This is a genomic window from Actinopolyspora sabaoui (genome assembly GCF_051225635.1).
Taxonomy (GTDB): domain Bacteria; phylum Actinomycetota; class Actinomycetes; order Mycobacteriales; family Pseudonocardiaceae; genus Actinopolyspora.
The window spans coordinates 1-115,343 of record NZ_JBMIHH010000010.1 but is presented as its reverse complement, the minus strand read 5'-3'; the positions used below and the strand labels follow the sequence as shown (position 1 = coordinate 115,343).

98 protein-coding genes and 1 pseudogene (1 of these 99 running past the window's edge) are annotated in these 115,343 nt (G+C 66.2%); 55 read left to right on the top strand and 44 right to left on the bottom strand.

Annotated elements, in window-relative coordinates:
* On the top strand, nucleotides 1–762 hold the 3' portion of the coding sequence (locus tag ACOQFL_RS18575; RefSeq protein WP_435545453.1) for an EamA family transporter. The gene continues 192 nt to the left of window position 1, outside the view; 762 of the gene's 954 nt are visible here — the last part of the coding sequence; the start codon falls outside the window, past its left edge; it ends in the stop codon at nucleotides 760–762.
* A 160-nt stretch (nucleotides 763–922) separates the two neighbouring features.
* Here the strand turns inward: ACOQFL_RS18575 and ACOQFL_RS18570 are convergent, their stop codons facing one another.
* Nucleotides 923–1,114, bottom strand: a complete 192-nt coding sequence (locus tag ACOQFL_RS18570; RefSeq protein ID WP_435545452.1) for a hypothetical protein — start codon at nucleotides 1,112–1,114, stop codon at nucleotides 923–925.
* Between the two features lie 786 nt (nucleotides 1,115–1,900).
* Between ACOQFL_RS18570 and ACOQFL_RS18565 the strand changes: the two genes are divergently transcribed.
* Complete coding sequence (locus ACOQFL_RS18565; protein WP_435545451.1) at nucleotides 1,901–3,694, top strand: discoidin domain-containing protein; 1,794 nt, start codon at nucleotides 1,901–1,903, stop codon at nucleotides 3,692–3,694.
* Between the two features lie 70 nt (nucleotides 3,695–3,764).
* Here the strand turns inward: ACOQFL_RS18565 and ACOQFL_RS18560 are convergent, their stop codons facing one another.
* From ACOQFL_RS18560 to ACOQFL_RS18540, 5 genes are read right to left on the bottom strand one after another with little or no spacing between them, the layout of a single operon-like run.
* Nucleotides 3,765–4,523 (bottom strand): sirohydrochlorin chelatase, encoded by a 759-nt coding sequence (locus ACOQFL_RS18560; protein WP_435545450.1) that lies wholly within the window; start codon nucleotides 4,521–4,523, stop codon nucleotides 3,765–3,767.
* Entirely contained in the window at nucleotides 4,520–4,843 is a 324-nt protein-coding gene (gene nirD, locus ACOQFL_RS18555) for a nitrite reductase small subunit NirD (RefSeq protein ID WP_435545449.1), read from the bottom strand. The genes ACOQFL_RS18560 and nirD overlap by 4 nt, the downstream gene beginning before the upstream one ends.
* Nucleotides 4,840–7,383, bottom strand: coding sequence for a nitrite reductase large subunit NirB (nirB, locus tag ACOQFL_RS18550; RefSeq protein WP_435545448.1), 2,544 nt, complete (start codon nucleotides 7,381–7,383; stop codon nucleotides 4,840–4,842). Before nirB ends, nirD begins: the two co-directional genes overlap by 4 nt.
* Nucleotides 7,376–8,836, bottom strand: coding sequence for an FAD-dependent oxidoreductase (locus ACOQFL_RS18545; protein WP_435545447.1), 1,461 nt, complete (start codon nucleotides 8,834–8,836; stop codon nucleotides 7,376–7,378). The genes nirB and ACOQFL_RS18545 overlap by 8 nt, the downstream gene beginning before the upstream one ends.
* Nucleotides 8,833–10,920 carry a molybdopterin oxidoreductase family protein gene (locus ACOQFL_RS18540; RefSeq protein ID WP_435545446.1) on the bottom strand — a complete coding sequence of 696 codons (2,088 nt, stop codon included), beginning with the start codon at nucleotides 10,918–10,920 and terminating at the stop codon, nucleotides 8,833–8,835. Before ACOQFL_RS18540 ends, ACOQFL_RS18545 begins: the two co-directional genes overlap by 4 nt.
* Before the next feature lie 247 nt (nucleotides 10,921–11,167).
* Here ACOQFL_RS18540 and ACOQFL_RS18535 point away from each other — a divergent pair, with 247 nt between their 5' ends.
* Nucleotides 11,168–12,001: an SIR2 family NAD-dependent protein deacylase gene (locus ACOQFL_RS18535; RefSeq protein WP_435545548.1), complete on the top strand. Its 834-nt coding sequence runs from the start codon at nucleotides 11,168–11,170 to the stop codon at nucleotides 11,999–12,001.
* Nucleotides 12,002–12,200: 199 nt separating this feature from the next.
* On the opposite strand, the gene ACOQFL_RS18530 is transcribed toward ACOQFL_RS18535, so the two are convergent.
* Nucleotides 12,201–12,695: a MarR family winged helix-turn-helix transcriptional regulator gene (locus ACOQFL_RS18530; protein ID WP_435545445.1), complete on the bottom strand. Its 495-nt coding sequence runs from the start codon at nucleotides 12,693–12,695 to the stop codon at nucleotides 12,201–12,203.
* A 171-nt stretch (nucleotides 12,696–12,866) separates the two neighbouring features.
* Between ACOQFL_RS18530 and wrbA the strand changes: the two genes are divergently transcribed.
* The 3 genes from wrbA to ACOQFL_RS18515 all read left to right on the top strand — a co-directional run bounded on the left by wrbA (nucleotide 12,867) and on the right by ACOQFL_RS18515 (nucleotide 15,189).
* The gene (gene wrbA / locus ACOQFL_RS18525; RefSeq protein WP_435545444.1) at nucleotides 12,867–13,481 is read left to right on the top strand and encodes an NAD(P)H:quinone oxidoreductase; all 615 of its coding nucleotides are present in this window, start codon (nucleotides 12,867–12,869) and stop codon (nucleotides 13,479–13,481) included.
* 119 nt (nucleotides 13,482–13,600) lie between these two features.
* Entirely contained in the window at nucleotides 13,601–14,569 is a 969-nt protein-coding gene (locus ACOQFL_RS18520; protein WP_435545443.1) for a ring-cleaving dioxygenase, read from the top strand.
* A complete protein-coding gene (locus tag ACOQFL_RS18515; protein ID WP_435545442.1) occupies nucleotides 14,566–15,189 on the top strand; it encodes an alpha/beta hydrolase in 624 nt (207 codons plus the stop codon). The genes ACOQFL_RS18520 and ACOQFL_RS18515 overlap by 4 nt, the downstream gene beginning before the upstream one ends.
* Nucleotides 15,190–15,241: 52 nt before the next feature.
* Here the strand turns inward: ACOQFL_RS18515 and ACOQFL_RS18510 are convergent, their stop codons facing one another.
* Nucleotides 15,242–16,462, bottom strand: a complete 1,221-nt coding sequence (locus ACOQFL_RS18510; protein ID WP_435545441.1) for a hypothetical protein — start codon at nucleotides 16,460–16,462, stop codon at nucleotides 15,242–15,244.
* Between the two features lie 90 nt (nucleotides 16,463–16,552).
* On the opposite strand from ACOQFL_RS18510, the gene cysC reads away from it, so the two are divergent.
* From cysC to ACOQFL_RS18465, 9 genes are all read left to right on the top strand, one after another.
* Nucleotides 16,553–17,125, top strand: a complete 573-nt coding sequence (gene cysC / locus ACOQFL_RS18505) for an adenylyl-sulfate kinase (protein ID WP_435545440.1) — start codon at nucleotides 16,553–16,555, stop codon at nucleotides 17,123–17,125.
* 236 nt (nucleotides 17,126–17,361) lie between these two features.
* A complete protein-coding gene (locus tag ACOQFL_RS18500) occupies nucleotides 17,362–18,183 on the top strand; it encodes a CoA transferase subunit A (protein WP_435545439.1) in 822 nt (273 codons plus the stop codon).
* Entirely contained in the window at nucleotides 18,180–18,980 is an 801-nt protein-coding gene (locus ACOQFL_RS18495) for a CoA-transferase subunit beta (RefSeq protein WP_435545438.1), read from the top strand. Before ACOQFL_RS18500 ends, ACOQFL_RS18495 begins: the two co-directional genes overlap by 4 nt.
* A complete protein-coding gene (locus tag ACOQFL_RS18490; protein WP_435545437.1) occupies nucleotides 18,977–20,158 on the top strand; it encodes a thiolase family protein in 1,182 nt (393 codons plus the stop codon). The genes ACOQFL_RS18495 and ACOQFL_RS18490 overlap by 4 nt, the downstream gene beginning before the upstream one ends.
* Nucleotides 20,159–20,181: 23 nt before the next feature.
* Nucleotides 20,182–20,937 (top strand): protocatechuate 3,4-dioxygenase subunit beta, encoded by a 756-nt coding sequence (pcaH, locus tag ACOQFL_RS18485; protein ID WP_435545436.1) that lies wholly within the window; start codon nucleotides 20,182–20,184, stop codon nucleotides 20,935–20,937.
* On the top strand, nucleotides 20,927–21,523 hold the full coding sequence (gene pcaG, locus ACOQFL_RS18480) for a protocatechuate 3,4-dioxygenase subunit alpha (RefSeq protein ID WP_435545435.1): 597 nt from the start codon (nucleotides 20,927–20,929) through the stop codon (nucleotides 21,521–21,523). The genes pcaH and pcaG overlap by 11 nt, the downstream gene beginning before the upstream one ends.
* Entirely contained in the window at nucleotides 21,495–22,883 is a 1,389-nt protein-coding gene (gene pcaB, locus ACOQFL_RS18475; RefSeq protein WP_435545434.1) for a 3-carboxy-cis,cis-muconate cycloisomerase, read from the top strand. Before pcaG ends, pcaB begins: the two co-directional genes overlap by 29 nt.
* A complete protein-coding gene (pcaDC, locus tag ACOQFL_RS18470) occupies nucleotides 22,867–24,045 on the top strand; it encodes a bifunctional 3-oxoadipate enol-lactonase/4-carboxymuconolactone decarboxylase PcaDC (RefSeq protein ID WP_435545433.1) in 1,179 nt (392 codons plus the stop codon). The genes pcaB and pcaDC overlap by 17 nt, the downstream gene beginning before the upstream one ends.
* Before the next feature lie 22 nt (nucleotides 24,046–24,067).
* Nucleotides 24,068–24,871 carry an IclR family transcriptional regulator domain-containing protein gene (locus ACOQFL_RS18465; protein ID WP_435545547.1) on the top strand — a complete coding sequence of 268 codons (804 nt, stop codon included), beginning with the start codon at nucleotides 24,068–24,070 and terminating at the stop codon, nucleotides 24,869–24,871.
* Nucleotides 24,872–24,961: 90 nt separating this feature from the next.
* Here the strand turns inward: ACOQFL_RS18465 and ACOQFL_RS18460 are convergent, their stop codons facing one another.
* From ACOQFL_RS18460 to ACOQFL_RS18445, 4 genes are all read right to left on the bottom strand, one after another.
* On the bottom strand, nucleotides 24,962–26,884 hold the full coding sequence (locus ACOQFL_RS18460; RefSeq protein WP_435545432.1) for an ABC transporter ATP-binding protein: 1,923 nt from the start codon (nucleotides 26,882–26,884) through the stop codon (nucleotides 24,962–24,964).
* A 301-nt stretch (nucleotides 26,885–27,185) separates the two neighbouring features.
* The gene (locus tag ACOQFL_RS18455; RefSeq protein WP_435545431.1) at nucleotides 27,186–27,719 is read right to left on the bottom strand and encodes a hypothetical protein; all 534 of its coding nucleotides are present in this window, start codon (nucleotides 27,717–27,719) and stop codon (nucleotides 27,186–27,188) included.
* 541 nt (nucleotides 27,720–28,260) lie between these two features.
* Entirely contained in the window at nucleotides 28,261–30,720 is a 2,460-nt protein-coding gene (locus tag ACOQFL_RS18450) for a Tex family protein (RefSeq protein WP_435545546.1), read from the bottom strand.
* A gap of 84 nt (nucleotides 30,721–30,804) precedes the next feature.
* Entirely contained in the window at nucleotides 30,805–32,640 is a 1,836-nt protein-coding gene (locus ACOQFL_RS18445; RefSeq protein ID WP_435545430.1) for a transketolase, read from the bottom strand.
* Between the two features lie 227 nt (nucleotides 32,641–32,867).
* Here ACOQFL_RS18445 and ACOQFL_RS18440 point away from each other — a divergent pair, with 227 nt between their 5' ends.
* From ACOQFL_RS18440 to ACOQFL_RS18395, 10 genes and pseudogenes are all read left to right on the top strand, one after another.
* On the top strand, nucleotides 32,868–33,710 hold the full coding sequence (locus ACOQFL_RS18440; RefSeq protein WP_435545429.1) for a mechanosensitive ion channel family protein: 843 nt from the start codon (nucleotides 32,868–32,870) through the stop codon (nucleotides 33,708–33,710).
* Between the two features lie 18 nt (nucleotides 33,711–33,728).
* Nucleotides 33,729–34,547, top strand: a complete 819-nt coding sequence (locus ACOQFL_RS18435) for a PRC-barrel domain-containing protein (protein ID WP_435545428.1) — start codon at nucleotides 33,729–33,731, stop codon at nucleotides 34,545–34,547.
* A 194-nt stretch (nucleotides 34,548–34,741) separates the two neighbouring features.
* Nucleotides 34,742–35,593: pseudogene (hpnC, locus tag ACOQFL_RS18430) on the top strand (squalene synthase HpnC); the annotation flags it as partial.
* Nucleotides 35,594–35,626: 33 nt separating this feature from the next.
* Nucleotides 35,627–36,511: a presqualene diphosphate synthase HpnD gene (hpnD, locus tag ACOQFL_RS18425; RefSeq protein ID WP_435545545.1), complete on the top strand. Its 885-nt coding sequence runs from the start codon at nucleotides 35,627–35,629 to the stop codon at nucleotides 36,509–36,511.
* Nucleotides 36,508–37,863: a hydroxysqualene dehydroxylase HpnE gene (hpnE, locus tag ACOQFL_RS18420; RefSeq protein WP_435545427.1), complete on the top strand. Its 1,356-nt coding sequence runs from the start codon at nucleotides 36,508–36,510 to the stop codon at nucleotides 37,861–37,863. Before hpnD ends, hpnE begins: the two co-directional genes overlap by 4 nt.
* Nucleotides 37,864–37,866: 3 nt before the next feature.
* Nucleotides 37,867–38,877 (top strand): polyprenyl synthetase family protein, encoded by a 1,011-nt coding sequence (locus ACOQFL_RS18415; RefSeq protein ID WP_435545426.1) that lies wholly within the window; start codon nucleotides 37,867–37,869, stop codon nucleotides 38,875–38,877.
* 104 nt (nucleotides 38,878–38,981) lie between these two features.
* Nucleotides 38,982–40,907 (top strand): squalene--hopene cyclase, encoded by a 1,926-nt coding sequence (gene shc / locus ACOQFL_RS18410; RefSeq protein ID WP_435545544.1) that lies wholly within the window; start codon nucleotides 38,982–38,984, stop codon nucleotides 40,905–40,907.
* A gap of 9 nt (nucleotides 40,908–40,916) precedes the next feature.
* Complete coding sequence (locus ACOQFL_RS18405; protein WP_435545425.1) at nucleotides 40,917–41,528, top strand: phosphorylase family protein; 612 nt, start codon at nucleotides 40,917–40,919, stop codon at nucleotides 41,526–41,528.
* A gap of 17 nt (nucleotides 41,529–41,545) precedes the next feature.
* Complete coding sequence (gene hpnH / locus ACOQFL_RS18400) at nucleotides 41,546–42,547, top strand: adenosyl-hopene transferase HpnH (RefSeq protein WP_435545424.1); 1,002 nt, start codon at nucleotides 41,546–41,548, stop codon at nucleotides 42,545–42,547.
* Between the two features lie 115 nt (nucleotides 42,548–42,662).
* Complete coding sequence (locus tag ACOQFL_RS18395; RefSeq protein ID WP_435545423.1) at nucleotides 42,663–43,433, top strand: VC0807 family protein; 771 nt, start codon at nucleotides 42,663–42,665, stop codon at nucleotides 43,431–43,433.
* A gap of 63 nt (nucleotides 43,434–43,496) precedes the next feature.
* Here the strand turns inward: ACOQFL_RS18395 and ACOQFL_RS18390 are convergent, their stop codons facing one another.
* The 4 genes from ACOQFL_RS18390 to fdxA all read right to left on the bottom strand — a co-directional run bounded on the left by ACOQFL_RS18390 (nucleotide 43,497) and on the right by fdxA (nucleotide 48,254).
* On the bottom strand, nucleotides 43,497–44,249 hold the full coding sequence (locus ACOQFL_RS18390) for an SDR family NAD(P)-dependent oxidoreductase (RefSeq protein WP_435545422.1): 753 nt from the start codon (nucleotides 44,247–44,249) through the stop codon (nucleotides 43,497–43,499).
* Nucleotides 44,250–44,348: 99 nt separating this feature from the next.
* The gene (locus tag ACOQFL_RS18385) at nucleotides 44,349–45,272 is read right to left on the bottom strand and encodes a DMT family transporter (RefSeq protein WP_435545421.1); all 924 of its coding nucleotides are present in this window, start codon (nucleotides 45,270–45,272) and stop codon (nucleotides 44,349–44,351) included.
* Nucleotides 45,269–47,752, bottom strand: a complete 2,484-nt coding sequence (locus ACOQFL_RS18380) for a WS/DGAT domain-containing protein (RefSeq protein ID WP_435545420.1) — start codon at nucleotides 47,750–47,752, stop codon at nucleotides 45,269–45,271. Before ACOQFL_RS18380 ends, ACOQFL_RS18385 begins: the two co-directional genes overlap by 4 nt.
* A 178-nt stretch (nucleotides 47,753–47,930) precedes the next feature.
* On the bottom strand, nucleotides 47,931–48,254 hold the full coding sequence (fdxA, locus tag ACOQFL_RS18375; RefSeq protein WP_435545419.1) for a ferredoxin: 324 nt from the start codon (nucleotides 48,252–48,254) through the stop codon (nucleotides 47,931–47,933).
* A 187-nt stretch (nucleotides 48,255–48,441) separates the two neighbouring features.
* On the opposite strand from fdxA, the gene ACOQFL_RS18370 reads away from it, so the two are divergent.
* The gene (locus tag ACOQFL_RS18370) at nucleotides 48,442–49,236 is read left to right on the top strand and encodes a DeoR/GlpR family DNA-binding transcription regulator (protein ID WP_435545418.1); all 795 of its coding nucleotides are present in this window, start codon (nucleotides 48,442–48,444) and stop codon (nucleotides 49,234–49,236) included.
* Nucleotides 49,237–49,330: 94 nt separating this feature from the next.
* Here the strand turns inward: ACOQFL_RS18370 and ACOQFL_RS18365 are convergent, their stop codons facing one another.
* Nucleotides 49,331–49,741, bottom strand: a complete 411-nt coding sequence (locus ACOQFL_RS18365; RefSeq protein WP_435545417.1) for a DUF2267 domain-containing protein — start codon at nucleotides 49,739–49,741, stop codon at nucleotides 49,331–49,333.
* A gap of 151 nt (nucleotides 49,742–49,892) precedes the next feature.
* Nucleotides 49,893–50,549 (bottom strand): O-methyltransferase, encoded by a 657-nt coding sequence (locus ACOQFL_RS18360; protein ID WP_435545416.1) that lies wholly within the window; start codon nucleotides 50,547–50,549, stop codon nucleotides 49,893–49,895.
* A 243-nt stretch (nucleotides 50,550–50,792) separates the two neighbouring features.
* Here ACOQFL_RS18360 and qcrB point away from each other — a divergent pair, with 243 nt between their 5' ends.
* Together qcrB and ACOQFL_RS18350 are read left to right on the top strand one after the other, a co-directional pair.
* Nucleotides 50,793–52,460 carry a cytochrome bc1 complex cytochrome b subunit gene (qcrB, locus tag ACOQFL_RS18355; RefSeq protein WP_435545415.1) on the top strand — a complete coding sequence of 556 codons (1,668 nt, stop codon included), beginning with the start codon at nucleotides 50,793–50,795 and terminating at the stop codon, nucleotides 52,458–52,460.
* Nucleotides 52,461–52,685: 225 nt separating this feature from the next.
* A complete protein-coding gene (locus ACOQFL_RS18350) occupies nucleotides 52,686–53,114 on the top strand; it encodes an SPW repeat protein (protein ID WP_435545414.1) in 429 nt (142 codons plus the stop codon).
* 116 nt (nucleotides 53,115–53,230) lie between these two features.
* On the opposite strand, the gene ACOQFL_RS18345 is transcribed toward ACOQFL_RS18350, so the two are convergent.
* Complete coding sequence (locus tag ACOQFL_RS18345) at nucleotides 53,231–53,674, bottom strand: universal stress protein (RefSeq protein ID WP_435545413.1); 444 nt, start codon at nucleotides 53,672–53,674, stop codon at nucleotides 53,231–53,233.
* 414 nt (nucleotides 53,675–54,088) lie between these two features.
* Here ACOQFL_RS18345 and ACOQFL_RS18340 point away from each other — a divergent pair, with 414 nt between their 5' ends.
* The gene (locus ACOQFL_RS18340) at nucleotides 54,089–54,409 is read left to right on the top strand and encodes a hypothetical protein (protein ID WP_435545412.1); all 321 of its coding nucleotides are present in this window, start codon (nucleotides 54,089–54,091) and stop codon (nucleotides 54,407–54,409) included.
* A 316-nt stretch (nucleotides 54,410–54,725) separates the two neighbouring features.
* Nucleotides 54,726–55,745: a Rieske (2Fe-2S) protein gene (locus ACOQFL_RS18335; RefSeq protein ID WP_435545411.1), complete on the top strand. Its 1,020-nt coding sequence runs from the start codon at nucleotides 54,726–54,728 to the stop codon at nucleotides 55,743–55,745.
* A gap of 69 nt (nucleotides 55,746–55,814) precedes the next feature.
* Here the strand turns inward: ACOQFL_RS18335 and ACOQFL_RS18330 are convergent, their stop codons facing one another.
* The 5 genes from ACOQFL_RS18330 to crtI form a co-directional block, all read right to left on the bottom strand.
* Complete coding sequence (locus ACOQFL_RS18330) at nucleotides 55,815–57,410, bottom strand: FAD-dependent oxidoreductase (protein ID WP_435545543.1); 1,596 nt, start codon at nucleotides 57,408–57,410, stop codon at nucleotides 55,815–55,817.
* Nucleotides 57,410–58,129: a class I SAM-dependent methyltransferase gene (locus ACOQFL_RS18325; RefSeq protein ID WP_435545410.1), complete on the bottom strand. Its 720-nt coding sequence runs from the start codon at nucleotides 58,127–58,129 to the stop codon at nucleotides 57,410–57,412. The genes ACOQFL_RS18330 and ACOQFL_RS18325 overlap by 1 nt, the downstream gene beginning before the upstream one ends.
* Nucleotides 58,130–58,301: 172 nt before the next feature.
* Nucleotides 58,302–58,895 (bottom strand): isopentenyl-diphosphate Delta-isomerase, encoded by a 594-nt coding sequence (gene idi / locus ACOQFL_RS18320; protein ID WP_435545409.1) that lies wholly within the window; start codon nucleotides 58,893–58,895, stop codon nucleotides 58,302–58,304.
* 3 nt (nucleotides 58,896–58,898) lie between these two features.
* Nucleotides 58,899–59,885, bottom strand: coding sequence for a phytoene/squalene synthase family protein (locus ACOQFL_RS18315; protein WP_435545408.1), 987 nt, complete (start codon nucleotides 59,883–59,885; stop codon nucleotides 58,899–58,901).
* The gene (gene crtI, locus ACOQFL_RS18310; protein WP_435545407.1) at nucleotides 59,882–61,411 is read right to left on the bottom strand and encodes a phytoene desaturase family protein; all 1,530 of its coding nucleotides are present in this window, start codon (nucleotides 61,409–61,411) and stop codon (nucleotides 59,882–59,884) included. The genes ACOQFL_RS18315 and crtI overlap by 4 nt, the downstream gene beginning before the upstream one ends.
* A gap of 461 nt (nucleotides 61,412–61,872) precedes the next feature.
* Here crtI and ACOQFL_RS18305 point away from each other — a divergent pair, with 461 nt between their 5' ends.
* Nucleotides 61,873–62,556, top strand: a complete 684-nt coding sequence (locus ACOQFL_RS18305; protein ID WP_435545542.1) for a glycosyltransferase family 2 protein — start codon at nucleotides 61,873–61,875, stop codon at nucleotides 62,554–62,556.
* Nucleotides 62,553–63,239, top strand: a complete 687-nt coding sequence (locus ACOQFL_RS18300) for a TIGR04282 family arsenosugar biosynthesis glycosyltransferase (RefSeq protein ID WP_435545406.1) — start codon at nucleotides 62,553–62,555, stop codon at nucleotides 63,237–63,239. Before ACOQFL_RS18305 ends, ACOQFL_RS18300 begins: the two co-directional genes overlap by 4 nt.
* A gap of 26 nt (nucleotides 63,240–63,265) precedes the next feature.
* Here ACOQFL_RS18300 and ACOQFL_RS18295 read toward each other — a convergent pair whose 3' ends face one another.
* From ACOQFL_RS18295 to ACOQFL_RS18260, 8 genes are all read right to left on the bottom strand, one after another.
* Nucleotides 63,266–64,318 carry an NAD-dependent epimerase/dehydratase family protein gene (locus tag ACOQFL_RS18295; protein WP_435545405.1) on the bottom strand — a complete coding sequence of 351 codons (1,053 nt, stop codon included), beginning with the start codon at nucleotides 64,316–64,318 and terminating at the stop codon, nucleotides 63,266–63,268.
* 269 nt (nucleotides 64,319–64,587) lie between these two features.
* The gene (locus ACOQFL_RS18290) at nucleotides 64,588–65,301 is read right to left on the bottom strand and encodes a fasciclin domain-containing protein (protein ID WP_435545404.1); all 714 of its coding nucleotides are present in this window, start codon (nucleotides 65,299–65,301) and stop codon (nucleotides 64,588–64,590) included.
* Between the two features lie 130 nt (nucleotides 65,302–65,431).
* The gene (locus ACOQFL_RS18285) at nucleotides 65,432–67,045 is read right to left on the bottom strand and encodes a molybdopterin-dependent oxidoreductase (RefSeq protein WP_435545403.1); all 1,614 of its coding nucleotides are present in this window, start codon (nucleotides 67,043–67,045) and stop codon (nucleotides 65,432–65,434) included.
* A gap of 123 nt (nucleotides 67,046–67,168) precedes the next feature.
* On the bottom strand, nucleotides 67,169–69,058 hold the full coding sequence (locus tag ACOQFL_RS18280) for a helix-turn-helix domain-containing protein (RefSeq protein WP_435545402.1): 1,890 nt from the start codon (nucleotides 69,056–69,058) through the stop codon (nucleotides 67,169–67,171).
* 137 nt (nucleotides 69,059–69,195) lie between these two features.
* Nucleotides 69,196–70,536: an MFS transporter gene (locus ACOQFL_RS18275; RefSeq protein WP_435545401.1), complete on the bottom strand. Its 1,341-nt coding sequence runs from the start codon at nucleotides 70,534–70,536 to the stop codon at nucleotides 69,196–69,198.
* Nucleotides 70,537–70,640: 104 nt separating this feature from the next.
* Nucleotides 70,641–71,420, bottom strand: coding sequence for an SDR family NAD(P)-dependent oxidoreductase (locus ACOQFL_RS18270; protein ID WP_435545400.1), 780 nt, complete (start codon nucleotides 71,418–71,420; stop codon nucleotides 70,641–70,643).
* 229 nt (nucleotides 71,421–71,649) lie between these two features.
* Nucleotides 71,650–73,047, bottom strand: a complete 1,398-nt coding sequence (locus ACOQFL_RS18265; RefSeq protein WP_435545399.1) for a PepSY-associated TM helix domain-containing protein — start codon at nucleotides 73,045–73,047, stop codon at nucleotides 71,650–71,652.
* A 379-nt stretch (nucleotides 73,048–73,426) separates the two neighbouring features.
* A complete protein-coding gene (locus ACOQFL_RS18260) occupies nucleotides 73,427–75,145 on the bottom strand; it encodes a carbon starvation CstA family protein (protein ID WP_435545398.1) in 1,719 nt (572 codons plus the stop codon).
* A 107-nt stretch (nucleotides 75,146–75,252) separates the two neighbouring features.
* On the opposite strand from ACOQFL_RS18260, the gene ACOQFL_RS18255 reads away from it, so the two are divergent.
* On the top strand, nucleotides 75,253–76,071 hold the full coding sequence (locus tag ACOQFL_RS18255) for a hypothetical protein (protein WP_435545397.1): 819 nt from the start codon (nucleotides 75,253–75,255) through the stop codon (nucleotides 76,069–76,071).
* Nucleotides 76,072–76,143: 72 nt separating this feature from the next.
* On the opposite strand, the gene ACOQFL_RS18250 is transcribed toward ACOQFL_RS18255, so the two are convergent.
* From ACOQFL_RS18250 to ACOQFL_RS18240, 3 genes are all read right to left on the bottom strand, one after another.
* The gene (locus ACOQFL_RS18250) at nucleotides 76,144–77,010 is read right to left on the bottom strand and encodes an endonuclease/exonuclease/phosphatase family protein (protein WP_435545396.1); all 867 of its coding nucleotides are present in this window, start codon (nucleotides 77,008–77,010) and stop codon (nucleotides 76,144–76,146) included.
* Nucleotides 77,011–77,161: 151 nt separating this feature from the next.
* Nucleotides 77,162–77,839: an MBL fold metallo-hydrolase gene (locus tag ACOQFL_RS18245; protein ID WP_435545395.1), complete on the bottom strand. Its 678-nt coding sequence runs from the start codon at nucleotides 77,837–77,839 to the stop codon at nucleotides 77,162–77,164.
* A gap of 78 nt (nucleotides 77,840–77,917) precedes the next feature.
* Nucleotides 77,918–78,685, bottom strand: a complete 768-nt coding sequence (locus ACOQFL_RS18240) for a maleylpyruvate isomerase family mycothiol-dependent enzyme (RefSeq protein ID WP_435545394.1) — start codon at nucleotides 78,683–78,685, stop codon at nucleotides 77,918–77,920.
* A gap of 473 nt (nucleotides 78,686–79,158) precedes the next feature.
* On the opposite strand from ACOQFL_RS18240, the gene uvrA reads away from it, so the two are divergent.
* On the top strand, nucleotides 79,159–82,020 hold the full coding sequence (gene uvrA, locus ACOQFL_RS18235; RefSeq protein ID WP_435545393.1) for an excinuclease ABC subunit UvrA: 2,862 nt from the start codon (nucleotides 79,159–79,161) through the stop codon (nucleotides 82,018–82,020).
* Between the two features lie 215 nt (nucleotides 82,021–82,235).
* Nucleotides 82,236–83,345 (top strand): J domain-containing protein, encoded by a 1,110-nt coding sequence (locus ACOQFL_RS18230; protein WP_435545392.1) that lies wholly within the window; start codon nucleotides 82,236–82,238, stop codon nucleotides 83,343–83,345.
* A 245-nt stretch (nucleotides 83,346–83,590) separates the two neighbouring features.
* On the opposite strand, the gene ACOQFL_RS18225 is transcribed toward ACOQFL_RS18230, so the two are convergent.
* Nucleotides 83,591–83,980: a hypothetical protein gene (locus ACOQFL_RS18225; RefSeq protein ID WP_435545391.1), complete on the bottom strand. Its 390-nt coding sequence runs from the start codon at nucleotides 83,978–83,980 to the stop codon at nucleotides 83,591–83,593.
* Between ACOQFL_RS18225 and ACOQFL_RS18220 the strand changes: the two genes are divergently transcribed.
* Entirely contained in the window at nucleotides 83,952–85,178 is a 1,227-nt protein-coding gene (locus ACOQFL_RS18220; RefSeq protein ID WP_435545390.1) for an MFS transporter, read from the top strand. The genes ACOQFL_RS18225 and ACOQFL_RS18220 overlap by 29 nt on opposite strands.
* Nucleotides 85,179–85,239: 61 nt before the next feature.
* Here the strand turns inward: ACOQFL_RS18220 and ACOQFL_RS18215 are convergent, their stop codons facing one another.
* The 7 genes from ACOQFL_RS18215 to ACOQFL_RS18185 form a co-directional block, all read right to left on the bottom strand.
* Nucleotides 85,240–86,838 carry a beta-N-acetylhexosaminidase gene (locus tag ACOQFL_RS18215; RefSeq protein WP_435545389.1) on the bottom strand — a complete coding sequence of 533 codons (1,599 nt, stop codon included), beginning with the start codon at nucleotides 86,836–86,838 and terminating at the stop codon, nucleotides 85,240–85,242.
* Entirely contained in the window at nucleotides 86,835–87,731 is an 897-nt protein-coding gene (locus ACOQFL_RS18210) for a carbohydrate ABC transporter permease (protein WP_435545388.1), read from the bottom strand. The genes ACOQFL_RS18215 and ACOQFL_RS18210 overlap by 4 nt, the downstream gene beginning before the upstream one ends.
* Nucleotides 87,728–88,714, bottom strand: a complete 987-nt coding sequence (locus ACOQFL_RS18205) for a carbohydrate ABC transporter permease (RefSeq protein WP_435545387.1) — start codon at nucleotides 88,712–88,714, stop codon at nucleotides 87,728–87,730. The genes ACOQFL_RS18210 and ACOQFL_RS18205 overlap by 4 nt, the downstream gene beginning before the upstream one ends.
* A 182-nt stretch (nucleotides 88,715–88,896) precedes the next feature.
* Nucleotides 88,897–90,183, bottom strand: coding sequence for an extracellular solute-binding protein (locus ACOQFL_RS18200; protein ID WP_435545386.1), 1,287 nt, complete (start codon nucleotides 90,181–90,183; stop codon nucleotides 88,897–88,899).
* Nucleotides 90,184–90,364: 181 nt separating this feature from the next.
* A complete protein-coding gene (locus tag ACOQFL_RS18195; RefSeq protein ID WP_435545385.1) occupies nucleotides 90,365–91,495 on the bottom strand; it encodes a lactonase family protein in 1,131 nt (376 codons plus the stop codon).
* 323 nt (nucleotides 91,496–91,818) lie between these two features.
* Complete coding sequence (locus ACOQFL_RS18190) at nucleotides 91,819–93,423, bottom strand: N-acyl-D-amino-acid deacylase family protein (protein WP_435545384.1); 1,605 nt, start codon at nucleotides 93,421–93,423, stop codon at nucleotides 91,819–91,821.
* A 78-nt stretch (nucleotides 93,424–93,501) separates the two neighbouring features.
* The gene (locus ACOQFL_RS18185) at nucleotides 93,502–94,794 is read right to left on the bottom strand and encodes an amino acid deaminase (RefSeq protein WP_435545541.1); all 1,293 of its coding nucleotides are present in this window, start codon (nucleotides 94,792–94,794) and stop codon (nucleotides 93,502–93,504) included.
* Between the two features lie 201 nt (nucleotides 94,795–94,995).
* Here ACOQFL_RS18185 and ACOQFL_RS18180 point away from each other — a divergent pair, with 201 nt between their 5' ends.
* The gene (locus tag ACOQFL_RS18180; RefSeq protein WP_435545540.1) at nucleotides 94,996–95,748 is read left to right on the top strand and encodes an IclR family transcriptional regulator; all 753 of its coding nucleotides are present in this window, start codon (nucleotides 94,996–94,998) and stop codon (nucleotides 95,746–95,748) included.
* Between the two features lie 23 nt (nucleotides 95,749–95,771).
* Nucleotides 95,772–96,161 carry a RidA family protein gene (locus ACOQFL_RS18175; protein ID WP_435545383.1) on the top strand — a complete coding sequence of 130 codons (390 nt, stop codon included), beginning with the start codon at nucleotides 95,772–95,774 and terminating at the stop codon, nucleotides 96,159–96,161.
* Nucleotides 96,162–96,639: 478 nt separating this feature from the next.
* Here the strand turns inward: ACOQFL_RS18175 and ACOQFL_RS18170 are convergent, their stop codons facing one another.
* The gene (locus ACOQFL_RS18170; RefSeq protein ID WP_092631998.1) at nucleotides 96,640–96,957 is read right to left on the bottom strand and encodes a DUF1844 domain-containing protein; all 318 of its coding nucleotides are present in this window, start codon (nucleotides 96,955–96,957) and stop codon (nucleotides 96,640–96,642) included.
* Nucleotides 96,958–97,267: 310 nt separating this feature from the next.
* On the opposite strand from ACOQFL_RS18170, the gene infC reads away from it, so the two are divergent.
* The 17 genes from infC to tyrS all read left to right on the top strand — a co-directional run bounded on the left by infC (nucleotide 97,268) and on the right by tyrS (nucleotide 114,794).
* Nucleotides 97,268–97,882: a translation initiation factor IF-3 gene (gene infC / locus ACOQFL_RS18165; RefSeq protein ID WP_092632001.1), complete on the top strand. Its 615-nt coding sequence runs from the start codon at nucleotides 97,268–97,270 to the stop codon at nucleotides 97,880–97,882.
* Between the two features lie 123 nt (nucleotides 97,883–98,005).
* On the top strand, nucleotides 98,006–98,200 hold the full coding sequence (gene rpmI, locus ACOQFL_RS18160) for a 50S ribosomal protein L35 (RefSeq protein ID WP_092631883.1): 195 nt from the start codon (nucleotides 98,006–98,008) through the stop codon (nucleotides 98,198–98,200).
* Nucleotides 98,201–98,315: 115 nt separating this feature from the next.
* Nucleotides 98,316–98,684, top strand: a complete 369-nt coding sequence (gene rplT, locus ACOQFL_RS18155; protein ID WP_435545382.1) for a 50S ribosomal protein L20 — start codon at nucleotides 98,316–98,318, stop codon at nucleotides 98,682–98,684.
* A gap of 78 nt (nucleotides 98,685–98,762) precedes the next feature.
* A complete protein-coding gene (locus tag ACOQFL_RS18150; RefSeq protein WP_435545381.1) occupies nucleotides 98,763–99,581 on the top strand; it encodes a TrmH family RNA methyltransferase in 819 nt (272 codons plus the stop codon).
* Nucleotides 99,582–99,812: 231 nt separating this feature from the next.
* Nucleotides 99,813–100,880 (top strand): phenylalanine--tRNA ligase subunit alpha, encoded by a 1,068-nt coding sequence (gene pheS / locus ACOQFL_RS18145; protein WP_435545380.1) that lies wholly within the window; start codon nucleotides 99,813–99,815, stop codon nucleotides 100,878–100,880.
* Between the two features lie 70 nt (nucleotides 100,881–100,950).
* On the top strand, nucleotides 100,951–103,443 hold the full coding sequence (gene pheT, locus ACOQFL_RS18140; protein WP_435545379.1) for a phenylalanine--tRNA ligase subunit beta: 2,493 nt from the start codon (nucleotides 100,951–100,953) through the stop codon (nucleotides 103,441–103,443).
* 209 nt (nucleotides 103,444–103,652) lie between these two features.
* Complete coding sequence (argC, locus tag ACOQFL_RS18135; RefSeq protein WP_435545378.1) at nucleotides 103,653–104,678, top strand: N-acetyl-gamma-glutamyl-phosphate reductase; 1,026 nt, start codon at nucleotides 103,653–103,655, stop codon at nucleotides 104,676–104,678.
* Complete coding sequence (locus tag ACOQFL_RS18130) at nucleotides 104,675–105,082, top strand: ACT domain-containing protein (protein WP_435545377.1); 408 nt, start codon at nucleotides 104,675–104,677, stop codon at nucleotides 105,080–105,082. The genes argC and ACOQFL_RS18130 overlap by 4 nt, the downstream gene beginning before the upstream one ends.
* A gap of 17 nt (nucleotides 105,083–105,099) precedes the next feature.
* Complete coding sequence (gene argJ, locus ACOQFL_RS18125) at nucleotides 105,100–106,299, top strand: bifunctional glutamate N-acetyltransferase/amino-acid acetyltransferase ArgJ (RefSeq protein WP_435545539.1); 1,200 nt, start codon at nucleotides 105,100–105,102, stop codon at nucleotides 106,297–106,299.
* The gene (argB, locus tag ACOQFL_RS18120) at nucleotides 106,296–107,219 is read left to right on the top strand and encodes an acetylglutamate kinase (protein ID WP_435545376.1); all 924 of its coding nucleotides are present in this window, start codon (nucleotides 106,296–106,298) and stop codon (nucleotides 107,217–107,219) included. Before argJ ends, argB begins: the two co-directional genes overlap by 4 nt.
* A complete protein-coding gene (locus ACOQFL_RS18115; protein ID WP_435545375.1) occupies nucleotides 107,219–108,430 on the top strand; it encodes an acetylornithine transaminase in 1,212 nt (403 codons plus the stop codon). Before argB ends, ACOQFL_RS18115 begins: the two co-directional genes overlap by 1 nt.
* Complete coding sequence (gene argF, locus ACOQFL_RS18110) at nucleotides 108,430–109,356, top strand: ornithine carbamoyltransferase (RefSeq protein WP_435545374.1); 927 nt, start codon at nucleotides 108,430–108,432, stop codon at nucleotides 109,354–109,356. The genes ACOQFL_RS18115 and argF overlap by 1 nt, the downstream gene beginning before the upstream one ends.
* Nucleotides 109,353–109,856, top strand: a complete 504-nt coding sequence (locus tag ACOQFL_RS18105) for an arginine repressor (protein ID WP_092928438.1) — start codon at nucleotides 109,353–109,355, stop codon at nucleotides 109,854–109,856. The genes argF and ACOQFL_RS18105 overlap by 4 nt, the downstream gene beginning before the upstream one ends.
* A 66-nt stretch (nucleotides 109,857–109,922) precedes the next feature.
* Entirely contained in the window at nucleotides 109,923–111,119 is a 1,197-nt protein-coding gene (locus ACOQFL_RS18100; protein WP_435545373.1) for an argininosuccinate synthase, read from the top strand.
* Between the two features lie 81 nt (nucleotides 111,120–111,200).
* The gene (argH, locus tag ACOQFL_RS18095; protein ID WP_435545372.1) at nucleotides 111,201–112,658 is read left to right on the top strand and encodes an argininosuccinate lyase; all 1,458 of its coding nucleotides are present in this window, start codon (nucleotides 111,201–111,203) and stop codon (nucleotides 112,656–112,658) included.
* Between the two features lie 111 nt (nucleotides 112,659–112,769).
* On the top strand, nucleotides 112,770–113,384 hold the full coding sequence (locus ACOQFL_RS18090; RefSeq protein ID WP_435545538.1) for a DNA-3-methyladenine glycosylase: 615 nt from the start codon (nucleotides 112,770–112,772) through the stop codon (nucleotides 113,382–113,384).
* A gap of 138 nt (nucleotides 113,385–113,522) precedes the next feature.
* Nucleotides 113,523–114,794: a tyrosine--tRNA ligase gene (gene tyrS, locus ACOQFL_RS18085; protein ID WP_435545371.1), complete on the top strand. Its 1,272-nt coding sequence runs from the start codon at nucleotides 113,523–113,525 to the stop codon at nucleotides 114,792–114,794.
* The last annotated feature ends 549 nt before the right edge of the window (nucleotides 114,795–115,343 follow it).

Sequence of the window (115,343 nt, the reverse complement as noted above, 5' to 3'; positions counted from 1 at the left end):
CGTACCTCTCCCGTGGCGGTCGCGGGCTACGGAATGTTCGCGGTCGCCGGAGTGCAGGCCTGCTACTTCGGAGCCATCGCCACCATCCCGGTGGGAGTGGCACTGCTGATCGAATTCCTCGGGCCCGTGCTGGTGTTGGTGTGGGCCCGTTTCGTGCTACGGCGTCCCGTCACTCCGATGGCGGTGATGGGTGTGGTGCTGGCAGTGACGGGGTTGGCGTTCGTGGTGCGTGTCTGGGCCGGTGTCGCGCTGCATCCTGTCGGATTACTACTGGGCCTGGGGGCCGCGGCGTGCCAAGCCGCGTATTTCCTGCTCTCCGAAAGCACCGCCTCGGTCAGACCCAGCGCGCTGGCGGCGTACGGGCTCCTCATCGGTGCTCTCGTCATGACCGTTCCGGCCCGGCCGTGGCGCATGGATTGGTCGGTGCTGACCTCGCGGGTCGAGCTGGCCGGGCACGAGCTGCCCGCGGCGTTCGCGGTGGTTTGGATCGTGCTCGTCAGCACGGTCTTCGCCTACCTCACCGGCATCGTGGCGGTGCGCGGGCTGTCCGCGCCGATCGCGGGCGGAGTGGCCTACCTGGAACCGGTGGTGGCCACGGTGCTCGCCTGGTGGTTGCTGCACGAAACCCTGCTGCCCGTCCAGTTGTTCGGCGGTGTGCTGGTGCTGCTCGGAGCGTTCCTGGCGCAGTGGGGCGCACCTCCTCGCCCGGTGGATTCCCTCGGTACGGCGACGGAGACCACCCTGTCGAGCGGGCGGGGATGAACGACTCGGGAACGATCGTGCGCTCTCACCTCGTGAGCGGTTCGAGAGCGATGTGCGGGCCACGACGAGGATGCGGTGCCCGGACGAGGACACGTCCGGGCACCTTTTCGATGACGAGAGCTCGGAAACCTGTCAGGGGCAGCCCATCAGGGACAGCCCGTCAGGGACAGCTCGTCGGATAGCTGGTCCGATTGTTGGTGTTGACCTCGGCGCCCCTGCCGTTGATGACGTTCTCGATGGTGCTCACCCCTGACCGTTGTTGCCCCAGCCCCGCCGCGACGGTGGAAACGCCGGTGAGCGCCACCATGCGGCGAAGCGAACCGTGGCGCCTGGATAGTTGCGAAATGCCCATTTTCTCCTCCGCTCGGAAAACATCCGGCGGTGGACTCGCTTCCCCGATACGAATCCTGGGCTTTTCGTGGGCGATGAGCTCATGCCGCAGCGCGGTTGTCGTGATGCTGTTCTTCGGATGTCGCGTCGATTGTTCCGCCCGGCACCGGAAGGCTGCCTGTTGGTGCCGTGATTGCTGTGCGGCACGACTCCGGCGGAAGTTTCGGAAATCGTGATCTTCCTGCGGTATTTCCTCCCCGTGTCGGTGTGGCGTCCCGCTTTCGGAACGCCTGCTTACTGGGGTGCTTGTTTTGTGACGGGCACGTTCCTTGCGTGGCGAGTCTCCAACCGTTGGTGGTTCACTCGAGGTGAGATATGGGAAGACGGGGGCGTTTTCCCGCAATGGCGGGTGGCTGCCGGGTTCGCTGGGTGCTTTCGGGTCCGATTCGGAAACCAGACTGCGAAAGAGGCGACAACATCGCGATCGCTTCCGCCGAGCTCGAGGTGATCCAGCGGATCATGATCGGTCCGGAAGAAATTTCACAGCCGGAGTCGCTCCGTTTTACTTTCGTTGGAAAGTTGCTCGTGAGCTGCGGCGTGTGCTTTTTGTGTTCGATTCGGTTCGCGGAAAAAAGTTCCGTTGGTACTCCGAAAAGAGCAGGATCGGTGCTTTGTCGAGAGAGAACGGTTCCGTTGACTCGTTGACAGGTCGACGCGGACGTCGTAACACTGAATCGATCGCGAGAGCGTTCTCGTTTGTTTCCGATGTGCACTCGGTATTGCTGTCCCAGCTCGGGGAGGAAGGATCATGCACGACTCAGCGACCGTCGCATCGCGACAACGTCCCCTCGGACGCGGCCATACCGCGGCACTCGCGGCCGGCATGCTCGTGCTCGGTTGTGCCGCCCAGTTCACGACAGGAACCCCTGTTGCCGAAGCCGAACAGCTGTCCCGGCAGGCCGCCCCCAGCGTCGTGGAGGTGACCGGGAGTCAGGGAGACTGGCGACTCATGGTGGACGGATCCCCGTACCAGGTGAAAGGCCTCACCTGGGGACCGGCTCCCGACCAGGCCGCTTCCCGGATGCCCGAACTGAAGCGCATGGGAGTCAACACCGTACGGACCTGGGGAACCGACGCGACCACCGCACCCCTGCTGGACGCCGCCGCTGCCAACGGGATCAAGGTAATGAACGGATTCTGGCTGCAGCCGGGAGGCGGCCCCGGAAGCGGTGGTTGTATCGACTACGTGAGTGACTCCGAGTACAAATCCACGATGCTCTCCGACATCACCGGTTGGGTGGACACCTACAAGTCCCACCCGGGCGTACTGATGTGGAACGTGGGCAACGAGTCGATCCTGGGGTTGCGGGACTGCTTCTCGGGACAGGAACTCGAACAGCAGCGCGACGCCTATGCGAGTTTCGTCAACAGGGTGACCGAGCGGATCCACGCCATCGATCCCAACCATCCCGTGACCTCGACCGACGCCTGGACCGGGGCCTGGCCGTATCTCAAGGAGAACGCGCCCGCACTCGACCTCTACTCGGTCAACGCCTACTCCGATGTCTGCGGGGTCAGCCAGGACTGGAACTCCGGCGGTTACAGCAAGCCTTACATCGTCACCGAGACGGGACCACCCGGCGAGTGGGAGGTCTCCGACGACGTCAACGGTGTCCCGGACGAACCCACCGATGTGGCCAAGGCGCAGGGCTACACCGAGGCGTGGAACTGCGTCACCGGCCACGAGGGCGTGGCGCTCGGTGCCACGCTGTTCCACTACGGAACCGAGAACGATTTCGGCGGTGTCTGGTTCAACCTGGTACCCGGCGGTGAAAAGCGGTTGTCGTACTACTCGGTGGCGGATGCCTACGGGGGCCGGGTCGGTGGCAACACTCCTCCGGTGATCTCGAACATGAGCGTCGACACCCCCACATCGGTTCCCGCCGGGGAAACCTTCACCCTCTCGGCCGACGTATCGGATCCGGACGGCGATCCGATCGACTACCGGATTATGATCAACAGCAAGTACATGGACAGCAGTTCGGCACTGGTACCCGCGCCGGGTTTCACCGGTTCGGGGCCGTTCACCGTGACCGTTCCGGAGCGTCTCGGGGTGTGGAAGGTCTACCTCTACGCTCGTGACGGTCAGGGCAACGTCGGTATCGAGACCCAGTCGTTCCGTGTCGTGCCGCCCGAGGCATCGGGGACCAACGTGGCGCTGGACAAACCGGCCAGTGCCTCCTCGTACCAGAAGACCGGCTCGGGAGCCCCCTTCCCACCCGCCAACGTTACCGACGGGGACGACTCGACCCGTTGGGCCAGTGACTGGAGCGATCCGCAGTGGATCCAGGTCGATCTGGGCTCGGCGACCTCCTTCGACCATCTCCAGCTCGTCTGGGAGGCAGCCTACGGTTCGCACTACGAGATCCGGGTTTCCGAGGACGGTACGAACTGGAACACGATCCATACGATGTCCAACGGAAACGGCGGGGTGGATTCGTTGGACGTGTCCGGCACGGGACGTTACGTGCGGATGTACGGCACGGAGCGTGGTACCGGTTACGGGTACTCCCTGAAGGAGTTCGGGATCTACCGGAACTGAACTCCACCAGGGTTTTTCGTGACGGTGTCGCCGAGTGGCGAACTTCGCCGGTACTCGGCGACACCGTTCGTCACGCCGTGGGCACCACCGCGGCTCGCGCCGGGCCGCCACGGCACGTCTCGAGGTAACGACGGACGATCAGTTCTGCCACCTCGGAGTGGATTCCCAACGGTTCGGCCACCGCCTTCGAAGGCATCTCCCGCAGCCAGCGGTGGAACAGTCCCGGCGCCAGCAGATAGGGCGCGACGAACTCCCCGCCGTCTCCGCGCGCGCAGATCTCGGAGGTACGTGGTCGTGCCGAGGTGATGTAGGTCGCCGGTAGTGGTTCGCCGTCCGGACGAACCAGTTCTCCGAGCAGTCCGGCGGCACGATCCACATCGCTGAGCGCGTGTTCGTCGGAGGAACCCGCCGCGGCGAAGATCACCGGATCTCCGGGGCGCCATCCGGCCTCCCGCAACCTGTGCAGCATCACCCACGCCAGTTCCGGTGCCGGGCCCACCGGATCGGTCACCCGCACCTCGGCCTCGTGCCCGCTGTCGGCGAGCTGACCGGGAAGATCGGTGCGCACGTGGTACCCGGAGGCCAGAAAGGCGGGAACGGCCACGATCCGCCCGCTGACTCCCCGGAGTGCTTCGGCCACCGTGGGGCCGACCACGTCCACATTGGCTGTGCGTACCGGCACGCCCAGCCGACTCCCGGCGGTGTGCGCCAATTGGCGGATCACCCGCCCACCCCGCGGGTCCCGAGTGCCGTGGGCCACCAGCAACAGGGTGGGGGTGTTTTCCGAGGTGCCGTTTCCACCCGAGGGGAACTCGCACGGGGCGGTCAATCGGTGCCCACCTCGACGAGCCCGGCGTGGCAACGTACCGGATAGATCGGCAGTCTGGTTTCGGGATCGTCGAGACATTCCCCGCTTCGCAGCGAGAAAACCTGTTTGTGCATGGGGGAGGAGACGGTCGGTTCCCCCAGGCGGTCCCCGACGATGCCGCGGCTGATCACGCCGGCACCGCTGAAGGGATCCACGTTTCCCAGCGCGAACAGCTCGTCCTCCCCGGTGCGGAACAGCGCCACGGTGTGTCCTCCCACGAGTGCGGCCACTCCGAAATCGGTGGGCACGTCGGGTTCTCGGCAGACAGCATGCCACCTCATGCCGAAACCTCCTCGGTGACTCGGTCCTGTTCGGACTGGGCAACCGGCGTCGGAAGATCGATCGGTTCGGGACGGATCTGGCCCCGTTCCTCGGTGAAACTGATAGTGGGATCGGGCGCGTCGGGTGCGTTGACGAACGAGACAAAACGAGAGAGCTTCTCGGAGTCATCGAGTACCGCCCGCCATTCGTCGGTGTAGCTCGCGGTGTGACGGGCCATGGCCGCCTCGAGATCGGCCACGATTCCCAAGCTGTCCTCGACCACCACTTCGCGTACGTGCTCCAGCCCGTTGTCGAACGACTCGATCCAGCCCGCCGTCCGCTGCAGGCGCTCGGCCGTGCGGATGTAGAACATCAGGAACCGGTCGATCAGGCGGATCAGTTCCTCGTCGGTCAGATCCGAAGCCAGCAACTCGGCGTGCCTCGGGTTGAATCCCCCGTTACCGCCCACGTAGAGGTTCCACCCGCGTTCCGTGGCGATGACCCCGAAGTCCTTCGATCTGGCCTCGGCGCACTCCCGCGCACAGCCGGACACCCCAGCCTTGATCTTGTGAGGGGCTCGTAGTCCCCGGTAGCGCATCTCCAACCGGATCGCCATGGTCACCGAGTCCTGCACGCCGTAACGACACCAGTCGGTACCCACACAGGACTTGACGGTTCGCAGGGCCTTGCCGTAGGCATGGCCCGATTCGAAACCGGCGTCCACCAATCTGCGCCATATCTCGGGAAGGTGCTCCACCCTCGCCCCGAACATGTCGATACGCTGCCCACCGGTGATCTTGGTGTAGAGGCCGAACTCGGTGGCCACCTGTCCCAGCGTGATCAGTTTGTCCGGTGTGATCTCGCCGCCAGGCACGCGGGGTACAACGGAATACGTGCCGTTGCGCTGCATGTTGGCGAGGAATCGGTCGTTGGTGTCCTGCAAACCGGCCTGCTCGTCGTCGAGGATGTGCGAATTCACCGAACTCGCCAGAATGGAAGCCACCGCCGGTTTGCAGACGTCACATCCCCGACCCGTGCCGTACTCGGCTATCAGGCGGGAGAACGTCGTGATGCCGGTCGCCTGAACGATCTCGAACAGCTCCGACCTGGACTGCGCGAAGTGTTCGCACAGTGCGTCCGAAATCGCCACTCCCGCTTCGTCCAACAGGTTCTTCAGCATCGGAACGCAGGAGCCGCAACCGGTGCCGGCCTTGGTGCACGACTTGACACCGGCCACGTCCTCGGCCGCTCCCGACGCTATGACCGTGGTGATGTCCCTCTTGCGTACGTTGTGGCAGGAGCACACCGTCGCCTCGTCCGGAAGCACGCCGGTGCTCGGGCCACCGGACCGCGTCGCGGGTAACAACAGCTGTTCGGGCGGACCGGGCAGTGCGGTGCCGGTCAGTGGCCGCAGCGTGTCGTAGGCACTCGCGTCGCCGACCAGCACACCGCCGAGCAGCGTGCTCGCGTCGTCGTCCAGCACGAGCTTGGCATAGGTGCCTTCGGCGTTGTTGGCGTAGACGACTTCCAGGGCCCCCTCGGAAGTACCGTGCGCGTCACCGAAGCTGGCCACGTCGACCCCGACGAGTTTCAGCTTGGTCGCGCCGTCGGCGCCCTGGAACTCCGCGTGGTCGCGTTCGGTGAGTTGACCGGCAACCGCCGCGGCCATCCGGTAGCCGGGAGCCACCAAACCGTGGCACTGGCCCCGCACCGCCGCGCACTCACCGATCGCCCAGACACACGGATCCTCGGTTCGGCAGTTGCTGTCGACCAGAAAACCACCGCGCTCCCCGCGCGGCAGTCCCGCTGATTCGGCGAGCTCGTCGCGAGGTCTGATTCCGGCGGAGAACACCAGTAGTCCCGTCTCGATCTCGGTGCCGTCGGTCAACGTCACCGAGCCGAGTTCACCGTGCTTACCGGGGTGGGCACCCGAGGTGGCCACGCCGGTGTGCACCTCGAGTCCCAGATCGCCGACGAGCCGTGCCAACACGGCTCCACCGCCCTCGTCGACCTGAACCGGCATGAGTCGTGGCGCCACCTCGACCACATGGGCACGCATTCCCAGCGCACGCAGGGCGTCGGCTGCCTCCAACCCGAGCAGCCCACCGCCGACCACCACACCGTCGGTGCCGGGGACCGCCGCCGAGCGGATTCCGTCGAGATCCTCCAGCGTGCGGTACACGTGGCAGCCCTCGAGCTCGGATCCCGGAACCGGTGGTACGAACGGGCGCGAGCCGGTGGCCAGCACCAGCGCGTCGTAGTGCAGCGTCTCACCGGCAGTGGTGGAAACCGTTCGGGTGGCTCGGTCGATATCGGTGGCGCCCACTCCGGTGCGTAGCTCCACCCGTCGATCCTCCCGGATCCCGGAAGTGAGCAGGCTCAGCTCCTCGGCGGTGGACTCGGTCATGTATGAGGACAGGCCCACCCGGTCGTAGGCTGCGTACGGTTCCTCACCGAGTACCACGATCCGCCAGTTCTCCGCCGAGTCGCGTTCGCGGATCTCCTCCACCAGTCGGTTTCCGACCATGCCGTGGCCGATGATGACGAGTGTCTTACTCATTCCGTACCCTCCGTTCCGGGGAGTCGGTTCCGCTCGGGACACGTTCGGTGCTCGATACGGCCAGGGATCCGCACAGTTCGCGGACGGCGCCGGTGCAGCTTCCGCAGCCGGTGGTTGCCCGCGTGGCCGCGGCGAGAGCGGCCACATCCCGCGCCCCGCCGTGGTAGGCCGCTGTCAGCGTGGATCGGGATACGTTGTTGCAGTGGCACAGCACCGGATCGGCCGGTACACCGCCCGCCGTTCCGAAGCCGGTCGGCAGATCGAGCAGCGTCGCCAGCCGCTCGGAGGGGACCGGCATGCCGGTGTCGTGCAGCTGACTGAGCGTGGCGATCGCTTCCGGCAGGCCGAGCAGTGTGGCAGCCACCAGGCGGTCCTCGCGCAGCGCCAGCCGCGCGTAACGCCGTCGCTTCGGGTCGTTGAACGTGACGTGTTCGATCTCGTGGTTCTTTCCGGTGAGCACATCCGGCGGTCCGATCGAGGCGAGTTCGAGCCCCGCCCCACGAGCACGTAGGATTCCGCCGGTCCCGTGAGGCCTCACCGGGACGTCGTCGTCACTTCCCAGCAGGACTGCCGCCAGCGCCTCGGCCTGGTCCCACCACTCGGTGAGCGAGTCCGCCACACCCGAGGGCGGCTCCGCGCAGCCCCCTAACGCGTGAACACGCGGATCGCCGGTTCGCAGTTCGGAGTCGACCACGATCCCCCGCGAGATATCCAGGCCGGACTCGGCCGCCGGGGCGGTGTCCGGTCGAGTGCCGGTGCGCAGGACCAGTGCCTCGGCGGAAACGGCCTCGCCCGAGGCCAGCACCAGTTTCCCCGGCAGGAACTCGCTCGCGGTCTCACCCGGTAGCACGTTCACCCCGTTGTCGCGCAGCGTGTTCGCGACGATTCCGCCGGCGGTGCGGTCCAGTCGCCGCGGCAGCGGGTGCTGTTCGCGGTGCAGCAGCGAGACCTCGTAGCCGGCTGTGGCCAGCGCGTGTGCTGTCTCCACTCCGTCCAGACCACCGCCGAGCACGGTGACCGAGGCGTCGGCCGCCAGCTGACCGCGCATCCGAATACCCTCGTCCGGGTGACGAAGCGGCCAGGTTCCCTTCGCCGGTAAGCCGTGGTCCGAGATTCCTGGCAGGTCCGGCACGACGCTGTGGGTTCCGGTGGCCAGTACCAGTACGTCGTAGTCGTACGTCTCACCGTGCTCGGTACCTACCCGCTGTCGAGTTCGATCGATACTCGTGACCCGCGTGTTCCGGTGAACTCGCACGGGGGAGGGGTGTTCCGGTAGCGCCGCGAGCTCGGGGGCGAGCCCGTTGGCCACGACGGTGGGCAGCAGCGCGGGATTGTGGGGCCCTTGCTCGGCGGCGTCGAGCACGGTGATACTCCCCGGGTAGTCCCGTGCCGTCAGTCGTTCGACCAACCGGTGTGCGGCGGGGCAGTGGCCGATGATCACGAGTCGTGTCATGCGCGCACCTCCTCGGCGCCCGAGATCGACACGGCCGCCACCTTGAACTCGGGAATCCCGCTCCGGGGATCGAGCACCGGGTTGGTGAGCAGATTCGCGCAGCCGGCCCCGCCGTAGTGGATCGGCAGAAAGAGCGTGTCCGGCCGGATCGAGCCGTCGAGTCTCGCCCTGGCGAGCGTCGTGCCACGGGCGGAACTCACCCGTGCCAGCTGTCCGTCGTGCACCCCCCTGCGTGCCGCGGTGTCCGGGTGCAGCCGTACGAACGATTCCGGTTCGGCCGTAGCGAGTTCGCCGACACGTCGGGTCTGTTCCCCCGTCTGGTAGTGCCCCGAGATCCTGCCGGTGGTGGCCACCAGCGGGTACTCGTGATTGGTGTCCTCAGCGGGTCCGTGCCAATCGACCGCCGCGAAACGGGCCTTGCCGTCCGGGTGGGCGAACGAGTCCAGAAACAGGCGAGGAGTTCCCGGGTGCGGTACCTGCTCGTCCGGTGTTTTCGGGCACGGCCAGTGCAACGCCTGCCCGGCGTCGAGGCGCTCGTAGTCGATCCCCGAATAGTCCGCGGCACCGCCGGCCGAGGCCCGTGCCAGTTCGTCGAAGACCGTGCTCGGTCGGGTCGGGAAGCGGCTCTCCGGTTGGCCGAGGCGAGTCGCCAGTCCTCGCAGGACGTCCAAATCGGATCTGGCGCTTCCCGGAGGTGGCAGCAACGCCCGTCGACGCAGCACCCGTCCCTCCAGGTTGGTCATGGTGCCTTCCTCCTCGGCCCACTGCGTGACCGGCAGCACCACATCGGCCATTCGGGTGGTCTCGGAGGGAAGGAAGTCGGCGACCACCAGCAGATCCAGTCGCGACAGCTGTGCTCGTGCCAGCCCGGCGTGGGGTGCCGAAAGCACCGGATTGGCGCCGAACACGAGCAGGGCCCGGATGCCTCCCGGGGATCCAGCCGACTCCAGCAATCGGGTCGCCGGTATACCCGGCCCAGGCAGGTTCTCCTCTGCGACCCCCCACACGTCGGCGACATGTGCGCGTGCGCGCGGGTCCGTGATGGAACGGTAGCCGGGCAGCTGATCGGCTTTCTGCCCGTGCTCCCGGCCGCCCTGGCCGTTTCCCTGCCCGGTCAGACAGCCGTACCCGTGGCCCCTCGTGCCGGGCAGACCCAACACGAGGGCGAGGTTGATGAACCCGGCCACGGTGTCGGCGCCATCGCCGTGCTGCTCGGAGCCCCTGCCGGTGAGTACATAGGAACTTCGTGCTCGGGCCAGCATCCGCACCGCCTGCCGCTGTGCCGAGACGGGCACTCCCGTGACACGCTCGACCCGCTCCGGCCACCAGGTCACCGCTCGGGCCCAGGCCTGTTCGAATCCGGTGGTGCGTCGTGCCGTGTACTCCGAGTCGTGCCACCCCTCGGTCACCGCGATGTGCAGCAGCCCCAGCGCGAGCGCCAGGTCGGTGCCGGGACGCGGCCGCAGATGCAGTTCGGCCCGTTCCGCCGTGGCGCTGCGGCGGGGATCGATGACCACCAGCCGAGCTCCTTCGAGATGCCGCATCAACGGCGGCATAGTCTCGGCCGGGTTGCCACCGGCGAGCAGGATCACTTCCGCGTCGGCGAGGTCCGTGACGGGGAACGGCAGGCCGCGGTCCACCCCGAAGGCCGCGTTACCCGCGGTCGCCGCCGCGGCCATGCAGAATCGCCCGTTGTAGTCGATACGGCTGCTTCCCAGCGCCACCCGGGCGAACTTTCCCAGCGAGTAGGCCTTTTCGTTGGTCAAACCGCCACCGCCGAAAATCCCCACAGCGTCCGCACCGGACTCGGCGATGATCTCGTCGAGGTTGCTCGCGATCCGGTCCAGTGCCTCCTCCCAGCCCGCCGGAGCGAGTTCACCCCGCCCGGTACGCAGCTGCGGCTCGTGCAGGCGGTCGGCACTTCCCAGCACCTCGGGGGCGGTCCATCCCTTGCGGCACAGCCCACCGCGGTTGACGGGAAACGACGACGGCGAAACCGATACCTCACCCGCGCGCTCGCTCAGCTCCGTACCGCACTGCAACGCGCAGTAGGGGCAGTGGGTAGCCACTTGGTGTCGCGCCATTCATCGCCTCCCGAGGTCCGTACACGGTCGCCGTCGGTGCCGTGATTCGGCTCTTCCGTCGTAGTCGACGGATTCGTTGGAAACTCTAGGGTGATCGTGTTTCGCGGCCCAGTGTGTCGTGTTGCGCTTAGGAAAAGCAGGGTTACTCGAATTTCACGGGGTGCTCGTGACCGCGTGCGTTCGCTCCCCGTCGTGCCGAGGCTCCGTTCACCTGCCGGGCGTCACTCGTAAGTGGCGTGCGACCGTGGTGGACGTGGTCGAGTGCGATGCGGAAGACGCGGCGGGTTGGCAACGGGCCTGTGAACTGGTCGCGGTCGCCCGCAGGATCACGGTGTTGACCGGTGCGGGAATCTCGACCGGGGCGGGGATCCCGGACTTCCGGGGGCCGAACGGTGTCTGGACACGTGACCCACGGGCGCAGCGCCTCAGCGACATCGACAGCTATCGGGCCGATCCCGAGGTGCGCCGCGCGGCGTGGCGCGGTCGGGCGCGGCATCCCGCCTGGGAGGCCGAACCCGGCCCGGCTCATCGGGCTTTCGTGGAGCTGGCGAACTCGGGAAGGCTCCGCACGCTGCTGACGCAGAACATAGACGAGCTGCACCAGCGTGCCGGTCTCGATCCCGAGCTCGTGCTGGAGCTGCACGGTTCCATGTTCGGCACCGTGTGCCTGGACTGTGGTGAGAAGGGGACCATGCGTGCCGCGCTGCGGCGCGTGGCGGAGGGGGAGCCCGATCCGGCGTGCGAGTGCTGTGGTGGCATCCTCAAGTCGGCGACCGTCTCCTTCGGCCAAGCGCTGGATCCCGAGGTGGTTCGTTCCGGGCAACGAGCCGCGATGGACTGCGAGCTTTTCCTGGCCGCAGGCACATCACTGACGGTGCACCCCGCCGCGGGCTTCGCCGAGCTGGCGGCACGGGCAGGTGCCGATCTGATCGTCTGCAACGCGGAGCCCACTCCCTACGACGAGCAGGCCGCCGCCGTGTTGCGCGGTGACCTCGACGAAGTTCTGCCCCGGTTGCTCTCCGTGCCCCCGGTGCCGAACTCCCGCCCGCTGCGTACCTGGGGGGACCCCAGCACCTGGTGAGTCCTCCGGGCCCACCGGAGGTCCCGTTCGGCACGGCCGAGATATGGCGTCCCGCGGAATCTCCGGCCGGAGCCCGTCCGGAGGAAATTCCGTTTGGGGAGTCAGCGGGCCCGGCGAGCACGCCGCCTCGTGGACACGGGAACTCGCCGCTCCGGTCGGCCAGTCGGGGAGACCTCCGGGAGGTGATCAACTCCCTGTATCACTCGTCCGCGTTAGCCGTGCGCAGCGTGCGCATGGCTATGGCAAGTTGCTCGGACGCCTCGGGACCCAGCGGCCCCAGGACCGTGCGGCGCAGGATCTCCGCGCAGGCACTCTTCGCTGTTTCCGCTGTCACCCGACCGTGGTCGGTCAGTGTCACGTAGGTGACGCGACGGTCGGTGTCGCAGGGCTCCCTGCGGATCAGATCCGCGGCTACCAGTCGGTCCGCCACCTTGGTGAACCCTCCGCTGCTCAGTGCCGCTTCCCGCGCCAGTTTGGTCATCGGCATACGCCATTCCGGCGAGCGCACCAGCCTGACGAGGATGTCGAAAGCGCCCGGGGTGAGGTCGAACCGCTCGTTGATTTCGGACATGAGCCGTTCCTGTGTCACGTGATACCCCTCGATCACGAGTCCCCACCAGGTGACGATCTCGTCGTCCTCCGCCTCCTGACTCGCCGTGCCGGGGTCGACGGCGGTGATGTCCTCGGTTCCCACCTGGCTGCCCTTCTTCGTGTGGTCGTTTCGCCTCCGTAGTCTAACGGCCGCCAAGGTAACCCTTCTATAGAAGCTTCTTGCTAAGAAGATGCTTTCTGGTAGTATTCTTTCTGTGAAGGAGAGGGCGTCGGCCGCCGAGGGCGACGTCGGTTATTCGAAGGAGTCGTACTGATGAGCAGTCCGGTCAAGCTCGCGGTCGTTTACTACTCGGCCACCGGTGTGATCGCCGAAGTAGCCAACGCGTTGGTCGCCGAAGCCGAAGCGGCCGGTGCCGAGGTCCGGTTGCGGCGGGTCGCCGAACTCGCTCCGGACGAGGCCGTGGACGCCAATCCGGCATGGCGCGCGAACCTCGAAGCGACCAGGACCGTCGTCGAGGTCACCCCGGACGACCTGGTCTGGGCGGATGCCGTCATCTTCGGCAGCCCCACGCGCTACGGCAACGTGGCGGCCCAGCTCAAGCAGTTCATCGACTCGCTGGGGCCGCAGTGGCAACAGGGGCTGCTCGCGGACAAGGTCTACAGCGGGTTCACCTCCACCTCGACCAAGCACGGTGGGCAGGAGTCCACGCTGCTCGCGCTGTACAACAGCGTGCACCACTTCGGCGGGATCCTGGTCAGCCCCGGCTACACCGACGGCTCCAAGTTCGTCGACGGCAATCCCTACGGCACCAGCCACGTCGACGGCCAGGGGCAGTTCAAGGTCGACGGTGAGACCAGGCAGGCGGCGGCAGTGCAGGCTCGTCGAGTCGTCAACGTCGCCCGGGCACTGCGGGACGGCTCGGCCTGAGTCCACATTCGTGAGGCCCGCCGGGGCGCGGGAGGCTGCCAAGACCCGGCCCGATTCGACGGCTCCCGGCGGGCGACCCCACGCCGAACATTGACCTCTTCCTCGTTCGGAGGGCTGAAATGGGTATCGCCACCACTGGACTGCACCACGTGACCGCCATCGCCGGTGATCCGCAGCGGAACGCGGACTTCTACCTTCGTACACTGGGGCTTCGGATGGTCAAGACCACCGTCAACTTCGACGATCCGGGCACCTATCACCTCTACTACGGTGACGAGGCCGGCCGGCCCGGCACGTTGATGACGTTCTTCCCGTTCCACGGCGCTCCTGCCGGTAAGCACGGCAACGGGCAGGCCACCGCCGTCGCGTTCTCCGTGCCGGAGCGCTCCCTGGGCTGGTGGCATCGCCACCTCAGCGACTTGGGGATCGAGGTCGGCCCGGCACAGTCCCGCGACGAGGAGGAAGTGCTGACCTTTCGGGATCCGGACGGTCTTACCCTCTCGCTGGTCGCGCACCGGCAGCCGGACCCCCGCTCTCCCTGGGACAACGGCATCGTTCCCCCCGAACACGGCATTCGCGGGTTGCACTCGGTCTCACTCTCGGTCGACGAGGCGGACGCCACCGCCGGGATGCTGACCGGGATGGGACTCTCGCTGGCCGAGCAGCAGGACAATCGTTTCCGCTTCGCCGCGGCCGACGGCGGCCCTGGAACCTACGTCGACGTGCTGGTACGTCCCGGTGCCGAGCGAGGTCTGGTCGCCGCCGGTACCGTGCACCACGTGGCCTGGCGAGCGCCCGACGAGTCGACGCAGGCAGCCTGGCGTTCGGAACTGGTCGAGAACGGTGTCTCGGTCACGTCCGTGTTGGATCGACAGTACTTCCGGTCGGTGTACTTCCGTGAGCCGGGCGGAACACTGCTGGAGATCGCCACCGACGAGCCCGGCTTCACCGCCGACGAACCCCTGCTCGAACTGGGGCGGGCACTCAAGCTCCCGCCGTGGCTGGAACCCAGCAGGGAACAGATCGAGGCGGCGCTGCCCCGGCTCGACCTGCCGAGTGAGAACAACCCGGAAAGGCCGGCCGCATGAGCACCTCCGAGCTACCGCTTCGCCACGAGTTCACCGAGGGGAACCCGCGTTCACCCGTACTGCTGATGCTGCACGGCACCGGTGGTACGCCACGCGACATGGCTCCGCTCGGGTACCGGATCGATCCCGAGGCGGCACTGTTGTCCCCGAGCGGCAGTGTCTCGGAGAACGGGGTCTCACGGTGGTTCCGCCGGTACGCGGAGGGGGTGTTCGACGAACAGGACGTCCTTCGCCGGGCAGCGGAACTGGCCGAGTTCGTCGAACGGGCTCGCGACCACTACGGCATAACCGATCGCGGTTTGGTCGCCGTCGGATTCTCCAACGGCGCCAACATCGCCGCGGCACTGGCGCTGCTGCGCCCGGATGTGCTCACCGAAGCCGTGCTGTTCGCCGCGATGTCGCCGCTCACCGACGTACCGCGGCGTTCCCTGACCGACACGCGGGTGTGGATGTCCAACGGCGAACACGACCCCATGGCGCCGACGGCCGCCGTGAATCGACTCGTCGAGTCGCTGCGTGATCGTGGGGCCGAGGTAACCACACACCGCCATTCCGGCGGGCACGACATCACGGCGGAAGCACTGCGGGAGGCGGCCGACTGGGTGCGGCAGCGTCACTGAACCGGTGTTCGGGGGCACCGTGTGCCGAGCTCGGCGCGGCGCTCACCCGGAGTCACCGCTTACCGCGCTGGGACGCGGCCCGCCGCGAGATCCGTTTGATCCGGCGGTACGCTCCCAGCGCGATCCGCAGCGTCGGGTGCCGGTCGCTGGACAGCACCAGAGTCTCCCGCAGTCCCGGAACTTTCGGGGGCTCCGGTGTCGACGGAGCTTTCGGTTCCAGCTGTACTCGTTGCCGCGTCGCATCGCGTGCGATTACTTCCGCCAGCGCCTCGATCGCTACTTCGGCCAGTTCGGCCGTATCGGGGTGATCCGGGACCACCTCGGGGCCCTCGGTGACGGCGGGCCGGAGCTCATCCAGATCACCGACCACCTCATAACCCCTTTCCGCCAGCGCCCCGGTGATCCGCTCGGACTGCTGTCGCAGCCATTCGCGGTGTTGTTCGGGTACTTCGAGCGGATTGCGGGCCTTGCGGCTTCCCAGGATCTCTTCCGCCAGGTACCGCTTCACTCGTCGGTCGTGTGTTGGCCAGTCGATGTTGCCGTTGAGCTGCTGGTTCAACCGGCGGATGAGCTCCGTTTCGGCTACGCCCAGGGAACGGTTCCGCTGCTGTACCCGGGTGTCGTACTCCTCGGGGCGCAGCCCCAGGAGTTCGGCGAAGCGGTGCCATACGAGGTCGGTGGAACTGCCCGCGGGAGGCACCGTGACCACGTGGACACGTTCGGGGGGAATCGACCGGCCCCATTTGGCCAGGATCTCGGGGACGTCCTGGCGGTGCCAGAACAGCTCGCTGAGTACGTCCGGCTCGGTGACTGTGCCCCGTACCCCGGCCACGAAGTCCTCGAACGATATCGTGTGGCGGTTTTTGACGTCCTCCTGCCACACGGCGGGTAGCTGGCGCTGCAGGTCCCGCACCGTGCAGATCAGATGGACCTCGGCGAAGGAAAGGTCCGCCATCGCGCGTTCGATCTGTTCCGGGGTGGCCGTGCAGAACAGCTCGTGCGAAACGACTACGGTCGCGGGGCCGTCGGCGGCTTGCTTGACCAGGTTTTCCCAGGCGTTCGGGACGTTGTCGTCGAACCAGTCCACCTGGAACTGCGTGTTCTGCAGGTCCATGGCAGCGTGAAAGTGCGCGTCGGGGCGACTGCCCGGGTAGTGAACACCCGCCTCCCGCAGGGCTTCCCTGTTGTTCCAGAGGATCTCCTGCAGGTAAGTGGTTCCGGTCTTGGGGGAACCGATGTGTACGTAGACTCGGTTGGCATCGGTGTCGCTCATGTGATCATCTTTCATGCGATTCCGGAATTGTGGAACACCCACCGGCAGTATTCGGTAAGGCCCCGATCTAGGCCAGTAGGGAGATGAGCTATGGGATCCTTGGGAGCCACGCTCTGGTTGACCGGGCTGCCCGGTTCCGGCAAGTCGACCATCGCGCAGGCGGTGGCCGAGTACTTGAGGCGGCGCGGTGGAAGGGTTCAGGTTCTCGACGGGGATCAGTTACGGACCAACCTATCGGCCGACCTGGGCTTCACTCAGGCAGACCGGAACACGCACGTGCGCCGGACCGGATTCGTGGCTCAACTGCTGGCCACGCACGGTGTCACGGTGCTTGTGCCGGTTATCGCCCCGTACAGCACCGCGAGGGACGAGGTGCGTGCCCAGCACGACAGCCTGGGATGTCCCTATTTCGAGGTGCACGTCGCCACTCCGGTCACCGAGTGCATGCGACGTGACCCGAAGGGCCTCTACGGACGAGCCGCCGCGGGTGAGCTGTCCGGCCTGACCGGTTACGACGCGGTGTATCAGGATCCGGTGGATCCTGACCTGTGGTTGGACACCAGTAGCACCGACATCACCGCCGCACGGGACGCCGTGCTCGGAATGTTGTCGCGCAGGGTGGGACTTCCGCTTCCCGGTCTGGAGACAGTGGGCGAGTACTGATCCGTCCGGGTGTGTTGATCGAACTCCCGGTGGTCCACGCGGACCACCGGGAGTTTTTGTGTCCGCGCGGGGCGTTGCCCAGGGTGTCCTCCCGGGGCTTCGTTGCAGGCGGGATATTGACCCGCGCACTGTGGCTCAATTATGTTCGCAGGAAGCACGAACGTTCTCTTTGCGAACAAACCGTGGGTGTTGTCGCGAATCCGGACACCAAGCGAAACCGCTGAACGGGGTGACCAGTGGCACGCATACTGCAGCTCGACACGGCCGTGGCCGAGCTGGTCAACGACGGTGACACCGTCGCGTTGGAAGGTTTTACGCATCTCATCCCGATGAGGGCGGGACACGAGATCATTCGTGCGGGCCGACGTGATCTCACGCTGTGCAGGATGACGCCCGATGTCATCTACGATCAGCTGATCGGTGCCGGTTGTGCACGCAAGCTCGTGTTCTCCTGGGGCGGAAACCCCGGGGTCGGTTCACTGCACCGCTTCCGGGACGCGATCCAGCACTCCTGGCCGGTGCCGTTGGAGATCGAGGAACACAGCCACGCCGGGATGGCCAACCGCTACGTCGCCGGTGCCTCCGGTCTGCCGTTCGCCGTGCTGCGGGGATACGCGGGAACCGACCTGCCGGAACACACCGACACGATCAGCACGGTGCGCTGCCCGTTCACCGGTGAGGAACTGGCGGCGGTGGCCGCGCTCAACCCCGATGTCGGCATCATTCACGCGCAGCGCGCCGACCGTGCGGGCAACGTGCAGTTCTGGGGTATCACGGGAGTGCAGAAGGAAACCGTGCTGGCCTCGGCACGTTCGTTGGTGACCGTGGAGGAGATCGTCGACGAACTGCCGGAACAGCCCGGTGCCGTGGTGCTGCCGAGCTGGGCGGTTACCGCCGTGAGCGAGGTTCCCGGCGGGGCACACCCCTCCTACGCCCAGGGCTACTCCGAGCGGGACAACGCCTATTACCAGGAATGGGACGCGATCAGCAGGGATCGCGATCGGTTCCGTGAGTGGTTGGACAGCGAGATCCACGAGCCGGAGAGGAGCGCCCGATGACCGGGGAACCGTCAGAGACACCGACAACCTCGGAATTCACCTCGGACGAGATGATGACCGTGGCCGCTTCACGGTCACTGAACGACGAGTCGGTGTGTTTCGTGGGGATCGGGTTGCCGAGCACGGCTGCCAACCTGGCGCGCCGCACCCACGCGCCCGAGCTGGTTCTGATCTACGAGTCCGGAACGTTGGGTACCAAACCGCAGCGGCTGCCGCTGTCCATCGGTGACGGAGTGCTCGCCGAGACGGCCGACTCGGTGGTCGGGGTTCCCGAGATCTTCAACTACTGGTTGCAGCCGGGACGGGTGGACATCGGATTCCTGGGTGGTGCGCAGGTCGACCGATACGGCAACATCAACACAACCGTGATCGGTGACGACTACGAAGACCCCAAGGTTCGGTTGCCGGGTGCGGGCGGAGCGCCGGAGATAGCCACATCCTGTGGCGAAGTGCTCATCGTGATGCGGCACAGCCCGCGTGCCTTCGTTCCCGAGGTCGACTTCATCACCTCCGTGGGGTACGGAAGGGACGGCTCGGCCCGTACGCAGCTGGGGCTGCCGGGACGTGGGCCGGTCAAGGTCATCACGGACCTCGGTGTGTTGCAGCCCGACGAGGGAACGAACGAACTGACACTGACCGGACTGGCTCCCGGGGTAGAGGTGGAACAGGTCCGCGCGGCGACCGGTTGGCCGCTTCGCGTCGCCGAGGAACTCGGTGTGCAGCAGGTACCCACCGATCGGGAACTGCGGATCCTGCGGGAGCTCAAAGCCACTGTCGGGAATGGAGAATCCTCTTGAGCGACGAGGTGTACGTACTCGAAGCGGTTCGCACCCCGGTGGGCCGTTACGGCAAGGGACTGGCCGAGGTTCGTCCCGACGATCTTGCCGCCCACACGATCAGGGCGCTGCTCGACAGGGTTCCCGGGCTGGACCCGGCCCGGATCCACGACGTGCTGTTCGGTGACGCCAACGGTGCCGGCGAGGACAACCGCAATGTGGCGCGCATGGCGACCCTGCTGGCCGGGCTCCCGACCAGTGTCGCGGGGGCGACGGTCAACCGGCTGTGCGGCTCCGGCCTGGAAGCGGTGATCGAGGCCAGTCGAATCGTGCAGACCGGTGACGGGGATCTGGTACTGGCGGGCGGCGTCGAGTCCATGAGCCGCGCTCCCTGGGTGCTGCCGAAACCGGGGCGCGCCTATCCTCGGGGTCACGAGACCCTGCACTCCACCACACTCGGCTGGCGGATGGTCAATCCCGAGATGCCCTCCGAATGGACCATTTCGCTCGGGGAGAGCGCCGAGCTGTTGGCCGACAAGTACGGTATCGGTCGCGCCGAGCAGGACGCTTTCGCCGTGCGCAGCCACCAGCGGGCGGCGACCGCCTGGGAACAGGGGCTTTTCGAGGACGAGGTCGTCCCGGTTCCGGGGACGGAGCTCACCAGGGACGAAGGCGTGCGTGCCGACACATCGGAGGAGGCGCTCGGCAAGCTCAAACCGGCCTTCCGTGCCGACGGCACCGTTACGGCGGGCAATTCTTCCCCGCTCAACGACGGATCCGCCGCTGTACTACTCGGAAGCCGCACCGCCGCCAACGAGGTCGGTGCCGAACCGTTGGCGAGGGTCGTCAGCCGTGGGGTGGCGGCGGTGGATCCCGACGTATTCGGGATCGGCCCCGTGCGTGCCGCGCGTACCGCGCTGCAACGAGCGGGCATCGGTTGGGGCGATCTCACCGCTGTCGAGCTCAACGAGGCGTTCGCCTCCCAGTCGCTTGCGTGTCTGGCCGAGTGGCCGGAGTTGGACCCGGAGATAGTCAACCAACGTGGTGGTGCGATCGCTCTCGGGCACCCGCTGGGCGCTTCCGGGGCCCGGATCCTGACCAGCCTCGCGCATCAGCTGCGTCGGGCGGGAGGCGGCTGGGGACTGGCCGCCATCTGCATCGGCGTCGGTCAAGGCCTCGCGGTCGTCCTGCACGCATGAACCGGTAATCATCAGGAGCGAGCATGTCCCCCGACTCGATCGGCAACCCGTCGGATCGACTGATCCTGCCCAAGTACGAGCGCGACGATGCCAGCCATCCCGCGCTGGACACCACGGAGTACTTTTCGACGTCCCGGCGCAGCCCGCTTCGTCCGCTACAGTTGCTGCCGCAGAATCTCACCGAGATCACCGGTCCGGTACTCGGGCACGAGCGAGTCGGGGAGACCGACCACGACCTGACCGTGCAACACGACGGTGAACCGCTGGGTGAGCGAATCATGGTCAGCGGCAGGGTCATGGACTCGGACGGCAAACCGGTGCCACACACCCTCGTCGAGGTCTGGCAGGCCAACGCCTCCGGCCGCTACCGCCACGCGGGGGATCGCCATCCCGCCCCGCTGGACCCCAATTTCTCCGGCGTGGGTCGGTGCATGACCGACGAGAACGGTCACTACCGATTCGTCACCATCAAACCGGGTGCTTATCCGTGGCGCAACCACGACAACGCCTGGCGTCCCGCCCACATACATTTCTCGCTGTTCGGCCGTGCCTTCACCCAGCGCTTGGTCACCCAGATGTACTTCCCGGGTGATCCGTTGTTCTACCAGGATCCGATCTTTCAGTCGGTGCGTGACCCGAAAGCACGCGAACGGATGATCTGTGAGTTCGACCTGGACAGCACGATTCCGGAGTGGGCGCTGTCGTACCACTTCGACATCGTGCTGCGTGGCAGGCATGCCACCCCCTTCGAAGAGGACGAGGACGACGATGACGACTGAGCGCTCCGTCGAGGTGACTCCCGTTTCCCAACCAGCCACGACCCCGTCGCAGACCGTGGGGCCGTTCTTCGCGCTGCCGGGAGGTCTGCCGTGGCCCGACGGGCCCGAACTCCTCCCCGCGGACACCCCCGACGCCGTGATTCTGCGAGGCCGGTTGTCGGACGGTGCGGGTGAACCGGTTCCCGACGGGTTGATCGAAATCTGGCAGTCGGACGAGCGAGGTAGGTTCGCGCATCCGGACGACCCACGGGAACAGGCCACGGACTTCCGTGGTTTCGGCCGGTGTGCCACCGGGCCGGAGGGGGAATTCTGGTTCCGCACCGTCAAACCCGCCGCGTTGCCCACCCCGGCGGGGGAGACGGAAGCTCCTCACATCAACGTCACGGTACTGGCTCGCGGGTTGTTGGACCGTGTCGTGACCCGGATCTACTTCCCGGACGAACCCGTGGCCAACGCCGCCGATCCCGTGTTGTCCGGTGTCGATCCCGCCCGAAGGGATACGCTGGTCGCCACGGCGACGGCCGACGGCTTCCGCTTCGATATCCGGTTGCAGGGTGATGACGAGACCATCTTCTTCGCGGTCTGAGACCGCCACTGGACTGTTCACTCCCACGTTCGTCACGGAGGGGTTCGACGAACTCACCGGTCCTGCTGCCTGGCTGCGGGCCATGCTCGAGTTCGAGGGCGCGTTGGCCCTGGCCCAGGCGGACGTCGGCCTGATGCCCACCGTGGTGGCCGAGGAGATCGCCGAGCGGTGTCGGGACGACGATTTCGACGTCGACTCGACAGCGCGGCGCGCGGCGGAGTCGGCGACTCCGGTCATACCGCTGGTCAAGGACCTCACCGCCGGGGTGAGCGCGGAAGCGGCCGGGTACGTGCATCGCGGTGCCACCAGCCAGGACGTGGTGGACACCGCCGCCATGCTGGTGGCGCGGGAAGCCGTTCGCGCGTCGTTGCGCGAGCTGGGCGTGGTCGCCGACGAGTGTGCTCGGTTGGCCGAGGAGCACCGCCACACCCTGATCACCGGCCGTACCCTGCTGCAGCACGCCCTGCCGACCACTTTCGGGCGAAAGGCCGCGGGCTGGCTCGTCGCAGTGATCGAAGCGGCCGAGGGGCTTGCCGGGTGGTGGCGGCGCAGGTTGGCGGTGCAGTTCGGGGGGCCGGTGGGCACGCTGGCAACGTTCGGCTCGGATGGTGTGCGTGTGACCACCGCGTTGGCCGAACGACTCGGACTCGCCGAACCGGTTCTGCCGTGGCACACCGACCGTACCCGTGTCGTCGACCTGGCGACCTCGTTGGGAACCGTGGCAGGTGCCCTGGGCAACATCGCGTTGGACGTCGAACTGGCTGCCCAGACCGAGGTCGGTGAGCTCGCCGAAGGCCGTTCGGGGGGTTCCTCGGCCATGCCGCACAAGCGCAACCCGGTTCGTGCCGTACGGGTCAACGCGGCAGCTCGCCGGGTACCGGGTCTCGTGGCGACCCTGTTGAATGCCGTGCCGCAGGAACACGAGCGTGCCGCGGGTGCCTGGCAGGCGGAGTGGGAGCCGTTCAATGAGCTGCTGCGGCTGACCGGCTCGGCGGCGGCGATCACCGGCGAGATGTTGGGTGAGCTCAAGGTCGACGCGGACAGGATGCGCTCCAATCTGGAGCTGTCCGGTGGACTCCTGTTGGCCGAGCGGATCTCCATGGCGCTTTCCCCGCGGCTCGGACCTGCCGGAGCGAGCGAGCTTGTCGGTGAACTCTCCCGGCGGGTAAGCCGTGACGGGAGCAGCCTGCGCGCCGAGCTTTTGGCGGACGAAACCGTACGCGCGGTGTTGTCCGAACGAGATGTGCTGGAGTTGACCGAGCCCGGTGACTATCTCGGTTCGGCGGAGGAATTCGTCGACCGCGCCCTGGCCGCCCACACACGCTGGAAGGAGACGAGTGCCGGTGATCCCGGACTATGAACTGACCGGTCCGCCCCAGGCTCCCGTACTGGTGCTGTCCAACTCGTTGGGTACGGACCGGACGATGTGGAACGAGCAATTACCCGAGCTGTCGAGCCACTTCCGGGTACTGCGCTACGACCAGCGTGGCCACGGCAGGACTCCCGCCACTTCCGGGCCGTACGACCTGGAAACTCTCGGGCGGGACGTACTCGACCTGCTCGACCACCTCGATATCGCCGAAGCTCACTTCGCGGGCGTTTCCCTCGGCGGTATGACCGGCATGTGGTTGGCGGCCAACGCCCCGGAACGAATCGGAGGACTCGCCCTGCTGTGCACCTCGGCGGAGCTCGGCCCGCCCGAGAACTGGCGCGACCGGGCGGCGTTCGTGCGTGCCAACGGCACCCGGGCGATGGTCGACTCCACCCTCGATCGGTGGTTCACCGCGGAGTTCGCCGCCAAACCGGACGTCGTCACCAAGTACGGTGGAATGATCGCGGCGAGCGATGACGAGGGATACGCTGGCTGCTGTGAGGCGATCGCGGGGATGAGCCTGCGGGAGGGGCTCGGTGGAATCACCGCCCCCACGGTCGTGGTGGCGGGATATGATGATCCGGCGACGCCCCCGGAGCACGCCGAACGCATCGTCGCCGGCATTCCGGGCGCTCGGTTGTTCTTGCTGGAGCGCGCCGCGCATCTGGCCAATGTCGAACAGGCCGAGCGGGTCAATCGCCTGCTCGTCGAACACTTCGCACCGGAAGGCGAGGGGATGTCCATCACATCCGGCGAGGCCGTTTCCGCCGACGGCACCGGTACCGGCATGGCGGTGCGCAGGCAGGTGCTCGGCGACGAACACGTCGACAAGGCGATCGAACGCAAAACCGAATTCACCGAGCCCTTCCAGGACTTCATAACCCGCTACGCATGGGGAGAGCTCTGGGCTTCGGAGGGAATGGATCGTCCGACCCGCAGCTGCGTGACACTGGCGATTCTGGCCGCTACCGGGTGCCACGACGAGCTCGCGATGCACGTTCGAGCGGCACGCCGTAACGGCGTCGAGGCCTCGACCATCAGAGAAGTATTGATGCACGTGGCCGTTTACGCCGGTGTTCCCAAAGCCAACAGTGCTTTCGCGCTGGCGGACCGGATTCTCGACGCGGAAACCGACGAGAACGGTGCTTGACAGAACCGAGGCGGGGGTGCCTATGGAGTCCGAGGGCGATTCCGGGGTCGTGGGGCCGGTACAGTCCCTGACGCGCGGACTGATGGTGATCCGCGCTTTCGACGAGACCCGGCCGGAGATGACGCTGAGTGAGGTCGCCCGTGTCACGGGGCTCTCACGTGCGGCGACTCGTAGGTTCCTGCACACGCTCGTGCGGTTGGGTTACGTCTGGACCGACGGTCGGCTGTTCGCGTTGACACCTCGTGTGTTGGAGCTGGGATTCTCCTACCTGTCCAGCCTGTCGTTGCCGGAGATAGCCCAGCCGCATCTCGAACGGCTGGCCGCCCAGGTCCACGAGTCGGTCTCGGTGTCGGTCCTGGACGGTGACGACATCGTCTACGTGGGGCGGGTACCCACCTCCCGGATCATGACGGTGGCGATCAACATCGGCACCCGGTTCCCCGCCTATGCCACCTCGATGGGGCGGGTGCTGCTGGCGAATCTGGGTGAGCAGCAGCTCACCGAGTACCTGCGTCGGGTGCGTCCCGAACCACTGGCACCGCAGACCCTGACCAGCGTGGGCCCGCTCAGGCGGGAACTGGAACGCATCAGGGCCCAGGGATGGGCCGTGGTCGATCAGGAACTCGAAGCCGGGCTGCGTTCGCTGGCGGCACCCATCCGGGACCGCACCGACAGTGTCGTCGCCGCGGTCAACGTCTCCTCCCACGCGAGCAGAACGAACGCGGAGGACGCCCGAAAAGAGCTGTTGCCGCCGCTGTTGGAGACGGCGGCCAAGATCGAGGCGGACCTACGGGTGGCGCCCCAGGCGGGCAGAACCGCCAGGTGACGGTTTCGGCCGACCCGATTGTCGAGCCCGGTTGACGAGTTCGGTCGACGAGCAGGGTACCGAGGTTGAGACCCACTTCACCCACGGTCGTCAGGCCTCTCGGAGGTTCGTGACGGTGTCCCGGTTCGTTTCCCGACCTCGGGAACCGTGCTCGTCGAACTGGGTTCGGTACAGTTCCGCGTAGTGGCCGTCCTCGCGTTCCAGCAGCTGTTCGTGGGTTCCCTGCTCGACCACTCTTCCGTCGGCTAGCACCAGAATGCGGTCAGCGCGGCGGATGGTGGCCAGTCGGTGGGCGATCACCACTGACGTACGCCCCGTCAGTGCCGTACGCAGGGCCTGTTGCAAAGCCGCCTCCGAGTGGGAGTCCAGATGGGCGGTCGCTTCGTCGAGGACGACGATCGGCGGCTGTTTGAGCAGCAATCTGGCGATGGCCAGTCGCTGCTTCTCGCCGCCGGAGAGCCGGTAACCGCGGTCCCCGACGACGGTGTCCAGTCCCGCGGGCAGTTCGTGCAGCAGCTCTTCGAGCTGCGCGGTCCGCAGCACCCGGTGCAACTCCGTGTCGGTGGCACCGGGTGCTGCGTAGGCGAGATTCGCCCGGATGGTGTCGTGGAACAGGTGGGCTTCCTGCGTGACCATACCGATGGTTGAGTACAGTGAGGACAGCGTGACGTTCCGAACGTCGTGCCCGCCGATCCGAACACTGCCGGAGTCCACCTCGTACAACCGGCCGGCGAGGTGGCCGATCGTGGTTTTGCCCGCCCCGGAATGCCCGACCAGCGCGATCATCTCGCCCGGTTCGGCCCGGAACGTGACGTCGTACAGCACCTGCTCTGCCGGATTGCTCTCCGCACGGGCCACCGATTCCAGCGAGGCCAGGGAGACCTCTTCGGGGCCGGGGTAGTGGAACGAGACCGAGTCGAATTCGAGACTCGCCGAATCGCTCGGCAGATCGATCGCGTTCTCCCGTTCGCGGATCATCGGCGGCAGATCCAACACTTCGAACACCCGGTGGAAACTGACCAGCGCGGTCATCACGTCGACGTGCACGTTGGACAGCGATGTCAGCGGCCCGTAGAGGCGGGTGAGCAGCGTCGTCAACGCCACCAGGGTGCCCAGCTGCAGCGAACCACCGATCACCAGCGTTCCGCCGAGTCCGTAGGCCACCGCCGTGGCCAGCGCGGCCACCAGAGTGAGTCCGACGAAGAACACCCTGCTGTACATGGCCGAGAGGACGCCGAGGTCTCGGACCCGTTCGGCTTTGCGGGCGAACTGCTCGGTTTCCTCGTCGGCCCTGCCGTAGAGCTTGGTCAGCATCGCCCCGCCGACCCCGAACCGTTCCGTCATCAGTGAACTCATCTCGGCGTCCACGGCCATCTGTTCCCGAGTAACGCGTTGCAGACGTTTGCCTATCCACCGCACCGGGAACAAAAACAGCGGCAGCAGAGCCAACGCGATCAGCGTGATCTGCCAGGACAGTGCGAACATCGCCGCCAGTACCAGCACCACGCTCAGTACGTTCGACACCACCGCCGACAGCGTGCTGGTCAACGCGCGCTGCGCCCCGATGACGTCGCTGTTGAGCCTGCTGGTCAGTGCACCGGTCTGGGCCCGCACGAAAAACGCCAGTGGCATCCGCTGTACGTGGTCGAACACGTCCCGACGCAGGTCGTAGATGAGTCCTTCACCCAGCCGGGAGGAAAACCAGCGTTGCAGCAGTGTGAGTACCGCCTCCAACAGGGCGACTCCGGCAACCGCCACCGAGAGCCAGACGACCACGTGCAGTCGCCCCGGCACGATTCCACGGTCGATGATCGCTTTGAACAGCAGCGGGGTTACCACTCCCAACACGGCTGTGGCCGCGACTACGAGCAGAAACGGAACGATGATCCGTAGGTAGGGACGCGCGTAGCCGAGGATGCGTTTGGCCAGTCCTCGCGGGAGACGCTGTCCGGTCACCGAGCTGTCCCTGGTGAGTGAACGCATCGTCGCCCAGCTCACTCCGCTGTTGTCCATGTGAGACCTTCCGTGCTGCCGAAAACGATCCGTCGGAATCCTGTGAATTCGAGTTCGCTCGAAGTCAATGTTCCACGGAGCGACTCTCGGAGGAACCCATCCGAGTTCGCCGCATCGCCCCTGGTAGCGCTGCTTTCCGTGGTGGTACTGGTGCCGACATGAGCATTTCGTTCCCACCGCGCGGCGAACGAAACCCCGTACACCGATCCGCCACATCGTCGGCCGTTCAGGGCGTAGCGTGATTTTCGGGCTGGTGAGTTCTTGCGAGCGGGTGACCCGAAATCGCTCGGAGCTTCGATCGTTACGCGGGCGGGTCCGCTCGGTACGCGTGCCCGTCGGCCTGTAGCAGGGCCGCGGCCCGCACGGTGGCCAAAGCGGCGATGCTTATGGCGATCACGAGGGCGAGCCAAGCCGAGGCCCCCGCTGATTGGTCGTCGCTCGTGGTGCCCACAAACACCCCGAACAACACAGCGGCAGTACCCGCGAGAACGGCCAGGCTCGCATGCGCCGGCATGCTGGCCGATGTCGGGGCACACGCGCCCAGGCACGCTACAGTCAGCGCCACAAGCACCACAGGCACCACGCCGATCACGCCGCCAGAGTCCGGATCCACCAGCTCGAACAATCGGAACAACCCGGTGGTTTTCTCGTAGTCTCGGTACTCTTGCGAGTGCAGCCACGGTCCACCGGACAACGCCAACAGCACGCTGCCCAGGGCCGCGTACAGTATCCGGAAGCGCACCGCCTGCGCATCAGCTACAGCGGAGTCCCGATAGGCGGCGAGCTGGCTCTTGAGCTCCTCGATCTCGTGGTCGCGGTCTGAGGTATTCGGCATACGTGCATCCTATGTGGCGGCGAGCAGCGCACTGGCCTCGAACCATCGGTATGGAGCGGATTTCCACCGGCTTGAGGTTCGGCCCGGAGGCGAGTAGCGACCCACACAGAAGCTCTCAGTCACTCACAAAGCTGTGAACAGGAACAAAGCCGCGCCGTTGTGTACTTTTGGTCCGCCCTCGTACTCGGGTGCGGAAACGGGGGCGAGGCCGAATTCGGCGACCGTGGCCAGAACGCTGAAGGATATTTTGACCCTCGGCTTGGCCGGGCCGTGAACCTGTCCACCGAGTGACACGGTAGGGACAGGATGATGCCTCGCTCGGCGAGCTCCCCGCCACCCTGTGTTCCAGTGTCAACGCGCCGGCGCGGACCACCACGACGGTCCCGGTCGGGGCTCGGCTCGCCGTGGCACGGTCGCATCTCTCCGGAGCGCGAGACCGGCCGAGCACGGACAGCCCGCCAAATCGGGCGGCGAAGGCTTACCATGGCTCGTGCGGCGGGACGGCTGCGCATCCGGCCCGCCGCACGGAGTTGTACCGGGACTAGTTCTCGCTGTAGCCGGCGCGTCGCAGCGCGTCAGCCATTGCCCCGCTGCCCGCGCCGCGCTTGCCCTGTTGCTTGCCTTGTTGGTTGCCCTGCCGCTGGTTGGCGTCGTTGCCGCGCTTCGCCCCGGCCTTGCCGTTGCTCGCGGAACCGCGCGCCCGCCTGCCGGACTCCTCGGGCTTCGTCCCGGAAGCACTCCCGGCGGGAGTGACGTCGTCGTCCAGTCGAAGCGTCAGCGAGATGCGTTTGCGGTTCACGTCCACCTCACGGACCTTGACCCGTACCACCTCGCCCGGTTTGACGACTTCCCTCGGATCGTTGACGAACGACTTGGACATCGCGGAGACGTGTACCAGCCCGTCCTGATGCACCCCGACATCGACGAACGCACCGAACGCGGCGACGTTGGTGACCACCCCTTCCAGCACCAAGCCGGGGCTCAGGTCGTTCAACGAGTGGACGTCCTCGGCGAAGTTCGCGGTGCGGAACTCAGGACGTGGGTCGCGTCCGGGTTTCTCCAGTTCGGAGATGATGTCGGTCACCGTGGGAAGGCCGAAGGACTCGTCGGCGAAATCCGCGGCCCGCAGTTCGCGTAGCAGACCGCGGTTACCGATGATGCCGTCCAACGAGCTGTGGGTCGACTCGACGATCCGGTGCACCACCGGATAGCTCTCCGGGTGGACACTGGAGGAGTCCAACGGGTCGTTGCCGTCGGTGATCCGCAGGAACCCCGCGCACTGTTCGAACGCTTTCGGCCCCAGGCGGGAGACCTCCCGGAGCGCCTGTCTGGACAGGAACCGCCCGTTCGTCTCGCGGTGGCCCACGATGTTCTCGGCCAGCCCGGCGTTGATGCCGGAAACGCGACTCAACAGCGGCGCCGAGGCAGTGTTCACGTCCACGCCCACGGCGTTGACGCAGTCCTCGACCACCGCGTCCAGCGAGTGCGAGAGCTTCGACTCGGAAACATCGTGCTGATACTGCCCGACTCCGATCGACTTCGGGTCGATCTTGACGAGCTCCGCGAGTGGATCCTGCAACCGCCGCGCGATCGAGACGGCCCCACGCAGCGAGACGTCCACCTCGGGAAGCTCCCGCGACGCGTAGGAAGAGGCGGAATAGACCGAGGCACCCGCCTCCGAGACAGAGACTCTGATCAGGCCCTCGCGGGACTCGGCCAGTCGCGCCGCCAGTTTGTCGGTCTCCCTGGAGGCCGTTCCGTTACCGACCGCGAGCAGCCGCGCCCCGTGCCGATCGACCAACCGTTGGAGGGTGGCGAGTGCCTCCTCCCAGCGCCGCTGCGGCTCGTGCGGATAGATGGTGGCGGTTTCGGCGAGTTTGCCGGTGGCGTCCACAACGGCCACCTTCACTCCTGTCCGGTATCCCGGATCGAGCCCGATGGTGGCACGTGGTCCGGCGGGGGCGGCCAGCAGCAGATCGCGAAGGTTTCCCGCGAACACCCGAACGGCCTCGTCCTCGGCCTGCTGCCGCAGTCTGTTGCGCAGGTCGATGTCCAGGTGAACCATGATCCGGGTGCGCCACGCCCAGCGCACGGTTTCGCGCAACCACGGGTCGGCGGGACGACCGCGATCCTCGACGCCGAACCGGGCGGCGATACGGCGTTCGTAGTCACTCGGGGCCCGCCCGTCGGCCGCTCCCTGCCCATCAGAGCTGTCGGGATCGAAATCGAGGGTGAGTTCGAGGACTTCCTCCTTCTCGCCGCGGAACAGTGCGAGCACCCGGTGCGAGGGCAGCGTCCCCAACGATTCGGCGAAGTCGAAGTAATCGGTGAACTTCGAATCGTTCTCGGCCGCACCGGAGCGAGCGGTCGAGGACAACCGGCCCCGTTGCCAGGCCAGTTCGCGCAGTTGGCCGATGAGGTCGCCGTCCTCCGCGAAACGCTCCACAAGGATGGAACGTGCTCCCGCCAGTGCGCCCGCCGCGTCGGGCACCCCGTTGTCGGCGTCCACGTACGCCGCTGCCGAGGTCTCGGGGTCCTGCCCCGGATCTTCCAGCAGTCCGGTCGCGAGTGGCTCCAGCCCCGCCTCCCGGGCTGTCTGTGCCTTGGTGCGGCGCTTGGGTTTGAACGGTAGGTACAGATCCTCCAGCCGGGCCTTGGAGTCGGCGGCCATGATCCGGCTGTGGAGCTCGTCGTCGAGCTTTTCCTGCTTGCGGATCTCTTCGAGGATCGTGTTGCGCCGCTGTTCCATCTCGCGCAGATAGCGTAGCCGCTGTTCCAGCGTACGTAGCTGCTCGTCGTCGAGCGCTCCGGTTGCCTCCTTGCGGTAGCGGGCGACGAACGGCACCGTCGCCCCGTCGTCCAGTAGCCGCACGGCGGCTTCGACCTGCTCGGCACCCACGCCGAGTTCGTCGGCGATCCTTTGGTGAATCGACGTCGTCACGATCCTGTTCAGCCCTTCGACCGGCCTTGATCCCTTGTTGTGATGAGCATTCTCGCCCATCCGTACCCGACGGGTACCGGCCAGGGCTTTCGCGGCGTGGCGTATCACCCGGAAGAGCGGTACTCCCCTGGAGCCAGGAGTACGTCAGCGAGTCCCGGAACTGGGTACCAGCTCCCGAGCGGCGCGAGTGATGGCCGCCGAGTCGATCCCGGCCTGCGCGAGCAGCTCGGCGGGTTTACCGGAGCCGGGCATGTCGGTGACAGCCAACTTCGTCACGGGCACACTGGCTCCCGCCTCGGCGAGTGCGGCAAGCACCGCGTCGCCGAGTCCGCCCTCGGGCCAGTGGTCCTCCACCGTCACCATCCCGTCGGTCTCCTCGGCCGCCAGGCGCAGGGTTTCGATGTCGACCGGTTTGATCGAGTACAGGTCGATCACCCGTGCCTGGATGCCCTCCTCGGCCAACCGCTCCGCGGCATCCAGCGCCTCGTGCAGGGTTACGCCCGCTCCCACGAGAGTCACGTGCTCACCCTTGCGCACGGTTTTGGAACCGCCGATGGGGAAGTCCTCGTCGGGACCGTAGATCACCGGAGTGGCACCACGGCTCGCCCGCAGGTAACAGATGCCTTCCCGGTCGGCCATCGGTTCGAGCAGCCCCACCGTCTGATTCGCGTCACAGGGGTACAGCACGGTGCTGCCGTGTACCGCACGCATGGCGGCCAGATCCTCCAGCGCCATCTGGGAAGGACCGTCCTCGCCGATGGCGACTCCGGCGTGTGAACCCATCAGGTTCACCGAGGCCCGGCTGATCGAGGCCATCCGGATGAAGTCGTAGGCCCGACTCAGGAACGCCGCGAAGGTGGAGGCGAACGGTATCCACCCCCGGGCCTGCATCCCCACCGTTGTGGCAAGCATCTGCTGCTCGGCTATGTACATTTCGAAGTATCGTTGCGGATGCGCTTCGCGGAACTGTTCCGAATGCGTGGAGTTGGAAACCTCGCCGTCCAGCGCGACCACCTCGCCCCGCCGGGATCCCAGTGCGCGCAGCCCCTGCCCGTAAGCCTTGCGGGTGGCCGCGGAGTCTCCGACTTCGAAAACGGGAGATGGCTCGTGGCTCGTTGCGAAAGTGTGGGGCTCGCCCGCCGTCTCCGGTGGGCTCACCTTGACGTGCAGCTCGCGCGCGCCGCCGAGTTCCTCGATGGCCGCGGCCGGGTCCTGCAGTGGTTTGCCGTGTTTACCCGGCAGGTCCTCGACCTCCCTGACACCCTTGCCCTTGCGGGTGCGAGCCACGACGGCCGTGGGCCGTCCCCGGGTGGCCTCCGCCTCGTTCAGGGCGGCCTCGATCCGTTCCGGATCGTGTCCGTCCTCCACCTCCACGGTGTGCCAACCGATGGCGCGGGCACGATCCGAGTAGGACTTCAGATCCCAACCGTGCATGGTCTCGCCGGTTTGGCCGAGGCGGTTGACGTCCACGAGTGCGACAACGTTGTCCAGTCGATAGTGAGCGGCGTGTTCGAACGCTTCCCAGATCGACCCCTCCGCCATTTCGCTGTCACCGCACAACACCCATACCCGGCTGCCCAGCGTGTCCAGTCTCGCGGCGGTCAACGCCAGCCCCACCCCTATCGGCAGTCCCTGTCCGAGTGAACCGGTGGCCACGTCCACCCAGGGCAGGGCGGGGGTGGGGTGACCTTCCAGCCTGCTGCCGAATTGGCGGAAAGTCAGTAGTTCCGCGTCGTCGATCGCTCCGGCGGCCTTGAAACAGGAATACAACAGCGGAGAGGCATGCCCCTTCGAGAAGACCAGGTGATCGTTCCGGGGGTTGTTCGGCCGGTCGAAATCCAGTCTCAGGTGACCGTCCAGCAACGCCGCCATCAGATCGGCCGCGGACATCGACGAGGTGGGATGACCCGAGCCTGCTGCGTCGGCGGCTCTGATCGAGTCCACTCGCAGCTGTTGTGCCAGTTCGTGTCTGAATTCCATCCGTTCCACTCCAGGTGGGTTCCCGGTTGGCCGAAGCCACAAACACCGCTTTCGGGGCAGGGTGGCACCGCCTTCGGGGCTAGGGTGAGCCGGAAGTCGCACCGGAGTGAACACTCCCGGTGAGCAGCTGGGGAAACACAGGGGGTAGGTGCTCACTCGGATTTGCGCACCGGTCCGTGCGGGGTTGCAATCGGACCCCACACGATGCCTGCAGTAGGAGGCGCGCCATGGATATGGTCCTAGCGCAAGGAACCGGGTTCAACGTGCTCGACAGCCTGCAGAGCGGGTTCACACAGCTGATCAGCTATCTGCCGCAGTTGATCGGCGCGCTTCTGGTGCTGGTGATCGGTTACATCATCGCGAGGATTCTTCGGGCGCTTGTCACGCGGCTGCTGCGGCGCCTCCATCTGGACGACCGGATGTCCCGCGCCGGCCAGGGCGCCCGCTATGTGGAGCGCCTCAGCCCCCGAGGCAGCCCCTCGAGGTTGATAGGGACCGTCGTCTTCGCCGTGATCATGCTCTTCGTGCTGTCCTCGGCGATCGGAACGCTCGGTATCCCCGCGTTGACCGGCTTCATGAACGTGGTGCTCGGTTATCTTCCGCGCGTGATCGCCGCGCTGGCGATCTTCCTCCTCGCCGCGGCCGTCGCTGGAGCCGTGGGTACGTTGGCCGGCCGCACGATGGGGGACACACCGGCCGGGCGCATGGCACGCACCGCGGCTCCCGCGCTGGTGATGGCGATCGGTGTGTTCATGATTCTCACTCAGCTTCGTATCGCTCCGGTGATCGTCACCGTGACTTATGTGGCCCTGGTTGGGGCAATAGCTCTAGGCTCGGCGCTGGCCTTCGGTCTCGGGGGCAGGGAGGCCGCAGCGGAGATGATCAATTCGAGTTACCGGCGCAACTTCGGCGGCGCCGAGCAGGCCACCTCTCCGCAGGGCGCTGAAACCGCCGAACAGTCCCAGAACTGGAGCGTGCGTGGCGCGGGAACCGCTTCGGCACCGAGTGGAGCACCCACCGAGACCGAGCAGGGTGGTGGCGACAGCGGGGGATCCCACCGAGCGACCTGAGAATGGGAGGTGCTCACGGTGTCCACACCACACCACGAGTCCGAACCCGGCCCCGAACCGACCGGGGCCGGCTCGGGGCCGGACCTGTCGGGCAGGCCCGTGGTGGATCGTGACGGTTCACGGCTGGGCAGACTGGAGCAGGTCTATCTCGGCCCCCGAAGCGGCTCGCCCACGTGGGGGGTGGTGCGCGCGGGTGGCAAACAGCGTTTCGTTCCGCTGCACGACGCCGATCCCGGCCGGGGAACGGTGCGCATCACGGCCAGCAAACGTCAGGTGCGCTCCGCCCCCACGGCCGCGGCGGACGCCGAGTTGCGTCCCGAGTTCGAGGGAAGGTTGGCCGAGCACTACGCGGGAGCTCCGAACACCACCCGTGGTTCGATGCTGAGCGTGCGGCGCAGTCGAGGAGCGATCAGCGGAGTGCTACTCGTCCTGCTGGGAGTTTGGACGGGGCTGATCCCGTTCGTCGGACCCTACTTCGGTTACGGTTTCGGCGGTACGCAGCCGTGGAGTTTCACCCTCGACCGGCTGTGGCTGTGCGTGCTGCCCGCGCTGGCCATCCTGCTCGGCGGCTTGTTGTTGGTTCCCACCAAGAATCGGTTCCTGGCGAGTGTGGCCAGCGTGCTGGCGATGACGGGGGGAGTCTGGCTGATCATCGGTCCCAGTCTGAGCAGGCTGTGGGGCACGGAAGGCGTCGCCACTCCGATCGGGGCTCCGCTCGGTTCGCCGGGAATGTGGGTGGCGGCACAGCTCGGATTCTTCTTCGCGGTGGGAGCGCTGGTGGTGACGGTTGCGGCCATGGCGTTCGGTCGGCTGACCGTGCGGTCCGTCAGGGACTGAACACCCTCCAATGCGGAGTGACCGCGCTGGAAGACATCGCGGGGCTACTGCACTGGGGATTGCACTTTCAGTGACATGAAGTATTCACTAAGTCACTCAATCGGACGAGGTCAGTAAGCCTGCGCTGTGTCGCTCAGCGATCTACGCTGACCACAATGAACGCCCTCATCAGCTGTGCGGGGTAGGAGGTGGTCATGGCTGCGCTACCGGACCGTGCCCGCCCTGCTCGGCAGCCGGCGCGATCGTTCGAGATGGTGCTACCCGGCCAGCTGCCGGAGGTGGGCGAGGTGCTGGCGCGGGCCCAATCGGAGAACTTCACCGTCGCCGCCCGGGTGCTGCCGTACCGGATCCGGCAACACCTCATGGCCGTCTACGGCTTCGCCCGACTCGTGGACTACGCCGGAGACGAGGCATGTGGTCCTCGTGAAGGGCTGCTCGAACTGCTCGAGGCGGACCTGGGACGTGCTTACGAGGGCACCCCACGACTTCCGTTGCTGCGCGCGTTCGCACCGACCGTGCGTGCCTGCGGTATTCCCCGCGCGCTTCCCTCCCGGCTGATAGAGGCGAATCGGCGGGACCAGCACGTACGTCGCTATTCCACTTTCGAGGAACTGCTCGATTACTGCTACTACGCTGCCAACCCGATCGGGGAACTGGTCCTCTACATCTTCGGCCGGGCCGAGCCGGAGCTGATCCGACTTTCCGACCGCATCTGTTCCGCGCTGCAGATCCTGGAACACTGCCAGGACATCGGCGAGGACTTTCGGCAGGACAGAATCTACATGCCGCTCACCGACCTGGGGGAGTTCGGGTGTGCGGAATCGGAGCTCGCGGCCCCCACCGTATCCGCCGAACTGCGCAGGCTCGTGTGGTTCGAAGTGGATCGCGCGCTGGAACTGCTGCGTTCCGGTCAACCGTTGGTCGGACGGCTGTCCGGACTGGCCCGGTTGGCGGTCGCGGGCTACGTGGCGGGCGGGGTGGCCACGGCCCGCTCCTTCGAACCGGCCGGCTACGACCCACTGGCAGTGGAGGTGCGTCCCAACCGGAGGAGGATCCTCTCCGAATGGGTCCGGCTCTCGGTGTCGTCCTCGGCGGGGCTCGAACACGACCGTGTCCGCGACGCCTACCGGTACTGCGAACGGGTCACCCGAACCCGGGCACGCAACTTCTCCTACGGCATCCGCCTGCTTCCTCCGGTCAAACGCGGCGCGCTCTCCGCCGTGTACGCCTTCGCCCGCAGGGTGGACGACATCGGAGACGGCTCGTTGTCGAGCGAGCAGAAGCTGCTACGCCTGCGACAGGCACGACAGGATCTCGACGATGTCGGTCCGAACGCCAAGGATCCCGTACTGGTGGCACTGGCCGACGCCACCCGCGGGTTGCCCGTGCCGCTGGAGGCGTTCCACGAACTCATCGACGGGTGCGAGGCCGACGTGCAGGGCACTCGATACGAGACCTTCGAACAACTCACGCACTACTGCCGCTGCGTCGCCGGGTCGGTGGGGCGACTCTCGCTGGGGGTCTTCGGCCACGAGGTCACCGGTCTGGCCGCCCAGCGAGCCGACGCCCTCGGAGTGGCGTTGCAACTGACCAACATCCTGCGCGATCTGCTGGAGGATCGTCGCGGCGGCCGTGTTTACCTGCCTGCCGACGATCTGCGTCGTTTCGGTGTCTCACTCGAACTGGACTCGCGGGGGATGTTCACCGACTCACGCGGTGCCCTGAACGAGCTGGTGCGTTTCCAGGCCCGTCGAATCGAACGGTGGTACTCCGAGGGGCTGCGGTTGCTCCCCCTGCTCGATCACCGCAGCCGCGCCTGTTGCGCGGCGATGGCAGGGATATACCACGAGCTGCTGCGGCACATCGCGGATGACCCCTCGGCTGTGACTCGCGGCAGGGTCACGTTGCCGGGTAGGCAGAAAATGGTCGTCGCGGCTCGTTCACTGGCGGGGCTGAAATCATGACCCGTGGTCGGGTAGTGGTCATCGGGGGTGGTCTGGCCGGTGTTTCCGCCGCGTTCGGTTGTCGTGACGCCGGTTTCGACGTGACCCTGTTGGAGGCGCGTTCCCGGTTGGGCGGAGCCACTTACTCGTTCTCCCGGGGCGAGCTCACCGTGGACACCGGACAGCACGTCTTTCTGCGCTGCTACACCGAGTACCTCGCGCTGCTGCGACGTCTCGGCACCTTCGACAGAGTACGGGTCCAACCGAAATTCCGTGTCCCCGTGATCACGCCGCACGGTCCCGGCTGGACCTTGCGGCGCACCGAGCTGCCCGCACCGGGACACCTGTTGCCCGCGCTGTGGGGGCATCGTGCGCTGTCCCCACGGCAACGGCTCACCGCGGCGCGGACGGCGCTGGCACTGCGCGGACTGGATCCGGACGATCCGGCCCTGGAACGCACCGACTTCGGGAGCTGGCTGCGCTCCCGTGGCGAATCGGACCGCTCCGTGGCCACGTTGTGGGGACTGTTCTGCGTCGCGGCGCTGAACTCCCAGCCGGAGGAGGCATCGCTGGCCCAGGCGGTCAAAGTATTTCGCACCGGAATGTTGGACACCACCACCGGAGGCGACATCGGAGTGATCCGTCGTCCGTTGAGCGAAGTGCACGGTGAACCGGCTCAGCGGAAACTGTCCGAGGCAGGGGTACTGTCGTTGACGCGGCACAAGGCCTCGGAGATATCCGGCGAGCCGGGTGACTACCGCGTACGGGTGAGTGCCGAGCAGGAGTACGAACTGACCGCGGACGCGGTTGTCCTCGCCGTCCCGCATCCCGCCGCTGCCAAACTGCTGGCGGACCGGCGCTCACCCGTCGTTGCCGATTTCACCACGTTGTCGCGCGCGCCCATCGTGAACGTGCACGCCCATTTCGATCGTAGGGTGACCGCCCTGCCCATGGCCGCCGCCCTGGACTCCCCGGTGCAGTGGTTGTTCGACCGAACGGAAGCCGCCGACGCGCCCCGCGGCCAGTATCTGGCGATTTCGTTGTCCGCGGCCCACGAGGAGGTGAAGGAGCGTTCCGCACGACTGCGTGAGCAGTACCTACCTGAGTTGCGAAGACTGTTTCCCGCCGCCCGAGAGGCGCGAATACTCGATTTCTTCGTCACGAGAGAGCCCGTGGCCACGTTTCGACCCGTCCCCGGAGCGAGAGCGTCACGTCCGGCCGCGCGCACGGCCGAGCGAGGACTTGTACTGGCAGGCGCGTGGACCGACACCGGATGGCCGGACACCCTCGAAGGGGCTGTACGAAGTGGAAACACCGCGGCACGCGTCGTCAGCGGGACCGTCGACCGCCACAGCGATGTGGCGTGGAGGTGAGGCATGACAGTGACAATGCCCTCCGCGCTGTCCAGCGCCCGGGAGTCCATCGACACGCAGTTGCGTCACACCGTCGCCGCATTGGATCCGGACACCCGCAGGGTCAGCGAATACCACTTCGGCTGGATCGATGCCGAGGGCGCCGAGGACAACCGACCGGGCAAGGCGTTGCGTCCGGCGCTGGTGCTGCTGTCGGCGCGGGCCGCCAACGGCGACGAACACAGTGCCTGTAGCGGGGCGGTGGCCGTTGAACTGGTGCACAACTTCTCGTTGCTGCACGACGACCTGATGGACGGTGACATCTCCCGCAGACACCGCCCCACCGCCTGGACCGTGTTCGGGCGGTCCGCCGCGCTGCTGGCGGGGGACGCGCTGCTCGGACTCGCCAACGGCGTGTTGCTCGAAGCCGACTCGCCACGGGCGTTGTGGGCGGCTCGTGAACTCTCGGGCACCGTTCGGGAACTCATCGCGGGACAAGCGGCGGATCTGGACTTCGAGCAGCGTACCGAGGTCGGCTTCGATGAGTGTCTGCGTATGGTGGCGGGCAAGACCGCCGCGCTGATCGCGTGCTCCTGCGCCCTCGGTGCTCTGCTGTCGGGAGCTTCCGAACACACCGTCCGACGACTGCGTGGTTTCGGATTCGAACTCGGGATGGCGTTCCAACTCGTCGATGACCTGCTCGGAATCTGGGGGGATCCGGAGGAGACCGGAAAGCCGGTGCTTTCCGACCTGCGTTCCCGCAAGAAATCGATGCCGGTCGTGCACGCGCTCAATTCGGACACCGACGCCGGTCTGTGGCTGCGCGAGCTGTACCGACAACCGGAGGAACCCACCGAGGCCCAAGTGCTTCGAGGGGCGGAACTGCTGCGTTCGGCGGGCTCGGAGGAATGGACCCGGGCCGAGACGGAACGCAGATTGACAGCCGCTCACCGGCAGCTTCGTGATGCCGGGTGTCAGGGAACGACCGAAGGACTGACCGAACTCGCCGATTTCGTTCTCCGGAGGAACCAGTGACCGGATCGCTGCGCCAGAACGGCGACATCCGTCAAGCCGACCAACCCCGAGCCGACGGACCCGTCACCGAGACGATTCCCCCGCCGCAGCCGTCCGCGGCGGACATCGATTCCGAGCGAACCTCGGTACCTCCGCAGCAGGGACGTTCCTGGGAGGAGGCCCTCCGAGCCGGCAGCGATCACCTGTTGGGGCTGCAGCACGAGCAGGGATGGTGGAAGGGGGAACTGCAGACCAACGTGACCATGGACGCCGAGGACCTGATGTTGCGCCAGTTCCTCGGGATACGGACCTCGGCGGAGACCGCCGACGCGGCACGTTGGATTCGCTCCCAGCAGCGCGCGGACGGTACCTGGGCGGCGTTTCACGATGGCCCCGGAGAGCTCTCCACGACCGTGGAAGCCTACATCGCCCTGAAACTCGCGGGCGACGAGGTGGACGCGGAACACATGGTCGCCGCGCGGCGTTGGATTCGGCGCTGCGGCGGCATCGAACGAACCCGTGTGTTCACCCGCATCTGGCTGGCGATGTTCGGCCAGTGGCCGTGGGAGGAACTCCCCGCCATGCCGCCGGAAATCATCATGCTGCCGAGCTGGGTACCACTGAACCTGGCCGACTGGGGCTGCTGGGCACGCCAGACCATCGTCCCGCTGACCATAGTCAGCGCCCTGCGTCCCCGGCGTGAACTGGGAGTCGAGACCGCCGAGCTGCGTACCGGCACGCGCCCGGTGGGGCGGGTGCGCGAGAACGCCGGAACCTCCCGTTGGGAGTCCGTGTTCAACGGACTGGATCGGGCGTTGCACGTGTATCAACGGCACCCGATCCGCGCGCTGCGCGGCCAGGCCATGCGGCGGGCGGCCGAATGGATCGTGGCCAGGCAGGAAGCCGATGGTTCCTGGGGAGGCATTCAACCGCCCTGGGTTTACTCCCTGCTCGCCCTGAACCTGCTCGGCTATCAGCTCGACCACCCGGTGATGCGCGCGGGTGTTCGGGGGCTGGAAGGGTTCCTGGTTCGGCAGGACTCGGAACACGGCAGTCTCCGCAGAATGGAGGCCTGCCAGTCGCCGGTCTGGGACACCGTGCTGAGCATCCAGGCGCTACACGATGCCGGGGTGCCGGACAGTGACCCGGCGATTCGTAACGCCGTCGAGTTCGTCCGTTCCGAAGAGATCACCGTCCGAGGGGACTGGGCGGTACGACGCCCCGAACTACCCGGTGGGGGAGGGTGGGCCTTCGAGTTCGAAAACGACGGCTATCCCGACATCGACGACACCGCGGAAGTGCTGCTGGCTTTCGTCCGTACCGGCCATGTCGAGCAGGACCGCATCGCCGCGGCCGTCGACAGGGGGAGACGCTGGCTACGCGGTATGCAGTCCCGCGGTGGCGGCTGGGCGGCCTTCGACGCCGACAACACGCGCTGGCTGGTGAACAAGCTGCCCTTCTGCGACTTCGGGGCGGTCATCGACCCTCCCTCCGCTGATGTCACCGCGCACGTGGTGGAGGCCCTGGCCCAGCTCGGGGACGCCAACGACCGCGTCGTCCGCGACGGCACAAGGTGGCTGCTCGAACAGCAGGAAAACGACGGTTCCTGGTACGGCCGTTGGGGAGCCAACCACCTCTACGGTACGGGAGCCGTGGTTCCCGCCCTGGTCGAGGCCGGGCTGTCGGCACAGCACTGCGCGCTCACCCGCGCGGCCCGTTGGCTGGAGCAGCGGCAGAACCCGGACGGTGGTTGGGGTGAGGATCTGCGTTCCTACACGGATTCCGCCTGGATCGGGAAAGGGAACTCGACCGCTTCGCAGACCGCCTGGGCCCTGCTCGCACTGCTGGCTCTGGGACGTCACGACACTGATCCGGTGCGGCGCGGCATCGCTTTTCTGGCCGACACGCAACGGGCCGACGGCAGCTGGGCGGAACCGCAGTTCACCGGCACGGGTTTCCCGGGTGACTTCTACATCAACTACCACCTCTACCGGCAGATCTTCCCGGTAACCGCTCTCGGGCGATACCGACAAGCCGTCCACGCCGAATAGGTGCTCGCCATGACATCGGATCTGCTCGTATGCACCCCGCTGCGAGTGGAGGCCCGCGCGTTGCGCCCGCTGGGCGGGAACCGGGTGTGGCGAACCGGATACGGCCACCGACGCAGTGCTCGCTCGGCGGCCGACCTCCCCGGGCGCGAATTCGGTGCGCTGGCCGTGGCCGGGTTGGCGGGAGGACTCAGTCCGGGGTTGCGCAGTGGTGACGTGGTAGTGGGAACCGAGGTGGGCGGCTTGGTGAGCGGTGCGTGCAGGCACTCCCACCGTCCCGAGCTGTTGGCTTACCGGCTGCGTGACCTCGGGCTGCGTGTGTGGCTCGGTCCGGTACTGACCAGCGAGCGGCTGGTTCTCGGTGCGGAGCGTGCCGCCCTGGCACGGGGCGGTGCGCTTGTCGCGGACATGGAATCGGAGGTGTTGGCGACAGCGGTATCGGACCGCCCCGTTGTGATCGTGCGTGTCGTACTCGACACCCGCCGACAACCGCTGCTGGGCCCCGGCTCGCCGGCTCGGCTGTCCGGGGCGCTGCGGCGGTTACGCGCTACCGGTCTCCCGCTGCTTCGCTGGGCCGAGGCTGTGGCGGGACCCGGTTCGCTGGATACTGTCCGTTCTCGCTGAAGCAGAGAGGTGCCGCAATGGGTATCCCGATTCGCCAGGCCGCCAAGGTTGGTGCCTACCTGGTCAAACAAAAGATGCTGCGGCGTAAGAAATTCGCGTTGACCCTCGAACTGGAGCCGCTGTTCGCGTGCAACCTGGCGTGCGCGGGCTGTGGCAAGATCCAGCATCCCGCCAACGTGCTCAAACAGCGGATGCCGGTGGACCAGGCACTGTCCGCGGTCGAGGAGTGCGGCGCACCGGTTGTCTCCATCGCGGGCGGTGAACCGCTGATGCATCCCGAGATCGAGACACTCGTCCACGAACTCGTCAAACGCAAGAAGTTCGTCTACCTGTGCACCAACGCGCTGCTCATGCCGCGCAAGATCGACAAGATCGAGCCCTCCCCCTACTTCTCGTGGGCAGTGCACATCGACGGGCTGGAGGAACGGCACGACGCCTCGGTGAGCAAGCAGGGAGTGTTCGCGCAGGCGGTGGACAACATCAAGGACGCCCAGCGTCGCGGTTTCCGCGTGACCACCAACAGCACCTTCTTCAGCACCGACACGCCCAAGACGGTCATCGATGTGCTGGACTACCTCAACGACGAGCTCAACGTCGACCAGATGATGCTCTCCCCCGCGTATGCCTACGACAAGGCGCCCGACCAGGAGCACTTCCTGGGGGTCGAGGAGACCAGGGAACTTTTCAAGAAGGCTTTCGCCGAGGGGAGGCGCAAGAAGTGGCGGCTCAACCACTCCCCGCTGTTCCTCGACTTTCTCGAGGGCAAGCGTGACTTCGCCTGTACGGCCTGGGCGATCCCCTCGTACTCGCTGTACGGCTGGCAGCGCCCCTGCTACCTCATGGCGGACGGCTACGCACAGTCCTACCGTGAGCTGATCGAGGAGACCGACTGGGAGTCCTACGGTAGAGGAAGAGATTCCCGTTGCGCCAATTGCATGGCACACTGCGGCTACGAACCCACCGCGGTGATGGCGACGATGGGGTCGCTACGGGAATCGCTGCGGGCGATGCGCGGTTGAGCCGCCTGTACGGTGTGTCCGTGGTCACCGGCTGCGGTGTAGCGCTGTGACCCCGGGCTATAATGACACCCGATACGAAGTCCATCGCGCGGCTCGTCGCATTCTCAACAGCGCGATGCAACCGTCCACGGCGTCGGTGCGGGGTACCCCGATCCCGCACGCGCCGCGTGAGGTCAACATGCACAATCCGACGACCGTCCAGCTGGACGGGCTCCGGACTCATCTTTCGCACGCGGGCAAGAAGCTGTTGGAGACCACCCTCGCGCCCTTGGGGTTGTTCTACCTGCTGCTGCAACTGACCGATCTGACGGGAGGACTGCTGGCGGCACTGGGATGGGCGCTGGCGGCAGTGGTTTGCCGACTGGTACTGCGCGCGCGGATCCCCGCGGTGCTGCTGTTGACCACGGCACTGTTGGCAGTGCGTACAGTTGTCGGCCTGCTCTCGCAGAGCGCTTTTCTGTACTTCCTGCAGCCGAGCCTGCAGAACTTCCTGATAGCGGCCGCGCTGCTGGCCACGCTGCCGTTCGAACGAACCTTCCTCGCACGGTTGGCCGACGACTTCTGCGTCTTTCCGCCCGCCTTGATGGGCCACGCCGTACTGCGCCGGTTCTTCCGTCGAGTTTCGTTGCTGTGGGCCGCCGTGTTCATCGCCAACGGGGTCGCCGCGCTCTGGATGCTCGCCGAGCACACGGTGGGGCAGTTCCTGCTGGTGAGCACCATCGGGTCCTATGGACTCGTGGCTTCGGCAGCTCTCGTCTCGTTGTTGTGGTTCCGCAGGGAGCTGCGTGGTCACGGCATTCGACTGCGGATCGGGAACGGGGCCCCCGGGCTGTGGTCCAACGTGCTACGACCGCTCTGGAACCCACTCGGCAGTGGTGTGCGTTGAGTTCAACACGTCCCGAACCCCACGACCGAACTCTTGCCGGGGGGGTCGGAACCTCGCGATCGATCAGCGGTCACCGCCGAACATTGCGTTGAGCCGATTGAAAGTGCCGGGCATACCCCCTTGCAGCCGGGAGGCCACACCCAGCCAACGAGGTACGTAGCTCTCCTGGCTGCCCTGCTCGATCGCTTTCACGATCCGGGAAGCCACCAGTTCGGCCGAGACCTGCCGGGGAAACCCGCGCTCGTAAGCCCTGCCGCGTCGCCGGAAGAACGGAGTGCGTACCGCCCCGGGCAGTACGGTCGTGACTCCGACACCGGTATCCCCGATCTCGTGCCGTACCCCGGTCGCGAAGGCACGCAGTCCCGCCTTGGTCGCCGAGTAGACGGCCTCGTCGCGCACTCCTACGGCGGCGATCGACGACACGAAAACGACGTGTCCACCGCCACGCTGCCGCATATCGGGCAGCAGCAGGCGGGTCAGCTCCAGCGGGGCCGCCAGATTCACGGCGAGCAACCGGTGGACATGCTCGCTCGGCATGGTGGTGAACTCCCCGGCCCAGCCGATTCCGGCGTTGTTGATCAGAACGTCCGTCCCGGCCGCCGCGTCGGCCACCCGGGGGAGCTCTTCGGACAAGGTGAGATCGGCCGTCAACGTCCGCGCTCCGGTCATCTCCCCGACGTGTCGCAGCCCACGTTCGTGGCGGCCAACCAGAATCAGTTCGCACCCCCGTCGCGCCAGCAACCTCGCGGTGGCCGCGCCGATCCCGGAGGATCCACCGGTCAGCAGCACCGTTCGTCCCTCGAGACGGAACCGCATTCGTTCACCTGCCTTACGTGTTCTGCCGGCCGCGGTCGGTGGTTGGGGCGGGAACGCGCGGGTGTGAACCCGGCGGTCCCGTGTTCGGTCGGGGAGTGGTTATCCCCAGGTCACTGTTCCACCATTACCGATGGACTCGTTGTTCTCGATTTCCCGCCGCAACGCCTCACCCCGATGCGTGAGCAACACGATTCCGCCGATGATCGCCACGGCGGCCACTGCCTGGCCCCACAGCACGGCGGGAGTGGAAACCACCGTCTCTCCGAACCAGCCGATTCCGATCGCCACCCCCACCAGGGGGTCCACGGTGGTGATCACAGCGAGCGCGGGAGAGATCAGTTTTCCCTGTTGAAAGGCGTTCTGGCTCAGCAGGAAACCACACGGGCCGACGAGGCACACCGCGTAGAGCACCCAGTGCTGGAACGGTTCGACGAAGCCACCCGCGCGAAACTGGCTCGCCACCACCTTCATCAGCGCAGCGGTCACTCCGTAGATCACCCCGGTCGCCAGTGCCAGTGCGATCACCCGGATCTCGCCGGGGAAACGCGAGGCGGCCAGCAGGCACATCACGGTGATCACTCCGAGCAGTACCGCCAGCGGGATCGCCTGCGGCTCTATGGTCTCGTCGCCTCCCGCGGGGCGCGCCAGCAGCAGGAAAGCGGCGAGACCACTCATGCACCCGAGCGCACCCAGTACAACGATCCGGTCCAGCTTGCGGTGTGCCAGCCAGGCCGCGTGCAGGGCGGCGAACAGCACGCTGGTCACCAGCAGCGGCTGAACCAACATCAACGGGCCGTAGGCCAACGCCACGACCTGCAGGGACAGGCCCACGATGACCGTGCCGACACTGGCCAGCCATATCGGCTTGCGTACCAACTCCAGCAACAGGCGTGGGTTGAGAGTCCGGATACTGGGAACCTGTTTGGTGGCGCGTTGCTGTACAGCGCTGGCCATACCGAAACTCGCGGCGCCGAGCAGCGCCGCCGGAACCGCTATCGCGAACCAACCCCCCGTCGCGGTCAACGTTGCGCTTCCTCACGGGTGGTTCCCGGCCGTGGAGTGGAGTCGGGCGGGCCCTGCAGCTGTTGAAAGCAGGAGCGCAGCTGCTCACGCAACCCGGAGGGAAGCCACTCCAGCCGAGCGTCGGCGGTGATTCCCACACCCACCGTATCGCCCCAGCTGATCAGCCCTATCGCCGTTCCGACACCGGGGGCGAGCGGAAGGATCGGCAGTACCTCGGCCACCAGCGCCCCCCACACCCGTGGCGGGCGACGTGACCCCGGCATGGCGGAGACCAGCGCGTTGAAGAACCGGCGCTGATAGATCGTCCGCACCAGCGGCCGAAGCAGCGGCGTCGGAAGCAGCCCCAGCGCCGCCATGGCGATGCCTGCCGCGGCCGGTTGCCCGTCGTGTTGTCCCGCGGTCAGGCGCTCCGCCACCTCACGCAAGCGCTGCTCCGGTTCCATGGGGCCAACCGGGAGGTCCACCGATACCGCCACGGTGTGGTTCCCGAACATCTCCGCCGTCGATGCTTCCCGAGGTGAACGTGTGGTACGCGGCACCATCACCCGCACGTGCTGTCCCGGGGTGGTGCCGGTTCGTTCCGCGAGCGTACGGTGCAGCGCCTCGGCGGTCAGACCGATCAGCAGCACACTGCTGGGGATCCCGCGAGCGCGTGCCAGTGCGCGTACTTCGCTGTTGGGTAGCTCCACGGTGTCGAACACCCGGCCGGAGGTGCTGTCCCCGTCCAGCGGGCTTCGCGGCGCCGGTCCCGCCGTGGCCAGTTTCCACAGCCCTCGCGCCACGGTCAGCGCGGTACGCCCCCGGGAGGCGAGGGCACGGCGTGCTGCCCCCGCGGCTTTCCGTTCGTCGCGCGGGGGCGTCGAATCCCATTCCCATTCGTCGCCGCTGTCACGCAGCAACCGCACCAGGGTGTTCGTGATCGCGATGCCGTCACCCAGCGCGTGGTGCAACTTCGCGAGGAGCAACGTTTCGGTGTCCGTGCGCAACACCCTCAGTTGCCAGGGAGGGCGATCCGTCGGTATCGCGGCGGTGAAGAACTCCCGTAGTGCCTCGTCGCGTTCCGGGGCGGTGCGGTGATCCAGATGCCGCCCCGGCTCGATATACCGAACGGTGTGCCATCGCGGGCCGTGAGCGCCCCGTTGGACCAGCGTGTTGCGCAGCATCGGCAGCGAGCGGGCACGTCGTTCGATCAGCTCGGCAAGGTGGCCCGCCCACTGTTCGGCGGTTCTCTCCTCGGGCGCCTCCCGCAGTCGCAGCACGGCACCGGTCTGCTGGGGTACTACCGCGTCCGCCGCGTGCACGAAGAAACGGTCGGAGGAGCGCAACCGGCGTGCGCCGCGGTGCCTGGGCAGTTCGGCCAGGGCGGCCACCTGCGCGGTGAACTCACCCGCCGTGGCCTGTCCCAGGACACGCTGTTCGGCGCGTCGCAGTCGTTCGGGACCGCTGGTGAGTTCGTGCAGCGTGGCCGACAGCGATTCGGAGGTCGGGCACAGTTCCGCCAGGCCCGCTCGTGCCATGAGCTCCGCGTTGGCTCGACCGTGCCCGGCGATCGGTTCGAACATGAGCACCGTGCGGCCACAGGCCATGGTCTCCAACGCGGTGGCGCCTCCCGCGTTGGAGATCACCACATCCACCGCGGCCGTCAGGCCCGGCATGTCGTCGCACCAACCCAGCGGCAACAATCTCCGCTCGGTGCTGTCACGCTCCGCGAGGCGCGCACGCAGCTGCTCGTTACGGCCACACGCCACGATCACCCGGTCGACGTGGGGTTCGGCCAGCGCCGCGTCCACGGCGCGTTCCACCGAACCGAACGACAGGGAGCCGCACGCGATCAGAACCTGGAACCCCTCGGTCGGCATGCCCAGTGACCGCCGAGCCTCCTCCCTGTCACGAGGACGGAACTCCGCCGAGACGGGAGGTGCGCTCACGGCCGCCGTGGCGTCGGGTTGCGCACGGTGCAGTGCTCGCAGGCTGGCTTCGCTCATCACGTAGTGCAGATCGATCTCCGGGTACACCCAGAACGGGTGCGGGCAGAAGTCCGAAATCACGGCCGAAACCGGTTTTTCCAGCTCGCCCCGGCGACGTAGCCGATCCAGCCCGGCTGTGGCCATCGGATAAGTCGAGATCACCAGGTCCGGTTCCCACTGTCGGATTCGCCTGCGAAGCGGTGGTCCGACCCAGGCGCCCACGAAACGGCGAGAAGCGGTGGCGAACCAACGCCATCGCCACAGCGCCTCGTAGAACAGGTCGTACAACCACGGGGTGGACTCCACGTTTCGTACATAGATCCAACGGAACAGTGGTCCGACCCCCGGGCCCATCATCCGTAACGTGTCCAGACGCGCTGTTTCGCATCCGGGCCAGAGCCGCCGCGCCGCCTCCTCGACGGCACGGGCCGTCGCGTTGTGCCCCTCACCGATATCGGCACTGACCAGCAGTACTCGTTCCGGGGAGCGACCGTTCGGGTGGTGGGAGGTCACCGGCCAAAGTCCTTCCGTGTTCTCGATCTCTCGTGATGGGGGCAACGGCGCTGTTACCGGGCGACTCACCGGAAGCACGCACCGTCCTTCTCCGCAAGACCGTATCGCCCTTGGACACGTTTGGCGATCAGGAAGTAGCAGTGAGTCGCGAAAGTTTCGCCGTTCCGTCCGGAACGGATCAGTCCTGCGGCGGTAACTCCGCCACAGGGGTCACGTCGTGTCCCGCCCTGCCGACCCCGGCGGCGCCGCCGGGTGAACCGAGTCCCGTCACATCGAAGAACTCGGCGTTGAACGTGGTGTATTCGGCCCATTCCTCCGGTACGTCGTCCTCGTAGTAGATGGCTTCCACCGGGCACACCGGTTCGCACGCTCCGCAGTCGATGCACTCGTCGGGATGGATGTAGAGCATCCGCTCTCCCTCGTAGATGCAGTCCACCGGACATTCGTCGATGCAGGACCTGTCGAGTACGTCCACACACGGCTGAGTAATTACGTAGGTCACGAGGAGCTCTCCCGTGCCGCGAGGAAGCGATTCCGCCCGCTACGCGTACCCGGAAATGGCGTGTTCGATGCCGATCGGAGATCGACCACCGGGATCGGGGGGCGCGATTGATACGTTGTCCGGGTCGGGATTCCGGGCAGCTCCGCCGTCGAACGGTCTTCGGGGTGCCCTCGAGTGAGCGTGAGGAATGAGCAGGACATCCAAAGGGGCGCGTTCGCGGGAGCAGCGTCAGCAGCAGCTCGTCGACTACGTGCTGGAACGTGGTTCCGCGAGCGCGGCCGAACTCGCCGATCTCGTAGGCGTGAGTCTGATGACCGTGCACCGTGATCTCGACGAACTGGCCAGGCGCGGGCTGCTGCGCAAGTTTCACGGTGGGGTCTCCGCACAACCCTCCACCGTCTTCGAGGGCAGCTCGGAGTACCGGATGGGAGCCAACCGGGAACTCAAGGACGCGATCGCCAGGACGGCGTTGCGGCTGGTCGAACCCGGCGCCTCCATCCTGCTCGACGACTCCACCACCGCGCTGACGCTGGCCGGGCTGTTGGGGGGTGTGGGGCCGCTCACGGTCGCCACCAACTACCTGCCCGTCATTCAGGAGCTCAAGTCCCTGCCCGACGTGCACCTGATCTGCCTCGGTGGCAATTACTCGGCCACCCACGACTCCTTCCTGGGGCTGCCCTGTATCGAAGCGGTGGGAGCGTTGTCGGTGGACATGGCCTTCGTGTCCACCTCGGCGATGAACGCGACGATGACCTTTCACCAGGAGCACGAGCTGGTGCAGGTCAAACGGGCCATGCTCGCCGCGGCGGCCACCAGCGTCTTGCTGATGGATTCGAGCAAGATGCCACGCAAGGCACTGCACCGCATGGCTCCGCTGGGTGACTACGACAAGCTCGTCGTCGACGACGGGGTCGACCCCGAACTGCTCGCCGCCGCCGGTGATGTGATCGATGTGGCCGTGGCTCCCACCGGAAACGTCTGACCCTGTGTTCGGGCAACCACGCCGGCTCGGAGTGAGCCCCGCGCGCGGCAAACCGACACGCTCGAAGAGTGCCCACCGTCGTTACCGAGGCGCGTTACCCGCCCGCGGAGCGCAACATCTCGGCGAGATCGGGAGGGAGCTGCGCGACGGTGTCCTCGACCTCCTCCCCGGGGAGCCAGTACAGCAGCACTGCGAACACCGCCTCGACCCGCCGTTCCACCACATCGAGATCGACGGTGTCGATCTCACCGCCGATCCGCTCGAGAAAGGTCTCCTGGTCGAAGGCGACCGCCTGGCCCCCGAACCGGTGCAGCTCTTCCTGCAGTTCCGGGGGCAGTGCCGGAGCGAAATCGTAGAGCTGTCCCGCGGCAAGTCGCTCGGAAAGCGCGTGTAACGAGGCACGCGTCAGTCGGTCGGCCTCCGTGTCGTCGGGCAACTCGGCCCGGTGCCGAATTTGCTCCAGGAAGCCGGCCATGGTCGGACCGGCCGGTTCCGAGTGGGTCATCCTCCAGTCCTTCCGCCTGCTGTGATCGTTCAGCGGTTCGTGCTCGGTTCGTCGGAGATCGAAACCTCCGCGGCGGGGCCCGGTCGAAAAGCACGAGCGTCGCCGCATCACTCGGTCGTGTTCGGACAGTCAGGGACGACGCGGTGAACGCTCAGCGTCGCCTTGCCAGTGTGATTCCGTCGCTGATCGGCAGCATGGTCAACTCGACGCGATGGTCCCGCAGCGCGTACCGGTTGAATTCGTGGATGGCGTGGGCGCTCTCGTCCTGTCGCTCGTGGAGCACTCGCCCACCGGCCAGCACGTTGTCCACCACGATGAAGCCCCCTGGGCGGGTACGCGGGACGATCTCGTTCCAGTACGCGATGTAGCCGGTCTTGTCGGCGTCGATGAAACTCAGATCGATCACGGCCGCGTTCTCCAACGCGCGCAGCGTGTCCAGCGCCGGGGCCAGCCGTAGCTCGATGCGTTCGGACACGCCCGCCCGGTGCCAGAAGTGCCGTGCCACATCGGTGTACTCGGTACTCACGTCGCAACACAACAACCGGCCGTCCTTGCTGAGTCCGCGCGCGATCGCCAGTGCCGAATAACCGGTGAACGTCCCCACCTCCACCGCGTACTCCGCCCGAATCGCCTTGGCCAGCAGCGTCAGCAGCGAAGCCTGTTCCGGCGAGATCTGCATGTCCGCGCTGTCGGGCAGCAACCGCTGGGTGTCCTCGATCAGTTCCCGCTGCAGGGGGTCCGGGCGTGCTCCGTGTCGCAGCAGGTAATCGTGCAGTTGTTCGTCGAGCTGGGCCGACTTGCGAGTCACGCCGCCGACGCTACCCGTACAACCCCGCTCCGCAACTCATCGAAGTTCCCGGCGCCTCTCCGCCGAGTGATCCTTTCGGAACCGCCCGCGCCGAAGAACGCCGGTAACCGTGCGGCGTGGACGAGGACTCGCGTCTCCGGCGCGCTGTTCCTGGCTCGCGTAGCGCAACAGGGCTGTTTACGCTGGCGAGCGAGTGTCAGGCCAATCGCCGGAGGGGCCCGAAAGGCAGGCGGGATCGTCGCCATGAGCAGATTGACGCGGCCTACGAAGCAGTCCAGCAGGGCGTATCGTGCTGCCGCGGCCCAGGCGAACGAGGCCGACCAACGGTTGCAACTGGCCTCCGGCATGCGACGGCAGATGAACAAGGTGTTCCCCACGCACTGGTCCTTCCTGCTGGGGGAGATAGCGCTCTACACGTTCATCCTGCTGTTGTTGACCGGCACTTACCTGGCTTACTTCTTCGATCCCTCGATGGCCGAGGTGACTTACCAGGGCGTTTTCACCGATCTGCGTGGTGTCGAGATGTCACGTGCCTACGAGTCGGCACTCGACATCTCCTTCGAGGTGCGCGGTGGCATGTTCGCACGGCAGATCCACCACTGGGCCGCATTGCTGTTCCTGGCGGCGATCGTGGCGCACATGTTCCGCATCTTTTTCACCGGCGCCTTTCGCAGGCCGCGCGAAACCAACTGGATCCTGGGAATCCTGCTTTTCATCACCGGGATGTTCGAGGGCTTCACCGGGTACTCGCTGCCGGACGATCTGCTTTCCGGCACCGGCGTTCGTATCGCCTCCGGAATCACGCTTTCGATTCCGGTGATCGGCACTTGGCTGCACTGGCTGCTCTTCGGCGGTGAGTTCATCGGGGACGAGATCATTCCACGCTTCTATCTGATCCACATATTTCTGCTCCCGGGCATCATCCTCGGGTTGATCGCCGTACACCTGGCTCTGGTCTGGTATCAGAAGCACACTCAGTTCCCCGGCGTGCGCCGCAGCGAGAGCAATGTCGTCGGCGTGCGGATCATGCCGGTGTTCGCGGTGAAGTCGGGCGGTTTCTTCGCGCTGGTCGTGGGCGTCACGGCCATAATGGGTGGGATTTTCCAGATCAACCCGATCTGGAATCTCGGACCCTACGTCGCCTCCATGGTCTCGGCCGCCTCGCAACCCGACTGGTACATGATGTGGACCGACGGCATGGGTCGGCTGTGGCCGCCATGGGAGGTCTATCTCTGGGGACAGGCGACCATCCCAGCCCCGTTCTTCCCGCTGATCCTCGGTATGACAGCGGTGTTCACCCTGGCCCTGGCCTACCCGTTCCTGGAACGCAAACTCTCCGGTGACGAGGCACACCACAACCTGCTGCAACGGCCCAGGGACGTCCCGGTGCGTACCGGTCTGGGAGCCATGGCGATCACTTTCTTCGTGATCGTGCTGCTCAGTGGTGCCAACGACATCATCGCGTACAAGTTCGACATCGTGCTGGAAGCCACCACCTGGATGGGACGTATCGGAGTGTTGCTCGGCCCACCCGCCGCCTACTACATCGCTTATCGCATCTGTATCGGGCTGCAGCGCGCCGACCGGCAGGTGCTCGAACACGGTATCGAGACGGGTATCGTCAAGAGACTGCCACACGGCGAGGTCATCGAGCTGCACCAGCCACTCGGCCCAACCGACGAACACGGTCACCCCGAGCCGCTCTCTTATCAGGGAGCGCCGATTCCCAAGAAGATGAACAAGCTCGGTGCTGCCGGACGTCCGCTTCCCGGCAGCCTGTTGTGGCCCGACCCGCCGGAGGAGACCGAGCAGTTGCGCGAGGCGGAGCGTCGCGAGGTCGAGGAGCCGGAACGCCCGCAACCGCGGGAATCGGAGCTGCCCAGTGGGCGGCCACGCGACGTGACGGAGTGATATCGGGAGGGGGATTCGTCCCGCTCCCGCCTGTCGCGGCTCATCCGATACAAGGGACTATTGTCGCTGGACATCTCTTCGAGGCGGGTTCACAGTATTGGTGCGGACCTTCCGCCCCGGCCGCGCAGGGTAGCCCGTGTTCCCGGAGGAACAGCGCGGCGTCGCAAGGGGTTCGACGTGGCCGGCGGGGGCCGTTTCCCACAGCGAACGGTAGAGGTGATCGAGATGACACAAGCCGGTTCGATCGAGAGGCATCCCGATCTCGTCGAGATGCGGGAACGCTACGAGGAGGCCAGCCAAACCCCGCAGGGGCAGGTCCTGGAGGGGTGCACCCTGCTGGCGGGAGTTTACCTGGCGATCTCACCGTGGATCGTGCAGTTCAGCGCCACCAGTTTCGACGTGGCGCTCGGCAACCTGGTCGTCGGGCTGACAGTGGCTGTGCTGGCGCTCGGGTTCGCCTCCGCCTACAGCAGGACCCACACCGTTGCCTGGGTGGTTCCGTTGCTGGGAGCGTGGGCCGTAATCGCTCCGTTCGTCATCCTGGGAGGCGGAGTCGGCCTGGGCATGCTGCTCAGCAATGTGATCACGGGCGGCCTGATCGTGCTGCTCGGGGTGGGGCTGAGCTCGTTGGTGATGATGCGCCGTCGGCGCTGACGAGGCGGTCGACGAACGTGGTCGACCCGGCGTGCTCGCCACGCGGTGGCGGTAGTATCGGGTCGACCACGTGGCCGGATGACCGAGCGCGTGGTTCTGGAAGCGGACGCGGAGAGCTACCGCCGCTCGGGTGAAGCGTGCACGATGACCACCGGACACCTCGCGTGATGGGTGCACTTGTGGCTTACCGAGCCGAGCAGCGCTCCGACGAAGCCGCCGTGGCCGCGACTTCCGACCACCAGTAGCTCGGCGCCCTCCGCGATGTCGAGCAGTACCTGCGCGGAATCCCCCTGCGCGACGTGGGTATGTACCCGTGGGGGGCCCGCACGGTGGTCCACCGCGTGGTCCACGGCGTCCTCCACGGTGACGCTGGCCGCGTTCTCGAATTCCCTGGGTGGTACAGCGCCACCTTCCCAGCTGTAGAACGCCGGGTACTCCCAGGCGGTGACGGCATCAACGGTGGCACCGGTCAGTTCGGCCTGCCCGAGGGCCCAGTCCAGTGCGGCCAATGAGGGGGCCGAGCCGTCGATGCCGACCACGATCCGGTTCTCCTGGCTCATCACGCATCGCCCATCCCGGCGTTGGATATCGCGGCTTCGCCGTGGTGTGCGCCGCACGGAGTGTGTTCTCGCGTGCCTCGACTGTCCCACTTATCCCTCCCAGTCGCTCGGCTCCGTTGCTTTCCGCTGCGGGCCGGCACCAGGATCGATACGAAAGTGTGATCTGAATCGCTCGCGGGTATGTTCATGTCACCCGCGGTAAGCCACGACTTCCGGAGGCGCGATGTCTCGACGGAGCGGAGCGAGGACACGCCGCGCGGGCCGACCGCGGCGATACGGCGGCGATACTGCCGCACCGGCGCGGCCGCGGCTATGTTCGATGTGAACCGGCTCGTCGGGACCATCCGCGGTCGCGAGACCGCTCATGTGGCCGATCGGAATCGTTGCCCGGCGCAAGGTTGTTTGGAGAGCCCGTTGACCAAACGAACGACCAGCACCCCGTCATGGAGCGTCATAGCCCATGACACGGACAGGCTCAAACAGGCCGTACACGAGCTCCACACCGGGCACGACATCTCGTCGGCTCAGGAGCGCAGCCACGAGCTGCTGCGCACGGTCACGTTGATCGGGGATCGTCTCGCGGTTCTGCTGGACGGGTTGGCCAAGCGCCACGAGAACCCCGGTGTGCCCGAGCAGCGTGCCGTTCACCTCGCGTTGGACCAGGCGGCCGCCGCGGCCGAGGATCTGGGGGAGTGCGCCCGCCGTGCGGCCCGCACCTTGGAGGAGGAAGACTGAGCGGGCCGATCTCCGCCCCGTTCCGGCGTACCGTACATTACCGAGTGTGTCGGAGTCGTTCCGTGCCGCACGAGGTGGTGAGCAGAAGTTCCGCTCGAGTAACTCGAAAGTGGCTCGTTCCAGGGGTTCGTGGCTTCCGGGATTTCACGGCGAAGCTGTTCCGCTCGTCGAGAGCAACTCGGCCCCACGTGCGGGTGCGGCGCTTTCGAATCGGAACGTGCCCTCGGTGAGCCTGTGTGCCTCGGCTCCGAGAGCAGGTTAATCTTCCCCGAGTCCGGTTCGCGCGACGTCGCCCCAATCGAGCAACGGAGTCAGCATGTTCGGCTTCTCGAACGGGAATTCGATACGAAACGCACTGCCACTTCGCAGGTTGCGGGTTTCCGACTGGGCTCGGCAGGAGGGGACATGGCGCGAGGCACGCCCTTCGCTGATCGCGGCCGCACTCAAACGTGCCCAGGCGCGTCCGTCCGGTAACTGGTTCGTGCTGGCAGGCAGCGCCCAGATCGACCAACGCCGTCCCTTCGCCCGTACCGTGGCCGGTACCGAGGTGGTCGCGTGGCGTAGCGAGAACGGGGCGTTGCACGCGGGGCCGGGTGCCTGCCCGCATCTGGGAGCGCCGCTCGGGCAGGCAGCGGTGGACTGCGGCCAGTTGATCTGTCGCTGGCACGGACTTCGACTGGACGAACGAGGTGGCCCGTGGTGGACGCCGTTCCCCACCTACGAGGACGGTGTCCTGGCCTGGGTGCGCCTGGACGACGCCGGTGGGGAACAGTCGCTGGAGCGCCCGGTTGTGCCGCGCCGGCCACCCCTGCGGGACAGCATCTCCGAAGTGGCCACCGCGACCGGTGTCTGCGAACCCGACGACGTGGTGGCCAATCGGCTGGATCCCTGGCACGGCTCGTGGTTCCATCCCTATTCGTTCGCCAACCTCAGCGTGCGGCGTGCGCCGGACTTCGAAAGCAGCGAGCAGGAGGACTTCTTCGAGGTGCTCGTCTCGTTCCGCCTGTCCCGCGGGATCGGGGTGCCCGTAACGGCTACTTTCCACTGCCCGGACCCGCGTACCGTGGTGATGCGCATCGCCGAGGGGGAGGGAACCGGCAGCGTGGTGGAAACTCACGCCACACCGTTGGAAGCGGGTTCCGACGGCGGTCCGCGCACCGCCGTCATCGAGGCCACGGTCGCCTACTCCCGACGCCCCGGATTCCGGATGGCATTGCCCGTGGCAGGCTTGCTGCGCCCGTTGATGCGCCGGGTGGCCCTGCGATTGTGGTCCGACGACCTCGCCTATGCCGAGCGGCGCTACGAACTGCGCAGCAGCGGGCGGTTCCCGGGTTGAGAGTGCAGGGACGCCGCATCGCTCTCGGCTACTGCCGGTGACACGTCGCATGGGTCGCCGGCTGGAGTATCAGCGCCCCAGACCGCGCAACAGGGCGAATCGACCACGATCGGGAACGCTCCACAGCGTGTGTCCCCGCACGCCCCACGCGCGCAGCAGCTCATTCGCGGCTCGCATTCCGGTTGTGGCGGCACGTTCCATCAGGGCGACCGGTAGGTCGACACGCACCAGGTCTCCTGCCAGCATCACTGCCGGATCGGGCGTTCGCACGCCGGGACGCTCGGCGAAACCGCCGGGCGGAAACAGCGGGCAGTCGGCTCGCAGTTCGTGCCGCTCGTCCACGATGCCAGCTGCCTCGGTTTCCGGATATATCCTGGCCAGTTCCGCCAGCATCCGCGATCGCATGCTGTCGAGGGATGGTTCACCCCGTAGTGCGTAACCGTGCAACTCGAGTACGGAACCCCCGCGGTCTCCCGACCAACGGGCCGCTTCGTGCTCGTACCGTTCCAGCACGCTGATGTTGTCCAGCGGCCCGTAGCCACTCGTTCCGAGGAACCCGGGCCGGTCCCGACGAACCGGTCGGTCCAGCCACAACCGCGACACCAGAAACGGTGGTGCCTCGCGCAACCCCGCTATTCGCGTTCGCCACCGTGACGTCCCCAGATCGGGTGAGTTACCGACGATGCTCCGCAGTCCAGCGGTATCGGTGGCCAGCACCACCGCGTCGAATTCCGAAAAACCGGCTTCTCGAGCTCTCGCGGAGTCCGAACGTACCGCGAAGCGTCGGTCGGAGCCCCGCTCCAAGGCCCTGACAGGGGTGTCGGTGAGCAGGCTCGCACCGTGGGCGACCAGGTACTCCGCCAGTGGATTCCACAATGCTTCCGGGAACGAGTTCGCCGCCACGTCGAACAGCAGTCCCTCGCTGGAACCGAGGAAGTAGATGTGAAACATCGTCGCCAGTTCGGCGGCGGAGAGCTCGGTGGGATCGGCGAAGAAGCTTCGGGAGAACACCTCGAACGCCAGATGTTTGGCGGCGGCGGGAAAACGTATCCGAGTGAGCAGTGTGTCCGCGTCGAGGTGGTCCAGACGTTCGTAGATCTCCGGAACCGACACCTGCGCCAGCGGCAACGCGGCACGGGTTCCGAGTCGGGGGAGGTCGCGCCAGCTGAACGTGGGACTTCGTGCGACGAACGCGAAGGCGTTCCACGGTGGAGTGCGTGGCAGGCCGGCGAAAGTGTCCCTGTAACCGGCACTGTGCAGCAGCGGATAGTCCGGAAGCGCGGTGAGCCCCGAAAGGTCCGGATCGGCACGCCGCAGCAGCGCGCGAAGGTTGTAGTACTGCCGGAAGAACGCGTGGAACCCACGATTCATACCGACGTCCGAACCGTCCGCGAGCGTGGTCCGCCAGCCACCGACACGTCCGCCCAACCGGTCCTGCGCTTCCAGCACCGTTACGCCGACGCCGCGCTCGGCCAGACAGGTGGCCGTGGCGAGTCCCGCGATCCCACCGCCGATTACCGCTGCTCGGGGGGCACGAGCGAGATGACTCGTGTCCGGCATGCCGCCGGGTGGCGGATGTGACACCGCTCTGCGGTCCTGGCCGGGCGGTTCGTACTTACCGCGTCCCTCGTCACCGGCCGGTCGGGAAGTCGTGAAACCGCCCATCATGCTTGCGCCGTCTCGGGTCGTTTTCCGGTCAGAGTGTGCACGATGCCGTGCTGCCATCCCGACATCGAACCGAGACGTATTCCGATGAGGCCGTTCCGACGCATCCGCGCGGCGAGCTGTTCGGTCGAATCGAATCTCAGCACGCTGCGCCACAGGTAAGGGTGAATTCCGGACCCCCGCGTACTCAGTTCACCGGCGGGAATGATCACACCCCAACACACCGCCGTCCAGACCAGCCGGGAGACGGGGCGGTTCCGCACGGAGAACTCGTGCAGTGCCAGGCGAGCACCGGGTGCGAGCAACCCGCGCAACACGCGCAGACCGGCATCGGGATCGGAGAGGTTGCGGAGCAGATACGCCGCCATGATCCCGTCGAACGGTCCACGCACACCGGCTTCTTCGAGTCCGTCCAACGGTGCGTGGCCGAACTCCACCGTGTCCGGCCAGGACTTGCGTTCGGCCTGTGCCAGCATGTTCGCGGAAGCGTCCGTGGCCACGATGTGCGCGCGCGGCGCGATCCGGAGCAGCGCCGCGGTGGACGCGCCGGTGCCGCAGCCCGCATCCAGCAACCGCAGTCCGCGGCCACCGTTGGGCAGATGTAGCCGATGTGCCGATCGCCGCAGCGCGCGATGATATCCGGGGTTGATTCCGACCAGCCGGTCGTACTGTCGAGCGCTCTGCTCGAAACCACCCACAACGGGGTACCGGGAAGACATCAGCCGTCCTTACCTGGAACTAGTGGCGGAACCAGCGCGTGCGGGCGGGTGCGGACAAGTGAATCGGTGCCTCGCCGTGTTCGACCAGTCCTCGCTTACTCACGTCAGCGGCGAGTGGTCCGGTCTCGCGAGACTCGTCAACCGCACCGAACCGCGGGCGCGGCCGACGAACTCAATTCCCTCCCTTCGGTCCCGAGCCCACCTCCACCGTGTTCGAGGACTCCCCGAAGACGGTGTTCAGCAGCGGAATCTGCTCGGCCGCCCAGGGGCTGATGGCCCACGGTGTTCGTGCGGCCAACAGTGCGAAATCCCCCCAGTCCACCCGCTTCCAGTCCGCGATCTCGGAGGGATCCGGCGCGGGTGGTTCGTCGGTGACGGCCGTGTACACCGGACACAACTCGTTTTCCACCACCCCGGTGACGTCGACGGCTCGGTAGCGGAAGTTCGCCAACCACAACCGCGGCGTCCCGATCTCGAGACCGAGTTCCTCGCGCACCCTGCGTCGCACCGCGGCATCCATCGCTTCACCGGGTGCCGGATGTCCACAACACGAGTTCGTCCAAACACCCGGCCAAGTTCGTTTCTGGAGTGCACGACGAGTGACCAGCAGTTCTCCCGCCGCGTCGAAGACATAGCAGGAAAAGGCCAGATGCAGGGGAGTGTCACCGTGGTGCACTTCGGATTTCGGTGCCGTACCCACCGGCTCACCCGAGTCGTCGAGCAGAACCACGAATTCCCCGCCGGAAACGGGGGAGCTCGAGTTCAACGGTTACCCACCACCCAACATGGAACTGGACGAGACCCGGTCGAGTCTATCCGTCAGCCGTGCCCGCATCCGGGCCGTGACTATGGGCACAGTGCCACGCAGCGCCACCCCGAATCTGCGTGAGCGGGACACCGAGACACGATTGGCGAACACGTCGTACCCCGATTCCACTATCCGATCCAGTATCTCACCGTAAAGCGTGTAGGCCGTGGTGATACACGGACGTGAGATCGGATCCAACATCTCGATCCCTTCGGCGGCGTATCGGTAGATCGCTCTGGTACGGGCGATCTGGTCGGCGAGTGCGCTGCGAACCCGGCGGTCCGCCCTCCCCGTCTCCAGGCAGCGCCGCAGTCTCGGCTCGTCGACACCGAAAGCGAGCAGTTCGTCAGCGGGCAGGTACACACGTCCCTTGCGCAGATCCTCACCGACATCACGCAGGAAGTTGGTGAGCTGGAACGCGTTTCCCAACGCCGCCGCGTAAGGTGCCGCTTCCTCCGGTGGACACCGGGTGCCCAGTACGGGGAGCACCTGTAGACCGATGACTTCGGCCGATCCGTGGACGTACTGGTCCAGTTCCGCGCGGTTTCGGTATCGGGCAACGGTCAGATCCTGACGCATCGAAGCCATGAAGGAGCTGAAGTGCCGCTGTTCGATCCCGTGGCGGTTCGCGGTGTCCACCACTGCCATGACCACCGCGAGCTCGCTTCGCTCGCCCGCGAATCCCCGATCCAGTTCCGTCCACAGCTCGTCGAGCCGGGCATGCCGGGTGCGCCGTTCGAGGGGGCCTCTCGGCTCGTCGACGATGTCGTCGACTTCACGTGCCAAACCGTACAACGCGTGTATCGCCGGACGGCGTGACGGCGGCAACAGCCGGGTGGCCAGGAAGTAGGTACGTCCGTGTCTCGCGTTGAGCTCACGGCTTCGGCGATAGGCCGCTCGGAGTCCTGGCGAGCGGATACCGGCCGCGTCCAGTTCTCGCTCACTCATCGCGCGGCCGATCCGACGCCCGGGGTGCGGCGAGCTCCCGGTGTGTCTCGGCCGTTGCCGGTGATGCGGCGAGCGGCCAGCTTGCCGGACAACACCACGGTGGGCACCCCCACACCCGGTGTGGTTCCGCAGCCCGCCAGGACCGCGTTCTCGAGGCCGCTGACCAGGTTTCTCGGGCGGAAGGGGCCGGTCTGGGCGAACGTGTGCGCCGCGCTGAACGGGGTGCCGGCGAGCATCCCCCGCGCCGCCCAGTCCGCGGGAGTAACTATGCGGCTGACCTCCACCGAGGATTCGAATCCCGGTATGAGCCGTTCCTGCAGCGAGTCGAGCACTTCTCGTGCGTATCCGTTCGATATGGCGTCCCAGTCGAGGCGGGCGAGGTCCAGGTTGGGGCAGGGAACCAGCACGTGATGCAGATGCTTGCCCGCCGGTGCGAGCGAGGGATCACTGCGAGTGGGATTCGTGATCAGCACCGAAGGGTCGCTCATCAACTTTCCGTGCCGTGTCAACTCGTCGAAGGTGCCTTTCCACGCCTGCCCGAACGAGAGCGTGTGATGGCTCAGTTCCGGCTGGTCCCGGTTCGTCCCGGCGTGTATCAGCAGCGCCGAAGGAGCGGCACGCAGCCGTACGGGACGTCGCGGGGTGCGACCCAGCAACCGGTAGGAAACGGGAAGATCGGGAGTGAGCACCACCGAGTCACAGGGAATGCGTTCCCCGTGGTCAGTGTGCACAGCGGTGATTCGTCGGCCACGACGTTCCAGGTCCGTCACCGAGCTGCCGTAGCGGAACGTCGCTCCCGCCCCGGCGGCCGCCGCGGCCAACGCGTCCGGCACCGCCCGCATACCGCCGCGGGGGAAGTACACGCCCCGTACCGTGTCCATGTAGGAGATCACCGCGTACGCGGCAAGCGCGTTGTGCGGTGCCACTCCCGCGTACAGGGCCTGGAACGAGAACACGCGTCGCAGTCGTTCGTCCCGCAGGAAGTGGCCGATCCTGCGGTGCAGTCCCCCGAAACCACCAAGCGCGGCCAACCGGGCGAGATTCGGTTCCAGCAGATTCAGCGGAGAATCGAAATTGGCATCGATGAAGGTCTCGTACTGTGCCGAATAGAGCCTGCTCAACCACTGCCGTAACCGGCGGTAGCCCGCCGCCTCCTCGGGCCCCGCGAATTCCCGTACCTGTTGTTCCATGGCCGCCGCGTCGGTACGAACATCGATACTCGAACCATCCGCGAACCGTGCGCGGTAGGCCGGGTCCAGCGGTATCAGCTCCAGCCGGTCCCGTACCGATTCACCCACCGCTGCCAACGCCTCGTCCAGGAGTTCCGGCATGGTCAACACGGTCGGCCCGGTGTCCATGCGGTATCCCGCGATGTCCAGCCGCCCCGCGCGGCCTCCCGGGGAATCCTCGGACTCGACGAGGGTGACCTCGCGGCCCGCACCGAGCAGGTGCAGCGCAGCGGTCAATCCGGAAAGTCCCGCCCCCACGACCACAACACGCTCGGTGGGCCCGGTGACTGTCCGCATGTGGCTTGCTCCCTGGGGTTGCTCGGAGAGGAGTCGGGTCCCGCGGTGAACCGCTCGTCGTGGCTCAGTCTAGAAATCCACTCGGATCCCTTCAAATTCGCGATATCACTTCTTCGGGTGAGGTCTTCGGGCAAGGCGGGCGGGCGCGTGCTCCGAACGATATACACGGTTGTGGCATCGCGACGGGACCACCGGTTCTTGCCGACGAGGGGTCACAGGGCGATGATCACCGGTTGCCTCGCTCCGAGCGGCTTCCACGGTCGGCCGTTTCAGGACGCGGATCCTCGCTCGACACCAATCCCTTCCCCTGCGGCCTACGAACAGTGTTCGGTGGCAGTGTGCGGCAGTACGCCCGACCGTTCGCCACCGGAGACGACGAGCGAACGTGTGTCACGCGAAAGGAGTCAGGCACAGTGATCAGGCACGATCGTGCGAGTGAGGCCCACCCGGAGTTCGGAGCCATGCCCAGGCCACCGCTGAACGAAACCGCCGACGTCGAAGTGGTGCTGCCCTGCCTCGACGAGGCCGCGGCTCTGCCCGCGGTACTTGACTCGATCGTCGAAGGGCTTGCCGTGCCCGTCCTGGTGGTGGACAACGGCTCCACCGACGGATCTCCGGAGGTAGCGGCCCGGCACGGCGCGCGAGTCGTACACGAGACCAGGCCGGGCTACGGCGCGGCCGTGCACACCGGGGTGACGCACGCGCGCGGCGGGGTCGTCTGCGTACTCGACGCGGACGGCTCCGTGGACCCGGCCGACCTTCCCGCGCTGATCAACCCCGTGGTCGAGGGCGAGGCCGATCTCGTGGTGGGAAAGCGGGTGCCGACCGTTCGCTCGGCCATGGCGTGGCACGTCCGGGTGGGCAATGCCGTTATCGCGGCGCTGATCCGTCGAAACGGACTGCCCGTACACGATTTGGCTCCGGTGCGGGTCGCCGATCGTGTGAAACTGCTCGGCCTGGACATCCAGGACCGCGCGTTCGGCTATCCCCTCGAACTGTTGCTTCGAGCGGGGCGTGCCGGTTGGCGGGTACGCGAACTGCCGGTTCGTTACTCTCCCCGAACAAGCGGCACGAGATCCAAGGTGTCCGGCTCTATGAAGGGAACCGCGCGCGCGGTACGCGACATGATCAAGGTGCTGCGATGAATCCGACGGTCGTACTGGTCGTGGCCAAGGCCCCGGAGACCGGGGTGGCCAAGACACGCCTCACACCACCGCTTCCCCCGGAACAGGCAGCCAAGGTGGCCGCCGCGAGCCTGTTGGACACGCTGGCCGCAGTTCACGGTATCCCCGGGATATATCCGGTGGTCGCCTGGACAGGTGAAATAGAACGGGCGTGTCGTCGTGACGCGATCGAGGAGGCCATGGCCGACATGGATCTGGTCTGGCAACGCGGAGGAGATTTCGGAGAGCGGTTGGCCGCGGCGCACACCGAGGTGGCGGAACGCTATCCCGCATCGCCCGTGTTGCAGATCGGGATGGACACGCCGCAGCTCACCCCCGAGCTGCTCGCCGAGTCGGCCGCGCCGCTGCGGTCCCACGACGGCCCGGAAGCGGTTCTGGGCCCTGCTTTGGACGGCGGATGGTGGGCGCTCGGCCTGCGCGAGCCGCGCGACGCGGAAGTGCTCGGTCACGTCCCGATGTCACGACCGGATACCGGAAAACTGACCGGATCAGCCCTGGCACAACGGGGACTACGAGTGCACGAACTGGTCGAGCTCTCCGACGTGGACACGGTACTGGACGCGCATCGCGTGGCCGAATCGGCTCCCGAAACGGAATTCGCGGCGGCGCTGCGTGAGAGTGTCGAACGGGAGGGCGCCGTGTAGCACCGCATGCCCGGGTGTTCCTCGGCTCAGTCGGATGCGCCGCGTTGGGCCGCGTGGGCGAACTCGGTGATTCCCTCGGTGAATCCGATCCGAGCGCGGAAGCCGATCTCCTTCGCGGTCAGGTCCGGATCGGCAACGATATGGCGCACGTCTCCGAGCCGGTACTGTCCGGTCACCACGGGGTCGGGCCCGCCGGTGGCAGTGGCGAGCTCCCGCGCCATTTCGCCGATGGTGCGTGGCTCGCCGGAACACACGTTGTAAGCGGCGAAACCGTGCGGAGGATGTCCGAGTGCCGCGAGGTTCGCCTCGGCGACGTCGCGCACGTGCACGAAGTCACGACGCTGGCCGCCGTCCTCGAACACGCTGGGAGCCTCACCGTGGGCGAGTGCCGAACGGAACAGTGCGGCGACACCGGCGTAGGGGGTGTCCCGTGGCATACGCGGGCCGTACACGTTGTGATAGCGCAGCGCCGTGGCGTGCCCACCGGTCTGACGTGCCCAGGAAGCGACCAGGTGTTCCTGGGTGAGTTTCGTGGTGGCGTAGACGTTGCGCGGATCGGTCGGTGCGTCCTCCGGTACCCGCCCGGATTCGAGCAGCCCGCCGCAGTGGGGGCAGCGGGGTTCGAACACAGCGCGGTCCAGATCCTCGGCGGCTCGGGGACCTGGGCGCACGACACCGTGAACGGCGCAGTGATAGCGACCCTCCCCGTAAACCACCATCGATCCGGCGAGCACGAGCCGCTTGACCTTTCGTTCGGTCATGGCCGACAACAGCCGGGCGGTTCCCAGATCGTTGTGCTCGACGTATGCGGGTGTGTCCGCCGGACCGGTTTCCAGGCCGACCATGGCCGCGTGGTGACAAACCGCGTCGACTCCGGACAGTGCTCGCCCGATCACCTCGGGATCCCGCACGTCGCCGATCAAGAGGTCCTCCGCCTGGGAGTAGGTCTCTCGTGCGGAGAATCCGTGTGCGCTGGGAAGTAGATTGTCGAGTAGTCTGACCTCGTGTCCGGCGGTCGTGAGTCGTTCGGCGACGTGGGAGCCGATGAACCCGGCCCCTCCGGTGATCAGAACCCGCACTCGTTCCTCCCGAGCGGACGACTACTACGACAACGGTGTGTGATTGTCCATCCACTGGCTCGGCGTCTCGGCCGCGGGGTGGGTCCGCTCGGGCGGCACGAGATCGGAACCGGGGTGTTTTCGAAGGCGGGCCACACGACGAGGGCAGTGGTGGGTCCGCGAAAAGAGGAATGCTTTGCGGTCCGGAGAAGCGGCCACGAAAAAGATTCTTCGGGTCGATGAATCGCCACGGATTCACCGACCCGAAGACCTGGAGTAAAATGTATCGCTCACTGCTTGGGCGGCATCAGTACCTCGTCGATGACGAACACCGTTGCGTTGGCGGTGGGAACATTTCCGACCTGTACGTTCGCCCCGTCGATCTTGACGTTCTCGCCGCTGCCACTGATCGGAACGGTCTTTCCGTTGACAGTCTCTACCTCACCTGCATTGCCGAGTTCTTCGGCGGTCATTCGCTCGGGAACCACGTGGTACGTGAGGATATTGGTCAACTGCTCCTTCTTGGCCGGATCGTTGAGCAGCGCCTCCAGCGTGGCCGGATCCAGCTTCTCGAAGGCCGAGTTCGCGGGCGCGAAAACGGTGTACTCGGCATCCGACTTGTTCAGCGTGTCGACCAGGCCCGCTGTCTTCACCGCCTTGGTCAGGTTGGTCAGCAGCGGATTGTTGCTCGCGGCCGTGCCAACGGGATCGTCCGCCATGCCCTGGGCCGACCCCTCGTTGCCGGGGTCGGTCGGCACCTTGGAGGCGGCCGGACCGTAGATGTCGTCGACCGTGGTCACGCCCTGCTCGCTCATGCTGTCCTGCCCGGACTGGTCCTGCCCGGACTGGTCCTGCCCGGACTGGTCCCCACTCTGCTGCGACTGCGAGGACTGGTTCTGCTCGCTCTGGCCACTGTTCTCGGCTCCTCCGCCGCATGCGGACAACAACAGGGCCAGGGAAGCCACGGCGCCGGTAACGACGGTTTTCACTCGCGTATTGCTCATTGGGATCGGTCTTTTCCCTTCGTCTCGCTTCCGGGGATGGCCCCGAAGTATTTCTCCCGAAATTCGGGGCCGGATGGGATCTCGATTGGTGGTTCGGCGAATTTTTTGATCGTTTGTCGGGTGACCTGCGTCATTCCGCGGTGAAGAAGACCGAGTGCCAACCGGTGGCTCCGTCGGGAATCGTGGGAACACGTTTCGCGGTCTGGGTGTAACCCGAACGGTCGGTGGCTCGGGACTCCACATTGTGGCCGCCGGGTGCGAAATCCAGTTCGCTCCGCCACATGCGCCAAGTGTCCGCGTTGACGGTGGCGGACAGCTCAGCCTGCCGCCAGGGGCCGCGGTCGACCCGCACCTCGACACGCTCGATCCCCGTGTGCGGTGCCCATGCGATACCCGCCACGGTGATCCTGCCCGCCGGTGTCTTCTCGAAACCCTTGGGACGATCGATGCGTGACTGGGTCTTGACGGGGGCGCGCTCCGCCCAACCCCGCTTTTCCCAGTAAGTACTTACATCCCAGGTGGTGGCTTCGAGATCGGTCACCCACTTGGTCGCCGAGACGTAGCCGTACAGCCCCGGTGTGACCATGCGGACCGGAAAACCGTGCTCGGTGGGCAGTGCTCTGCCGTTCATCCCCACCGCCAGCAGCGCGTCCCGGTTCGGATCGGTGAGCGCGTCGATCGGGGTTCCAGCGGTGAAGCCATCCACACTGGTACTGAGTACCTGTTCGGCTCCGTCCCGTACCCCGGCCTCAGCCAGAATGTCGCGGACCGGTACTCCGATGAACTCGGCGGTCGAGATGTAGGAACCACCCACCGGGTTGGACACGCAGACCATCGTGATCGGTTTTTGCAGCTGTCGTCGGTCCATCAGATCGTCGAAGGTGAGGTTCAACTCCCGATCGACCATGCCGTGTACCCGCAGTCCCCACTCCGAAGCGGGGACCCGCGGCACACGTAACGCCGTGTCGATCCGATAGAAGCTCTCGTTCGGAGTGATGAAGGTCGGTGTTCCCGAAGCCGCGAAGTCCGCACCAGCCGGAACCGGAGGCGCCGCGACATCCGGCTCGAGTGCTCCGATGGCTTGCCGTGACCTGCTGACCCGACGTGACCCGCTCAGCAGCTGTCCGACGGTACCCGCGATCCCCGAAGCGAGAGCGACCGCGCTTACCGAGATCAGGAAGCGCCTGCGACCGCCGAGCGTACCCGCGGGAACCGTTTCGTCCTGTTCGGTGCCTTCCTGCCGCTCGGCGTCCCGCCGGAGGTGTGACGCCAGCGGGTCGGCGCCGCGGGCGGTCGCCGCGGCACTCCGGTGCAGCCAGGCGAAGACTCCCAGCCCCACCAGCGCGGCTGTCACTGGCGCTGTCAGGGCTAGTGGCTCCAGACGGGAGCGCGACAGGGTGGCGGCCATGCCGAGCAGACCGAACCCGGTGATCATCATCATTCCGGGGAGCGGGCTCCGACGCGACACCAGCCCGCCCCCCGCAGCCAGCAGAGCGATCACGAACCCCATTCCCACCAGCAGCGCGAGTTTGTCGGCGGTGCCGAACAAATCGATCGCCAGTTCCTTCACCGGCTGTGGGGTCAGGTCGATCGCCGTGTTGCCCACCGTCAGATAAGGAGAGGCGAGTGGTTCGGTCAGCGCGGCGACCAGATGTCCCGCCGCCAGAGCTGCCGCCACCGCGAGCAGGGCGATGAGCACGGCGACAGCGCCACCCAGCCGATGTTGGTGACTCGCACGATTCATGCCCGTGATTCGGAGTCGAACCCACTCCGGACTGCTCCCGTGGCGTGATCGACACGTTCCCGAGGTCGCGACTCGGTCACCCCACCTCCCAGCCGAGCGCTCGTGGCAGGTTCCGGCCGAGTTCTACTGCTCGCCGCCGGACAACCGATGCAGCCGCAGCGCCAGCTGAATCTCCAGGCCACGTTCGGGGGATCGCCAGTCCGGCCCCAGCAGTGCCGAGACCCGCTCCAGTCGTTGGGCCACCGTGTTCACGTGCACGTGCAACGCTCGAGCCGTTCTGCTGAGACCGGCGTCGTGCTCGAAGTAGCTTCGCAGCGTTTTCACCAGATCGGTGCCTTTACGGGAGTCGTAGTCCAGTACAGCCCCGATGGTTCGACGGACGTAGCCGGAGAGATCACCACGGTCCCCCAGCAACACCCCCAGGAATCCCAACTCCGCCAGGGCAGCCCCCTCGCCCTCACGGCCCAGCGCGAGCAGTGCCTCCAGGCAGCGGCACGCCTCCTCGTACTTGCCCGCGATCCCCTCCAGACCCTCCACAGGTCCGGAACCGCCCACCGTGACCGGACGTGCCGTGCTCGTGCCGAGCGCTCGGGCGGCGTTCTGGGCCGCACTTCCCGCATCCGTGCCGGAAAGTACGAGAACCAGGTGGTCGCCATGGGTACCCGCGAGCCCGCTGTGCTGTCCGACATAGCGCGAGGCAGTGGAAGCCAGCCGCTCACGGTCCGCGTTTCCGCAGGGAGAAACCAGCACTACTTTGCTGCCCTCGGGATCGAAGCCGACCCGTCTCGCTCTGGCCGCCAGACCACCGTGCGCACGTTCCCCCGCGCCGAGCAGCTCGGTGATCAGCTCTCCCCGCACGCGTTCCTCCGCCTCGGCGGTTCTGCGGCGGAGCAACAGCACCAGAGCGGTAACCACACCAGCGCGTTCGAACAATCGCCGATCGGCATCGGCGGGTTCGTGACAACCCACCAGCGTCAGACTGCCGAGCAGTTCGGGGCCAGCCAACGCCGCGCACACCAGGTTCGTCCCCCACGGCACCGATCTTCCGCTGTAGCGGGACTGCTGTACCGCCCGCCCGGGCCACGGCAACGAGTCCGTCGCCGCGCACGCCAGCTCGGTCCCGTCCTCGTCGTGCACCACGATACCGCCCCCGAGCACGTCCGCCACGGCTTCCGCGATGTCCTCCAGACTTCCGCCGCGCAGTACCAGATCCGTGAGGCGATCGTGGGATCGTTCGGCACGTCGCATCGCCGAGTTGTGCTCACGGATGGTCTCGTGCGCGGTGTTGAGTTCCACCAACGCGTGCCGCGTCTCCTCCAACAGTCGTGAGTTGTCGATGGCGATCGCGGCGTGGTCGGCCAGCGAGGAGAGCAGCGCGATCTCGTCGTGCGAGTAGTCGCGCGTCGACCGGTCCGCGGCATAGAGCACCCCGATCACCGAGCCACCCACCGACAGCGGAACTCCCAGGATGGCCACGAGTCGTTCGTCACCGACGGCGCGGTCGATGTCGTCGGTGTGCGTGAACCGCTCGTCCTCGAAGTAGGAGGGAGTGGCGTAGGGCCGGGCGGTCTGGGCCACCAGCCCGCCCAGGCCTTCTCCCATCCCGAGTCGCACCTGCTGGAACAGTGCCGAGACACACCCGTCGGTGACCCGCATGTAAGTGGTACCCGCGCGGGAGTCGTTGAGACTGAGATAAGCCACATGACTCCCCAGCAGCATCCGCGCGCGGTGCACGATCGCCCGTAACACCGCGTCGGGGTCGCGTACCCGTGCCAGGTCCCCCGCCGTGTCGAACAGGGCGGCCAGTTCCGATTCGTGGCGGCGTCTTTCGTCGAGGGTGTTGCGGAGGCGTAGCGCCAGCTTCCCAGCCCGCTCCACGCGGTGCAGATCCCGGGCGGGGAGTCGAGTACGCGCTTCCACTGGTACCTGTGCGAGCTGTTCACTGGTCCCGTCGCCCGCGAGCAGTTCGAACAGGTTCAGCAGGTAATCCGAGCAGGTGAGCATGCTCGTCATGGTCGGGGTGGGGTAGTGCCGGCGGCAACCAAGGGAGGAACGCGGTTCGGTTTCCTCCGCTGGTTCTCCATCCCGGTGGTACGGGATCCTCGCCGACACCGCCGCTCACCTGTCCTTCGCTGTCACTCACCCGTCCTTCACCGGGCGATTTCGGTTTCGGCCGTGCTCTCGGTGTGCAGCGAGCTTCCCCTGGTCTCGGTGGCGAACAGAATGGCCACGGAGGTCACCGCCGCGCCCAGGGCCACGTAGATCGCGATCGGTACCCAGCTGTCGAACGCGGCCAGCAGACCGGTGGCGATCGTGGGCGCCAGGCCGCCCGCTATCACCGATGCCAACTGGTACCCGATCGAGGCACCCGAGTACCTGACGCGGGTGCCGAACAGTTCGGACATGAAAGCGGCCTGCGGGCCGTACATGGCCGCGTGCAGGATCAGGCCGCCCGTCACCCCGAGTGCGATCAGGGCGAACGATCCGGTTCCGAGGAGCGGGAAGAACACGAAGATCCAGAAACCGGTTCCCACGGCACCGATCAGATAGATCCCTCTACGGCCGAAACGGTCGGACAACGCACCCCAGATCGGGATTACCACGAAATGCACCGCCGAGGCGACCAGGACCGCGTTGAGCGCGACCGATTCGGACAGCTCCAGCTGTTCGGTTATGTAGGTCAGCACGAATGCCGTGATCACGTAGTAGCAGACGTTTTCCACGAAGCGTGCACCGGAGGCGATCAGTACCTCCCGCCACTGCTCGCGCAGCACCCGAACGATAGGCGGTTGCTCGGGGGTGCTTCGCTGCTGCGCCTTGTCGGCGGCATCCAGGAACACCGGCGACTCGCTGACCGACAGTCGGATCCACAGTCCCACCAGCACCAGCAGTCCCGAGAGCAGGAACGGGATACGCCAACCCCACGCCATGAAGGCTTCCTCCGACTGCACCGCTGAAAGCACGGCCAGCACGGCGGTGGCCAGCAGGTTGCCGGTCGGTACACCCGCCTGTGGCCAGGAGGCCCAGAAGCCGCGTCGTGCGCTGTCGGTGTGCTCGGACACGATGAGCACCGCTCCGCCCCATTCACCACCCAGGGCGAATCCCTGCACCACCCGCAGCAGGGTGAGCAGGATGGGGGCTGCGATGCCTATCGCCCCGAAAGTGGGAAGCAGCCCCACCGCGAAGGTGGCGCCTCCCATCATCAACAGGCTCAGCACCAGCAGTTTCTTGCGTCCCAGCCGGTCACCGAAGTGACCGAACACCAGACCACCAAGCGGACGGAACACGAAACCGATCGCGAAGCTGGAGAACGCGAGAAGCGTGCCGATCAGCTTGTCCTCGGTGGGGAAGAAAGCCGTGTTGAACACCAACGCGGCTGCCGAGCCGTACAGGAAGAAGTCGTACCACTCGACGGTGGTGCCGATCATGCTCGATCCGACGATCCGGGCCAGTGAGGTGCCGGAAGGCGAATCGGATCGTGTCACGTTCATATCTCACTCCTGTTGTGTCGGAACACGAGTCGTGCGAAGATCCCGAGTTGCCCCCGGGACGGGGAAATCGGTACGTAATGGAGCGGAACCGGAGCCGGGGCGGCTCACCGTGCGGTCCAGGCTCCGTCGATCGGTACTGAGGCGCCGGTGAGATAGTCGGACCCCGGCCCGCAGAGCCAGCCGACCACTGTGGCCACCTCCTCGGGCTCGATGAGCCTTTTGATCGCGCTGTGTCGTAGGAATACCCGGTCGGCCACCTCGTGCTCGGCGATGCCGTTGTCACGTGCCTGGGCGGCGAGCTGGCCTTCCAACAGGGGAGTACGCACGTAGCCGGGATCGACGCAGTTGCTGGTGACACCGTGCGGGCCGCCTTCCAGCGCGGCCACTTTGCTCAGCCCCTCCAAGGCGTGCTTGGCGGCTACGTACGCCGACTTGCCCGCACTGGCACGAAGCCCGTGGACGCTGGAGATGTTGACGATGCGCCCCCACCCCCGGTCGTACATGTGCGGCAGGCAGTGGCGCATCAGCAGGAAAGGTGCGGTGACCATGACCTGCTGGATGTGTGCGAAGACCTCGGTGGGGAACTCCTGGATCGGTGCCACGTGCTGAATTCCGGCGTTGTTGACCAGGATGTCCACATCGGTCGGCAGTCGTGCGATCCCCGACTCGTCCCGCAGGTCCAGTACGTGTGTCCGGCCGTCGACTTCGGTCGCTGCCGCCACCGCGGCTCGTTCGTCGTGGTCCAGTAGATGCACCAGACAGCCCGCCGCTGCCAGTCGTTTCGCACAGGCGAACCCGATTCCGCTTCCCGCACCGGTGACCAGCGCGCTCGTGCCGGAGAGATCGGTGAACCCGGTGGGAGGCTCCGGAAACTCCGTCGTCATGTCGGATCAGGCTAGACGCGGATCCCGGCGTGATCGATGTGATGATCGGATACAGCCGTATACTCCGAAATGTGTCGCCCCCACATTGTCACGTTCGGGAATTCACCCGAACGGCACCGTTCGGGTGGCTCGAGCAGTGCGGATGTCCGGAGCGCTCCTCCCGAGCCCCGGAGCGCGGTCGGGCCGCACGACCGCCCCGACCGCTCGAAACCGGTCCCGGAACCGCGTGCTACTTCCCGCCGGTGCGGATCGAGTACATCGCCCGCTCGATGGCCAGGTATCCCAGCAGCGTGATACCCAGTACGGGAAGCAGCACCGTGAGCAGGCCGAATCCGAGTAGTATCGACCACGGAGCGTTGCGCACCACCGGCCCCAGGCGCGGCGGTGCTCCGAGTGAGCCAGCGGGTCTGCGCAGCAACCAGACCCGATACCCCGCGATGATCAGCACCAGCGACGCGACCGCGATCGCGGTCAACAACAGCTGTGTGGTCAGGCCGAACAACTGGGCCTGGTGGAAATCGATCCCCACCGAGGTAGCCTTGGCCAGCGGCGGGTAGTCCGCCCATTCCACCCGGTCGACGATCTCACCGGTGTCGCCGTTCACGGCCAGCGCTGTCGGGTTCACCGGCCACCGACTGTCGTCCTCCTCGGCTTTCCAGGCGTGGCCGGGGGAGTCGGGCGGTTCGAATACCACGACTCCGTGCAGCCCGGCCTCCCGAGTCGCGGCGGCCACCCGCTCGACTCCGGCGGTTGACACCTCGGCGGTGTCGGGGTCGTTTCCGGTGGATCCGGCCTGTTCGGACCCGGTGTCCGGGTGTAACACCGTGGACACCTCCGGCGAATCCGAGTCGAACTGGCTTCGTGCCACGTCGACCCAGGAACCAGCGTACGTCGTCCAGGTCAGACCGGTGACGATGAGCAGCACCAGCCCCACTGCCGCGGTGGCTCCGACGACCCCGTGCAGGGAACGCCAGCGAGGGCGCCCCGGCTTCCGGAACAGAAAGTTTCTGGCGAGGGATCGCCTGTCGCGTGGCCACCACAGCACGAGACCGGTGAGGACCGATACCAGCAGCCAGCTCGCGGCCAGTTCGGATATCGGTTCCGCGAATTTTCCTATCCGAAAATTGGAATGCAGATTACGCAGCCATTCGTCCGGTCGGTTCGATTCGGTTATACTCCCGGTGACTTCGGCCGAAGCAGGGTCGACGTAGACTGTCACCGCGCCTTTCGGCTTTTCGAACCTGTTCTGTGCCGCCGTTTCCGGGACAAGAGTTACCGCCGTTGTCTCCTCCCCTGACGGGGCGTCCGGGGCGGCTGGTGTCACCGAGGATAATCGCAGTTCGGGGCGTGTTTCACGTGCCGAGGAGATCTGTTCGCTCAGTGGTCGTGCCGGGCCTTCGGCGATCGCGCTCAGGGCCTGCCGATGCAACACGTGTTCCAACTGCGGATTCCAGGCGTACAGAATTCCGGTAATCGCCATGGCGAACACGATCGGCGCGGCCAGTATTCCGCCGAGAAAATGCACACGCCACAGCACGGGGCGTATCGCCGCGCGTTGGCGGGGGCTTCGTTCGTTCGTTTTCGGGATTCGGGAAACGGAGGTGTACTCGGATGATCGTCGGGACACACCGGCTCCTGTCATCGGTGGTCGGGTGGTGTCCGACCAGTCGGGTGGGGCGTGTGTGGAGTTCCCACGATCATTGGAGTGTGATCGAAACCACCCAGTGTGTTCAACGGGTGCTCTCGAAGTGACCGCCCGATTCGAGGTTCGGACCGGGCGGTCCGGGGGACGCCGTGCGAGGCGGGTGTGCCGCGAACATGCCGGTCAGGTGGTGTGTCTTTCGCGCGGTGGGGGCACGACGCACCCGGGAGTCGTACTCGGAAGCTCCACCCGATCGGCCGAATCGATTCCGTTGTGCCCCCCTGGGGCGCCTCAGTGTTGGGTGGGCTTCCCGCGCCGAGCGGGGTGGTCGGGTGACGGGCTCCGTTCGTCGGAGCCCGTCTCATCATCCCTCCGTGGCGTAGTGGTGGGGCTCGGTGGTTTCGCCGCGGCTGTGCACAGCTCGACGCAGCGCCACTGCCGCTTCCACTATCAGCCACACCGCCAGCAGGAAGATGATCACATCCAGGGGGGCGAGTACCCACTGATCCTGCGTGACGAACTCGACGAGGTTCAGTGCCAGCGCCCATGTGGTCATCACCAGCAGGAACAGCAATGGCAGCAGTACGGCCAGCGGATTGCGCCTGTTCTTGGTCACCCATACCGCCACCACGGCCAGCGCGAGCCCCGCGGTGAGCTGGTTGGTGGTGCCGAACAGCTGCCAGAGCACCCCGAAGGTGTAACCCTTTTCGCCTCCGCCGGGTAGTAGTGCCATGGCCAGCGGGATGACCACTGCGACCGTGCTGGCCAGCGTCATGTTGCGTGCCAGGGGACGGACCCTGGTGATCTCGCCGATCTCCTGCACCACGTAACGCTGCAGCCGCACGCCGGTGTCCATCGTGGTGGCGGCGAAACTGATCACCATGATCGTGGCGAACACCAGGCCGACGCTGATCGGCAACCCCAGGTTGTTGGCGAACCCTGCCACACCCTGTACGAAGTTCTGGGTCGCTCCGTCGGAGGCCGTGGCGAAGCTGGCGTAGAGGTTGTTCCACTCCACGGTCGAGCCCACCGCTCCCGCGGTCACCGCGAGCACCGCGGCGAGCGCGAGCGAGCCCTCACCCACGGCCCCCATGTAGCCGATGTAACGGGCGTCGGGTTCGCTACCCAGTTGTTTGGAGGAAGTGCCCGAGGAGACCAGACTGTGAAAACCGGACACCGCCCCGCAAGCGATGGTCACGAACAGGAACGGGAACCAGCTGGGTGAGTCGGCGGGTACGTCGTTGATCACGGGGGCCACTATCCGGTCGAAACCGACCACCACGCCCAGCAGGATCACGGCGAGCCCGATGAACAGCTGGTGCGAGTTGATGTAGTCCCTGGGCTGCAGCAACACCCACACCGGGAGGCGCGAGGCGACGAAGGTGTAGGCGAACAGGAAGACGACCCACAGCGTTCTGGGCTCCGCCCCGAGCGTGGCGGCGAGCGGATCCAACGAGACGGGAAAGGCCATACCCAGCATGATCGTCAGATACAACACGATCACGCCGATGATCGAGGGCAGGAATGCCGAGGATCGGGTGTGGTAGACGTACTGGCCGATCCCGATGGCCAGTGGTACCTGCAGCACCACGGGCAGCACGGCAGCGGGGTTGGCCACGAACAGGTTGGCGATGACCACGGCGAACACGGCGTTGACCAGTGTCAGCAGGAAGAAAATGATCAGTAGGAACAGCGTGCGAGCTCGTCTGCTGATCACATCACGGGCCAGAGTTCCGATGCTCTCGGCCCGGTGCCGCACCGAGACCACCAGCGAACCGAAATCGTGCGCACCCGCTGCGAAGACTGTTCCGAAAGTGATCCACAGCAGTGCGGGTCCCCAACCCCAGAATACCGCTATAGCCGGTCCCACGATCGGCGCGGCACCCGCTACCGAGGTGAAGTGGTGTCCGAACAGCACGTGCTTGTTCGTCGGTACGAAGTCGACTCCGTCCCCCCTCTGGTGGGCCGGTGTCACGAACTCGGGGTCCAAACCGTACACACGGCGTGCCAGATAAGCCGAATAGTAGCGGTATCCGAGAGCGAAGATCCCCAGAACCACCAGGGCCGGAACGATCGCGGGCATGTCTCACTCCTCCGGCGTGGTTGCGGCGTCCGACAACGTGGTATAAGCCACCAAAAGAGAGTATCTCCCATTCAGGGGTCACACACCAGGTTGAAAGGACAGAGTCGTTGCGGCGAATCCGTTCAGTGTGGCGAGAGGCGCTGACCGGCGAACTCTGCTGGGTGGACTCGGCAGGGTGTCCGAACGGGATCGCCGTGACACCGTTACTGCGCGGTGAGGTGCCGTGTGTGGCGCTGCCGTACTCCCATCGTGGGATCGTTCGACTGCTGGCGGAGGCGGCCGAGGTCGGTTTCGCCGTTACGGACGGACGTTCACTGCGAGCGGGGCAGAGCGGCATGGTGGCTTTCGGGCCGGTCCGGGTGATCGATGATCTGTCGGGTTCGTTGTTCGGCGAACAGCTGCTCGAACAGGAGCTGCGCAAGTACCCGCCCTCGCGTGCGCTCGTCGACAGCCTGCTGCTCCGTCGCGAGAACTGGTGGTGGATGCCACGAGTGCTCGTGGAGCTGTCCGGAGTGAACCGTGTCGTCGAACCCGCCCGCCGCGACGACCCCGCCCGAAACGCGTTGTTGATTCACGGGCCGGAAACCGCCACGGTAAGTGCCGTGGCGCTCGGTGATCGCGGGTCCGGCCGCATGGAACTCACCCCATTGGATGATGCTTTGCCCCTCGACGGGGAAGCGGGAATGGTGTTCGGGTACGACTACACCAGTGCCGACCTCGAAAGATGGGAAAGCTGGTGGTTTTCCGGTTCGCTGGAGCGTGGCAGACTCGAGATCACGCACGGCGAGGGAACACCCGGCGAAAAGTCTCGTCCCCTCGGGCTGTTGGAGCGGATCCGGCGCAGGCACAGGATCGCCAAAGCGTGTCGCGGTGAGATAACCGCCGCCGAACGTCGCACGAACGGGGGACCCCGAGAAGTGTCGTGACCCTCGTGCCCCACTCGTGTGTCCCGTAACCCGTTCGTGGGGCCCGTGGCTCGAGCGGGAAACCGAACTCTTTCAGCTCGGGATTCGCAGCTCCGCGACCACCGGAAGGTGATCGGAGGCAGTGCTGGCCACCGTTGTCGAACAAACGACCTCCGCCCCCCGGGACACCGCTATGTGGTCGAGTCGTACCTCCGGCCGCTGCGCCGGGTAGGTGGGCGCACCGGTGTGCCCCGCCGCGTCGCGCAGCCGCTTCCAGAGCGGAACCAGTTCCGGTGCTCGCGAGGTTGCGTTGAGATCCCCTAGCAACAGCCGAGGAGCACCCGAATCGCCCCGATCCAGGACGGTCACGATCTCTCGCACCTGGATCCGCCGCATTCGAGGGCTTTTCCGGTAGTCCAGATGAGCGGCGTAAACGTGCACGGCGGTTCCGTTGATGTCCACGAGCACTTCGGGAAACCCCGGCAGCCTGACGGGGGAGCCGGAGGGATGCTGAGTGCTTCGCCTGGTCATTCGGTGGTTGGTCGTGGCGAGCACGGGATGTTCGCTCAGGACCGCCAGGCCGAATCGTCGTTTCGGATACCCGGCTCGTGACGGGGGAAGAGTGTAGATCGGCGCGAAGAACGCGTTCATCCCCAGTCTGCTCGCCAGCACTCCCACCTGGTCGCGCCAGGCGCTGCGCCGTGACCAATGCACATCCACTTCCTGCAGCGCCACCACCTCGGCTCCCGATCGCTCGATCACCGAAGCCGTCCGTCGTGGATTCAGCCGTCCCCGGGAGTCACGTCCCGAATGGATGTTGTACTGCATGATCCGTAACTGCGAGCTCGGTCCTCCACAACTGGCTGCCGAGTTCGCGGGGCCCGTCGATTGCGGTGGCGGCAGGAACTCCGGTGCGGCCAGCAACAGGCTCAGCAGGATGACGGTGGTGGCGCGGAGCACGTTTCCACTCTGCGGGGGAGTTCGTCGAGTCCCCGTGCGCAGCGTCGGTGTGTCGTCGAACGGGACGCGTTTCGACACGGGCGACCGTTCGGACCGCCGGCCGAAGGTCCAGCGATGGGCGAGTCTCGCCCGTCGGCCGACCGGCCGGTGCTCACCAGCCGCGTGCCCGCCACTCGGACAGTTTCGGACGCTCCTGCCCCAGGGTCGAGTCGTCACCGTGGCCGGGGTAGAACCACGTGTCGTCGGTGAGGACGCCGAAGACCCGGTTCTCCACGTCGTCGAGCAGCGAGCGGAAATCCTCCCGCGTTTGTGTCTTGCCGACCCCACCGGGAAACAGCGAGTCGCCGGTGAACAGGTGTGGATGCCCCACCGGGTCGCGGTAGAGCAGCGCGATCGAACCAGGCGTGTGTCCCCGCAGGTGTACGACCTCCAGCGCGGACTCACCGACCTGGATGGTTTCGCCGTGTTCGACCTCCCGGTCGGGAGGAACCGGAAGCGGTTCCGAATCCAGGGGGTGAGCCACGGTATAGGAACCGGTCTGACCGGCGATGGAACCGAGTGCCTGCCAATGGTCCGGATGCCGGTGCGTGGTGACGATGGTGCGCAATCGCGGACGGTCCTCGTCGTGGCCGAGCAGGTCGGTCAACCGCTCCGGGTCGTCGGCCGCGTCGATCAGCAACGCGTCCCCGGTGCGCCTGCAGGTGAGCAGGTACGCGTTGTTGTCCATCCGCCCCACGGAAATCTTGGTGACGGTCAGCGCGTCCAGCCTCCGCCGCGCGGCGGCCCCGCCCGGCTGCACGTGTCCGGTGTAGTGTTCCTGGATCTCCACGGCGGTGAGCCTAGTAGGAGCACGTCGTCCCGGTTCGCCGAGGTTCCGGCCGAGCCCATTGGCCCGCGCGGTGGGTGGTCACAGCCACGGCGGCAGCTCGGGAGGGTCACCCGCCAGCTGCTGGGTACCGGTTCTGCCCAGCAGCCATCCCAGGGCGGCGCCCGGGGTGCCCCGCACCCGGTGCTCCGGTGAGTCCGGTGTACCGAGCCGCCATACACTGTTACTCCCGTCGGTGAACTCGACCAGGAGGGAGAGCGGAGGGACATCGGGGCGCCCGCCGAACTGTCGGACGGCGTCGTTGAGCAGCCATTCGATCTCCTCGCGCGGTATGTCGTCGAATCCGAAACCGTGATTCAGATCCACCGAGTGCACCCGCACCTCGAACAGACGGATCCGTGGTACTCGGTGCGCGGGGATCGACTTTCCCGGGGCTACTTCCACCTCGGCGTACCACGCCGGTTCCGGAAGTGTGCGGAAAGCCTCCGCCAGCCGCCCCGAGGCGGCCGCCACGTCCTCCAACAGCAGGCGGTGGCTTCGCAGGCCGCCCTCGGAGATGTCGGCGTCCCTGTCCTGCCTGCTGGCGTACATGGCGTGTTCGACACCCGTACGCGCCCATCTCAGCAGGTTGACGCACCCGTCGGCGTTGCGGGCCAGGTGCGAGATCACATGTGCCCTGCTCCAGCCGGGCAGCAGGCTGGGCTCGTGTACCGAAGTCTCGTCCATCGCCTCGACCGTGGCCAGCAACCCGGCAGTGGCCTGCTGCACGGCTCTCACCAGCTCTTTTCGGTGAGCGTGTTGCCGAGTCACTTCACCGTCGGCGTGTTCCTCGTGTTCGAGATCGGTCATGCTTCCCCGCCTTCACGTGGCTTCGATGTCGTCGTCCCGAGTCATCGGGGCGGGGTGGTAGTACCGGCTTTGGACGAGGATAGGCGGCCCCGCACCCCTGGCGGTAGTCTCGTGGGGCCGTAAAACCGGCGCGGTACCCCCTTGGTGGGTGGGGCGATACGCATATATCACTCACGAGAGTGAAGTTCGTGTGGTTGTTCCCCGGTCCGGAACCGGTTCGGAATGCCTGTCGCGTTCGTGACGTTGTTCGCCCCGGGCGGAGGTGTCCGGGTCCCCGTTCGGGGCGGACCGCGTCGAGCCGTATTGTCGTCCCGCTGCAATAGCATGGGCGCGAACCGCGCCCCGCGCCCACCGAACGCCGGTTGTTCGGGTATCGGGCGCCGTGGGCGGGATCGTGGCGAAGCGGCGACAACGGCGGCCGCCGCATCACAACGCGCATCCGCAGACCACATACTTTGTGAAGGGATCTTCGAGTGGCTGACCGCCTAGTCGTCCGCGGCGCTCGTGAGCACAATCTCACCGGAATCGATCTCGACCTGCCGCGTGACAGCCTGATCGCTTTCACCGGCCTGTCCGGTTCCGGCAAGTCGAGTCTGGCCTTCGACACCATCTTCGCCGAGGGGCAGCGCCGGTACGTGGAGTCGCTGTCGGCCTACGCCAGACAGTTTCTGGGGCAGATGGACAAGCCGGATGTCGACTTCATCGAAGGACTGTCCCCCGCCGTGTCCATCGACCAGAAGTCCACGAGCAAGAACCCCCGGTCGACCGTCGGCACCATCACCGAGGTCCACGACTATCTGCGGCTGCTGTTCTCCCGGGCGGGCAAACCACACTGCCCTGAGTGCGGGGACCCCATCAGCAAGCAGACTCCGCAGCAGATCGTCGATCAGGTCCTCGCGATGCCGGAACGTACCCGGTTCCAGGTGTTGGCTCCGGTGGTGCGGGGGCGCAAGGGCGAGTACGTCGACCTGTTCGAACAGTTGCAGACGCAGGGCTACGCACGCGTGCGCGTGGACGGCGCCGTATATCCGCTCGAGTCGCCACCGACGCTCAAGAAGCAGGAAAAGCACGACATCGCCGTGGTCGTGGATCGGCTCGCCGTCAAGCCCGAGGCCAAACAGCGGCTCACCGACTCCGTGGAAACCGCACTTCGGTTGGCAGAGGGGTTGGTCGCGCTGGAGTTCGTCGATGTCGAGGAACACGACGCCCAGCGGGAACGCAAGTTCTCCGAGAACTTCGCCTGTCCGAACGGGCACCCTTTCGGCGTGGAGGAGCTGGAACCACGGGCCTTTTCCTTCAACTCTCCCTACGGGGCGTGCCCGGACTGTACCGGGCTCGGTATCCGCAAGGAGGTCGATCCGGAACTCATCGTTCCCGACGAGGACCTCTCGTTGTCCGAGGGGGCGATAGCGCCGTGGGCGGGAGGAAACACCGCCGAGTACTTCACCCGTATGCTGAGCGCCCTGTCGGAGTCGATCGGCTTCCGGATGGACACCCCCTGGAAGCGGTTGCCCACCAAGGTCAAAAAGGTCGTGCTGCACGGCAGCACCGACCAGATCCACATGCGCTACCGGAACCGCTACGGCAGGCAGCGCTCCTACTACGCCGCCTACGAGGGCGTGATCCCCTTCCTGGAACGCCGGTTGGACCAGACCGACTCCGACTACGCACGGGAGAAGTACGAGGGCTACATGCGCGATGTGCCCTGTCCCTCCTGCGCGGGTACTCGGCTCAAACCGGAGATCCTGGCCGTCACCGTGCACAACCCCGCGATGGGGGAGATGTCCATAGCCCAGGTGAGTTCGCTGAGCGTGCGGGAGTGTTCGACGTTCCTCGACGGGCTGGTGCTGGGCGAGCGGGAACAGATGATCGCCGGACGAGTCCTCAAGGAGGTACAGGCCAGGTTGGGCTTCCTGCTCGACGTGGGGCTCGAGTACCTCTCGCTGGATCGACCCGCGGGCACGCTGTCCGGCGGTGAGGCCCAACGTATTCGGCTGGCCACCCAGATCGGTTCCGGGCTGGTCGGAGTCCTCTACGTACTCGACGAACCCTCGATCGGGCTACATCAACGTGACAACCACCGCCTGCTGGATACGTTGAACCGGCTGCGTGACCTCGGCAACACCCTGATCGTGGTGGAGCACGACGAGGACACGGTGCGAAGTGCCGATTGGGTGGTCGACATCGGCCCGGGGGCCGGTGAACACGGCGGACGCGTCGTACATGCCGGTCCGGTCGCCGAGCTGCTTGCCAACGAGAAGTCGTTGACCGGGGACTACCTGGCCAGGCGCAAGCGCATCGAGCTCCCCGCCGAGCGCAGGCCCAGGAACCCGAAAAACCAGCTGACCGTGGTCGGGGCCAGGGAGAACAACCTTCGGGAGATCGACGTCTCGTTCCCGCTGGGTTGTCTGATAGGCGTTACCGGCGTTTCCGGCTCCGGCAAGTCGACCCTGGTCAACGACGTGCTGGCCTCCTCGCTGGCCAACAAGCTCAACGGTGCTCGCACGGTTCCCGGCAGGCACAAGCGCATCAGGGGACTCGACAACGTGGACAAGCTCGTCCAGGTGGATCAATCCCCGATCGGGCGTACGCCCCGTTCCAACCCGGCCACTTACACGGGGGTATTCGACCGAATCCGGAAGCTGTTCGCGGCCACTACGGAGGCGAAGGTTCGTGGGTATCAGCCAGGCAGGTTCTCGTTCAACATCAAGGGGGGACGTTGTGAGGCCTGCGCGGGCGACGGAACTCTCAAGATCGAGATGAACTTCCTGCCCGATGTCTACGTCCCCTGCGAGGTCTGCAAGGGGGCCCGTTACAACCGGGAGACCCTCGAGGTCCACTACAAGGGCAAAACCATCGCGGAGGTTCTCGACCTGCCCATCGAGGACGCCGCCGAGTTCTTCGAGCCGATCACCGCAATTCACAGGTATCTGAAGACGCTGGTGGACGTCGGACTCGGCTACGTACGTCTCGGCCAGCCCGCGCCCACGTTGTCCGGAGGCGAGGCCCAACGGGTCAAGCTCGCCAGTGAGCTCCAGAAGCGCTCGACGGGCCGGACCGTCTACATTCTCGACGAACCGACCACAGGGCTGCACTTCGAGGACATTCGCAAGCTGCTCGGTGTGGTCAACGGTCTGGTGGACAAGGGAAACACCGTGGTCGTGATCGAGCACAACCTCGACGTGATCAAAATGTCCGACTGGCTGCTCGACCTGGGCCCCGAAGGTGGTAACGGTGGTGGCACGCTGGTCGCCGAGGGAACTCCGGAGCAGCTGGCCGAGGTCGAGGAGAGCTATACCGGCCGCTTCTTGGCACCGGCACTGGCCGGGCACTGAGCCCCACGTCGGAGGATCGACACTTCCTCGATCCTCCGGCGCAGCGGTGATATCGGGAACCGGACCCCGGTCGAGATCGACTACTGTGTACTCTCTTTCCCCGCGTGTCGGTGTGCACCCCAGGGGAAAACGCCTCTCATTCGACGCTCCCCGGGACGCCCATCCGAGCGCGGCCGCATCGTCACAGTGTCGGAACGGAAGGTGGGCGCGACAGCTTGAGCGGGGTCGACTACTACGAGCTGCTCGGGGTGACTCGTGAAGCCTCCGCCGCGGAGATCAAGTCGGCTTATCGGTCGCTTGCCCGTGTGATGCATCCCGACGCCGGGGGCACGGCGGGCACTTTCCGCTCGTTGCAGGAGGCGTACGAGACTCTCAGTGATCCGGCGCGTCGCGCGGCCTACGATCGTGGCGAGACCCTCGCCGCCGGTGGACGAGACACCCGTGGCACTCCTACCAACCGCCGCCGTCGTTCGCGGGACAACGACAGGCGTGATTTCGGTGCCGACCCGAGTTTCGTGCCCCCCGTTCCCGAGCCCGATGTGGAACGCTTGCAGTGGTGGAACGCGGTCAATCCCGAGCAACCGGTACGTTACTTTCCCCGCGCCACGTACAGCCGAGGCGAAGTGCTCGCCACCATCGGTGGGTGGGCGCTGTTGTTGCCCGTGGTGTTGGCCAGTGACGCCTGGCCCCTGATGTTGGTGCTGTGGCTGATGCCCGCCGTGGCCGTGGCGGGGGTGTATCGCCACGTTCCGGAATACCTGCCACCGGCTTCGGAGGATCGGGTCTTTCTGTCCGAGTTCGGCCGTTCCGTGGTTTTCGGCCAACCCGAGGGGATACGTGGCGAGTACGGTGAGCGCTTCACCGCGGGGTTATTGGCCGACTACTTCACCAGACTGCCGGGGGCCAAGGTCTTCCACGGGTTGTCCTGGCCCGATTCGGTCTTCGCGGACATCGACCACGCCGTACTGTGCGGCAGGCGGCTGGTTCTGATCGAATCGAAGATGTGGCTGCCCGGGCACTACACTGCCGATGCCGACGGCACGCTGCGTCGAAACGGGGGCAAGTTCAGGGGTGGGGGAACCAGGCTCGCCGAAGGCATCGCCGCATATCGGGAACTGCTCGACGACATCGAGGTCGTGGGCGCGCTCGTGCTCTATCCGAGTCGAGCGGGTGAGATCACGGCGAGTGAGTCACCGACGACCGCTCCCGCACCTCCCATGACCCCCGAGGGGTTCGTCCGGGAGATCGGTCATTACCTGGCGCAGGATCCCGCCTGCGTGCATCGTGACGCCTTCCGTGCCGTGTTGGCACGCGTCGTTCCCTGAGGAAATTCCACCACTGGTGCCGCACGCCCGCTTCGCGGTTGTCCTCCGGTTTTCCGTCGCCCGTTTCGGAATGCCGAAGGGGTAAAAATGATCTTTTCGGCTCCCTTCGTCGGTGCGATAACGGCGCCTCTCGCCTCTCCCGTGGTCGTGGGCCGGTTTCCTGCTTCGGCAGCCGCTTCCCCGAAAAACACGAACAAAATAGCGGCGTAATTCGTATTTTCGGCCCCTAATGATGATCTTGATTGTCACCGAGGGGTGTTTCGTCCTTGAGGGAGAATAGTTAATTTCGAGCCGAATTTTCCCACTATCTGCGGTCGCTCGAAAGAATGATAAAGTGTTGACCGGCCATTTTCTTTGTTCCGGGTGTTCTGTGAAGAAAATTCATTTGGTAACGTCACTTCACAATTCCCGGAAAATGAAATGTGATTCATGTTGAATGACACTACTGGATCCGCCGGGAACCACTCCGGCGTTTCGAACAAAAACAAGATCAACATCCTCTCGTTTTCGCTGTCCGCATTCGGGATATTGATCGTCGCGATCAATCTGCGTCCCGCGATAGCTTCGGTGGCACCGTTGGTGGGACAGATCCAGTCGGACACCGGTTTGTCGAACACCGCCATCGGGCTGCTCACCACGGTTCCGCTGCTGTGCTTCGTGGTGTTGTCCACCACCGCGCCCCGTTTGGGAAGGCGTTACGGTGAGGAACGCACCATAGCGGCCGCACTGCTGTTGCTGTTCGCCGGAATCCTGCTGCGAGTGGCTCCGGTCTCCGTCGCGTTGTTCGGTGGAACGATACTGGTGGGCATCGCCATTACCGGCGGAAACGTACTCCTTCCCACAGTGATCAAGAAACGTTTCGGCGCGCAGAGCGGCGTCATGACGGGGTTGTACACGATGGGAATCAGCATCGGTACCGCCGCGGCAGCCGGGTTGACGATTCCCTGGCAGCATTTCGCAGGACTCGGTTGGCGCGCCACCCTGGCGGTGTGGGCAGTTCCCGCGTTGCTGGCCGTGGTGCTGTGGCTTCCCCAACAGCGCGACCCGAGGGGGGCCAGGCCCGACGCTGTCGGTGACGCGCGGGGCGGACAAGCCTGGCGAAGTCCGTTGGGATGGGGTGTCACCGGCTTCTTCGCCCTGCTGTCACTGACGTTCTACACCGTCATCGCCTGGTTGCCGAAGATACTCACCGACAGTGGTATGGACCCCACGACCGGCGGCCAGATGCTTTCACTGGCCAACCTCGTGGGGATTCCCTTCTCGCTGGCGGCACCCATAATGGCGGCTCGCAGCAGCCGTCAGGTGTGGATCACCACGAGCTTTCCCACCATGCTGCTCGTCGGGCTGCTCGGACTGACCCTGGCACCACGCAGTGGGGCACTGTGCTGGGTGCTGGTGTTGGGAGTGGGACTCGGCGGGACGATCGGGATCGGGTTCATGCTCGTCGTCCTGCGCGCGGCCGACGCCAGAGGAGCCGCCGCGCTGGCGGCGATGTCGCAGACAGCCGGATATCTGGTGGCCGCCACCGGGCCGATACTCACCGGTGCCCTGCGCGATCTCACCGGATCGTGGACACTGCCGCTGCTTTCGTTGTGCCTGCTGGTAGCCGTTCAGATCCCGGTGGGGGTTTACGTGGGACAGAGTCGCCAATTCGGTGCGGCTGTCGACACCGGACGTGTGGTGCTGAGTTCCCGAGCTCTGCCGCGGTCCTACGTGGACTCCCAGGCGAGACTCGCCCACCCGGGGGAGGACGAGAGCTCGCGGGACTCACGCGCCTCGGAAACCGGCAGGGGGATCGGGCAGAAAGGTGAGCCTGCCGGGCGGGACACCTGAGGCGGCCGGTGCCCGCCCCGCCGGCTGTTCGCTTTACCGCGGCCGCGCCGCTCGGGGACGCTCAACGCGGCTTACCGGGTACGCCCGGGCGCTGTTGCCAGGGCAGCGGTCCCCACAGCGGCCGGAACTGTACTCCGAGGGCCGTCAGCCGTGCGAGATGCTCCGTGCTCAACCGGGTCCGGAAGTCCGAGAAGTCCCGGACGGCGGTAGACGACCAGGCGACCTCGGCGAAAGCACACAGTCTCGGAAAAACGGCGTAGTCGACCCTGGACGGCGAGTCGAGGTGCTCGGTCCACACTTGTGCCTGTGTTCCCAGCACACGCCGGGACAACGCGCTCGGGGACCCGGCCGGTACCGGCTCGTAGGCGTAGACGTCCTCCAGAGTGTTCACGAATCCGACCGGAACGGGTTCCTCGGGGCCCGTGGCCTGTCGATGGTCCAGGTACACCCGCTTCTCGGGGCACATGACAGTGTCGTGCCCCGCGTCGGCAGCGCGGACTCCGCCTTGCTCGTCGCGCCACGAGGCGACGATGCTCCCGGCGGGCAGCGATTCGCCGGAATCGAGCATCTCGTCCCAGCCGATCGCTCGTCTGCCCCTGGCGTGCAGGTGTTCGATGATCCGGCGCAGAAACCAGCCGTGCAGCTTCGCGGGTTCCGAGAGCCCGAGTTGCCTGCTGCGTCGCACGCACCGTGGGCTGCGTTCCCACTCCTCGGGCGGTACCTCGTCACCTCCCACGCAGATGACGGGGGAGGGGAACACGCTGAGCACGTGGTCGAACACGCGACGGAAGAACTCCACCGTGCTTTCCTCCGCGTTGAGTACGTGCTCGCTGATCCCCCAACCGGTCCACACATCCAACTGCCGGTGGGGTTCGTTGCCCAACTCCGGATAGGAGGCGATGGCCGCCTGGCAGTGGCCCGGTACATCGATCTCGGGCACGACGGTGATCCGGTGTTCGGCCGCGTAGGAGACGATCTCTGCCAGATCTGCTCCGGTGTAGTAGCCCCCGTGGGGGCGTTCGAGGTGGCCCGCGTCGGGGCCGGCGCCGAGCTGTGACCCCTTCCGCCAGGCCCCTACCTCGGTGAGACGGGGGAGCCCGGGGACTTCGATCCGCCATCCCTGATCGTCGGTCAGGTGCAGGTGCAGCACGTTGAGCTTGTGCGCCGCCAGCAGCTCGACGAAGCGCAACACCTCTCGCTTGGGCATGAAGTGCCGCGCGAGATCGAGATGACAGCCACGCCAGGTGAACCGGGGGCGATCCTCGATCCCGCCGCACGGCAACAGCCACGGTCCCTCTCCGGTCGGTGCCGCGCGCCAGGCTTCGGCCCCCAGCAGCTGTCGCAGGGTCTGGGCCGCGTAGTGGGCGCCGCCCTCGTCGTGGGCACGGACCCGGATCTCGTGCTCGGTGATGTCGAGCCGGTATCCCTCGGGGGCCTCGACTTCCTCCGGCATTATCAGGAACGTGATGTCGGCGTGCTCGGACTCGCGAAGTGGCAGTCCGACAGCCGCGCCCACGTGTCGGCGAAACCAGCCGCACGCGGCGGAGTCGCCCGCGAGCGTGGTGTCACCGTCCAGTACGAAGCTGCCCCCGCCCGGTCGCACCACCGCGGGCCGGGGGACCACCGAGTCCAACGGAAGGGGAGAGACTTTGCTGTTCACGCTTTCACCGCTCCTGCTATACCGGAGACCAGATGGCGTTGGACGAACACGAAGAACACCAGGACGGGGATCGTCATCAGGGTGGAGCCCGCCATGATGGCACCCCAGTCGTTGCCCGTGGGTTTGAAGAAGACCAGGATCGCCAACGGCAGCGTCTGGTTCTCCGTCGCCGAGATGATGAACGTCTTGGCGAACAGGAAGTCGTTCCACGCGTGGATGAAAGACAGCACGCTCATCGCCACGAGGCCCGGGGCCACCAGGGGAAAGAGTACTTGCCACGTGAATCGGAACCTGCCTGCCCCGTCCAGTGTGGCGGCTTCCTCGAGTTCGGTCGGAACTGCGGCGACGAAGCCGCGGAGCATCCATATCGCGAACGGCAGGCTAAAGGCCAGGTGCACCAGGATCAACGATCCGAGGTGGTTCAACCCGAACCAGGGCGCCACCGAACCGACCGAACGCATCAGGAAGAACAGTGGAATGGTCAGTGCCTCCACCGGAACCATTTGCGCCACCAGAATCATGATCAGCAGCACGGTTCGGCCCCGGAAACGGAACCGTGTAAGTGCCACCGCGGCCAGAAACGACATCACGAGCGAGAGCAGTACCACGATCCCGGCCACGATCACACTGTTCAGGAAGTACCTGCCGAAATCGTCCACGGTGAACACTTGGCGGAAGTTTTCCAGCGTGGGCGAAAACGTCCACGGACGCGGGTCGGTGGATTGGATCTGCCCGTCCGGCTTGAAGGCGGTGAGCACCATCCAGTAGAGCGGAAAGGCGACGGTGGCCGCCACGAGTACTGTCGCGATCTCGGCCAGTGTTCTCCCGGGACGTTTTCCCGGCAGCACGCGGCCGATGAGCCCCCGTTTCGGGGCGCCTGCCGCTGTCGTCACGTGTTTTCCCCCGTCGCTCGTTGGGCCCACAGGTAAATCACCGTGATCAGCAACAGCAACCCGGTCATAACCACTCCGATGGCCGATCCGAGTCCGTAATTCGATCCGGCGAACGCCTCCTGGTAGGCGTAGACGTTGAGTACGAGATTCTGCCCCGCGATTCCGCCGCCGTCGGTCATCACGTATATCTGTGTGAAGATCTTGAAATCCCAGATGATCGACTGAATGGTGGCGATGATCAGAAGCGGCCGCAGCATCGGCAGCAGCACGCTTCGAGCGGTGCGCCAGGCCGAGGCCCCGTCCAGCGAAGCGGCCTCGACGATCTCGCCGGGTATGGCCTTGATTCCCGCGTACATTGTCACCATCACGAACGGGAAGGAGCACCAGACGACCTCACCGGCCACCAGGCCGAACGCGGCGAACCGATCGTAGGTCCAGGAGAAGCCCGCCATACCCTGCCAGCCGAGCCCACTCAGCACTTCGTTCACCAGCCCGAAGTTCTGGTCGAACAGGAAGAGCCACACTGTCGAACCGGCAACCGCCGGTGTCGCCCAGGCACCCAGTGCCGCGAGGAAAAGCAGGGTGCGGGGCAGCCAGCGAACCCTGCCGGCCAGTACGGCCAGTGCGATTCCCACCGCCAGGCTGCCCAGCACGCACACCGCGGCGAATCCACAGGTGTTGAGCAACACCATCCAGAAACGGCCGTCGCTGAGCAGCCTGGCATAGTTGCCCAGCCCGAGGAACTCCAGTGGTGCCCCACCGCTGGCCTGGGCCTGGCCGTACTCGTACAGCGACAGTTGCACGAGTTGGTACAGCGGATAGGCCATCACCGCGATCAGCAGAACACCAGCTGGGGCCAGATAGAGCACCGCGGCGCGGGTCTGTCCGTCTTCGCCGGAGCGACGCCTGCGGCGTCCGTAACGTGTTTCCGATTCCCCTCGTGGTGCGCTAGGGCCGGATTCGGTGGTCAGCTCGGCTGTCATCGGCTGGAACCTTCTGGATCGGGGCGGCCGGGGCGCCAGCAGCGCTTGGTCAGGTCTTGCCGTGCCCGCTCGAATGTGGCTGTCCCGCGGGGCTTCGGTGCGGCCGAGTCGAAGCCCCGCGCGGCCCGGCCGCCACGAGGGGACTGTCGGGCGAGCGCCGCGGAAACCGAGTCAACGAAGTCCTACCGGTCGCCGAATGCACTGTTCATGCGCTGGGCCGCTCGTTGGGTGGCAGGGCGGATCTCCTCGCCGGTGGCGATCCGCTGCGTCATGGTCGGCAGGATCTCCTGCGCGTCGATCTCGGACCACGCCGGTGTGCTCGGGACGAAACGGGTGCCTGCCTGCAGTGTCTCGATGAACGGTTCGATGGCCGGATCGTCTGCTGCCACCTTGTCCTGAACGTCCTCGAAGGTGGGCAGATAACTCATCGCCTCGTACATCCGGCGCTGGTACTTCTTGCCCGCGAGCACTTTGATGAATTCCTGGGCGAGAGTGGAATGGTCCGAGGACCGCAGCACCCCGAGCAGATTGCCCCCCGCGAACGCGGGTGCGATCGAACCGGTCTTTCGCCCCGGAAGTGGCACCACGTCGTACTTGTCTCCAGCCGCTCCCTCGTTGACAGCGGTCCGGTTGAAGTCCCCGCCGATGGCCATGGCCGCTTTGCCACCCGCGAACGCCTGGACGCTTTCGGTCCCGGTCAGCTGTGCACACTGGTCAGGTGGGCAGATCGCCGGATCGAGCAGGCTGGTGTAGGTGCGTACCCCACGGCGGGAGGCCTCGCTGTCGATGGCGGACCGCCACGAATCGTTCCCGCGTTCGGCGAGTTTTCCGCCGGACGCCCAGATGAACGGCATCATCGCGTAGGTGTACTTGCCGCCCGCGGCGATACCGTACATGTCCGGCCGCTCCGAACGGATGGTGCGAGCGGTCTCGACGAGTTCACCGAGACTGCGCGGTGGTTCGAGTCCCAGCTCGTCGAACACGTCGGTGCGGTAGTACAGCGCTCGCACCCCGGTGAACCAGGGAACTCCGTAGGTCTTGTCGTCGACTTTGGCCGTATCCAGCACCGAGTCGGAAAGATCGGTAGCGGCGGGCCAGTCCTCGATCATGCCGGTGAGATCCGCCATCCCACCAGCCGCGACGTAGCTGGCGAGGTCGGTGTTGCCGAACTCCGCCACATCGGGGGCGCTGGAGGGGTCGTTGAAGGCACCGGTGAAGCGTTCCGATCGCGTGTCCACCGCGATGTAGCGGACTTCGACGGTGACGTCCCGGTGGTTCTCCTCGAAGTCTTTCACCGCGGCATTGACCACTTTTTCCTTCGGATCGCGGTTGGCCTCGTCGAACAGCCAGACCCGAAGAGTTCCGGTGCGGCTGTCCGCCCCGGAGTTCGTTTGATCCACCTGGGGTGGTCCGCATCCCACCAGCAACGTCGCCGCGAGTGCGGCGGTGGCTAATTTCCAGAACCGCATGACACCTCCGTTGCGTTGAATGCAACGTCTGTTCTGTTCTGTGCAATGTGCTCGATGCTAAGTGGGGCGATGAGCGGACACAAGGTTTAGACCTGTAAAAGGAGAGAACTTCTTTTGCGAGGGTGGCGGGCTCCACGACGGGAAAGTCGCCGTCTACCGCGTTTCGCCCGCCACCGGTTCGCTACAGCGCCACCACGGCGACCCCGGGAACCTCCACGGTGTCGACCACCGGACTCAACGAGCCCGTCACACTGTCGCGCGCCAGCCTGGTGACCGTTCCCGAGTTCTGATTGGCCACGTGGAGCCATCGTCGACTCGGGTCCAATGTGCAGTGCCGAGGCCAGTCCCCGCCGGTCTCGCTCGTGCCTGTCAGGTGCAACCGTGTTCCCCGGCCGCTCACCTTGAAGTGAGCGATGGTGTTATCGCCCCGATTGGTGACGTAGCAGTCGCTGTCGCGAGTGACCACGATCTCCGCTGGATAGTTCTCTCCCACGGCGTCCGGTGGGCGGGTGCTGACGCTCTCACCCAGCTCGAAAACCCCCGCCGCGGCATCCCAGCGCAGTACCGTCACCGTGCTGGCCAACTCGTTGAGCAGGTAGGCGTGTCGGCCGTCCGGATGAAAGGTCAAATGGCGAGGCCCGCTGCCCGTCGGAGTGGACAGCCGCTGGTTTCGGTGTAATTCGCCGGACTCGATGTCCAGCCGGTAGGTGAAGACAGCGTCCGCCCCCAGGTCGACCGCCACGATCCACCGTCCGCTCGGATCTGTGACGACCTGATGTGCGTGGGGCGCGCGTAGTTCGGAGGTGTGTCGAACCAGATCCGTCGATTCCCCGATGCTGCCGTCCACCTCCAACCGGTGGACCGCGACGGAGCCATCGGTGTAGTTGGCCGTCAGCAGAAACCGGCCGCTGGGATGCACGCTGAGATGCGTCGGCCCGGCGCCTCGGCTGGAGCGGGTGTTGATGATCCGTGGGTTTCGCGGATCCCGCAGGCTCAGTGCCGTCACGGAACCGTTCGGGACCAGTTCGTTGGTCGTGTAGAGCACGTGGCGGTCGAGAGAGAACGCCAACCACGACGCGTCGGGGACTCCTTCGACCGAATGGATCGGTCGCAGTCGTCCCGAACTCAGCTCGTGGGAAGCGACGTCGAATCCCCTGCCCGGCGGGTCGGTCCAGCTGAAGCTGCCCAGATAGGCCGGTCTGTGATCACCTCCGCTGGGTGCCGTGGCCGCGGCGGGCAGCGCCGCTGCCGCGGCCCCCGCTGCGCCCAACGAGGCCAGCAACGTACGCCGATTCAGTGTGTTCGTCCACATGACTCTCCAATTCCCGGCCGTGTCCGGAAGCTGCTCGCTCCGGTCCGCTCGCTTCGTCGTTTCGCGGGGTGCGCCGCCCAGGGCCGACTGGCCGGAGCGGAGACCCCACCTCGGTCCGAACACCGGCGTGCTCCCCCTCCCGGGGCAGTCGCGCCGATCTTCTCCGGCTCAGTGTGCCGCAGCTCTCACAGGTGGACTAGACCAAAATTCACAGTGGCGGTTTCCGGACAACTTCTCGACCGGGCTCGGGCGCACCGCTCGGGGTGCCCGCCGGAACGTCCGCTCCGGACAGCGCCCCACGGGAACGGAGCTGAGGCGAGCTCTCAGGCGGTTCCCCCGCCGTCACGTCGTAGCGCTCGTCCCGGTGTGGCGTCGTTACGCTTCCCGTGTTCGAGCACTGGGACACCGTTGACCATTACGTGGCTGATTCCGCTGGGTTGCGCACGGGGGTGTTCGAACGTCGCGTTGTCGCGAATCTCCTCCGGATCGAACAACACGAGGTCCGCGACCATGCCTCGTCGCACGAGCCCTCTGTCGGACAGCCCCAGGCGGAGTGCCGGTGCCGAGGTCATGTGACGGATGCACTCCGAAAGATCGAGCAGCCCGAGCTCCCGCACGTATCGCGCCAGATAACGCGGGAAGGTCCCCCATCCGCGAGGATGAGGCCGTTCACCGAGCAGTAGTCCGTCGCTGCCCACGGTGTGCATCCGGTGCCGCATGATGGCACGCACGTTCTCCTCGTGACCGACGTGCATCAGACAGGAACTGCCCAGTTCATCCGCCAACAGGGTGTCCAGGTAGAGCTCCCCCGGAGGCACCCCTTCGGCATCGGCCGCCGTCGCGATGTCACGTCCCACCAGATGACCGGTCCTGCCGGGGTGCCGCACCCCGTTGATCTCGATGGCACTCCAGTCGATCGGTACACCGTGCGCACCGTCGGAGCCTTCGAACTCCATCTCCCGCAGCACACGTCTCCTGCTGGCCGGATCGGACAACCTTCGTAACGTCGCCTCGACACCCCCGCTGAACATCCAGCTGGGAAGCAGTGCGTGCAGCGAGGTGCATCCCGCCTGATAAGGGTAGGAATCCATCGTGATCCCGACCCCCGAGTCCAACGCCTCGTCCAGCATCGCCAGCAGTTCGGGGGCACGCCCCCGGTTCACCTCGAAATTCACGGTCGCGTGTGCCAGGTGCAACGCGCAGCCGGACTGCCTGCTGATCCGGATCATCTCCTCGTAACAGGCGAGGGCGCCAGCGCCGTAACTGCGGTGGTGGGGACAGTGATAGCCGCCGTACTCGGCGACCACCTCGCACAGCGTGACGAGCTCGGCTGTCGTGGCGTACATGCCGGGTGCGTAGGTCAACCCCGAGGACATGCCGAACGCCCCCTCGGACATTCCCCGCGCCAGTTCCTCGCGCATGCGTGCCAGTTCGAGTTCCGAAGCGGGACGGTTTTCCGAGCCCACACACAGCATCCGCAGTGTGCCGTGCGGAACCAGGTAGGCGGCGTTGATGGCTGCCCCCTGGTCGAGGCGATCCAGGTACTCGCCCACGCCACGCCAGTTCCAGTCGAACTCGGGGGGATCGCCGTTCCAACCCGCCAGCTGAGTACGCAGGTTCCGCAGCGTTCGATCGTCGACGGGAGCGTAGGAGAGCCCGTCCTGGCCGATCACCTCGGTGGTCACCCCTTGCGCCACCTTGGCGGTGTGCCGGTGGTCGGTGAGCAGCAGCAGATCCGAATGCGCGTGCATGTCGACGAATCCGGGGGAAAGCACCAGCCCGTCGGCGATGATGGTGCGGCTGCCGCGCAGACTCCCGGGGCTGTCGACAGCCGAGACACGGCCCGCACCGATCGTCACGTCTGCTTCGAAGGGCGGTGCTCCACTGCCGTCGACCACCAGTGCGCCCCGAATCAGGATCTCGTCCATCCTCGCCTCCGTTCCGGCCCGACACGTTCTCGGTTTCCGCCGAGCGAGCAGCCCGCCAACCCGAGCGGAAAGCCCCGATCAGAAGAAAGTACGCACCAGATCCACGACTCTCCCGTTGTCCACGAGCGGTATGAGCTGCCACTTGTCGAACGTCGTGCAGGGGTGCGACAGCCCGCACTCGACCCAGTCGCCCACGCAGATCTCCGAGTCCGCCGGGACCGACATGAAAGCGTGCTGATCGGCCAGTTCGATGACGCGTGAATCGGTCAGGGGACTGGTGGCGCCGTCCCGCGCCCGCAGGGCCCGCGGCTGCGGCAGTGCCTGGTCGAACGAGGCATCACGCCTGCCCAACATGAGTAGCGCCAGTTCCGGTTCCGGACGTGAGGTCACCTGAGCGAGGATTCGCATGGCGGCACGAAACGGCTGCTCCGGTCCGGCGAGCCGGTGTGCCCGACCGAAAGGCGACATGGTGCGGTACAAGCCGTGATCGTGAGTGATGTACGACCCGCTCCGCAGCACGGGAAGCACCGGTGAATCCAACTCCCACGGCGCCGTGAGCGCCTCGGCCACCTGGTCGAAATAGGAACTCCCGCCCGCGGTGACGACGATTTCCTCCGTTCGGTCGAACATCCCCGCCGCGGCTATCCGCGTGACCGACTCCCGCAGGCGAGCCAGATAGGAGTCCACCGCGGTCAGATCCTCGTCACTGAGATCGTGCGAGATCGCGCCCTCGTAGCCACTGACGCCGACGAGTCGCAGTGCCGGACTCTCCGACACCGCGCGCGCCACCTCCACCGTTTCCGCCACGGTTCTGGTTCCGGTGCGGCCGTGTTCGCCACCGAGTTCCACCAGCACGTCCACCCGCCGACGCGCGCGTTTCGCTGCCAGAACCTCGCTCATCAGCCGCACGTTCGCCACCGAATCCACCCAGCAGCCGAACGAGAAACCGGGGTCGTTGTCGAGCTCCTCCGACAGCCAGCGCAGTCCCGACTCGTCGACCAACTGGTTGGCCAGCAGCACCCTGCTGATGCCGAACGCGCGATAGACCCGGAGTTGGCTGACGGTGGCGGCGGTCATCGCCCATGCCCCGTGGTCGAGCTGTCGTTGAAACAGCTGCGGGGCCATGGTCGTTTTGCCGTGCGGCGCCAGCAGCACCTGTCGCGTGGCACACCAGTCGGCCATCGTCGTCAGATTGTGTTCCAGCGCCGACCGCTCCAACAGCAGCAGCGGACCCACGAATCCACTCCCGGTGATCTCGGGCTCCGTTCGAAGGAATTCCGCGATCGTGCTCCCGAAGGCTTCGGACGGCACAGCCTTGAACCGCCAGTCGAGCCGTTCTTCCCGGAGGGCACGTACCGCGCTCCGATCCATCGTCGCTGCTCGCACCGGATCTCCAATTGCGCCTGATGCAACAGGTATTGCATATATTGCTAGAATGTTGTCTAGCAGTTCGCAAGGTGGCCGTCAACGGAACCGCTGCCGGATGGTCCTTTCGAATGCCCAGCGCAATCCGCAAGAGGTTGGGCATCGATGATTGGTGGAGCGGTCGACGAGAGCGAAAAGGACCACGGAATGAGCCAGAGCCTGCGGCGCGGACTCGCGCTGCTGACCGAGTTGGCCGACGGGCCCCGCAACCTCGACCAGCTCGCGGAGGCGGTGGGAGTGCACAAATCCACCGTCATGCGGTTGTTGCGTTCGTTGGAATCCGACAGGTTCGTCAAACGCTCCGATGTGTATCACTATCGGCTCGGAAGCGCACTGTTCGAACTGGCCAACCGCGCGTTGGACGGGATCGACGTTCGCGACACGGCTCGCTCCCACCTGCTCGAACTCGGGGAAAGCACGGGGCACACCGTGCATCTGGCCGTTCGCGAGGACGACCAGGTGGTCTACGTGGACAAGGTGGACAGCACCCATGCGGTGCGGATGTACTCACGCATCGGTGCTCGCGCGCCGCTGCACTGCACGGCGGTGGGAAAGATACTGCTTTCCGGGCTCGACGAACCCGCTCGCGGGGACGTCGCCGCCGCGCTGGACTATCCCGCGTTGACGGACAACACCATCACCGATCCCGAGCGGTTCCTGACCGAACTGGACCGGGCCTCGCGAGCAGGCTACGCCGTCGACCGCGGCGAACACGAGGACTTCGTGCACTGCATAGCCGCCGGAGTGCGCGATTCCCGTGGCGAGATCGTCGCCGCGGTTTCGTTGTCGGCACCAAAAGTGCTGTTCGGCTTCGACGAACTGCTCGGATCCACCGGTGAGTTGTCCCGTGCCTGCGACCGCGTATCGGTCGAACTCGGTTGGCAGCCACCGGACCGCTGATTTCTCCCGAAAGGTGGATACCAATGTCCAGAACCGTCGTGACCACCCCGAAGGCTCCGACCCCACCGGCGGGGGTGCCCCTGTCGCAGGCCGTGTGCAAGGGCAACCTGGTGCAGGTCTCGGGCCAAACGGGTGTTGATCCCGCCACCGGAAAACCGGTGTCGAATTCCGTGGCCGAACAGACCGAGCAGGCGCTGCGCAACGTTCTCGCCATCCTGGCCGAGGCGGAGGCGGGAGTCGAGGACGTGCTCATGCTGCGGGTTTATCTCACCGACGTGGCCCATTTCACGGAGATGAACGAGACCTACGCTCGTTTGGTCGGGGAGCCCTACCCGGCACGAACCACGGTTTATGTGGGATTGCCCGCCAACCTGCTCGTCGAGATCGACGCGCTGGCCGTGCGGGGGCAGTGAGCCGGAGGTGTCGCTCACCGGTACCGACGTTCTCCGGGAGCTCTCATCTTTTTCGTAGCTCGGCACGTCGGACCGGCCGGGATGGCACGGCGACCCAACCGACAGGCCCTTGAGACGGACCGCGCCGCGTCGCCACGCGGTGCGGTCCGAGCGGGCTTCGGCCGTGAGCGCGTTTTTCCGGCCCCGGCGCACCCCGCGAGACCGTGGTCGCGGACCTCTCGCCGAGTGAATCGGTGCACCGTTGTTCTGGCATCGTCTACTGCCCGATCCCACTGGGATCGGAACTCTCGTCGACAGCTTCGCGCCCGGCTCGGAGTGGCCGTCCCCTTGGTGGCGCTGCCCGCGTTGCCCACGGTTAGGTCGCGACACGCGGAGAAGTGATCACCGGGTGGTGCGGGCGAGGCCGAGCGATTGAGCGGTCCGCCCGTGCTTCCAGGAGAGCCGCTCGCGAGCTCGGGTGCTCGGCCGGGAGAGCCGTTCAGTGAACGGGGCCGGTGTATTTCTCCCCCGGGCCCTGGCCGGGTGGATCCGGTTCCGAGGATGCTTCCCGGAAGGCACGTTGCAGCGTCTGCAGTCCGTCCCGCAGCGCTCCCGCATGGGGGCCGAGGTACTCCACCGAGGCCGTGATCAGGCCGGCCAGCGAAGTGATCAGGCGGCGTGCCTCGTCGAGGTCACGGACCGGGGAGTCGTCCGGGTCCTCCTCGGCCAGGCCCAGTTTCTCGGCCGCCGCCGACATCAGCATCACGGCGGCCCGGCTGATCACCTCGACGCTGGGAACATTGCTCAGTTCGCGCACGTTGTACGTGGTATCCGTGGCATCGAGGCCCTCCCCGGGCTGCTCGCCGTTCGGCGGTGCGGCTGTTTCGGGGGGCTCGGTTGGCTGCGACTCGGTCACGCCTGTTACTCTCACATGCGCGCAACGCCCTCGGCCTTTCGGGGGCGTTAAAGTGGAGCCCCGCTCCCACCCGCGTGGCCGGTTCACAGGCCGCCGGGTCCCGATCCCGCCGAGAACACTGTTCGACGGCGGAATGAAGCGGTATTGCCATACCGGTTCGATCGGTTGGAGTAAAAGGGTCTCGCGGATCCGGCAGGATGCCGCGAGGCGGCTGCATGCTCTAGGGGCGAGCTTCACGCCGCGGTGCAGCACAGAAACGCCATCGAACCGAGGAGACCCCATCAGCTCCGAGACGCGCATCAACGACCGCATCCGTGTGCCCGAGGTCCGGTTGGTCGGACCGAACGGTGAACAGGTCGGCATCGTCCGTATCGAGGACGCACTCCGGCTCGCGGAGGAAGCGGAGTTGGATCTCGTCGAGGTCGCTCCGCAGGCCAAGCCGCCGGTGTGCAAACTCATGGACTACGGCAAGTTCAAGTACGAGAGTGCGCAGAAGGCTCGCGAGTCACGCCGTAATCAGCAGCAGACCGTCATCAAGGAGCAGAAGCTCCGCCCCAAGATCGACCCGCACGACTACGAGACCAAGAAGGGGCATGTTTCGCGCTTTCTCGGTCAGGGTCACAAGGTCAAGGTGACGATCATGTTCCGCGGCCGTGAGCAGTCCCGCCCCGAGCTGGGCTTCCGGTTGTTGCAGCGACTGGCCGACGATGTCTCAGAGCAGGGCTTCATCGAGGCCAAACCCAAGCAGGACGGTCGCAACATGACCATGGTGCTGGCTCCGCACAAGACCGGTAAAGGCAACAAGAGCAAGGCGAACGCGTCGTAACCGTAGCGCGGCAATCGGGTGCCGGGGCCGGAAACACATCAGGTCGTGGAATCACCCGGAACGCAGGCCGGGCGGGATTCTTGTCGGGATTCTGCCCGGCGTTCGCACGAAAAGAGGATGATAATGCCCAAGAACAAGCCACACAGCGGCGCTTCCAAGCGGTTCAAGGTCACCGGTTCGGGCAAGTTGCGCCACGAGCGTGCCGGCCGTAGGCACATCCTGGAAAAGAAGTCGAGCAGGGTGAAGCGTCGGCTGAAGGGCACTGACGAGGTGTCGCCGAACGACACCCACCAGGTCAACAAGATGCTGGGACGCTGAGCGTCGCTCAGCCACGGGTGTAGCCGGAACGCTTGACCCGCCACACCCTTCGGACCAGTGACAGCCTCATCCGCCGGGGCGGGGCTCCGCCCCCGATGCGATCAGGACGGAACCAATGGCACGTGTCAAACGATCGGTGAACGCGCAGAAGAAGCGCCGCAAGATTCTGGAGTCCGCCAAGGGCTATCGCGGGCAGCGTTCTCGCCTTTACCGCAAGGCCAAGGAGCAGATGCTGCATTCGCAGGTCTACTCCTATCGGGACCGCCGGGCCCGCAAGGGCGAGTTCCGTAAGCTCTGGATCATGCGTATCAACGCGGCCAGCAGGCAGAACGGGATGAGCTACAACAAGTTCATGCAGGGCCTGAAGGCCGCCGAGGTCGAGGTCGACCGCAAGATGCTCGCCGAGCTGGCGGTCAACGATCCGCAGGCCTTTACCGCGCTGTGCGACAAGGCGCGTAGCAGCCTTCCGGAAGGCACGGTCTGATTGGATCGATCCGGCGCTCGGCACACCGGAGCGGATACCGCGGGAGGGCAGGGGAACCCCGATACGGCTCGTTCGCCGTTGACGGAACGTTCCGCCCGGGTCGCTTCCGCTCGTAAGCTCACGCGTCGTGCCGGGCGCGAACGTGCCGGCATGTTTCTGGCGGAAGGTGCCAACGCCGTCCTCGAGTCACTGGACTCGCGGACGGCGGATCGGCCTCGCATCGATGTTCGCGAGGTGTTGGCCACTTCCGAAGGACTACGACGGGTTCCGGAGATCGCCGAGCGCTGCGCGGCGAGCGGAGTGCCGTTGTGGACCGTCACCGAACGAGCGGCTGCCTGCCTTTCCGAAACGGTCACCCCGCAAGGGCTGGTCGCCGTTTGCGAGGCGCCCGCTACGGACACCGCGAGCGTGTTGGCTCCCCGGCCTTCCCTGGTCGTGGTGTTGCTCGACATCGCCGATCCGGGCAACGCGGGTACGGTGCTTCGTGTCGCGGACGCCGCCGGTGCCAGCGCCGTGCTGTTCGCGGGTGAGACCGTCGATCCCTACAACGGGAAGGCCGTGCGGGCCTCCACCGGCAGCCTTTTCCATCTTCCGGTGGCTCGGGAACGTGATGCGGAGACGGTACTGGCGGCCTGTCGACGAGCCGGACTGCTGCTGGTCGGAGCCGACGGCGCGGCCCCCTCCGATCTGCACACCGCGGAGGAGAGCGGCAGGCTGGACGTGCCGACCGCCTGGGTGTTCGGAAGTGAGGCGCACGGTCTCGGTGAGTCCGGCGAACGGCTGGACGTCACGTTGCGCGTGCCGATCTACGGGCTAGCGGAGAGTCTGAACCTGGCGACCGCCGCTGCCGTCTGTCTGTACGCCTCGGCCCGTCGCATTCGCCCGGGTGTCGAGTGACGATTTCGCCGCGCGTGCTGTCTCCCGGCTCGGCAGGCCCCGGAGTTCGCAATACACCGGAGTTCCTCGGGGACCCACTGGGGCCACGGTGCTTCCCTCACCGCCCGCACGGGTCGTTGCGCGAGCTCGCCGAACCCAATCACATACACTGTTCTCCTAGGGAATCAGTGTTCACACGCCAAGACCGGTTCGCTCAGGCGGGCCGTCGGATACGGGAGTTACACAGCGACGATGTCTGGAGCCAACGACCCGTACGACCCGAAGGAGGTCGTCGCGCTCGCGCCGGAGACGCTGCAAAACGCGATTGACGACGCTCGCAAAGCCTTCGACGGCGCCGCTGATCTCGATGAACTCGCAGCGGCCAAGCCCGTGCACCTGGGCGAGCGTTCTCCGGTGTTGACCGCGCGACGTGAGATCGGATCGTTGCCGTCGCAGGAGAAGGCCGATGCCGGTAAGCGGGTCAACGAGACGCGCCAGGCGATCCAACAAGCCTTTGACGCCCGCCACGAGCAACTGCGTGCCGAACGTGACGAGCGGGTGCTCCAGGAGGAGGCCGTCGACGTCACGCTGCCGACCGATCGCGTTCCCTCCGGGGCCCGACACCCGATCACGCAGCTCATGGAACGTGTCGCTGACGACTTCGTGGCGATGGGATGGCACGTTTCGGAAGGCCCGGAGCTGGAAGCCGAATGGTTCAACTTCGACGCGTTGAACTTCGGCAAGGACCATCCGGCGCGCACGATGCAGGACACCTTCCACATCGCTCCGGAGGACTCCGGGCTGGTGTTGCGCACCCAGACCTCACCGGTGCAGGTGCGTGCTCTGCTCTCCAGCGAGCTGCCCGTGTATCGCGTTTCACCGGGGAGGGTGTTCCGTACGGATGCGCTCGATGCCACCCACACCCCGGTGTTCCACCAAGTGGAAGGCCTCGCGGTGGACCAGGGGCTGACCATGGCACATCTCAAGGGCACGCTGGACGCGTTCGCTCGCGCCATGTTCGGGCAGGAGACCCGGACACGGTTCAGGCCCAACTTCTTCCCCTTCACCGAGCCGTCCGCCGAGATGGACGTTTGGTTCCCGGAGAAGAAGGGGGGAGCCGGCTGGGTCGAATGGGGTGGCTGCGGCATGGTGCACCCCAACGTGTTGCGTGCTTCCGGAGTGGATCCCGAGAGCTACACCGGCTTCGCCTTCGGTATGGGAGTGGAACGTACCCTGCAGTTCCGCACCGGCATCCCCGACATGCGCGACATGGTCGAAGGTGACGTCCGGTTCACCGAGGCGTTCGGCATCGAATACTGAGTCCGGTCGGGTGCCCGGGCTCTTGCCCGCACCGCCGACCCCACATGATCGAGAGAAGGGCTGCGATCCAGTGCGGATTCCGGTTTCCTGGCTGGCCGAGCATCTTGAACTGTCCGAGGACACGAGCGTCGACGAACTGGCCGAGGCGTTCGTGAGCATCGGGCTGGAAGTCGAGGAGGTCACCCGACTCACCCCGATCACCGGCCCACTCGTCGTCGGACGGGTCGCCGAGATCGAGGAACTGACCGAGTTCAAAAAACCCATCCGCTACTGTCGGGTCGAGGTCGGAAAGTCCGAGACCGGTGAGCAACAGACTCGCGGCATCGTGTGCGGTGCCACCAACTTCAGCGCCGGTTCACTGGTGGTAGTCGCGTTGCCCGGCACCGTGCTACCCGGGGATTTCGAGATCACCGCTCGCAAGACCTACGGTCGTACCAGCGAGGGCATGATCTGTTCGACCAGGGAACTGGGAATCGGCGAGGACCACGACGGCATTCTGGTGCTGCCACCGGGCTCCGCCGATCCGGGCAGCCCGGCCAACGAGATCGTCGGTCTGGACGACTCGGTGATCGAGTTGGCCATCACGCCCGACCGTGGTTACTGCTTCTCGGTGCGCGGTCTCGCCCGGGAACTCTCCAACGCGTTGGACGTGCCGTTCGGGGACCCCGCGAACCGGGGCATCCCGGATGACGACCGTCCCTCCCGCCCGGTGCGGATCGAGGACCCTTCGGCCTGCTCCCGTTTCGTGTTCCGCAGGTTGACCGGGGTGGATCCGACCGCTCCCACCCCGTGGTGGATGCAGCGGCGACTGGCGTTGGCCGGTATTCGCTCCATATCCCTGCCGGTGGACATCACCAACTACGTGATGCTCGAGCTCGGCCAGCCGCTGCACGCCTGGGACGCCGCGAAGCTGTCCGGTGACATCGTGGTTCGCCGCGCCGTGGCCGGGGAACCCCTCGTCACGCTGGACGGTGTGCAGCGTGGCCTCGACCCCGACGACATCGTGATCTGTGACGAGTCCGGCCCCGTCTCCCTGGCGGGCGTCATGGGGGGTGCCAGCACCGAGATCGGGCAGGACACCAACGACGTCCTGCTCGAGGCGGCGAACTGGGAGCCCACGGGAATCTCGCGCATGATCCGCAGGCATCGCCTGCCCAGCGAGGCGGGCAAGCGTTTCGAGCGTGGTGTGGATCCCGCCGTGGCCGCCGTGGCAACGGAACGCGCCGCCAGACTGCTCGTCGAGTACGGGGAAGCGACCATCAGCGCCGGGCGCACCGACGTCGGGGAACCCGCGCAACCGCAGCCGGTGACGATGCCGCTGGCACTGCCGGACCAGGTCGCCGGGGTTCGCTACGGACGTGGTGTCACCGCCAAGCGGCTCAACCAGATCGGTTGCGGCATCGAGGTGGGTACCTCCGAAGACGGCGTCGGTGTGGTAACCGCGCTGCCGCCGACCTGGCGCCCCGATCTCACGCAACCCGCCGATCTGGTCGAAGAGGTACTTCGACTGGAGGGGTACCACACCATCCCGTCCGTCGTTCCCGCGGCGCCCACCGGGAGCGGGCTGACCGCTGCCCAACGCCGCAGGCGCGCGGTTTCGCGCGCGCTGGCACACGACGGCTACGTCGAGGTGCTGCCGTTCCCGTTCACCGGTGAGGCCACCCTCGAATCCCTGGGAATCGGCGAGGACGACCCGCGTCGACGTACCTTGCGAGCCGTCAATGCCCTCGAATCGGATCGTGCGCTGCTCAGCACCACGTTGCTGCCGGGGTTGCTCGACGCGCTGCAGCGCAACCTTTCCCGAGGAAGGCGTGATCTCGCGCTGTTCCACATCGGGCAGGTGGTGCTGCCTGAGTCGGATCAGCCCTCCGTCCCCGAACTCGGGGTTCGGCAACGCCCCTCGGACGAACAGCTGGCAGCGCTCCACGCCGCTCTGCCCGCACAACCCCAGCATGTCGGTGTGGTGCTCGCCGGGCAGCGGGAGCGTTCCGGGTGGTGGGGTTCCGGCCGGGAAGCGGACTGGTCGGACGCCGTGGCGGCGGCCAGACTCGTCGCCGGGACGGCCGGAGTGTCGCTGAGCGTCTCCGCCGCGGACAACGCCCCGTGGCATCCGGGGCGTTGTGCCGCGCTCGAGGTGGACGGCACGGTCATCGGGTATGCCGGTGAGTTGCACCCCAAGGTGGTGGAGGCTCTCGAACTGCCCAAGCGGACCTGTGCGATGGAGCTCGACCTCGACGCGCTGCCGGTGATGGACGAGCGTCCCGCTCCGAGTATCTCGGCCTACCCCCCGGTGCGGCTGGACGTGGCATTGGTGGTGGACGAGGACGTTCCGGCCGCCGAACTCGGCGAAGTGCTTCGCAGTGGCGGGGGCGAGCTTGTCGAGGACATCAGGTTGTTCGACGTTTTCACCGGTGAAAAGCTCGGTGCCGCCAAGAAGTCGTTGGCGTTCGCGTTGCGGCTGCGTGCTTCCGACCGAACGTTGACCCAGGAAGAGGCGACCGAGGTCCGGGATGCCGCCGTGGCCGCCGCCGACCAGCGGTTCGGGGCGGTGCTGCGCGGTTAGCCACAGCGGGCTCGCGCCGACTCGGCTCACCTCGGCGCGGGAAGCACCCGCGACATCGGCTTCGAACGGCCGATGGTGACTCAGCTCGGGGTGGGGGGGCCCGGCGCGGCCCCCCCCCCCCCACCCCGAGCTTTTCGTCTCCGCAGTCCTCCGAGGTACTTCGGGACCCCCCTTTGATTGATTTTGCATGAAAGTGCATAATCATTCGTATGGTTGTACGAGTGGCGGTCGCCGGCGCCAGTGGCTATGCGGGCGGAGAACTGTTGCGTCTGTTGCTGGCCCACCCGGAGGTCGAGATCGGCGCTCTCACCGCGGGAGGAAACGTCGGCAGTACGCTCGGGGAACACCACCCCAACCTCACCGAACTGTCCGACAGGCCGCTCCGGGAGACGGACGCCGAGGTGCTCGCCGGTCATGACGTGGTCTTCCTCGCATTGCCGCACGGGCACTCCGACGCGTTGGCCGGTCAGCTCCACGAGACCCTGGTGATCGACTGCGGAGCGGACCACCGCCTCGAGGATCCGGCGGCCTGGCAACGTTGGTACGGCGGGGAACATCCCGGCAGCTGGCCCTACGGTCTGCCCGAACTGCCCTGGGCAAGGGAACGAATTACCAAGGCCGAGCGGATAGCCGTACCCGGATGTTTCCCGACGGTGACCACGCTCGCGTTGTTGCCCGCTCTGCTCGACGGGTTGGTCGAACCCGACCTGGTGGTCGTGGCGGCGACCGGGACCTCCGGGGCGGGGAGAGCGCTCAAACCTCATCTGCTCTCGGCTGAAGTCATGGGGTCGGCCAGCGTCTACGGCGTCGGTGGGGCACACCGCCACACCCCGGAGATGATCCAGAATCTGGGGGCCGCGGCCGGTGAACCCGTCCGCGTCTCGTTCACGCCGATGCTGGCTCCCATGTCGCGAGGCATCCTGGCCACCTGCAACGCGCGACTCCGGGAAGGGGTCGATCCCGCTCGGGTGCGGCAGAGCTACACACGTGCCTACGAGGCGGAACCCTTCGTGCGGGTACTGCCGGAGGGGCAGTGGCCACAGACCTCGGCCACTCTCGGAGCCAACACCGTACATCTGCAAATCGCCGTCGACGAAGACGCCGGAAGCCTGGTCGCAGTCGGTGCCGAGGACAACCTCACGAAGGGCACGGCAGGCGGTGCCGTGCAGTGTATGAACCTCGCCCTGGGGCTTCCCGAGACCACTGGTCTTCCCACAGCGGGGATGGCGCCGTGACGACACTGACCCTGCGAGCGCACGAGCAACCCGTCGCCGTGGCCACACCAGAACCGGGAACCGCCCCCGAACTGCCCGCGTCCGGTCCAGTCAACGCCGAGCTCGTCACCGGGAACGACCGCACGCTGGTGTTCGCCTACCGGGATGTTGCCGAGCTCTCCGACTCCTTGACCGTCCAGGGGCCCTTCCGGGCATTGGAGATAGCCGGGCCGTTGGCCTTCTCGTTGACCGGCGTCCTGGCCGCTGTGCTGTCCCCACTGGCGGAAAGGGAGATCAGTGTGTTCACGCTGTCGACCTTCGAGACCGACTGGATCCTCGTCGGGGCGAACGCACTCCCGGACGCCGTGGCCACGCTGCGTCGAGCCGGGCACACGGTGGTCGAGCACTTCGAGGGAGAACATTGAGTACGAGTCACGAGACGATCGACGTAGGCGCGCACGACACGGCCACGGATAGGCGAAACGGTGTCACCGGTCCGCGCGGTTTCCGCGCTTGCGGGATCGACGCCGGTATCAAGTCCGGCGACGAGCTCGATCTCGCGCTGATCGTCAACGACGGCCCTGGTCAGCAGGCCGCCGGGGTGTTCACCACCAACCAGGTCAAAGCGGCTCCCGTGCTGTGGTCCGAACAGGTGCTGCGGGAACGGAAGCTGCGTGCCGTAGTACTCAACTCCGGTGGTGCCAACGCCTGTACCGGTGCTGCGGGCTTCCAGGACACCCATGCCACCGCCGAACGCGCCGCGGAACTGCTCGGTACCGGTGCCATCGAGATCGGTGTCTGCTCCACCGGCCTCATCGGGCAACGACTGCCGATGCCCGCCCTGCTGGAGGGCCTCGACACCGCGGTGACAGGCCTGGCCGAGACCGAGCGAGCGAGCACCGATGCCGCGACCGCCGTACTGACCACGGACACCCACCCGAAACAGGTCTGCCTCACCCACCCGGACGGTTGGTCGATCGGCGGGATGGTCAAGGGGGCGGGAATGCTGGCACCGAACCTCGCGACCATGCTCGCGGTCGTCACCACCGACGCGGCCGTCGAAGGCGAAACGCTGCAACGAGCCCTGCGACAGGCCTGCCACAGCACTTTCGAACGGCTCGACGTCGACGGTGGCACCTCCACCAACGACACCGTGCTGCTGTTGTCCTCGGGAGCCTCCGAACTCACGCCCGCCGAGGCCGAGTTCACCGAGCTGCTGACCCGAACCTGCGGCGACCTCGTCCGACAACTGCAACATGACGCCGAAGGCGCCACCAAGGCCATCGACATAACCGTCCGCGGCGCCACGTCGGAGGACGACGCGGTGAGCATCGCCCGGCTGACAGCCGAGGACAACCTGGTCTCGGCCGCGCTGTTCGGTTCCGACCCCAACTGGGGCCGCATCGCCATGGCCGTGGGGCGCTCCCCGGTCACGATCGACGCCTCGACCATGGAGATCATCGTCAACGGCGTGACGTTGTACTCCGAGGGAACCCCGGTCGCCGACCGCGACACGGTGGATCTATCCGGACGAGACATCGAGATCGTGATCGATCTGCATCTCGGTGACCACAGCGCCACCGTGCTGACCACGGATCTTTCCCACGACTACGTCGAAGAGAACAGCGCGTATTCCACATGAGCAGCACGAGCCAAGACGAACGGTTGAGCACGGCAGCCGCGAAGGCAGGTGTACTGACCGAGGCACTGCCCTGGCTGGAGCGGTTCCGCGGTGCCACCGTGGTGGTCAAGTACGGCGGCAACGCGATGACCGACGAAAAGCTCAAGCGAGCATTCGCCGAGGACATGGTCTTCCTGCGGCTGGCCGGACTTCGCCCCGTGGTCGTTCACGGTGGCGGGCCGCAGATAACCGAGATGCTCGACCGACTGGGCATGCCCGGTGAGTTCCGGGGCGGACTGCGGGTCACCTCGCCGGAAACGATGGACGTGGTCCGGATGGTCCTCGTCGGCCAGGTCGGCCGTGAGCTCGTCGGACTGATCAACCAGCACGGTCCACACGCGGTGGGTATGTCGGGTGAGGACGCGCACCTGCTCACCGCCCGCAGGCGCAACGCGGTGGTGGACGGCGAACCGGTGGACATCGGACTGGTCGGCGACGTCGAATCGGTCGAACCGACCGCCGTGCTCGACCTGATCGAGACCGGCCGCATTCCGGTGATCTCCACAGTCGCCCCCGACCCCGACGGTGTGGTGCACAACGTCAACGCCGACACCGCTGCCGGAGCTCTGGCCGTAGCGCTCGACGCGGAGAAGCTCGTCGTGCTCACCGACGTCGAGGGGCTCTACACCGACTGGCCCGACCGGGAGTCGCTGGTATCGCGGCTGGACACCGAGCGACTGACGGAACTGTTGCCGAACCTGTCCTCCGGCATGGTTCCCAAGATGGAGGCCTGCCTACAGGCGGTGACCGGTGGCGTGCCCCGGGCGCACGTGATCGACGGCAGACTCGCTCACTCGGTGCTGCTCGAAGTGTTCACCAGCGAGGGTATCGGCACGATGGTCGTTCCTACCGAGCCGACCCAACGAAAGGACGATGCCTGATGTCCTCCCCACAGCAGGCCAATGCCACTGCCGCGCATCGTTGGCGGGAAGCGATCATGCCCACCTACGGCACTCCCGCGGTGGAGCTGGTCAGCGGTTCGGGATGCACGGTAACCGATGCCGAGGGGAACACCTACCTGGACCTGCTCGGTGGCATCGCCGTGGCAGCCCTCGGCCATGCCCACTCCGCCGTCACCTCGGCCGTGTCCGAACAGATCGCGAAACTCGGACACGTCTCCAACTTCTACAGCCATGAGCCGGAACTGCGACTGGCAGAGCGGTTGCTCCAACTGGCGGGGCTCGGAGACAACGGCAGGGTTTTCTTCTGCAACTCGGGTTCGGAGGCCAACGAAGCCGCGTTCAAGATCGCCCGACGCACCGGTAGGCCCAACATCGTGGCCGCGGACGGAGGTTTCCACGGTCGTACCCTGGGCTCGCTGGCGCTGACCGGCCAGCCGGACAAACAGCGGCCCTTCGAGCCGTTGCCCGGTGGAGTCTCCCACGTGCCGTTCGGGGACGCCGCCGCTCTCGACGAGATGGTCGACGAGCACACCGCCGCGATCGTGCTCGAACCGATTCAGGGCGAGGCAGGCGTGATCGTCCCTCCCGAGGGGTATCTGCGATCCGCACGGGAAATCGCCGACCGCAACGGCGCTCTGCTGATCCTCGACGAGGTGCAGACCGGAATCGGCCGCACCGGACACTGGTTCGCCTTCCAGCGCTACGGAATCGTGCCGGACGTGATCACCCTGGCCAAGGGACTCGGCGGTGGGCTGCCACTCGGCGCCTGCATCGGGGTGGGGCGAGCGGCCTTCCTGCTGGAGGCCGGCCAGCACGCCACCACCTTCGGTGGGAACCCGGTCTGTTGCGCCGCCGCACTGGCGGTGATCGACACCATCGAGTCCGAGGGGCTGTTGGAACACGTCGCCCGACTGGGCAAGGAAATCATCGCCGCCGTCGAGCGTCTCGACCATCCGGCAGTGAACGAGGTCCGCGGCGCCGGGCTGCTGCTGGCGGTAGAGCTCAACGACGACATCGCTCCCGCCGCCGTGGCAAGCGCCCGCGCCCGCGGCTACCTGATCAATCCCGTCCGTCCGGACACCCTGCGGCTGGCGCCGCCGCTGATCCTGGACGGGCAGCGGGCCAACGATTTCGTCCGCGATCTCGCCGAGGTGCTCTCCGAGGCAGCCGGCGGAGAAGGGAAGAACTGATGCCGCGTCATTTTCTGCGTGACGACGATCTCACACCCGTCGAGCAGCGCGAGATCCTCGACCTCGCCGACGAGTTCAAACACCGGCGAACCGACAGCACACCCTTGGCGGGGCCGAAGTCGGTAGCGGTCATCTTCGAGAAGACATCCACCCGGACGCGCCTTTCCTTCGAAACCGGGATCGTCCAACTCGGTGGCCATCCGGTCGTGGTCGACGCCCGCACGATGCAACTCGGCCGCGAGGAGACGATAGAGGACACCGCACGAGTGCTGACCCGCTATGTGGATGTCGTGGTGTGGCGCACCTTCGCCCAGGCGCGTATCGACGCGATGAGCTCGGCATCCGACATCCCGGTCGTCAACGCGCTCACCAACGAGTTCCACCCGTGCCAGGTGCTCGCCGACCTGCAGACCATTCGGGAACGACACGGCACCCTCGCCGGGCTGACACTGACCTACCTCGGTGACGGTGCCAACAACATGGCCCACTCGCTGCTCATCGGTGGGGCCACCGCGGGGATGCACATCCGGATCGCCGCACCCGAGGGCTTCGAACCCGAGCAGTGGGTGCTCGAAGCGGCGCACAAGCGTGCAGTCGAGACCGGAGGTTCCAGCCGGGTGCTGAGCACCCCGCGGGAAGCCGTCGCCGGGGCCGACGTAGTCGCCACCGACTCCTGGACCTCCATGGGCCAGGAGAACGACGGCAAGGATCGGGTGGGTCCCTTCCGCCCGTTCCGGCTCGACTCCGCTCTGCTGGAGGCCACCGGCAAATCCGACACCACGGTGTTGCACTGCCTGCCCGCCCACCGGGGATGGGAGATCACCGACGAGGTGCTGGACGGCCCAGCCAGCGCGGTGTTCGACGAGGCTGAGAACAGGTTGCACACCCAGAAGGCGCTGTTGACTTGGTTGGTGCAGCGACGATGAGCACACGAGTGGCGCGGCAGGCGCGCATCGTCGAACTCGTCACCGGTTCCGAGATCCGTAGCCAGACCGAACTGGTGAGGCTGCTCGCGGCCGACGGTATCGACGTCACGCAGGCCACCCTGTCACGTGACCTCGACGAGTTGGGCGCGGTGAAACTCCGGGCACCCGACGGGGGACAACCCGTTTACGTCATCCCCGAGGACGGCAGCCCCATCCAGGGGGTGCAGGGCGGGACCGCACGGTTGAGCAGGCTGCTCGGCGAACTGCTCGTCAGCGCGGAGGGCTCGGGAAACCTGACGGTGCTGCGAACCCCGCCCGGTGCCGCCCAGTTCCTGGCCAGCGCCATCGACAGATCCTCGATGGACGAGGTGGCGGGCACGATCGCGGGCGACGACACCCTGCTGGTCGTGGCCCGCGAACCACTCACCGGGGAGCAACTCGCCGAGCGGTTACGCGAGCTCGGCGCACAACAGCCCGAGTCGGCCGCCACGACGGACTGAACGGACAGCGCGGTCGAACAGGCATTCCGACAACAGCCCGCACAACCAGTTATTAGGAGCATGATCATGAGCGACCGGGTCGTACTCGCCTACTCCGGCGGACTGGACACCTCAGTCGCCATCGGCTGGATCGCCGAGGAGACCAACGCCGACGTCGTCGCAGTGGCCGTCGACGTCGGCCAGGGCGGCGAGGACTTGGAGACGGTGCGCAAGCGAGCGCTGGCCTGCGGCGCGGCCGAAGCCGTGGTCGCCGACGCGCGCGCCGAGTTCGCCGAGCAGTACTGCCTGCCCGCACTGCAGGCCAACGCGATGTACATGGACCAGTATCCGCTGGTCTCGGCCCTTTCGAGGCCGCTGATCGCCAAGTATCTGACCGACGCGGCTCGGCAACACGGTGCGGACACCGTCGCGCACGGCTGCACCGGCAAGGGCAACGATCAGGTCCGTTTCGAGGTCGGCATCGGAGCGCTCGCTCCCGAGATGAAGGTACTCGCTCCGGTCCGCGACTTCGCCTGGACCAGGGAGAAGGCCATCGACTGGGCCGAACGGCACGGCCTGCCCATCGACGTCAGCAACAAGTCCCCTTACTCGATCGACCAGAACGTGTGGGGAAGGGCCGTCGAAACCGGCTTCCTCGAGGACATCTGGAACGCCCCCATCGAGGACGTCTACTCCTACACCGCCGATCCGACGCAGTCGCGTGAGCCCGACGAGGTGGTCATCACCTTCGACCAGGGGGTTCCCGTGGCGATCGACGAGACAGCCGTCACCCCACTGCAGGCGGTCACCGAGCTGAACCGTCGCGCGGGCGCCCAAGGGGTGGGCAGGCTCGACATGGTCGAGGACCGACTCGTCGGCATCAAGAGCAGGGAGATCTACGAGGCGCCCGGCGCGTTGGCGCTGATCACCGCTCACCGCGAGCTCGAGGCCGTCACTCTGGAGCGCGACCTCGCGCGGTTCAAGCGCACGGTCCAGCAGCGTTGGGGCGAGCTCGTCTACGACGGCCTGTGGTTCTCGCCGCTGAAGACCTCGCTGGACTCCTTCATCGCCGACACGCAGCGCCACGTCACCGGTCAGATCCGGATGACCCTGCACGCGGGCAGCGCGGTGGTGACCGGCCGCAGCAGCGATCAGTCGCTGTACGATTTCAACCTGGCCACCTACGACGAGGGCGACAGCTTCGACCAGGAACTGGCGAAGGGTTTCGTGCAGCTGTGGGGTCTGCCCAGCAAGATCGCGGCCAAGCGCGAGCAGTACCACTGAACGTTTCCGCCGTGACGGGCATCTCCCCGATGCCCGTCCGACCCTGTCCGTGCCGCTTAGCGTTTCCCGAGGAAAGACCGCATGTCCCGACAAGACGATTCCGCCACCGACAGCGATCGGTCGGATCCGACCATGCTCTGGGGAGGACGGTTCACCTCCGGTCCCTCCGAAACAATGGCCGCGCTCAGCCTGTCCACACATTTCGACTGGTCGCTGGCGCCCTACGACATCGCGGGTTCTAAAGCCCATGCCAGAGTGCTGCACGGCGCGGGGCTGCTCACCGAGTCCGAGCTGGAGGACATGCTGGCAGGACTGGACACGCTCGCCACCGATGTGCGTACCGGACGGTTTCTGCCCGAGCCGAACGACGAGGACGTGCACACCGCGCTGGAGCGCGGACTGCTCGAACGTGTCGGCACCGAGCTGGGCGGTAAACTCCGCGCCGGGCGTTCCCGCAACGACCAAGTGGCCACGCAGTTCCGGATGTGGCTGCGTGACTCGGTGCGCGGCGTCGTCTCGGCCGTACTGGACGTGATCGAGGCTCTCGGCGAGCAGGCGGCCGCCCACCCGAACGCGGTGCTCGCCGGACGTACTCACCTCCAGCACGCCCAACCCGTGCTGTTGGCCCATCATCTGCTCGCGCACTCCCAGGCTCTGCTACGCGATGTCGCACGACTGCGTGACTGGGACGAGCGCACCGCCGTCTCGCCCTACGGTTCCGGCGCTCTGGCCGGCTCCTCGCTGGGGCTGGATCCCGACGCCATCGCCGCCGAGCTCGGGTTCGAGCACGGGGTGGACAACTCGATGGATGGCACCTCCTCGCGCGATTTCGCCGCGGAGGCGGCCTTCGACCTGGCCATGCTCGGCGTGAACCTCTCACGCATCGCCGAGGAAATCGTCCTCTGGAACACGGCGGAGTTCGGCTACATCACACTGGACGATTCCTGGGCCACCGGCAGTTCGATCATGCCGCAGAAGAAGAATCCCGACGTGGCCGAACTGGCTCGTGCCAAGTCGGGCAGGCTGATCGGAAACCTAACCGGTCTGCTGACCAGCCTCAAGGCACAGCCACTGGCATACAACCGGGATCTGCAGGAGGACAAGGAACCCCTGTTCGACTCCGTGCACCAGCTGCGGCTGGTGCTGCCCGCCATGGCGGGCATGCTCGGCACGCTGACCTTCCACACCGAGCGGATGGCCGAGATGGCCCCCGCGGGATTCACGCTGGCCACGGACATCGCCGAGTGGCTGGTGCGGCGTGGTGTCCCGTTCCGCGTCGCGCACGAGGCATCCGGCGAGTGCGTACGGCGCGCGGAATCGCGCGGTGTCGGGCTCGACGAACTGACCGAGCAGGAGCTCTCCGAAGCGCATCCCGAACTCACACCGGCCGTTCGTGAGGTGCTGACGGTTCGAGGAGCGGTCTCGGCGCGCGACTCACGTGGTGGCACGGCTCCCGAGCGTGTCGCTGAGCAGGCCCGGCGGGTCGATGAGCACGTGGCAGGACACCGCGCGTGGCTGGACTGTGGATCCTACCGGTAGTCCGGATGAGCTTCCGCCGTGCCGGATCGGACTCGGGTGCTCCCCGAGCCGGCACGGCTCCGGTTCGTTCCCGGTCGTGCGCCACCCGGTAGTGTGCTCGTCGTGGTTGATGTGACACGTTCCGAGATGGCACGCGACCCGCTGCGGGTGGCGCGTTTCCTGCTCGGTTGTGAGTTGGTTTCGAACTCCTCCCGAGGTGTGGTTCGTGTCCGGCTGGTCGAGGTGGAGGCGTACCGCGGACAGGACGATCCGGCATCACACTGTTATCGCGGGCGTACCGAACGGAACGCGGTCATGTTCGGGCCGGCAGGTCACCTCTACGTGTACTTCGTCTACGGGAGGCACTTCTGTATCAACGTGGTCTGCCTGACCGAGGGGCAGCCCGCGGCGGTGCTTCTCCGGGCCGGTGAGGTCCTCGAGGGGACGGAGCTGGCACACAGTCGTCGTCCCGCCGTTCGCAAGGAGAACGCACTGGCGAGCGGACCGGCTCGGCTCGCGGGTGTGCTGGGAGTCACTCGTGAGTGCAACGGTGCTGATCTGACCCGCTCGGACTCGCCGCTCCGGTTGCTACGGGGGTGTGCCGTGGCGGACGAGGATGTACGCAGCGGTCCCAGAGTCGGGGTTTCCACCGCCACGGAATTGCCCTGGCGTTCCTGGGTACACGGTTCGCCCGCCGTGAGTCCCTATCGGCGTGGCGGGCGGCGTAAGGTCCCGAACGGGAACTGAGCGAAACGTTCCGAAACCGGCCCTTCCGCCTCGTCCGCCACGAGTCCTCGGCTGGCTCGAAGTGCTCGTTTCGTGGTACCGGGACGAATTCCAGGGGGTCGTCAACGTCGTGTGGGCCGCGTGAGCCAAACTGGCAGCGTGAGTGAGCACATCCTTGACGAACTTTCCTGGCGCGGTCTCATCGCGCAGTCCACCGACCTCGATTCGTTGCGTCGTGATCTCGATTCACCGCCACTCACACTGTATGCCGGTTTCGATCCGACCGGACCGAGCCTGCACGCGGGGCATCTGATCCCGCTGCTGACCCTGCGTCGTTTTCAGCTCGCCGGACATCGCCCGCTCGCTCTGGCAGGTGGTGCGACCGGTTTGATCGGTGATCCACGTGACGTGGGTGAACGCAGTCTGCACGACGAGAATGTCGTCTCCGAATGGACCGAGGGTATCCGCGAACAGCTCAAGCTCTTCGTCGACTTCGACGATTCGGATACCGGTGCCGTCATGGAGAACAACGCTCACTGGACGGCGAACCTACCGGTCACGACCTTTCTACGGGACGTGGGCAAACACTTCTCGCTCAACGCGATGCTTTCCCGGGAAACCGTCAAGCGACGGCTGGAATCCGACGGGATGTCCTACACCGAGTTCAGTTACATGCTGCTGCAGGCAAACGATTACGTACAGCTCAACCGTCGGTACGGTACGAGCCTGCAGTTGGGCGGATCGGATCAGTGGGGAAACATCATCGCCGGTGTCGACCTGCTGCGTCGACAGGAGGGGGCCAGTGCGCACGCACTGACCACGCCACTGGTCACCGACGCGGAAGGGAACAAGTTCGGCAAGTCCACTGGCGGTGGCAATCTCTGGCTCGACCCCGCGCTGACTTCTCCGTACGCCTGGTACCAGTACTTCATCAACACCGCCGATGCCGATGTGGGCAAATATCTGCGGTTGTTCACATTCCTGGAGCGTGCGGAGATCGAGGAGTTGGAACTTGCCACGGCGGAGCGTCCGCAGCAACGTCTCGGCCAACGCAGACTCGCCGAGGAACTGACCACCCTGGTGCACGGAGCCACGGCTACCGAACAGGTGGCTGCCGCCAGCCGTGCGCTGTTCGGTGGTGGGGACCTGAACCTGCTGAACGCCGAGACCCTGGAATCAGCGATGGCCGAGATCCCCACAGCGCGACTCAGGCTGAGCGATGAGCCGACGATCGTGGATGTGCTCGTGGAGAGCGGTCTGGCCACCGGACGCAAGGCGGCCAGGCGCACCATCGCCGAGGGGGGTGCCTACGTCAACAACGCCAAGGTGCTCGACGACACCTGGGCGCCCAGCAAGGCTGACCTGCTGCACGGTACCTGGCTGGTGGTTCGTCGTGGCAAGCGTCACACTGCGGGAGTCGAGTTGGTCTAATAGGCTTCCCCACGTAACGGTGAGGCGTTTGACCTGCGGGTTCGTTTCAGCTGGCGGTAAGTGCGTGCGATTTGACGTCGGCCGCCTCGGGGCGTAGATTCAGTCTTGTCCGCGTTGCGGGGATGTTCGGCATCTCCGGGGGACTGGCTTCTCCGGTCGATCGGGCCCGATGCGGGCCCCTTTGATCCGGGATGTTTTCCGGTTGTTAGAGTAACGAGTGAGACATCCCGACAGGGGCTCGGAACCGAGTGTTCGAGCTTCGTGGTTGCTTGTACAATCTAGAGTCGATCGGTAGCGCTCCGGTCTGCCGGGTACAAGGGGGACCCCCTTGAAACGCCGGTTCTTTCCGGTGCTAGACTGGTCGACGTTCCGCTTGGGCGGCGAATGGTGAAACATTCTCCGGGCTGCGGGACGAGGATCCACCGCGTGGGTGGTGGGTGTGTTCTTTGAGAATTCAACAGTGTTTGTGCACGCGTGTGTGTGTTTGTTTCTTGTCTTTTTTGCTTTGAGTATCAGCTCGCGCTGTGCCTCATGGTTTGTGAGGTGTGG

Excerpts from the sequence above, each read along its gene's own strand:
- ACOQFL_RS18570 (WP_435545452.1), bottom strand. The coding sequence starts at position 1,114 with ATGGGCATTTCGCAACTATCCAGGCGCCACGGTTCGCTTCGCCGCATG.
- ACOQFL_RS18565 (WP_435545451.1), top strand. The coding sequence starts at position 1,901 with ATGCACGACTCAGCGACCGTCGCATCGCGACAACGTCCCCTCGGACGC.
- nirD (WP_435545449.1), bottom strand. The coding sequence starts at position 4,843 with ATGAGGTGGCATGCTGTCTGCCGAGAACCCGACGTGCCCACCGATTTC.
- nirB (WP_435545448.1), bottom strand. The coding sequence starts at position 7,383 with ATGAGTAAGACACTCGTCATCATCGGCCACGGCATGGTCGGAAACCGA.
- ACOQFL_RS18545 (WP_435545447.1), bottom strand. The coding sequence starts at position 8,836 with ATGACACGACTCGTGATCATCGGCCACTGCCCCGCCGCACACCGGTTG.
- ACOQFL_RS18540 (WP_435545446.1), bottom strand. The coding sequence starts at position 10,920 with ATGGCGCGACACCAAGTGGCTACCCACTGCCCCTACTGCGCGTTGCAG.
- wrbA (WP_435545444.1), top strand. The coding sequence starts at position 12,867 with ATGAGCAGTCCGGTCAAGCTCGCGGTCGTTTACTACTCGGCCACCGGT.
- ACOQFL_RS18520 (WP_435545443.1), top strand. The coding sequence starts at position 13,601 with ATGGGTATCGCCACCACTGGACTGCACCACGTGACCGCCATCGCCGGT.
- ACOQFL_RS18515 (WP_435545442.1), top strand. The coding sequence starts at position 14,566 with ATGAGCACCTCCGAGCTACCGCTTCGCCACGAGTTCACCGAGGGGAAC.
- ACOQFL_RS18510 (WP_435545441.1), bottom strand. The coding sequence starts at position 16,462 with ATGAGCGACACCGATGCCAACCGAGTCTACGTACACATCGGTTCCCCC.
- cysC (WP_435545440.1), top strand. The coding sequence starts at position 16,553 with ATGGGATCCTTGGGAGCCACGCTCTGGTTGACCGGGCTGCCCGGTTCC.
- ACOQFL_RS18495 (WP_435545438.1), top strand. The coding sequence starts at position 18,180 with ATGACCGGGGAACCGTCAGAGACACCGACAACCTCGGAATTCACCTCG.
- pcaH (WP_435545436.1), top strand. The coding sequence starts at position 20,182 with ATGTCCCCCGACTCGATCGGCAACCCGTCGGATCGACTGATCCTGCCC.
- pcaG (WP_435545435.1), top strand. The coding sequence starts at position 20,927 with ATGACGACTGAGCGCTCCGTCGAGGTGACTCCCGTTTCCCAACCAGCC.
- pcaB (WP_435545434.1), top strand. The coding sequence starts at position 21,495 with ATGACGAGACCATCTTCTTCGCGGTCTGAGACCGCCACTGGACTGTTC.
- ACOQFL_RS18465 (WP_435545547.1), top strand. The coding sequence starts at position 24,068 with ATGGAGTCCGAGGGCGATTCCGGGGTCGTGGGGCCGGTACAGTCCCTG.
- ACOQFL_RS18460 (WP_435545432.1), bottom strand. The coding sequence starts at position 26,884 with ATGGACAACAGCGGAGTGAGCTGGGCGACGATGCGTTCACTCACCAGG.
- ACOQFL_RS18455 (WP_435545431.1), bottom strand. The coding sequence starts at position 27,719 with ATGCCGAATACCTCAGACCGCGACCACGAGATCGAGGAGCTCAAGAGC.
- ACOQFL_RS18450 (WP_435545546.1), bottom strand. The coding sequence starts at position 30,720 with ATGGGCGAGAATGCTCATCACAACAAGGGATCAAGGCCGGTCGAAGGG.
- ACOQFL_RS18445 (WP_435545430.1), bottom strand. The coding sequence starts at position 32,640 with ATGGAATTCAGACACGAACTGGCACAACAGCTGCGAGTGGACTCGATC.
- ACOQFL_RS18440 (WP_435545429.1), top strand. The coding sequence starts at position 32,868 with ATGGATATGGTCCTAGCGCAAGGAACCGGGTTCAACGTGCTCGACAGC.
- hpnE (WP_435545427.1), top strand. The coding sequence starts at position 36,508 with ATGACCCGTGGTCGGGTAGTGGTCATCGGGGGTGGTCTGGCCGGTGTT.
- ACOQFL_RS18415 (WP_435545426.1), top strand. The coding sequence starts at position 37,867 with ATGACAGTGACAATGCCCTCCGCGCTGTCCAGCGCCCGGGAGTCCATC.
- ACOQFL_RS18405 (WP_435545425.1), top strand. The coding sequence starts at position 40,917 with ATGACATCGGATCTGCTCGTATGCACCCCGCTGCGAGTGGAGGCCCGC.
- hpnH (WP_435545424.1), top strand. The coding sequence starts at position 41,546 with ATGGGTATCCCGATTCGCCAGGCCGCCAAGGTTGGTGCCTACCTGGTC.
- ACOQFL_RS18395 (WP_435545423.1), top strand. The coding sequence starts at position 42,663 with ATGCAACCGTCCACGGCGTCGGTGCGGGGTACCCCGATCCCGCACGCG.
- ACOQFL_RS18390 (WP_435545422.1), bottom strand. The coding sequence starts at position 44,249 with ATGCGGTTCCGTCTCGAGGGACGAACGGTGCTGCTGACCGGTGGATCC.
- ACOQFL_RS18370 (WP_435545418.1), top strand. The coding sequence starts at position 48,442 with ATGAGCAGGACATCCAAAGGGGCGCGTTCGCGGGAGCAGCGTCAGCAG.
- ACOQFL_RS18365 (WP_435545417.1), bottom strand. The coding sequence starts at position 49,741 with ATGACCCACTCGGAACCGGCCGGTCCGACCATGGCCGGCTTCCTGGAG.
- qcrB (WP_435545415.1), top strand. The coding sequence starts at position 50,793 with ATGAGCAGATTGACGCGGCCTACGAAGCAGTCCAGCAGGGCGTATCGT.
- ACOQFL_RS18350 (WP_435545414.1), top strand. The coding sequence starts at position 52,686 with ATGACACAAGCCGGTTCGATCGAGAGGCATCCCGATCTCGTCGAGATG.
- ACOQFL_RS18345 (WP_435545413.1), bottom strand. The coding sequence starts at position 53,674 with ATGAGCCAGGAGAACCGGATCGTGGTCGGCATCGACGGCTCGGCCCCC.
- ACOQFL_RS18335 (WP_435545411.1), top strand. The coding sequence starts at position 54,726 with ATGTTCGGCTTCTCGAACGGGAATTCGATACGAAACGCACTGCCACTT.
- ACOQFL_RS18330 (WP_435545543.1), bottom strand. The coding sequence starts at position 57,410 with ATGGGCGGTTTCACGACTTCCCGACCGGCCGGTGACGAGGGACGCGGT.
- ACOQFL_RS18325 (WP_435545410.1), bottom strand. The coding sequence starts at position 58,129 with ATGTCTTCCCGGTACCCCGTTGTGGGTGGTTTCGAGCAGAGCGCTCGA.
- ACOQFL_RS18315 (WP_435545408.1), bottom strand. The coding sequence starts at position 59,885 with ATGAGTGAGCGAGAACTGGACGCGGCCGGTATCCGCTCGCCAGGACTC.
- crtI (WP_435545407.1), bottom strand. The coding sequence starts at position 61,411 with ATGCGGACAGTCACCGGGCCCACCGAGCGTGTTGTGGTCGTGGGGGCG.
- ACOQFL_RS18305 (WP_435545542.1), top strand. The coding sequence starts at position 61,873 with ATGCCCAGGCCACCGCTGAACGAAACCGCCGACGTCGAAGTGGTGCTG.
- ACOQFL_RS18300 (WP_435545406.1), top strand. The coding sequence starts at position 62,553 with ATGAATCCGACGGTCGTACTGGTCGTGGCCAAGGCCCCGGAGACCGGG.
- ACOQFL_RS18290 (WP_435545404.1), bottom strand. The coding sequence starts at position 65,301 with ATGAGCAATACGCGAGTGAAAACCGTCGTTACCGGCGCCGTGGCTTCC.
- ACOQFL_RS18285 (WP_435545403.1), bottom strand. The coding sequence starts at position 67,045 with ATGAATCGTGCGAGTCACCAACATCGGCTGGGTGGCGCTGTCGCCGTG.
- ACOQFL_RS18280 (WP_435545402.1), bottom strand. The coding sequence starts at position 69,058 with ATGACGAGCATGCTCACCTGCTCGGATTACCTGCTGAACCTGTTCGAA.
- ACOQFL_RS18275 (WP_435545401.1), bottom strand. The coding sequence starts at position 70,536 with ATGAACGTGACACGATCCGATTCGCCTTCCGGCACCTCACTGGCCCGG.
- ACOQFL_RS18270 (WP_435545400.1), bottom strand. The coding sequence starts at position 71,420 with ATGACGACGGAGTTTCCGGAGCCTCCCACCGGGTTCACCGATCTCTCC.
- ACOQFL_RS18260 (WP_435545398.1), bottom strand. The coding sequence starts at position 75,145 with ATGCCCGCGATCGTTCCGGCCCTGGTGGTTCTGGGGATCTTCGCTCTC.
- ACOQFL_RS18240 (WP_435545394.1), bottom strand. The coding sequence starts at position 78,685 with ATGACCGATCTCGAACACGAGGAACACGCCGACGGTGAAGTGACTCGG.
- ACOQFL_RS18205 (WP_435545387.1), bottom strand. The coding sequence starts at position 88,714 with ATGACAGCCGAGCTGACCACCGAATCCGGCCCTAGCGCACCACGAGGG.
- ACOQFL_RS18200 (WP_435545386.1), bottom strand. The coding sequence starts at position 90,183 with ATGCGGTTCTGGAAATTAGCCACCGCCGCACTCGCGGCGACGTTGCTG.
- ACOQFL_RS18195 (WP_435545385.1), bottom strand. The coding sequence starts at position 91,495 with ATGTGGACGAACACACTGAATCGGCGTACGTTGCTGGCCTCGTTGGGC.
- ACOQFL_RS18190 (WP_435545384.1), bottom strand. The coding sequence starts at position 93,423 with ATGGACGAGATCCTGATTCGGGGCGCACTGGTGGTCGACGGCAGTGGA.
- ACOQFL_RS18185 (WP_435545541.1), bottom strand. The coding sequence starts at position 94,794 with ATGGATCGGAGCGCGGTACGTGCCCTCCGGGAAGAACGGCTCGACTGG.
- ACOQFL_RS18180 (WP_435545540.1), top strand. The coding sequence starts at position 94,996 with ATGAGCCAGAGCCTGCGGCGCGGACTCGCGCTGCTGACCGAGTTGGCC.
- ACOQFL_RS18175 (WP_435545383.1), top strand. The coding sequence starts at position 95,772 with ATGTCCAGAACCGTCGTGACCACCCCGAAGGCTCCGACCCCACCGGCG.
- rpmI (WP_092631883.1), top strand. The coding sequence starts at position 98,006 with ATGCCCAAGAACAAGCCACACAGCGGCGCTTCCAAGCGGTTCAAGGTC.
- rplT (WP_435545382.1), top strand. The coding sequence starts at position 98,316 with ATGGCACGTGTCAAACGATCGGTGAACGCGCAGAAGAAGCGCCGCAAG.
- pheS (WP_435545380.1), top strand. The coding sequence starts at position 99,813 with ATGTCTGGAGCCAACGACCCGTACGACCCGAAGGAGGTCGTCGCGCTC.
- argC (WP_435545378.1), top strand. The coding sequence starts at position 103,653 with ATGGTTGTACGAGTGGCGGTCGCCGGCGCCAGTGGCTATGCGGGCGGA.
- argB (WP_435545376.1), top strand. The coding sequence starts at position 106,296 with ATGAGCAGCACGAGCCAAGACGAACGGTTGAGCACGGCAGCCGCGAAG.
- ACOQFL_RS18115 (WP_435545375.1), top strand. The coding sequence starts at position 107,219 with ATGTCCTCCCCACAGCAGGCCAATGCCACTGCCGCGCATCGTTGGCGG.
- argF (WP_435545374.1), top strand. The coding sequence starts at position 108,430 with ATGCCGCGTCATTTTCTGCGTGACGACGATCTCACACCCGTCGAGCAG.
- ACOQFL_RS18105 (WP_092928438.1), top strand. The coding sequence starts at position 109,353 with ATGAGCACACGAGTGGCGCGGCAGGCGCGCATCGTCGAACTCGTCACC.
- ACOQFL_RS18100 (WP_435545373.1), top strand. The coding sequence starts at position 109,923 with ATGAGCGACCGGGTCGTACTCGCCTACTCCGGCGGACTGGACACCTCA.
- argH (WP_435545372.1), top strand. The coding sequence starts at position 111,201 with ATGTCCCGACAAGACGATTCCGCCACCGACAGCGATCGGTCGGATCCG.